Raw genomic sequence first — 99,546 nt, 5'->3', positions numbered from 1 at the left:
GATCGGGCCGATTGCGATGGAGGAAGGGGTGCGGTTTGCGATCCGCGAGGGCGGCCGCACGGTGGGCGCCGGGGTCGTGGCCAAGGTGATCGAGTGAACTACCCGATCCGTGCACGGCGGCGTTTTAACCCAGCATCCAAGGCTTTATGACGATGGCGACAAACCAGAGAATCAGGATCCGGCTGAAATCTTTCGATCATAGGCTGATCGATCAGTCGACGCGCGAAATCGTGGAAACGGCACGCCGAACGGGAGCACAGGTTCGGGGGCCTATCCCGCTTCCGACCAAGAAGGAGCGTTGGACCTTGCTGACCTCGCCGCATAAGGACAAGGATGCGCGGGATCAATACGAGATCCGTACCCACAAACGGCTGCTCGACATCGTAGGGCCGACCGACAAGACGGTTGATGCCTTGATGAAGCTCGATCTTGCGGCCGGCGTGGACGTGCAGATCAAACTGAACTAGAGAAGATGCGCGTGGGCGCGAGTTACACGCTCCCTGCGCGGCAACTGGACTACGAGGTTCGAGATGACAATCGGTCTGATAGGTCGGAAGGCTGGAATGACCCGCGTCTTTACGGACGAGGGGGTTTCCGTGCCTGTGACCGTCATCCAAGTGGAGCCTAATCGGGTTACGCAGATCAAGACGCCGGAGGTCGATGGCTACCGCGCGGTGCAGGTGACTACGGGGACACGGCGACCGTCCCGGGTTACCAAGCCCATCGCCGGTCACTTGGCCAAGGCGGGAGTAGAGGCGGGCCGCGGGTTTTGGGAGTTCCGGCTTGAGGAAGGCGAGGGCCAGGAGTTGGCGGCCGGCACGGAGTTAAAGGTCGACGTATTCCAGGCGGGTCAACGGGTGGATGTGGTTGGAACGTCCATCGGCAAGGGCTTTGCCGGCACGGTAAAACGCCACCATTTCGCCATGAAGGACGCCACCCATGGCAACTCCCTGTCGCACCGTACTCCCGGTTCCATCGGGCAGCGTCAGACGCCGGGGCGCGTCTTCAAGGGTAAGCGCATGTCCGGGCATCTGGGCAACGTGCGCCGCTCCATGCAGAACCTTGAAGTCGTCCGTGTGGATGCCGAGCGCAATCTTCTGTTGGTCAAGGGCGCCGTTCCCGGTGCACGGGGCGGCGACCTGATGGTTTGCCCGGCGGTGAAACAGCGTGGGAAGGAGAAAGGGTGATGAATCTTGCCGTCCACGATTCCGCCAAGGGTGCCAAGCTGGAGGTATCCGAGAGCGCGTTTGGCAGCCCGTTCAACGAGCCGTTGATACACCAAGTCGTGGTGGCTTATCTCGCGGGCGCCCGGTCAGGGACAGCCGCGCAAAAGAACCGATCCGACGTCAGCGGTGGCGGCGCGAAGCCTTGGCGGCAGAAGGGCACCGGGCGCGCCCGGGCTGGTACCACACGCAGCCCACTATGGCGCGGTGGTGGCGCCACCTTCGCGGCCAGACCGCGCGACTATGGCCAAAAGGTCAACCGCAAGATGTACCGGACGGCCATGCGTTCCATCCTTTCGGAACTGGTGCGTCAGGAGCGGCTGGTAGTAGTGGAGGATCTCGGCATAACGCAACCCAAAACGCGGGACCTGCGGGCGCGTTTGCAGACTCTGGGACTTGTCGGCAGCATCCTGGTAGTGGCCGAAGAGGTGGATGGGAACATCTACCTAGCGGCCCGCAATCTGCCCCATGTGGAGGTTATCGACGTCGCTGGCGTTGATCCGGCAAGCTTGGTGGGCTTCGATCATGTGCTGACCACCGTGGCCGCGGTACGCCGTCTGGAGGAGTGGCTGGCATGAGTGCGGAACGTTTGATGAAGGTGCTGCTCGCCCCAGTGGTCTCAGAAAAGGCCAGCCGGCTCTCGGATCGCCACCGCCAGTTTGTGTTCCAGGTGGTTACCGACGCAACCAAGCCTGAGGTCAAACAGGCCGTTGAACTGATGTTCCAGGTGAAGGTGAGTGGCGTGCAGATCGCTAACGTCCAGGGTAAGGCCAAGCGGTCCGGTCAGCGCACGGGGCGGCGTTCCAACTGGAAGAAGGCGTACGTGACGCTGGAACCCGGCCATGACATTGATTTCATGGAAGCCCGGTAAACGGCGTGACGGATACGGAGTAAGGGGATCGAGATGGCAGTCGTCAAGGTAAAACCAACCTCGCCGGGTCGCCGCTTTGTGGTCAAAGTGGTGGGGGTCGAGCTGTGGAGGGGTGAACCCCACGCGCCGCTGGTTGGCAAGAAGCTACGCACTGGCGGGCGCAATAATCAAGGCCGTATCACCACGCGTCATCAGGGTGGGGGGCACAAGCAGCGCTACCGGATCGTCGATTTTAAGCGGGACAAGGATGGTATTCCCGCTCGGGTTGAGCGCATCGAATACGATCCCAACCGGAGCGCGCATATCGCGCTGGTACTGTATCGGGATGGAGAGCGACGTTATATCATTGCTGCGAAGGGAATGACCCCTGGAATGGAGGTCGTCTCCGGGCCCGATGCGCCGATCAAGACCGCGAACAGCCTGCCCTTGAGAAATATCCCGCTCGGTACCCAGGTCCATTGCATCGAGCTCAAGCCCGGCAAGGGCGCGCAGATCGCGCGTAGCGCGGGGACTTCGGTTCAGCTCATGGCACGTGAAGGTGGGCACTGTACGCTGCGTTTGCGGTCCGGTGAGATGCGGAAAGTCATGGTTGAGTGTCGTGCCACCATTGGTGAAGTGAGCAATGGCGAACACAATCTGCGCTCCCTCGGCAAGGCTGGAGCAAAGCGCTGGCGTGGTATCCGGCCTACGGTGCGCGGTGTCGCCATGAATCCGGTGGACCATCCGCACGGCGGTGGCGAGGGCCGGACTTCCGGCGGCCGCCATCCGGTCTCGCCATGGGGCATGCCCACCAAGGGTTACAAGACCCGGTACAACAAGCGGACAGACAATATGATTGTCCGCAGGCGCAAATAGTAACCATCAAGGTTAGAGGAATAGATCCGTGCCCCGTTCGGTAAAGAAGGGACCCTTTGTGGACCTCCACCTTGTGAAGAAGGTGGATGAAGCCCGTGCCACGAGCAGCAAGAGACCGATCAAGACCTGGTCGAGGCGCTCGATGATTTTGCCCGACATGGTTGGGTTGACGATCGCTGTTCACAATGGTCGGCAGCATGTGCCGATCCTGGTCAACGAGAACATGGTGGGCCATAAGCTGGGCGAGTTCGCGGTGACCCGGACGTTCAAGGGGCATACGGGAAACCGTAAGGCCAAGTAGCGGGATACAATGATGCGAGTAGAAGCGAAACTGCGTTACGTGCGGATTTCCGCGCAAAAGTGCCGCTTGGTGGCGGATCAGATCCGTGGCCTTCCGGTGGACCGTGCCTTGAATACCTTGGGCTTCAGTCCCAAAAAGGCAGCACGTCTGGTACGGAAGGTCCTGGAATCGGCGATCGCCAACGCGGAGCACAATGAAGGCGCGGACGTCGACGAACTGAAGGTGGCCGCGATCTGGGTGGATGAAGGTCCCACCCAGAACCGCTGGCAAGCACGTGCCAAAGGGCGTGCCACGGGAATCGAGAAACGGACCAGTCATATTACCGTGACAGTGGGCGACAGCTGATCCGCATGACTAGCGGGCGCGTTTTGGGCGCCCATCGACAAAGGTAGAGCAGGCGAAATGGGCCAGAAAGTACATCCAACCGGGTTCCGGCTCGGGATCGTGAAGGACTGGACGTCCAGATGGTATTCGGACACAAAGCATTTTGCCGAGTTTCTGAATACCGACCTTAAGGTACGCGGCTTCCTCAAGAAGAAGCTGGCGCACGCATCCGTCGGCCGGATCCAGATCGATCGCCCAGCGCGTAACGCGTTCATCACTATCCACACCGCGCGACCCGGTATTGTGATCGGGAAGAAGGGGGAGGATATAGAAGCGCTGCGTAAAGAGTTGGCGACGATGATGGGTATACCCGTCAACGTGAACGTCGAGGAGATTCGCAAGCCCGAGCTGGATGCCCAACTCGTTGCCGAAAGTGTCGCCCAGCAGTTGGAGCGCCGCATCATGTTCCGGCGTGCCATGCGGCGCGCGGTGACCAACACGATGCGTCTTGGTGCGGAGGGTATCCGGATCAACGTGGCGGGCCGACTTAACGGTGCTGAAATCGCCCGCCGTGAGTGGTATCGAGAAGGCCGTGTGCCGCTCCATACCTTGCGGGCGGATATCGACTACGGGTTAGCGGAAGCACACACCACCTACGGTGTTATCGGTGTCAAGGTGTGGATATTCAAGGGCGAGATCCTCGAGTACGGCAAACAGGGCGATGAAGCGGCAACCGAAAAGGCTACCGCGAGCTGAATTGAAACTGGAGTACGGGCGAGATGCTGCAACCCAAGCGTACGAAGTTCCGTAAGCAAAGCAAAGGCCGTAATCGCGGGGTTGCGACCACCGGGAATAAGGTCAGCTTTGGCGAGTACGGCCTCAAGGCGGTGAGCCGTGGTCGGCTTACGGCCCGTCAGATCGAGGCGGCTCGCCGGGCCATTACGCGTCATGTAAAACGCGGTGGCAAGGTATGGATCCGCGTATTCCCGGACCTGCCGGTGAGCCGTAAGCCTCTGGAGGTGCGAATGGGCAACGGAAAGGGTAATGTCGAATATTGGGTGGCCAGGATACAGCCGGGTCGGCTGCTCTATGAGATGGAAGGCGTCACCGAGGACGAGGCCCGTGAGGCGTTTCGCCTTGCCGCCGCCAAGCTGCCGGTTCAGACAGCGTTTGTGATTCGTACGGTGCTGTGATGGAAGCGAACGATCTGCGTACCAAGGGCAGGAAAGAGCTCAGAGACGAGTTGCTAGGGTTGCTGCGTGAGCAGTTCAACCTACGCATGCAAAAGGCCACGGGGCAGCTGTCGAAAAACGACAGACTGCGCAAGGTGCGGCGTGACATCGCGCGCATCCACACCGTGCTGAATGAACATCCGATGGTGGGTGACCAAGCATGAGCGAGGAAGTAAAGTCCACAGGTGCGGTCACCGGTCGGGTGAAGAGCAGCAAAATGAATAAGACCGTTACCGTGGTGGTTGACCGGATGGTCCCGCATCCTGTTTATGGAAAGTACGTACGACTCTCCACCAAGCTCCATGCGCACGACGAGAACAACGAATGTCATGAGGGTGACGTGGTGATGATCGAACAGTGCCGTCCACTGTCGAAGACCAAGGCGTGGCGGCTGGTGAAGGTCCTGCGCCGGGCGCAGTAGTGGCCTAGAGCCCGGCCCACGCGCAACTTTTGCGCGTGGGCCGGACGCAATAATCGCGAGTTGGTGCACGATCATGATTCAGATGCAGACGATATTGAATGTGGCGGACAACAGTGGCGCCCGCCAGGTTATGTGCATCAAGGTCCTTGGCGGATCCAAGCGTCGCTATGCGCGGATCGGCGACATTATCAAGGTCAGCGTGAAGGACGCTATCCCCCGTGGGAAGGTCAAGAAAGGAGAGGTGTACAGCGCGGTGGTCGTGCGCACCCGCAAGGGTGTGCGCCGGGCCGATGGTTCCCTGATCCGGTTCGATACCAACGCGGCCGTGCTCCTGACAAACCAGCTCCAGCCTATCGGGACCCGCATATTCGGGCCCGTAACCCGGGAGCTGCGCACGGAGCGGTTCATGAAAATTATTTCGCTTGCACCGGAAGTGCTGTAGATCTGGAGAACGGGCTATGCGCAAAATCAAGAAGGGCGATGAAGTCATTGTGACCGCGGGTAAGAGCCGTGGTCACCGCGGGACCGTGCTTCGGGTTCTTCCGGAAGGGCAGGTCGTAGTGGAAAACGCCAACATCATAAAGAAGCACCAGAAGCCTAATCCGCAAAGCGGCACGAACGGCGGGATCATTGAGCGGGAGGCACCCCTCAATATCTCAAATGTAATGCTCTTTAATCCGGTGACCAAAAAGGGTGATCGGGTCGGCATACGAGCCCTGGAAGACGGGCGCAAGGTGCGTTATTTCAAGTCCAACAACGAAGTTGTGGACCTGTAAGGGTCGGTGGGCGGCATGAGCAGACTGCAGGATTACTACCGCAATACCGTCGTTCCGCAACTTACGGAACGTTTCGGCTTCACGAATGCCATGGAGGTCCCACGGATCACCAAGGTAACGTTGAACATGGGTGTCGGCGAAGCGGTGGGCGATCGCAAGCTGGTTGAGAACGCGAGTGCGGATCTTGCCCTGATCTCCGGTCAGAAGCCGATCGTGACGCGGGCACGTAAATCCATCGCCGGATTTAAGCTGCGTGAGGGTTGGCCGGTTGGCGTCAAGGTGACCCTGCGCCGGGACCGCATGTACGAGTTTCTCGATCGTTTGGTGAATGTCGCGATTCCGCGCATCCGGGATTTCCGCGGCTTCAGCGCAAAGGCCTTTGATGGCCGCGGGAACTACAGCCTGGGTATACGGGAGCAGATTATTTTCCCGGAAATTCAGTATGAAAAGATTGACGCCATGCGGGGCCTCGACATTACGGTGACGACGACTGCCCGTACCGATGAAGAGGGTCAGGCACTGCTAGCGGCGTTCCACTTTCCGTTCCGGAATTGAGAGTTAGAACCTATGGCTAAGACCTCAGTAGTAGGGCGTGATACGAAACGGAAGCGGATTGTGAAGCGCTATGCCCAGAAGCGCGCTACGCTTAAAGAGACCCTTCGCGATCCCGGCGTGAGCGAGGAGGAGAAACAAGTTGCGCGGATTAAGCTTCAACAGCTGCCGCGGGATGCAAGCCCGGTGCGCTTGCGTAACCGGTGCAGCTTGACCGGTCGGCCGCACGGTTACTACCGGAAATTCGGTCTCGGCAGGAACAAATTGCGGGAAGCCGCCATGCGTGGTGACATCCCAGGATTGGTGAAGTCGAGTTGGTGACGGTGACTAGTTTGCACCTAACCGTGCTGGACTTCCCCCATATATCAGGTACGCAACGATGACGATGACCGACCCGATTGCTGATATGTTGACCCGCATCCGGAATGGACAGTCCGCCGGAAAGAAGGAAGTGCGTATGCCGTTTTCCACGGTCAAAGCGGCGATCGCCGATGTGCTGAAGGACGAAGGGTATATCGCCGGTTATACGAGGCAGGAAGAGAACGGGAAACCCACGCTTACAGTGGTCCTCAAGTATTACATGGGCCGGCCGGTGATCGAGTCGATTGATCGAGTGAGTCGACCGGGACTGCGCATTTACAAGGGGAAGGGCGATCTTCCCAGGGTGCGCGCGGGACTTGGGATCGCCATTGTATCGACTCCGCAGGGGGTCATGAGCGACCGCGCTGCTCGTGCCGCTGGGCACGGGGGCGAGGTCTTGTGTGTAGTGGCTTGATGCAGAGATCCTTCGATGTCTAGAGTTGCCGATAAACCTGTTCCTGTGCCGTCCGGTGTCAACGTTTCGCTGGCGGGTCGATGCGTGTCCATCAAGGGCCCCAAGGGGCTCCTGGAGCTCGTGTTGCACGAAGCCGTCTCTATCAGCCACGAGGAAAACGAGTTGCGGCTGGCGGCGAAGAAGGGGTATGACAACTCCGATGCGTTGGCGGGGACCATGCGCGCCTTGGTCAGCAATATGGTGACCGGGGTCAGGCTTGGGTTCGAGAAAAAGCTGGCGTTGGAAGGGGTTGGGTACCGCGCTCAGGCGCAGGGCAAAATTTTAAACCTGACGCTTGGATTCTCCCATCCGGTAAATTTACCGATACCAGACGGCATCAGTATCGACACACCGAGCCAGACTGAGATTGTGATCAAGGGTATCGATAAGCAGAAGGTAGGCGCGGTGGCCGCGAAGATCCGTTCATTGCGTCCCCCAGAGCCTTACAAGGGGAAAGGTGTGCGGTATGTGGGCGAAGTGATCGTCCGCAAAGAAGGAAAGAAGAAGTAAGCCTGCGGCCGATGGCCGAGCCCAGTAATACTGGTTGGAGCGGTACGATGGTCGGAATGGTAGTGGCGGATAAGAAGGTCGGACGTCAACGTCGTGCGCGGCGCACGCGGGCGAAGCTTCGCGAGCTCGGTATGCATCGGTTGTGCGTGCATCGCACGCCGCGCCATATCTACGCGCAGGTGTTCACGCCGGATGGCTCAGAAGTGCTGGTTAGCGCTTCCACCTTGGAAAAGGCGGTCCGTGAGTCCTTGACATCTACTGGGAACGTGGCCGCGGCAAGCGCGGTGGGCAAAGCGATCGCAGAAAAGGCCAAGGCGGCCGGGATCACTCGGGTTGCCTTCGACCGCGCCGGATTTCGTTACCACGGCCGGGTAAAGGCCTTGGCGGATGCGGCACGTGAGGGTGGTCTCGAGTTCTAGCATTTACAGGACAGGATACGGGCGCCGGTAACGGCGGTTTATCGAGCTGGTTATCGAAGAGAAGGCGGGCTGTAATGGCAAATCGCGAAACGCACGGTGGCGACGATCTGCTCGAGAAGCTGATCGTGGTGAACCGCGTAGCCAAAGTCGTGAAGGGCGGCCGGCAGTTTGGTTTTTCCGCTCTGAGCGTGGTGGGCGACGGGAACGGCAAGGTTGGTTTCGGCCATGGTAAGGCTCGCGAGGTGCCGATGGCGATTCAGAAAGCAATGGAGGGCGCACGCAAGAACATGCGCAGTATTCCTTTGAACGGGAGTACGCTGCATTATCCGGTCAACGCCCGTCATGGAGCCGCCCGGGTGCATATGCAGCCCGCATCCGAGGGCACCGGCATCATTGCAGGCGGCGCGATGCGCGCAGTCCTGGAAGTCCTCGGGGTTCGAGACGTTCTGGCCAAGAGCTTCGGTTCACGCAATCCATTCAACGTGGTGCGTGCCACTATCCGCGGTTTGACGCAGACGTTTTCGCCGGAAGACATCGCTGCGAAGCGCGGCAAGACGATCGAGGAAATCCGGGGGTAGTCATGGCGGAGAAGCAGATCAGAGTCACGTTGTTGCGTAGCCTATACGGTCGCCTTCCGGGCCATCGGGAGTCCGCCCATGGCATTGGATTGCGGCGCAGGCACCAGAGCGTGACCATCAAGGACACCCCGGAGAACCGTGGGATGATTAATAAGGTGTCGTACCTCCTGAAGGTCGAGGAAGCCTGACCATGCGCCTAAACGACATCAAGCCCGCAGCGGGCAGCAAGACGCCCCGGAAGCGGGTCGGACGTGGCATCGGTTCGGGTCTGGGCAAAACCGCAGGGCTCGGACATAAGGGCCAGAAAGCGCGTGCCGGGGGTTTCCACAAGGTGGGGTTCGAGGGTGGCCAGATGCCGCTTCAACGCCGCTTGCCCAAGGTCGGCTTTACCTCGCGCACCGCTGCGCGGGTAGCCGAAGTTCGTTTGCATGAGCTCGCCAAGGTGGACGGCGATGTGGTGGACTTGGCAGCCTTGAAGGCCGCCAATGTGCTTGCGCGCACCGTACTCCGCGCCAAGGTGATCGCCAGCGGGGAACTCAGCAAGGCGCTGACGGTGCGGGGCCTGAGGGTGACGAAGGGAGCGCGCGCCGCAATCGAGGCAGCAGGCGGTCGGATCGAGGACTAGTGGCTACTTCCCGTACCAGCATCGGCGGTGCCCTTGGCGATATCACCCGTCTGACGGAGTTGCGTCAGCGCCTGCTGTTTGTTCTGGGCGCCTTGGTGGTATTCCGGATCGGATCTTTTATCCCGGTACCGGGGATAGACCCCGCGGCGCTGGCGCATCTGTTTGACCAGCAGAAGGGCACTATCCTGGACATGTTTAACATGTTTTCCGGTGGGGCCCTGAAGCGGCTGAGTATTCTTGCGCTGGGGGTTATGCCCTATATTTCGGCCTCCATTATTCTGCAGCTGATGACCTCGGTAGTCCCGGCGTTGGAGCAGTTGAAGAAAGAGGGCGAGGCGGGCCGGCGCAAGATTACCCAGTACACCCGCTACGGCACGGTGGGCCTGGCCGCATTTCAGGCGGTGGGTGCCGCAATCGCCTTGCAGAACCAGGGCGTGGTGGTGGCGCCCGGCCCCAGTTTCGTGATTACCGCGGCCACGACCCTGGTGGGGGGGACGGTGTTCCTCATGTGGCTCGGCGAGCAGATCACTGAGCGCGGGATCGGCAACGGAATATCCTTGATTATTTTCGCCGGTATCGTCGCCGGTCTTCCATCGGCGATCGGTGGGACTCTGGAGCTGGTGCGTACCGGCGAGATGAATGTTTTCGGCGTGCTGTTGTTGTTCGGTTTGGCGATAGTGGTAACCGGTTTTGTGATCTTCGTGGAGCGCGGGCAACGCCGTATCCCGGTCAACTATGCGCGGCGCCAACAGGGACGGAAGCTCTATGCCGCGCAGAGTAGTCATCTGCCATTAAAGTTGAACATGTCGGGCGTGATCCCGCCGATCTTTGCGTCAAGCCTGATTCTATTTCCAGCGACCCTGGGAAGTTGGTTTGGGCACGCGCAAGGCATGGCTTGGTTACAGAATTTCACGTCCTTGCTGAGTCCGGGGCAGCCGATTTATGTGGCACTCTATTCGCTGCTGATCGTGTTTTTCTGCTTTTTTTATACCGCCCTGGTGTTCAATTCCAAGGAGACGGCGGATAATCTGAAGAAATCCGGGGCTTTTATCCCGGGAATCCGACCCGGCGATCAGACTGCGCGTTACATCGATTCGGTGCTGACCCGTCTTACCCTGGCCGGCGCCATCTATATCACCGGCGTGTGCTTATTGCCGGAATTTCTGATCGTTTACTGGAACGTGCCGTTCTATTTCGGCGGGACGTCGCTGTTGATCATCGTGGTGGTGTTGATGGATTTCATGGCACAGCTTCAAGCGCACATGATGTCCCACCAATACGAAAGTCTGTTGAAGAAGTCGAACCTGAAGGGCCACGGCCGGGCCGGCGCGCTGCGCTGAGCCCCTGGATACCACGCCCCGCTGCGGATCAGGCGCCGGGACACGGGAGAGGAACATGAAAGTACGTGCGTCGGTAAAGAAATTGTGCCGCAACTGCAAGGTCATCCGCCGCCGCGGCGCGGTGCGGGTGATTTGCACCAATGCTCGACACAAGCAACGCCAGGGTTGAGGAAAGCACGGATTGATTTTGTGAGTCCCTAGGGATATCATAAACGGTTCGCAATCTTATTAGTCCATGATTTTGTAGGGAAATTAGCTTATGGCCCGTATTGCAGGTGTCAACATCCCGGTGCAGAAGCATACGGTGATCGCGCTCACGTCGATTTATGGTGTCGGGCGTGAACTCGCGCGCAGGATCTGCGCGGCCGCCGGTGTGCAGCCCGACCGGAAGGTCAAGGATCTCACCGAGGGTGAATTGGATGCCCTGCGTGCGGAGATCGGCAAGCAGCGTGTGGAAGGCGACTTGCGGCGGGAAGTTTCCATGAACATCAAACGTTTGATGGATCTTGGCTGCTACCGTGGGGTGCGGCATCGGCGTTCGCTGCCGCTTCGTGGCCAGCGCACGCGCACCAACGCCCGGACCCGTAAGGGACCCCGGCGCGCCATCCGCAAGTAGCGTCGTCGCGGTTTGCGCAGTCGCAGGCGCGGATAGGATTGGATTGGCCACGTCCCCGTGGCGTGGAACTGAGGAACTCAAGGCATGGCGAAGGCGAGTCCGCGTACGCGGAAGAAAATCAAAAGGAACGTAGTGGATGCAGTGGTACACATCCATGCATCCTTCAATAACACGATCATCACCATTAGCGATCGGCAAGGGAACACCCTGGCCTGGGCGACCTCCGGAGGGTCAGGTTTCCGGGGGTCCCGCAAGAGCACGCCGTTCGCCGCGCAGGTTGCCGCCGGGCGGGTCGGTGCGGTGGTTCAGGAGTTTGGCGTAAAGAACCTGGAAGTGTGGGTAAAGGGACCGGGGCCCGGGCGCGAGTCCGCGGTACGAGCCCTGCATTCCGCCGGTTTCCGGATCAGCAGTATCAGCGACGTGACGCCGATCCCGCACAATGGGTGTCGTCCGCCGAAGAAGCGTCGTGTTTAGAGCGGGGAGTTGCCGTGGCTAGAAATATCGGACCAAGATGCCGTCAGTGCCGCCGTGAAGGGGTCAAGCTGTTTCTCAAGGGCGAAAAGTGCTACACGAGCAAGTGCGCGATCGAGACTCGCCCCTTTCCTCCGGGTCAGCACGGCCAGCGCCGCCGGTCGCGACTCTCTGATTATGCGACCCAGCTGCGTGAGAAGCAGAAGTTGCGGCGTACCTATGGAGTCCTGGAGCGCCAATTCCACAACTATTACGCGGCGGCATCGCAGCGTAAGGGTTCTACCGGTGAGAACCTGTTGCAGGCGCTGGAAGGCCGCCTCGACAATGTGGTGTACCGCATGGGCTTTGCGGCGTCCCGTACCGAGGCACGCCAGCTGGTGCGTCACAACGGAATTTCCGTGAACGGGGTCCGGGTCAACATCCCGTCATACCAGGTCCAGCCTAAGGATGTGGTGGCGGTCAATGAAAAGACCCGGTCTCAGTTGCGGATCCAAGCGGCGCTGGATGTTGCGCAGCAGCGTGGATTTCCCGGGTGGATAGAGGTTGACGCGAAGAAAATGGAAGGGGTATTCAAGGCTCGCCCGGAGCGTAGCGATCTTCCGGCCGACATCAACGAACATCTGGTCGTTGAGTTGTACTCCAAGTAAACGGACCGCGAGGGGCTTTCCATGCAGGGCTCTGTATCTGAATTTCTGAAGCCGCGCCTGGTCGACATCCAGGTTATCAACGACAGGCACGCAAAGGTTGTGCTGGAGCCGCTGGAGCGGGGGTTTGGCCATACTCTGGGCAACGCCTTGCGACGCATTCTTCTATCCTCCATGCCGGGCTGTGCCGTCTCTGAGGTCGAGATCCATAGCGTCCTGCACGAGTACACCACTATCGAGGGTGTGCAGGAGGACGTGATCGAGATCCTGCTGAACCTGAAAGGATTGGCGATTCGGATGCATGCTCGCGAGGAGGCCACGCTTAACGTCAAGAAGAAGGGTCCGGGCGTGGTGACCGCTGGCGACATCGTTCTCGATCACGACATCGAAATCGTGAATCCAGGCCATGTAATCGCCCACCTGACCAAGGCGGGTGAACTCAATATGAGCCTGAAGATCGTCCGGGGCCGCGGTTACCGGCCAGCCGTGCGAGGTGTCGTCGGAGAGGAGGAGAGCGGTCCGATCGGCCGGCTCCAGCTTGATGCATCCTTCAGCCCGGTTTACCGCGTGACCTACAGTGTGGAAAGCGCGCGCGTCGAACAGAGGACCGATCTGGACAAGCTCGTGATCGACATCGAGACCAACGGGACCATCGATCCGGAAGAAGCGATCCGGCGGGCGGCCAGCATTCTTCAGGACCAGCTCTCGGTGTTCGTGGACCTGGAAGGTAAGGAGGATTCCCGTCCGCAGAAGCAGGAAGCAGAAATCGATCCGATTCTTCTGCGTCCAGTGGACGATCTGGAACTTACCGTCCGGTCTGCCAACTGCTTGAAGGCCGAGAACATCTACTACATTGGTGACCTTATTCAGCGCACCGAAGTCGAGTTACTCAAGACGCCGAACCTGGGCAAGAAATCCCTGACGGAGATCAAAGACGTACTGGCGTCCCATGGGCTTTCTCTTGGGATGCGGTTGGAGAATTGGCCCCCGCCGGGGTTGAAGGACCTCGACAAGGACCGGGAAAAGGTATCGGCCTAGACGCTGCGTTATCGGAACCTTGAACCGAAGGATATCGAAATGCGACACCGTAACATAGGCCGGCAGTTGAGCCGCAACAGCAGCCATCGCCAAGCGATGCTGCGTAATCAAGCGGTTTCCCTGCTGCGCCACGAAGTCATTCGTACCACGTTGCCCAAGGCCAAAGAGTTGCGGCGAGTGGTGGAGCCGCTGATCACCCGTGCCCGCCAGGACACGGTGGCCAACCGGCGCCTCGCTTTCGATCGTCTTCGGGATCGGGCGGTAGTCACCAAGCTGTTCGCCGAAATCGGACCCCGGTACAAGGAGCGTCCGGGCGGTTATTTGCGGCTGTTGAAGTGCGGTTTCCGTGCTGGTGACAGTGCGTTGATGGCCTACGTGGAACTGGTGGACCGTCCCGATCTGACCCAGAGCCCTGCTGCCGAGTAAGTCCCTCTGCGTGGCACGGATTCGACTAAGCGCCGGGCAATGCTCGGCGTTTCGTTTTTCCGGACCTATAGCGGCTCGTGGCTGGAAAATTCGCGAGTGCCGCCCATTGTCCACCAAAAGTACGCCCCTCCAGTTCGAGGCGTGCCGTCGGCAAACCCACGCATTGCAGGACGGTGCTCCTATAGCCCGGCGTTATTCCTCAGCTCGTCGTGAACCCGATGCGGCCGGGGTGGCTAAAGACACTCGCGACGAACACCGGGGTTACCGTCTTGGCCTCCCGGTATTTTGCCAGTATGGTATTTCTTCCGGCGGTTCGTGTTACGGTCCCGGTCGAATGGTCAGCGTTGGATCCTCGCGCCCATGATCGTCTTGTTCACGGATTTCGGCCTCGAAGGGCCGTATATCGGGCAGATGCAGGCGGTTCTGTGCCAGGACGCGCCGGGGATTCCGGTGCTGAATCTGTGCGCCGACGTCCCGCCCTTCGATCCCCAAGGGGCGGCCTATCTCTTGGCCGCCTATGCGGTGGGCTGGCCGTTGGACAGCGTGTTTCTATGCGTGGTGGACCCCGGGGTCGGGGGTGTGCGGCGCCCCGTCGTGCTGCGTGCGGATGGGCGTTGGTTTGTCGGCCCGGATAACGGATTGCTCGATGTTGTGGCGTCTCGCGCCCGCCATCGGCAATGGTGGGAGATCACTTGGCGCCCGGCGCGCGTGTCCCCGTCATTCCACGGGCGGGATTTGTTTGCGCCGGTTGCGGCGCGATTGGCCCGGGGGGATTCAGCGCCGGGTGACTTGATTGTCACCGGCGCAGCTCCGCGGCAGGACTGGCCCACCGATCTGGCGCGGGTCGTTTATGTCGACCACTTCGGAAACGCGTTGACTGGGACCCGCGCATGTGTTTTGGACAGCGGTGCCCAGGTGGAAGTACGTGGCCACCGGTTGAACCGCGTGCGCACATTTTCAGACGTCGCGCCCGGACAGGCGTTCTGGTATGAGAATGCCAACGGCCTTGTGGAGATCGCCGTCAACGGCGGTCGGTCCGACCAGCGGCTGGGGATTACCGTCGGGGATGAGGTGACGATCACCGGGGACCACAATCCGCGATGAGGTCCACGGGGCTTGTTTGTGTTGGATCGGAAGTCCAGGACGCGTTGCCATGTCGATGCGGTCGCGGGCGGGCCGAGGTGCTCGCGGGAGAAATGGACAATCTGGTCGCAGTGCCCTAATAGGGCTGGGTGTATGTAGCAGCTTCAACAGGAGGTTGATGAGGTGTTCCCGGTCGACGAGCAATACGTGTCTGGATACCTCGGGAGTTCGGTGTCGGTCATTCTGGACCGAGCGCGGCCTAGTGCGCCGGGCAGTACGATGAGGGTCTGAGATACGGGATCAGCCGGTGCGCAGGTCGCCGCCCTGCCGGCTGGAGTCCAGCAGGCGCTTGAGAAAGCGCCCGGTATGGGAGTCGGGGTGACGGGCGATCTCCTCTGGGACTCCTGTCGCCACCAGCCTCCCCCCGCCGTCGCCCCCTTCGGGGCCCAGATCGATGACCCAATCCGCAGTCTTGATGACATCGAGATTGTGTTCGATCACCACCACGGTGTTGCCCCGGTCGCGCAGCCGCGCGAGCACACCCAGAAGCTGCTCAATGTCGTGGAAATGCAGTCCGGTGGTGGGCTCGTCCAATATATATAGGGTGTTGCCGGTATCCCGTTTGGACAGCTCCCGGGCGAGCTTGACCCGCTGCGCCTCGCCCCCGGAGAGTGTGGTGGCATTCTGTCCCAGTTTGAGATAGGACAGCCCCACATCCATCAGGGTCTGGAGTTTGCGGCTGATGGTCGGGACGGCGTCGAAGGCGCAGAGCGCGTCTTCCACCGTGGTTTCCAATATCTCGCGGATATTCTTTCCCTTATACCGGATATCCAGCGTCTCCCGATTGTAACGTTTCCCACGGCAGACATCGCACGGTACGTAGATATCCGGCAGGAAGTGCATCTCTACCTTGAGGACGCCGTCTCCTTGGCAGGCCTCGCAACGCCCGCCTTTGACGTTGAAACTGAATCGCCCGGGGCCGTACCCGCGGGCGCGGGCCTCTGGCGTGCCGGCAAACAGTTCCCGGATCGGCGTGAACAAACCGGTGTACGTGGCGGGATTAGACCTGGGAGTGCGTCCAATCGGGCTCTGATCGATATCGACCACCTTGTCGAGCAGGTCTAAGCCGAGAGCCTCGCGGTACGGAGCGGGGTTCTCGGCGCTGCCGTTGAGTACGCGCGCCGCCAGCCGGTACAGGGTATCGTTGATCAAGGTGGATTTCCCGGAGCCCGACACGCCGGTGACACAGGTGAATAGGCCCAGGGGGATGTCTAAGTCCACATTCTTGAGGTTGTTGCCACAGGCACCGCGCACAGATATCGTGCGCGCCGGATCCGGAGGTGTCCGCAGTGCCGGCACCGGTATCGTCCGGCGTCCGCAGAGATACTGTCCAGTCAGCGAGGCCGGATCCCGCTCTATGTCCCGTGGGGTGCCTTGCGCCACGACCCGCCCGCCGTGTACGCCAGCTCCCGGGCCCATGTCCACTACGTGGTCCGCGCTGCGGATCGCCTCCTCGTCGTGTTCCACCACGATCACCGTGTTGCCCAGATCACGAAGATAGGTCAGGGTGTTGAGCAGGCGCTGATTGTCCCGCTGATGCAGCCCGATGGACGGTTCGTCCAGGATATACATCACGCCCACCAACCCGGCGCCGATCTGGCTTGCCAGGCGGATGCGCTGGGCCTCGCCGCCGGAGAGACTATCTGCGCTGCGGTCCAGGGCCAAGTAGTCCAAGCCTACGTTCACCAGAAAATCCAGTCGCTGGCGGATTTCCTTCAGGATCCGATCGGCGATGGCGCCGTGGCGCCCCGGCAGTTGCACGCTCGCGAAGAAGTCCCGCGCGTCACCTACCGGCGTCGCAGTGATCTGCGGGAGTGATCGATCGGCCACGAATACGTGACGTGCGGCCCGGTTCAGCCGAGTTCCCTGGCAGTCTGGGCATGGCCGCGTGGCCAGATACCGGGACAGTTCCTCACGTACTGCGCTGGATTCGGTCTCTCGGTAGCGGCGCTCCATGTTGGGCAGAACGCCCTCGAAGGCGTGTTGGCGCCGGCGGTGTCCGCGTCCCTTGTCGCCGGGGTAGACGAATTCGATCTGTTCGTCACCACTTCCAAACAGGACCACCGCGCGGATGTGTTCCGGGAGGGCATCAAACGGGGTATCGATATCGAAGTGGTAGTGGCGCGCAAGGGCGTTGATCAACTGGAAATAGTAGGCGTTGCGCTGATCCCAGCCACGCACCGCGCCACCGGCCAGACTGAGATGCGGATGGGCCACCACCCGCTCCGGGTCGAAGAACTGCGTGACCCCGAGTCCGTCGCAGGCCGGGCATGCGCCCGCCGGATTGTTGAAGGAGAACGACCGCGGTTCCAGCTCGCTCAGGCTATAACCGCAGGACCGGCACGCGTAGCGGGCGGAGAACACCAGTTCCTCCCGTTCCGGTTCGTCCATGAAGCTGATTCGGGCCAGGCCGTCGGACAAGCCGATGGCGGTCTCGAAGGATTCCGCCAGGCGTTGGGCGTGGTCGCCGCGCACCCGAAGGCGGTCCACCACCGCCTCGATGGTGTGTTTGCGGTTCAGATCCAACTCCGGTGCGTGGTCCAGTTCGGCCACGACGCCATCGATGCGCGCGCGCAGGTACCCCTGTGCGCGCAGCTCGTCCAGGAGCTGTAGCCGTTCTCCTTTGCGGTCCTGTACTACCGGCGCCAACAGCATCACACGGGTGCCCTCCGGAAGGGCAAGCGCCTGGTCGACCATCTGGCTCACGGTCTGCGCCTCCAGCACGATGTTGTGCACGGGACAGCGGGGGGTCCCGGCGCGCGCATAGAGCAGTCGCAGGTAGTCGTAGATCTCGGTAATGGTACCTACGGTGGACCGGGGGTTGTGGGATGTGGACTTCTGCTCGATGGAAATCGCCGGAGATAGGCCTTCGATGTGGTCCACGTCAGGCTTTTCCATCATGGACAGGAATTGTCGGGCATACGCCGACAAGGATTCCACGTAGCGGCGCTGTCCCTCGGCGTAGATCGTATCGAAGGCCAGAGACGACTTCCCGGAGCCCGACAGACCGGTGATGACGATGAGCCGGTCCCGCGGCAGGTCGAGATCGATCGCCTGGAGATTGTGGGTGCGCGCACCCCGGATCCGGATCGTGTCCATGCCATTTTCCGCGTGCAAGGGAACCTGTTATTATACGGGCCTTTTCCGATTCGAATCAAAAAAGAGGCGCCGAGCGTGGAGCAACGAGTTGCCAGCACCGCAGGCCGGATGAGCGCGGCCGAGAGACGCGCCGCATTTTCCCTGGCGGGGATATTCTCGTTTCGGATGCTGGGCTTATTCATGATCTACCCGGTGTTCTCGGTGTACGCGGAACGGCTGCGCGGCGCCACCCCAACCACCATCGGGCTTGCCCTGGGCGCCTACGGGCTTACCCAGGCGATCTTCCAGATCCCATTCGGCATGATCTCCGATCGTCTCGGCCGCAAACCGGTCATCGCCACGGGCCTGTTGATCTTCGCGGCAGGCAGCGTCGTGGCTGCCCTTTCCCATAGCATCCAAGGCGTGATCCTGGGGCGCATCCTGCAGGGAGGGGGTGCGGTGGGTTCCACCATCCTGGCCCTCGGCGCGGACCTGACCCGGGAGGAGCACCGCACCAAGGCCATGGCGGTCATCGGGATGACCATCGGCTTCTCCTTCGCCTTGGCGGTGGTGCTGGGGCCAATCTTCAGTATCTGGATCGGGGTATCCGGCATTTTCTGGTTGACCGCGGTGCTGGCCATCGGGGGGATCGGAATCCTGCGCTTTGCCGTACCCCGGCCCGCCAAGAGCCGCCGGCACCGGGATACCGAGCCAGTCCCCGCCCTGTTCGCCCGGGTGCTGACGGACCCGCAGTTGCTGCGCCTGGATTTTGGGATCTTCGCCCTGCACCTGATCCTGACGGCGAGCTTCGTGGCGTTGCCGTTGGCCCTGCGGGACGCCGCGCACTTGGATGTGCAGCACCAGTGGTATCTGTATCTGCCGGTGCTGGTGGTCTCCGTATTTGCCATGGTGCCGTTTATCATCCTGGCGGAGAAGCGCCACCACATGAAGGGCGTGTTTCTGGGAGCCATCGCCGCCCTGGCCGGTGCCGAACTGGCGCTGATGCAGTGGCACGCCAGCCTGGTGGGTGCCACCGCGGCCCTGATCGTGTTCTTCACTGCCTTTACCCTGATGGAGGCGACCCTGCCATCGCTGATCTCCAAAGTGGCGCCGGCGGATACCAAGGGTACCGCCATGGGGGTCTACTCCAGCTCCCAATTCTTCGGGATCTTCGTGGGGGGTACCGCAGGGGGCTGGCTGTACGGCCACTACAGCTTGGCGGGGGTATTCGGCTTCACCGCCCTGGTGGCCCTGGCTTGGTTCCTGGTGGCCGCCACCATGCAGCCCCCCACCTACCTGAACAGCAAACTGCTGAACGTCGGGAAAATCAACGAACAGGAGGCAGACCTCCTGGCGCAGCGTCTGGGCCAAGTGCCTGGCGTGGTGGAAGTGGTCGTGGTAGCCGCCGAGGGCGTGGCGTACCTGAAGGTGGACGGGGACGCCTTGGACGAGGCCGCCTTGAGTGAATTCTCCGGGGCGCGGGCGTAGACTCAGGGACGAAGGAAGGGGCGGGGGTCGGGAAAACCGGCGTTCCATCCGCAACGGCGCGGGCCGGGCAGCACCGGGACCCGGCGTTCAATCAGGGAAGAGATCGAACTCAGGAGGACGATATGGCGCGGGGTGTGAACAAAGTCATTCTGGTGGGCAACCTGGGGCGGGACCCCGAGGTTCGCTACCTGCCGAGCGGGTCCGCGGTGGCTAATGTCACCATCGCTACCAGCGAGTCCTGGAAGGACAAGCAGAGCGGCGAGAAGCAGGAGCGTACCGAGTGGCATAACGTGGTGTTCTACAGCCGCTTGGCGGAGGTCGTCGGCGAATATCTGAAGAAGGGTTCCCAAATCTACGTGGAGGGTAGTCTGCGTACCCGCAAGTGGCAGGATAAGGACGGGCGCGACCGGTATACCACCGAGATCGTTGCCAACGAAATGCAGATGCTTGGCGGGCGTGGTGGCGGTTCCTCCGGTGCAAGCTATGAAGCGGCGCCGGAACCGGAGGAGCGCGGCGCGGCGGTGCAACCCAAGGCGAGTGCGACCGCGGCGGAATTCGACGACGACATTCCTTTTTAGAATGACTTGGCACGGCGCCTCGGGCGCGGCACCGGGGCGCCCGTCTCCAGGTGAGCCGGCAGCATCCGAGGACAGGGTCTCCGGGCGAAAATGAAGACCTTGCTGATCACCGGTGGTGCCGGCTTCATCGGCGGGAACCTCGTCTTGCACCTGATGGAGCGGGGGGATTTTCGGGTCGTCAACCTGGACGCCCTGACCTATGCGGGCAACCAGGAAACGCTCGCACCGGTGCGGGATCATCCCGGTCACGTCTTTGTGCACGGCGATATCGGTGACCGCGCGCTGGTAGAACGGTTGGTGACCCAGTACCGGCCCTGCGCGGTGGTCAACTTCGCCGCCGAGAGCCACGTGGACCGCTCCATCGACGGGCCGGCGGCCTTCATTCAGACCAATGTGGTGGCCACGCTCTCCCTGTTGGAGACGGTGCTCGAACACTGGCGCGGCCTGTCCGAGCCGGAACGCGCGGAGTTCCGTTTTCTCCATGTCTCCACTGACGAGGTCTATGGTTCTCTCGGTACGGACGGGCGTTTTAGCGAGGAATCCCGCTACGCCCCCAACTCCCCGTATTCGGCCTCCAAGGCCGCCTCCGATCATCTGGTGCGGGCGTTTCAGCATACCTACGGGTTGCCGACCCTCACCACCAACTGCTCCAACAACTATGGGCCCTACCAGTTTCCGGAAAAGCTCATCCCGTTGCTGATCCTGAACGCGTGCGCCGGGCGGCCGCTGCCTATCTATGGCGATGGTGGCAACGTACGGGATTGGTTGTACGTGGAGGATCACTGCCGGGCCCTACTGGAAGTGCTGGAAACGGGACGTGTGGGGGAGACGTATAACATCGGGGGTGACTGCGAGCGGACCAATCTGCAGGTGGTCCAAGTGGTCTGTGGACTACTGGATGAGCTGATTCCGGACTCGCCGCACCGGCCCCATGAACAACTACGCACCTTCGTCGCCGACCGCCCCGGGCACGACCGACGTTACGCCATCGACGCCGGCAAGATCCAACGCGAACTGGGCTGGCGGCCCCGCGAGACATTTGAGACCGGGATGCGTAAGACGGTGCAGTGGTATCTTGCCAACCACGAGTGGTGGGAACGGGTGCGGGATGGGAAGTATCGCGGCGAGCGCCTTGGATTGGGCGGCGCGGACGCTGTCCCGTCGGGTGCAGCCACCCGCGGTGGCGGTTGAGGCGGCCACAGCGGCAGGTCGGGGGTGTGATGACGGCGGGCCACGGTCAGATCAAGGGCATCATCCTGGCGGGGGGCGCGGGTACGCGCCTGTATCCGATCACCCACGTGGTCAGCAAACAGCTCCTGCCGGTCTACGACAAGCCCATGATCTATCATCCACTGTCTACGCTGATGCTGGCCGGGATCCGCGAGATCCTGATCATCACGACGCCCCAGGACCAACCCCTGTTTCGGCAGCTCCTGCAGGACGGTGGCCAGTGGGGCATCCGCATTGAATACGCGGCGCAGCCCGAGCCACGGGGGCTGGCGGAGGCGTTCGTGATCGGCCGGGGGTTCATCGGTACGGACCGTTGCGCGCTGGTCCTCGGTGACAACATCTTCTACGGCCACGGCATGACGGAACTGATCCAGCGCGCGCGCGAGCGCGCCGTGGGTGCCACGGTGTTCGGCTACTGGGTGCGCGACCCGGAGCGCTACGGCGTCGCGGAATTCGACGACCAGGACCGTGTGGTCCGGCTGGTGGAGAAACCGGCGCGCCCGCGTTCCCACTACGCCATCACCGGCCTGTATTTTTATGACAACCAAGTGTTGGACATGGCCGCCGGGCTTCGTCCGTCGGGGCGCGGGGAACTGGAGATCACCGACATCAACAACCTCTATTTGTCCAAGGGGCAACTCACGCTGGAGCGGTTCTCCCGGGGGGTGGCGTGGCTGGATACCGGGACCCACGAATCCCTGATGGAGGCCTCCAATTTCATTGAGACCATCGAGAAACGCCAGGGGCTCAAAGTGGGTTGCCCGGAGGAGATCGCCTACCGGCAGGGCTGGATCGACGCGGCGCAAGTATCCGCTCTGGCCGCGCCCCTAAAGCGCAACGGCTACGGTCAATATCTGCTGGGTCTGGTGGAGAGCGGCAGCCCCTTATGAAGGTGACCGACACCGAACTGGAGGGCGTGCGGATCGTCGAGCCGCGGGTGTTCGGAGACACGCGGGGCTATTTCACCGAGACCTGGCACCGCGAGCGGTACCTGTCCCAGGGCCTGCCCGGCGACTTCGTCCAGGACAACCTGTCGCGCTCCGCCCGTGGTGTGTTGCGCGGCCTGCACTTCCAACATCCGCAGGGACAAGGGAAACTGGTGTATGTGCTGGAAGGGGAGGTGTATGACGTTGCGGTGGATATCCGTGCCGGTTCTCCCACCTTCGGGCGTTGGACCGCCGTGATGCTGTCGGCTGACAATCATCTCCAACTCTACATTCCGCCGGGTTATGCACACGGCTTTTGCGTGACCAGCCCCCACGCCCTGTTCGCCTACAAGTGTACCGAGGTCTACCGGCCGGAGGCGGAGGGCGCGGTGCGGTGGGATGACCCGGCGCTCGGCATCCCCTGGCCGGTGCGGGATCCGCGCGTGTCGGAGAAGGACCAGGCGGCGCCGCGGCTGCAGGATTGGCCACCCGAGCGCCTGCCGCAGTTCGGCTGAGGGAACATGGCGTCCGATACTCCGCAGGGAGCCCCCGTGAAGATCCTCCTGATTGGTCCCGACGGCCAACTCGGCTGGGAACTGTGCCGCGCGTTGGCGCCGCTGGGCCAGGTGTGCCCGCTGGGTCTGCATACGCAGCCCGCGTTGGATCTGGCGCAGCCCGATCACCTGCGCGCGGCGCTGCGGGCGTTCAACCCCCAGTGGATCGTGAATGCCAGCGCCTACACCGCGGTGGACCGGGCCGAAGAGGAGACCGGGTTGGCCATGGCAGTCAATGCCGATGCCCCGGGAATCCTCGCCGAGGAGGCGAAGCGTGCCGGGGCCGCCCTGATCCACTATTCCACCGACTATGTCTTCGACGGTGCCCAGGACCGCCCCTACCGTGAGGACGACCCGCCGCGGCCCGCCAACGCCTATGGGGTGGGTAAGTTGGCCGGGGAACAGGCGGTGGAGGCGGTCGGCGGCGCGTATTGGATCCTGCGTACCAGCTGGCTCTACGGTGCCCGGGGGCAGAACTTCCTGCGCACCATGTTGCGCCTGGGGGCGGAGCGGGACGAATTGAAGGTCGTGGATGACCAGCGCGGCAGCCCCACGTGGTGCCGGATGGTGGCAGAGGCCACCGCCCAAATGCTGGCTCAGACCCGGGTTGCCGGGGCTGCGCCCGCCGCCGGGGTAGCGGAGCGGACCGGGGTCTACCACGTGACCTGCGCCGGGGAGACCACGTGGTGCGGGTTCGCCGGCGCCATCTTCTCCCGCACCGCGGCCCATGGCGGGAAGGGCCCGCGGGTGGTGCCCATTCCCACCGACGCCTATCCGACGCCCGCCCGGCGCCCGGCCTATTCGGTGCTGTCCAACACCCGTCTCCGCGAGACCTTCGGTCTGTGCCTGCCCCCCTGGGAGGAGGCCCTGGGCCAGTGCCTGGAGGATATGGGCTACCCTCCAGGGTAGACTCCGTCGAGCGCCCGCGCGGTTGCGCAGCGCGGTCTCCGATCAATGGGTTGGCGCCGACCGGGTGCGTCCGCTGGAAATTGGGCGGCAATCGTAGTATTGTAAAAAACTTCTACACTTCAATGAATTAGAATGGCACGCACGCTATACATCAAGACCTTCGGTTGTCAGATGAACGAATACGACTCTGCGCGGCTGGCGGAGTTGCTCGAGGAGTCGCATGGGCTGGAACGGGTGGCGGCGCCGGAACAGGCGGACGTGCTGCTGCTGAATACCTGCTCTATCCGCGAGAAGGCCCAGGAGAAGGTGTTCTCCCAACTGGGGCGGTGGCGGGAGTGGAAGGATACCCGCCCGCAGCTGGTCATTGGGGTGGGGGGCTGCGTGGCCAGTCAGGAGGGCGAGGCCCTGCGCCGGCGCGCGCCGTTCGTGGATTTGGTCTTTGGTCCCCAGACCCTGCACCGGTTGCCGCAGATGCTGGCTTCGGTGTGGTCGCGGCGCGTGGCGGTGGTCGACGTCTCGTTCCCGGAGATCGAGAAATTCGACCGCCTGCCGGAACCGCGTGCTACTGGCCCTTCCGCATTCGTCTCTATCATGGAAGGGTGCAGCAAGTATTGCAGCTTCTGCGTGGTGCCCTATACCCGTGGCGAGGAGGTGAGCCGGCCGTTCGACGACGTGCTCGCCGAGGTGGCGATCCTGGCGCAGCAGGGGGTGCGGGAGGTGACCCTGCTGGGGCAGAACGTCAATGCCTACCGGGGCGCCCTGCATGGTGGCGGCAGCGCGGATCTCGCCCTGCTCATCGAGTACGTCGCGGCAGTGCGCGGCATTGGGCGCATCCGTTACACGACGTCCCATCCGCTGGAGATGACCGAGCGGCTGATCGAGGTCCACGCAACGGTGCCGGCCCTCGCCGGGCATCTCCACCTGCCGGTGCAGAGCGGTTCGGACCGGATCCTCGCGCTCATGAAACGCAAACACACCGCAGAGGACTACCGGCAGATCATCCGGCGGGTGCGTGCCAAGCGTCCCGATCTCTTCATCTCCTCGGATTTCATTGTCGGCTTCCCGGGCGAGAGCGAGGCGGATTTCCAGGCGACCATGGACTTGGTGGAGGACGTGGGCTTCGACCAGTCCTTCAGCTTCCTCTATAGCCCGCGGCCGGGCACGCCAGCGGCGGAGTTGCCGGATGACGTGTCGCTGGAGGAAAAAAAGGCGCGTCTGGCGCGGCTGCAGGCCCGGCTGCAGGAACATGCCAGCGCGGTCAGTCAGGGGATGGTCGGTGGTGTCCAGCGCATCCTGGTGGAGCGTCCGGCGCGGCGCGATACTCGGGAACTCGCCGGGCGCACCGGGAACAATCGGGTGGTTAATTTTGCCGGCGACCCGGCGTGGATCGGCCGGTTCGTCGATGTGAGGATCACCGCCGCCCTGCCCAATTCACTGCGTGGCGAGTGGCTCCACGGTGCGGACGACGCGCAGTCCGTGCGCGACGCGGTCAACTGGGCCTGACCGGCGCGGGGATACCACGGCTGCCTTGAGTCGCCATCCACAACCCTTTGATCTCGCGCTGGAGCCAGCGGACAACCGGCGTCTGGCCAACCTGTGTGGTGCGTTCGACGAACATCTGCGCCAAGTGGAGCGGCGCCTGGGGGTGGAGATCAACAACCGCGGCAATCGGTTCCGGGTGCTCGGCGCGCCGGAACTGGCGCGCGTCGCCGGCGAGGTGCTCAAGGGCCTGTACGCCGCGACCGGCCGGGAGGCCCTGACACCCGCCACCGTGCACCTGTTTCTCCAGGAGGCTGGTGTCGAGGCCCTGGCCTCCGGAGGCGGCCGCGATGCGGATGAGGCGGCGGTGATCCGCACGCGCAACGGCATCGTGCGCGGCCGGGGTCCCAATCAGCAGCACTACCTCGACGGCATTCGGACTCACGACATCTGCTTCGGCGTGGGGCCGGCGGGCACCGGCAAGACCTATCTGGCGGTGGCCTGCGCGGTGGATGCCCTGGAGCGCGAACAGGTACGCCGTCTGGTGCTGGTGCGCCCGGCGGTGGAGGCCGGTGAGCGTCTGGGTTTCCTCCCGGGGGACATGGCCCAGAAGATCGACCCCTATTTGCGTCCCCTCTATGACGCGTTATACGAGATGCTCGGGTTTGAGCGTGTGGCGAAACTGATCGAACGTAACGTCATCGAAGTGGCGCCCCTGGCCTTCATGCGCGGGCGCACCCTCAACGACTCTTTCATCATCCTGGACGAGGCCCAGAACACCACCGTCGATCAGATGAAGATGTTTCTCACCCGTATCGGGTTCGGCTCGACGGCGGTGGTCACCGGCGATGTGACCCAGGTGGATCTGCCGCGGCAGCAGGCCTCCGGACTGCGCCATGTGGTGGACGTGCTCAAGGGGGTGGAAGGAATCCGCTTCGTGTTCTTCACCGCCAGTGACGTGGTGCGCCATCCGTTGGTGCAGCGTATCGTCGCCGCCTACGAGGGCTACGAGGAGCAACACCCGCCGGGGCGCGGCGAGCGTGATCGGAAGTGACGCTGGAGGTGGCGGTCCAATACGCGGCACCGCGCCGGGGGGTTCCCGCGCCGGTGTCCTTGCACCGGTGGGCGACGGCGGCGGCGGCCGCTACAGGGCGCCGTCGCGGGCGCTTGCTGATCCGGGTGGTGGGCGCGGCGGAGAGCGCAGTGCTCAATCGCCGTTACCGCGCGCGCGCGGGGGCTACCAACGTGCTGTCCTTCGGATGCGATGCCCCAGCGCCCGCGGCGGCGGGCATGCTCGGGGACTTGGTGATTTGCGCGCCGGTGGTAGCGCGCGAGGCGCGGTCTCAGGGAAAGTCCAGCCTTGCCCACTGGGCCCACATGGTGGTGCACGGTGTATTGCATCTGGTGGGTTATGATCACGAAACGTCCCGGCAGGCGCGGGTGATGGAGCGCCTGGAGATGGACATACTCGCGCGGCTCGGGTATCCCGATCCCTACTGTGAACAGGATGCGCATGAGCGACGATCGACCTAGTAACGGTTCTTCTCAACGTTCCTGGCTGGAACGTCTCAGCCAGGTACTGCTTGGCGAGCCCAAGGACCGGGCACAACTGATCGAACTGCTGCGCGATGCCCAGCACCGGGATCTGCTGGACTCCGACGCCCTGGGTATGATCGAGGGCGTGCTCCAGGTCTCGGAGATGCAGGTGCGCGACATCATGATCCCACGCTCCCAGATGGTGGTGGTGGAGCGCGATGAACCCCCCGAGAACATCCTGCCGCGGATCATCGAATCCGGGCACTCGCGTTTCCCGGTAATCGGGGAGAACCGCGACGAGGTGGTGGGGATCCTGCTGGCCAAAGACCTGTTGCGCTATTTTACCGGCGCCCTGGAACGTTCCTTCAGCATGCGCGAGGTACTGCGCCCGGCCGTGTTCATTCCTGAGAGCAAGCGTCTCAATATGCTGCTCAAGGAGTTCCGGGCGAGCCGCAACCACATGGCCATCGTGGTGGACGAGTACGGCGGTGTCGCCGGGTTGGTCACGATCGAAGACGTCCTGGAACAGATCGTCGGCGACATCGGCGACGAGCACGACGTGGACGAGGCCACTTTCATCCTCAAGCACAGCGAGGGCTCCTATACCATCAAGGCGCTCACGCCCATCGAGGACTTCAACGAGTATTTTGGAGCGCGTTTCAGCGACGAGGAATTCGACACCATCGGCGGCTTGGTCATGAATACTTTCGGCTATCTTCCCAAGCGCGGCGAGTCCACCACCATCGGGCGCTTTCGCTTCCAGGTGTTGCGTGCCGACAACCGCCGTGTCCATCTGCTCCACATGACGCTGCTGCCGGCGGCGGAACCGGTGCCTGAATAGCATGGGGCCGGAGCGCGGTGCCGCGCGGCCTGGGTGGGGCGGCGATTTGCTCGCGCTGGCCGCCGGTGGGGTCTTGCCCCTGGCCTTCGCCCCCTTCCACTGGGCCCTGGTGGCGGTGCTTTCCGTTGCGCTGCTGTTCCTGCTCTGGCGCCAAGTCGCGCCGCGCCGCGCCCTGTGGCGGGGCTGGCTGTTCGGCGTTGGCATGTTCGGCGTCGGCACCTCTTGGATCTACGTCAGCATCCATCTCTATGGCAATGCCTCCGCGCCCCTAGCCGGGTTCCTCACTGCGTTGTTCGTAGTGGTGTTGGCCGGGTTCCCGGCGGCGGCCGGTGGGCTCGCGCGGCGCTTCGGCGGCGGGTTGTTAGGACTCGCAGTGGGCTTTCCCGCGTGGTGGACCCTGCTGGAATGGGTCCGGGACTGGTTTCTCACCGGATTCCCGTGGTTGTCTTTGGGCTACAGTCAACTGAACACGCCCCTGGGCGGGCTCGCACCAGTGCTTGGGGTCTACGGGGTGAGCGCGGCCACCGCCTTGACTGCAGGCTTGGGTGTGGCGGCCCTGAGCGCGGGGCGCGGCACCCGGCGTTGGGTGTGCGTCGCGGCGATGGGGCTGCTATGGGCTGGCGCCGGTGGGTTGGGGCTCGTGCGCTGGACGCATCCGGAGGGCGCGCCCCTATCGGTCAGCTTGCTGCAGGGCAACGTGCCCCAGAACCTCAAGTGGCTGCCCCAACTGCGCGAACGTATCCTGGAGCGCTATGCCGGGCTGACCGAGGCCCACTGGGCCAGCCGACTGATCATCTGGCCGGAGACCGCGATTCCCGATTTCTACGCTGCAGTCCGCCAGGATTTCCTGGCACCCCTGGCCCGGCGGGCGCGGGAACGGGGTGATACCCTGCTGATAGGGGTGCCGGTGCGTGATTCCAGGACGCAGCGCTACTACAACGCGGTGGTGCAACTCGGAGCCGGTGGCCCACCGGCCTTCTATTTCAAGCGCCATCTGGTTCCGTTCGGGGAGTATGTCCCCCTGAAGGCGTACCTGGAGGGGCTACTGGATGTCCTCGATATCCCCTGGTCGGATTTCAGCCCCGGAGCCAAGCATCAACCGCCCCTGGAGGTGGACGGTCGCCAAATCGGGGTTTCCATCTGCTATGAGGACGCCTTCGGCGCGGAGATCATCCGCGACTTGCCTGCCGCCCAGCTGTTAGTGAACGTCAGCGACGATGCGTGGTTCGGCCACTCGCTCGCGCCCTACCAGCACCTGGAGATTGCGCGGATGCGGGCCCGGGAGACCGGGCGCTATTTGGTTCGGGCCACCAACACCGGGGTATCCGCCATCATCGGACCGCGCGGCGGGATCCGGGCCGAGGCCCCGCAGTTCCAGGTCTTCGTGCTCAGCGGCGTGGCGCGCTTCATGACCGGCGCGACGCCTTACGTGCGTTGGGGGAACACGCCGTTGGTGGTGTTGGCGGTGCTGGGTGCCGGGATCGCGGCGTTGCGCAGACGGTGATACCGTCTCAATCCGCGCGGTTGGCCGGGCGCCGAAACACGGTGCCGTGGCACCGGGGACAGGGGGGGACATGCCCGGTGGCTTGCAGCCGGAGCACCTCGCCGCAGCCACTGCACTCGAGGGCGCCGGGCCCGGCGATTTCCCCGGTGTGGTACTCGGCGGTGCGCCGCAGGTCGGCCTGGAGCTGTAGCCACTCCAGGCGGGTGCGGTCCGCGGCGGAGGCAAACCATTCCAACATCTGCCGTTCGATCAGCCCCACGTCGATTTGCAGCCAGTCGCTTAGTTCGTGCCCGGTATCCGCCAGGTAGCGGGCGGCGTCCTCCAGGTCGCGTTTGAGGAAATAACCGGTCCGTTCTGCTTCCTCCCGGGTCAGCTCGCCGAGTTCCACCGCCTTGTCCTTGGCAGAATCGATGCTCCGATGCAGTCCGGGATGGGTATCCGGCGCGCTGTCGTCCAGGAACGCTTTGACGCGTTCCAGCATCCGGTTATAGGCCCGGATCAGCTTTTCTGCCGCCGGGGAGTGTTCGCTCTTCGGGTTCATGGGCCAGTCCTCGACTCGGATCGCGACGTTGTTTCACGGCCGGTCCTCCAATCGTGAAACACTACCCTAGTGTGCCCCATCCGCGGGTGCAGGCATAGGGCAGCGGTTTTGTTGTTCGCCGCAGGCGGACTACGGTATCCTTGTTTTTTCAGCATTTCCCCGGAATCATGCGGATGGACGAGTCATACCAGCCGGCCGAGGTGGAGGCCGAGGCCCAGAGCCATTGGGCGGAACACCAAGTGTTCCGCGCCGTGGAGGACCCGGCGCGGGAGAAATTCTACTGCCTGTGCATGTTCCCCTATCCCAGCGGTCGTCTGCACATGGGACACGTGCGCAACTACACCATCGGCGACGTCATCGCCCGCTACCAGCGCATGCGCGGGCGCAACGTACTGCAGCCCATGGGTTGGGACGCCTTCGGGCTGCCCGCGGAGAACGCCGCGATCCAGAACGGCGTTCCGGCGGCGCGCTGGACCTACGACAACATCGCCTACATGCGGGATCAGCTCAAGCGCCTCGGTTTCGGTTACGACTGGAGCCGGGAACTCGCCACCTGTGATCCATCCTACTACCGTTGGGAGCAATGGCTGTTCACGCGCTTGCTTCGCAAGGGCTTGGTGTACAAGCGCACCGCGCCGGTGAACTGGTGCCCGAAGGACGAGACCGTGCTGGCCAACGAGCAGGTGGTCGAGGGGCGTTGCTGGCGTTGCGATACGCCCGTGGAGCACCGTGAAATCCCCCAGTGGTTCATGCGCATCACCGCCTACGCGGACGAGCTGCTTGCGGCGCTCAATACGTTGGACGGCTGGCCCGACCAGGTGCGTACCATGCAGCGCAACTGGATTGGACGCTCCGAAGGCGTGGAGCTGGCATTCGCCGTGCCTGGGGAGGACGCTCCCCTCACGGTGTTCACCACCCGGCCCGACACCCTGATGGGGGTAACCTACGTGGCACTCGCCGCCGCGCACCCCGTGGCATTGAAGGCGGCGGTGGCCAATCCGGCGCTCGCCGCGTTCATCGAGGAGTGCCGCGGCACCCAGGTCTCCGAGGCGGCCCTCGAAACCATGGAGAAGCGCGGTTGTTTCACCGGCCTGACGGCAGAGCACCCCATCACCGGAGCGCCGGTACCGGTGTGGGTGGCCAACTTCGTGCTGATGGGCTACGGAACCGGCGCGGTGATGGCGGTGCCAGCCCATGACCAGCGCGATTTCGAATTCGCACGCCGCTACGGCCTGCCGGTGCGTGGTGTGGTGTATCCGGCGGATGGCACGGAACCGGATCTGGGCGCCGCGGCGTATACGGAGAAGGGCGTGCTGCGGGACTCGGGGTTGTTCACCGGCATGGATTCCGCAACGGCGTTCGATGCCATTGCCGAACACCTCGAACGGCACGGCCGCGGTCAGCGCCGGGTCCACTACCGGTTGCGGGACTGGGGCATCTCGCGCCAGCGCTATTGGGGTGCACCCATCCCCGTGATCCACTGCCCGGAGTGCGGATCGGTCCCGGTGCCGGATGAGGACCTGCCGGTGGTGTTGCCGCAGGACGTGGCGCTCAGCGGTGCCGGTTCCCCGCTGAAACGCATGCCGGAGTTCTACCGTACCACCTGTCCGGAGTGCGGGCGCCCCGCGGAGCGCGAGACCGACACCTTCGACACCTTTATGGAATCGTCCTGGTACTACGCCCGTTACTGCGCGCCGGACGTCACCGGGGCCATGCTGGATGTCCGGGTGGACTACTGGTTGCCGGTGGATCAATACATCGGCGGTATCGAGCACGCGATCCTGCACCTGCTCTATGCGCGGTTTTTTCACAAGCTGATGCGCGACGAGGGCCTGGTGCGCGGCGACGAGCCGTTCCAGAACCTGCTTACCCAGGGGATGGTGCTCAAGGACGGGACCAAGATGTCCAAGTCCAAGGGCAACACCGTGGATCCCCAGGAGATGGTGGAGCGCTACGGCGCGGACACGGTGCGCATGTTCGTCATGTTCGCCGCACCGCCGGAACAGTCCCTGGAATGGTCAGAGGCCGGAGTGGAGGGGGCGTTCCGTTTCCTGCGCCGATTGTGGAAACTCGTGTCCGTCCACGTCAACGCCGGCCCGGCAGCGGTGCTGGAACGCGGCGCGCTCACCGTACCGCAACGCGCGCTGCGCCGCCAAGTTCATGAGACGATCGCCAAGGTGAGCGACGACATGGGCCGCCGCTACACCTTCAACACCGCTATTGCCGCGGTGATGGAGCTGGTGAACGCCCTGTACAAGTTCGAGGACCCGACGCCTCAGGGGCGTGCGGTGATGCAAGAGGCACTGGAGGTCGCGGTGCGTCTGCTCGCGCCCATTGTCCCCCATGTTACCCACCGGTTGTGGCATCACTTGGGCAGGGACCAACTGCTGGTGAACACGCCCTGGCCGACACCGGATTCCGTTGCCCTGACGCGGGACACGGTGGAGATCGTGGTGCAGGTCAACGGCCGGCTGCGCGGCCGGGTGGAGGTCCCGGCGGGGGGCGACCGCGAGGTGTTGGAGGCCGCTGCGCTGGGCGACCCTAACGTGCAACGTTTCCTGGAAGGCCGTCCGGTGCGCAAGCTCGTCGTGGTGCCGGGACGGTTGGTGAATATCGTGGTGTGAATGGGGCGTGGAGCGGTGGCGTTCCGGTGACACCCCGGGTACTTCGGCCTACACATTTTTGGGCATGGATTGGAGGCGCTGGACGGTGACATTGGCCTACGCGGGTTCGTCGTTATCCTCAGGTCTGCGCCGTGGGTACCGGGCCGCAGTGATCGTCGCGGTGTTGTCGCTCGCGGGCTGCGGGTTTCACCTGCGGGGCAGCAACGGAACCGACCGGCTTCCGCCCCAGATGGCGCGGACCTACCTTCAGATCTCCAGTCCCTACGGACCCCTGGCGGTGGAGTTGCGGCGTGCCCTGCAGCGCAACGGGGCGAAGATCAGCCGCAGCCCACTGCATGCAACCGGGGTGCTGGCGATCCTGCAGGACAGCGAGGGCCGACGGGTGTTGTCAGTCACGCCGACGGGACAGGCCCAGGAGTACGAACTGGCGTACACGGTGCGCTTCGAGTTGCGCGACGCCGCTGGCAAGGTGCTGGTGCCGCCCCAAACGGTGCAACGCACGCGGGATTTTCTGTTCGACGAGGCCGCGGTGCTCGGCATGGACCAGGAGCAGGAGATGCTCTACTCCGACATGCGCCATGATATCGCCCAGGATATCGTGCGCCGGCTCGCCGTGCATTGAGCCGCCTCGTGCCGCACCGTACCAACGGACCCGCTTCATGAAGCTGCGTGTCGACCAACTGGAGCGCCATCTGGCCAAGACCCTGGCCCCGTTGTACCTGATCAGCGGAGACGAGCCGCTGCTGGTGGACGAGGCGCGGGAGCGGATCCGCACCGCGGCCCGGGAGCGGGGGTTTCTGGAGCGGGAGATCCTGACTGTGGAGACCGGGTTCGACTGGGGCCGGCTGGCGGCCGCTGCCGACAACCTGTCCCTGTTCGGGGAGCGCCGGGTGTTGGAACTGCGCCTGCCCGGTGGCAAGCCCGGGGAGGCCGGCGGACGGGAACTGGTCCGCTACGCTGAGCGACCGCCCCAGGATACCGTGCTGGTGGTGTTGTGCCCGAAGCTGGAAGGCGCTGCCCAGCGCAGCGCTTGGTACCAAGCACTGGATCGCGTCGGCGGCATGGTGACGGTGTGGCCGGTGGACCGGGGCCGGTTGCCGGAGTGGATTACTCAGCGCATGCGCACCCGGGGGCTGGAACCGGCGCCGGAGGTGGCGGCGCTGTTGGCGGAGCGGGTGGAGGGCAACCTGCTGGCCGCCGCCCAGGAGGTGGATAAGCTCTTCCTGCTCCACGGGCCCGGTCGGGTGGACCTGGAGACGGCGACCCGGGCGGTGACGGACAGCGCACGGTTCAGCATCTACGACTTGGTGGACAGCGTCCTGGAGGGTAGTCTGCCCCGGGTGGTCCGGGTGCTGAACGGGGTGCGGGCGGAGGGCACAGATCCGGTACTGGTGCTCTGGGCCCTGTCCCGGGAGGTGCGGGGCCTGGCGCGCATGGCCCAGGCGGTGCGGGACGGGGCCACCCTGGCGCGGGTGTTGGCGGAGCACGGGGTATGGGAGCGCCGCAAGCCCCTGGTGAGCCGCGGGCTGCGCCGTCACCCGGTGGCGGTGTGGCGCGCGTTGCTGTGCCGCTGCGCCCGGATCGACCGCGTCATCAAGGGGGCGGAGGCGGGCAGCCCGTGGCAGGAATTGTTACAATTGGGGCTTGCCGTGGCTGGCGGGGAGCCCATGGACAGTGCGCTCTCCGGTTGATCGGTCGAGGATCCAATGCTGCACGCGCAACACGATAATGCGATGTCGGACGTGACGGCCTACATGGACGACGTGGGCCGGCGCGCACGCGCCGCCGCCCGGGTCATGGGGCGCGCCGAGACCGCGGCCAAGGACCGTGCCCTGGAAGCCATCGCCACCGCCCTGGAGGGGTCCCGCGCGGAACTTGCGGCGGCCAACCGCAGGGATCTGGAGGCGGGCCGCGCCCAGGGGCTGGACGCGGCGTTGCTGGATCGGTTGGAACTCACCCCATCGCGTATTGACGCCATGGCCACGGGCCTGCGCCAGGTCGCGGCGCTCGCGGATCCCATCGGGGAGGTGACGGATCTGAAATACCGGCCTTCCGGGATCCGGGTCGGACGCATGCGGGTGCCACTGGGGGTGATCGGCATCATCTATGAGTCGCGTCCCAACGTCACCGCGGACGCCGCCGGCTTGTGTTTGAAGGCCGGCAATGCGGCTATCCTGCGCGGCGGCTCCGAGGCGCTGCACTCCAATCAGGCCATCGCCACCTGCATCCACCACGGGCTGGAGGCGGCGGGCCTCACGGCGGACGCGGTCCAGGTGGTGGCCACCACGGATCGTGCCGCGGTCGGCGCGATGCTGACTATGAAGGCGTACATCGACGTGATTGTGCCGCGCGGCGGCAAGGGACTGGTGGAACGTGTCAGCCGCGAGGCCCAGGTGCCGGTGATTAAACACCTGGATGGCGTGTGCCACGTCTACATCGATGATCGCGCCGATCTGGGCAAGGCGGTAGCGGTGGCCTACAACGCCAAGACCCAGCGCTACGGCACCTGCAACACGATGGAGACCCTATTGGTGGCTGAGGGGATTGCGCCGCAGGTGCTACCGGTGCTCGGGGCACGCTACCGGGATGCAGGCGTGGAATTGCGGGGTTGCGAACGTACCCAGGCGCTGCTCGGCGATGTCCGGCCCGCGACCCCGGCGGACTGGGGGGCCGAATACCTGGCACCGGTACTCGCCATCCGGGTGGTGGCGGATCTCGACGCGGCCATCGAACACATCGAGCGTTATGGTTCCCACCACACCGACGCGATCGTGACCGAGGACTACACCCGCGCGCTGCGTTTCCTGCGCGAGGTGGATTCCAGTTCGGTGATGGTGAACGCGTCCACCCGGCTTGCCGACGGGTTTGAATATGGTCTGGGGGCGGAGATCGGCATCAGCACCGACAAGCTCCATGCCCGTGGTCCGGTGGGTCTCGAGGGACTGACCACCCTCAAGTACGTGGTGTTGGGCGACGGACATCTGCGTACCTGATGGGTATCCGGCCCGGCACCACCAACCTGGGTTTGCGGCGTGGCAGGATACCGCCCCACGAGGGGGTGGCCGCGGTCGCCTGCGTCTGTGCTCCATGCGCCGCGGCATCGGTTCCCTGATGCCCATCGGGATCCTCGGCGGTACCTTCGATCCGGTCCACTTTGGACACCTGCGCGCGGCCCTGGAGGTGCTCCAGGACATGGAACTGGATGAGGTGCGGGTGATTCCCAGCCACACTCCCCCCCACCGTGCGGCGCCGGTGGCCTCCCCCGACCAGCGGCTGCGCATGGTGCAGGCCGCCGTGGAGGGGGTGACGGGTCTGCGTGTGGATCGCCGCGAACTGGACCGGGGTGGCATTTCCTATACCGTGGATACCCTGCTGTCGCTGCACGCCGAGACCGGTGTGCCCCCCTTGTGCCTGATTCTGGGTACCGACGCCTTTTGCGGTTTGGGGAGCTGGCATCGCTGGCGCGAACTGCCGTCGTTGTGCCACTTCGTGGTGGTCCAGCGGCCCGGTTGGGAGCCGCCCCGCGACGGGGCGGCGGCGGACTTGTTGCGCGCCGGGGAGACCCGCGATCCGGCGCAGCTGAAGCGCGCCGGTGGGGGGCAGGTGCTGCGCCACACCGTGACTCAGCTGGATGTGTCGGCGTCGCGGATCCGCACCGCTATTCAGGCGGGCAAGAGCCCGCGTTTCCTGCTGCCAGACGCGGTCTGGCGGCTGATCCAGACGGAGGGACTGTACCGTTGAGACGAGACCCTATGGACCACCCGCTGCGCGGCGATTCCGGGGCGTGGTACCGATGACGGATTCAGAACGTTTGCTGGACGCCGTGCGCGCCGCCTTGGAAGGACTCAAGGCCCTAGACCTGCGGGTCATCGACGTGCGCGGGCTGACGACCATCACCGATTATATGGTAATCGCCAGCGGGACATCGGACCGCCACGTGCGGTCCCTGGCGGGCCGTGTCGTGGCTGCCGCCCGGGAACTCGACGTGCGTCCGCTGGGGACCGAAGGCGAACGTGAAGGGGAATGGATCCTCGTGGACCTGGAGGATGTGGTGGTGCATGTCATGCTGTCCCGCGCCCGGGATTTCTACCAGTTGGAGCGTCTGTGGTCCATGGAGGACGATACCATTGCGCGCCGTACCAAGACGCGCGAACAACCGGAGTGAATCCCGTTAGCGGACTCCGCCTCGCGCCGGACGGCGGGGTTGCGGGTCCCGGCGCGTCGCAGGTCTCGGCACGCCCATGCGCATCCGCCTGATTACCACCGGGACCCGGGCGCCGGAATGGATCCGGCAGGGGACCGAGGAATATCGCCGCCGGCTGCCGCCGGAATGCGCCCTCGAAGTGGTGGAGATCGCGCCCGGGCGGCGTGGACGCAAGGGCGATGACGTGGCACGCGCGGTACGCGACGAAGGGACGCGTCTGCTCGCAGCGGTACCGGTGGGCGCGCGGGTCTGGGTCCTGGACGAGCGCGGCCAGGAGTGGAATACCCGAGAGCTGGCGGAACGGCTCGCGGGGTGGCTACATGACGGGCGCGACCTGGCCTTGCTGGTGGGTGGTGCCGATGGCCTGTCGGAGGAATGCCGCGGCCGCGCGGAGGGCGCGTGGTCCCTGTCGCGGCTCACGCTGCCCCATCGTTTGGTACGGGTACTGGCAGCAGAGCAATTGTACCGGGCTTGGTCTCTGTTGGCGCATCACCCTTACCACCGGGACTGAACGGGCGCCGCCGCGGCGCTGGGATTTGTCATGCACATCAGGATTGTCCGTGCGCCAGCGGCGGCGCGCGGGCACAGGATGGACTTACGATGATGGACGCCCTACCGCAGATCTACCTTGCCTCCACTTCCCCGCGGCGCCGCGCGCTGTTGGAACAGATCGGCGTGGGCTATCGTAGCGTGCTGGCCGCGGTGGATGAGACCTGCCGGGAGGGCGAGCGGCCGGAGGACTACGTGGTCCGCCTCGCCCTGGCCAAGGCCCATGGCGGGTGGCGCGAACTTCCGGCGGGGTGCGAGCGCCCGGTGTTGGGCGCCGATACGGCGGTGGTGGTCGAGAACCGGATCCTCGGCAAACCCGCTGATCGGGAATCGGCCCTGGCGACGCTGACGCGTTTGTCCGGGCGCAGCCACCACGTGTTCAGCGCGGTGGCCATGGTGGAACAGGGGCGCGCGGCCACGCGTCTGGATGTGAGTTCCGTAACGTTCCGGGTGTTGACCCGCGCTGAGTGCGAGGCCTACTGGGACACCGGGGAACCCGCAGACAAGGCGGGTGCTTATGCGATCCAGGGGCGTGGCGCGGTGTTTGTGCGTCGCCTGGAGGGCAGCTATTCCGCGGTGATGGGCCTGCCGCTGTTTGAAACGGCGGAGCTACTGCGCGCGTTTGGGATCACAGTGCCCGGTGTCGTCTGAACGGCGCGCCGGCGTTCCTGTCACAGGTTAAGGACATGAGTGAAGAGATCCTGATCAACGTCACCCCCCAGGAGACCCGTGTCGCCCTGGTGGAGAACGGCATGCTGCAGGAAGTCTACATCGAACGCGAGCGCCGCCGCGGGATCGTGGGCAACATCTGCAAGGGCCGCGTCTCGCGGGTGTTGCCGGGCATGGAGGCGGCGTTCGTGGAGGTGGGCCTGGAGCGCACCGCGTTCCTGCATGCCTCCGACGTCTATTCCCTGGCCGGCGACGAGCGCCCCAACGGGGACGTGGCGGAGACCATCAGCCAGTTACTTCAGGAAGGTCAGCAGGTGCTGGTCCAGGTGGTGAAGGACCCATTGGGTACCAAGGGCGCGCGTCTCACCACCCATATCACCGTGCCGTCCCGCTACCTTGTATTCATGCCCGGGGCGCGCAACGTGGGGGTGTCCCAGAAGATCGAGGACGAGGCAGAGCGGCTGCGCCTGCGAGAGATCGTGCACGCGCTGGCGGGCGCCACCGAAGTTGGCGGGTTCATCGTGCGCACCGCGGCGGAAGGCGCGACCGAAGAGGCGCTTCGCGCCGATATGGAATTCCTGCGTCGCCTTTGGGCCTCGATCCAGGAACGCGCGGCCAGCGCCGGACCTGGCACCGTGGTCCACGAGGACCTGCCACTGGCGCTGCGCACCCTGCGCGACCTGGTTGCGGCGGAGGTGGAGAAGGTGCGCATCGACTCGCGCCTCACCTACCAGCGGGCGCTCGAGTTCGCGGGCAAGTTCATCCCCGAGATCGCCGATCGTATCGAATACTATCCGGGCGAGCGTCCGGTGTTCGACCTCTACGGTGTGGAGGACGAGATCCAGAAGTCACTGCAGCGCCGAGTGCAGCTCAAGTCCGGGGGGTATCTGATCATTGACCAGCCGGAGGCGATGACCACCATCGACGTCAATACCGGTGCCTATGTAGGTCATCGCAATTTGGAAGAGACGATATTCAAGACCAACCTGGAGGCGGCGCAGGCCATCGCCCGGCAACTGCGGCTGCGCAACCTGGGGGGCATCATCATCATCGACTTCATCGACATGGCTCTGGAAGACCACCGTAAGCAGGTGTTGCGGGCCCTGGAGAAGAGCTTGGAGCGCGACTACGCGCGCAGTCAGATCTGCGATGTATCGCCTCTGGGTCTGGTGGAGATGACCCGCAAGCGTACCCGGGAGAGCCTGGGCCACGTGCTGTGCGAGTCGTGCCCGGCCTGCGGCGGGCGCGGCAGCCTGAAGACGCCGGAGACCGTTTGCTACGAGATCTTCCGGGAGATTTTGCGCTCCGCGCGCCAGTTCGATGCCGAAAAACTGCTGGTATTGGCGTCCCAGGAGGTGGTGGATCTGCTGCTGGACGAGGAGTCCACCAGCCTTGCGGAGCTGGAGGAGTTCGTGGGCAAGCCGGTGAAGCTCCAGGTCGAGGCCCTGTATACGCAGGAACAGTTCGATGTGGTGCTGATGTAGTGCGCCGTGCGTCCCGGGTATGCCATCCGATGGTCTGGCGTTCCCGATTCCCGCGGTCGGCGCGGTCCGTGGAGCCGCGGAGAAAACCATGGGCATGAAGCATGTGGGACGCGGGCTGTGGTACGCGGTGGCGGCGTTGGTGATCCTGGCCGCCGTCGCCGTGGCCGCGGTCCGCGCCTTGTTGCCGATGACCACCCACTATCAGCGACAGATCGAGGCACTGGCAGGGCGGTATCTCGGGTTGCCGGTGCAGTGCTCGCGAGTGGACGCGCGCTGGTACGGACTGCACCCGGTGCTCCAGCTCCAGAACGTGGTACTGCGCGATCCGCAGCGCGGCGGGGTCCTGCTGCGGGTGCGGGAGGTGCGCCTGGGGGTCAACCTGGGGGCGCTATTGGAGCGGCACTTGGAGCCTGCCACCATCACCCTGGAGGGCGCCACCCTGTCCTTGGTTCGGGATCCGGACGGGCGTATTCATCCCGCGGACGTCCCGCCCGGCGCCAGGTTGGCGCCGGAGCAACTGCTGGCGCGGTTCGCCGCCATTGGCGCGGTTCGCCTCCGGGTCACCGGCAGCGACCTGCTGTGGTGGGACCGGCAGGCGGGTGCCGCGCCGGTGCGGTTCACCCGCGTGGCGGTGTCCCTGGAGCGGAGTGGTCGGGGCTACCTGCTCAGCGGCGCGGCGGATCTGCCCACCTCCTTTGGCCATCAGGTGTCCTTCGTGGCGGAGTCGGATGGCACTGGACCACGCCCTCTGGAGACGGGTGGGCGGTTCTATCTGCGCGGGGTGGGCCTGAACGTCCCGGCCTGGACCCGCGGACGGTCCGTGGCGGGGATCCGTGCGGCGGGCGGCCGCGCCGACCTGGAGGTGTGGGGCGCGTGGGCCGGCGGGCGGCTCGAGTCCCTCGAAGGAAAGGCCCAGCTGCGTGCGCTGCGGCTGCGTGGCGCCGGCGCGCCCGCCTTTGCTGCAGACCAGGCGAGCGGGCGCTTCGCCTTCGGACGCGCGGGCGCCGCGTGGTGGGTGCGCCTCCAGGACTTGGTGGTGCAACGGGATGCCCAGGCGCCGCAGGTCATGAATCTCACCCTGGTGCGGCGTCCCGCGGTGGGGACGGTTGCGCCGCAGTGGGAAGTGCGGGCCGACCGTTTGCGGCTGCGGGAGGTGGCGGCCCTGTTCCAGCTCAGTGACGTTCCCAACGCGGCGCTACGCGCCGCGTTGCAGGCCCTGCATCCCGAGGGTGAGTTGCGGAATCTGACCGCGCGTCTGCAAGACGTCGTTGGACATGGGCCGCGCTACAGCCTGCGCGGGCGTTTCGAAGATCTCTCCAGCGGCGCCTGGGGCCGCTGGCCCGCGGTCGCCGGACTTACCGGCCGGGTGGACGCCGGCCCGGACGGGGTGCAGCTGGACCTGGACAGCCGCGGCGTGCGCGTGGACGCCGCCGAATGGTTTGCCGCGCCACTGACTTTCGACCGGCTGTCCGGGCGGCTCACCCTGACGCGGTCGGGTGCCGCGGGTTGGGTGCTGCAGACCCCGGATCTCGCGCTGGCCAACGCGGACTTGGCGGCCCGTGCACGGCTGTTGCTGGAATGGCCCTCCGGCTCCGGATCTCCAGTGGTGGACCTCCAAGTGAACCTGGAGCGGGGCAGCATGGCGGCGGTGCGCCGCTACCTGCCGATCCACGGCATCCCGCCCCATGGGCGCGCGTGGATGGACCGCGCGCTGGTAAGCGGTGACATCGTCTCCGGGGTCGTGGTGTTGCAGGGTCCGCTGCGCGAGTTTCCGTTCCCGGGCGGCACCGGCACCTTCGAGGCCCGTTTCAACGTCTCCGACGTGATCCTGGACTACGACCGGGACTGGCCGCGCATGGAGGACGTCGAGGCGGAGGTGGTGTTCCGGGGGGATGCCCTGAACGTGCACTTGGTGAGTGCTAAGGTGTTTGATGTGTCGGTGTTGGGGGCCGACGCGCGGATCCCCCGCCTCGGCCGCGGCCAGGTCATCGAGATGCACCTGCGTGCCCAGGGTCCGGCCGCGGATCTGCTGCGTATCCTCCAGGAAAGCCCGGTGCACAAGACCCATGGGGCGTTCCTGGACGGTCTGCAGGCCGGAGGCGCTGCGCGCCTGGACTTCCAGCTCCAGTTCCCGACCGAGGATCCCGAGGCGCGCCGTTACTCGGGTACCGTGGCGTTTTCCGACGGGATGCTGGACGGTGCGGCCTGGGGCCTGAATCTGCAGAACATCAATGGCACCCTGGCATTTTCCGACCACAGTTATCAGGCATCGGGCATCGATGCGATGCTGGATGGGCGTGCCGTGACCATCGGGGTGAGCACCCCCGCCGGGGAGTCCCGCAGCACCGTGCGGGTGGCGGGTGCGGTGGCCGCTACCTCCCTGGCCCAGTGGAGCCCCATGGCGGCCCACTGGTTGAAGGGGACCACTGCCTGGGACGCGGCACTGGTGATTCCCTGGCAACCCACCGGCGCCAAGGTCCCGGAACTGCCCCTGACCTTGCACACGGATCTACACGGCATGGCGGTGGATCTGCCGGCGCCGTTTGGCAAGACCGCGGCGCGCGATCGGGAACTGTGGCTGGAGACCACCGTGCCGCGTCGTCCCGACGCGCCGGTACAGTTGCGCTACGGAAAGGTACTGAGCGGGGTCCTGTCCCGGGAGAGCGGGGTGCCGGAGCCCGGCGAGTGGTGGTTTGCGCGCCTGGACAGCCCGGTGGTGAGCGGCAAAGTGTGGGTGCCGGTGACCTACCCCAAGGGGCCCGCGGTGGTCATGGACCTGGACCGTCTGCAGTTGCCTTCCGCCGCCACTGGGGGCGGTGCGGCCCCGGATCCACGCGGGTTGCCGGCGCTGCGTATCAGCAGTCGGCAGTTCCGCTACGGGGACCAGGAATTGGGGCAGTTGTCGCTGCAGGCGGTGCGGGTGGCGCAAGGCCTGCGGGTGGAACATCTCTCTCTGACGTCCGCGCGGATGCACCTGGAGGGCAGCGGTGAGTGGCTCGACCTGGGCGGGGGGCGCCAGGAGACCCGGTTCGCCGGGGCCCTGACGAGTCCCGATCTGGGGCGTCTTATCGCCGGCTTCGGGTTTGCCGGCAGCGTGCGTGGCGGCAAGACCCAATGCGATATGACGGTGCACTGGCCCGATGGGCCTACGCGAGTGGGGCTCAAGGGACTGCAGGGAACCTTCAAGCTGAAGGTCGACAAAGGGCGGCTTGTGGACGTGAGCCCGGGCGCCGGCCGGGTCTTCGGTCTGCTCAGCCTGCAGGCACTGCCGCGGCGCCTGTCCCTGGATTTCAGCGACCTGTTCAAGAAGGGTTTCAGTTTCGACCACCTCCAGGGGACCTTCAGCCTGCGCAACGCAAATGCGTATACCGACAACCTGACCCTGAAGGGCCCGTCGGCGGATCTGGTGATCACTGGGCGTATCGGCCTGCTGGCCCGGGACTATGATCAGACGGTCACGGTGCTGCCAAATCTGGGGGGAAGCCTGCCCCTTGCCGGGGCTTTGGCGGGGGGGCCGGCGGTGGGAGCGGCGCTGTTCGTTGCCGAGCACATGTTGCGCGGGCCGATCCAGGACATCACCCGCTATCAGTACTCCGTGACCGGGTCCTGGGAGCACCCGGTGGTGACCCGCACCGCTGGGGGATTGGCCGGGTTTTTGGAAGGCTCCCCGGCGCCGCGCCCGGGGATCGCGCCGACACTCGCCATCCCCAAACCGGAACGGCTACCCGCTGCGCCCGTGCGCCCTTAACCCGCATTTCCCAATGGATTTCGTCTCACCGGCGCCGCGGGTGTAGGGAATAGCCCGGCGCGGGCGCGCGCAGCGCTGCCCATGATTGGAGGCCGGTCCTGACTTCCGGCTATGAGGGGGTCGGTGATGCGCGATCGGCTTATGGTATTCTGAGGGCATGATGCGTATCGCAGTCCCGTCGATGTCCGCTGTTTCCGGCACGGCCTGGGAGACCTGACCGGTGTCCAAGCCGCAACGGGTGGCCGCCGTGCAGATGGCCTCGGGTCCCCATGTCCACGCCAACCTCCTGGAAGCCGAGCGGTTGATCGGCCAGGCGGCGGCCGCTGGCGCCGGTTTGGTAGTGCTGCCGGAGAACTTCGCTATCATGGGGATGCAGGAAACCGACAAGGTGGCGGCCTGCGAACCCGAAGGCAGCGGTCCCATACAGGACTTCCTGGCCAACCAGGCGCTGCGCCACGGGATCTGGCTGGTGGGCGGTACCGTGCCGCTGGAGGCCAGCGTCCCTGATAAAGTGCGTGCCGCGTGTCTGGTCTTCGATCTCCGCGGTCGCCGCGTGGCCCGCTACGACAAGCTGCACTTGTTCGATGTCCATCTGGTGGCCAGCGCGGAGCGCTACACGGAGTCCCAGACCATTGAACCTGGGGACCGCGCCGTGGTGCTCGATACCCCCTTCGGGCGGCTCGGGCTGGCGGTGTGTTATGATTTACGGTTCCCGGAGCTGTTTCGTCGCCTGCTGGATGACGGTGCGGAACTGCTTGCGATGCCCTCTGCCTTCACCGCGGTCACTGGCAAGGCGCATTGGGCGACCCTGGTGCGGGCGCGGGCGATCGAGAACCTTTGCTACATGATCGCGGCGGCCCAGGGTGGCTATCATCTGAACGGCCGTGAGACCCACGGCGACACCATGATCGTGGACCCCTGGGGCACGGTCCTGGACCGGCTCACACGGGGCTCGGGCATCGTCTGCGGGGATCTCGACGCGGCGCGGCTGCGCACCACGCGGCGCAATTTTCCGGCCATCGACCATCGGCGCCTGTACTGCGACCTGCCCGATCCGAAACACAGCGAAGACCACCATGCGTAACGCACTGGACATCGCCAAACATCGCATCCTCGATCCCTCAGGGCTCACCGAGTCGGACCTGGATCAGGTGTTCCAGCGCCTGCTGGGCCCGTCGGTGGACAGCGCAGATCTCTATTTCCAGGCCAGCCGCCACGAGTCCTGGTCCCTGGAGGACGGGATCGTCAAGGACGGCAGCCACAGCATCGAGCAGGGCGTCGGGGTGCGGGTGATCAGTGGCGAGAAGACCGGTTTCGCCTACTCCGACGAGATCTTGCTGCCGGCGCTGCTCGAAGCCTCCCAGGCGGCCCGGGCCATAGCCCGCAGTGGCGGCGAGGGCACGCTGCAGGCATGGAACCGGCGCACCGGTCATCAACTCTATGTGCCGCTGGATCCGCTGGACACCCTGTCTGCTGCTGACAAGATAGCGTTGCTGCGCAGCGTGGACGAGGAGGCGCGACGTCAGGATCCACGCGTGCAGGAGGTGATGATCAGTCTGGCGGCGGGTCAGGACGTGATCCTGGTGGCCGCCGCCGATGGTACCTTGGCCGCTGACGTGCGGCCCCTGGTGCGCCTCAATGTGGTCGTGATCGTGGAGCAGAACGGGCGTCGCGAACAGGGCTCCTTCGGGGGCGGCGGGCGTTTCGGTTACCCCTATTTTCAGGAACAGGGGCGCGCCCTGCACTATGCCCGCGAGGCCGTGCGCCAAGCCCTGGTGAACCTGGACGCGGTGGCCGCTCCTGCCGGTACCATGACCGTGGTGCTCGGGCCGGGCTGGCCTGGGGTGCTGCTGCACGAGGCGGTGGGCCATGGTCTGGAGGGCGACTTCAACCGCAAGGGCACCTCCGCGTTTGCCGGACGTATGGGCGAGAAGGTGGCCTCCGCGGGATGCACGGTGGTGGATGACGGAACGCTGGCCCAGCGCCGCGGCTCTCTCAACGTGGACGACGAAGGCACGCCTACCCAGTGCACTGTGCTTATCGAGAACGGCGTGCTCAAGGGGTTCCTGCAGGACAAACTCAATGCCCGGCTGATGAACATGGCGGCCACCGGCAACGGGCGGCGTGAGTCCTACGCGCACCTGCCCATGCCGCGTATGACCAACACCTACATGTTGGCCGGGGAGCATGACCCGGAGGCGATCATCGCGTCCGTGGATCGGGGCCTGTATGCCGTCAACTTCGGTGGCGGCCAGGTGGACATCACCTCCGGCAAGTTCGTGTTCTCCGCCAGCGAGGCGTACCTGATCGAGAACGGCAAGGTGACCCGTCCGGTCAAGGGCGCCACCCTGATCGGCAACGGCCCCGATGTGCTCACCCGGGTCAGCATGGTGGGCAACGATCTGGAGCTGGACGCCGGGATCGGCACTTGCGGCAAGGAAGGCCAGAGTGTCCCGGTAGGCGTCGGGCAGCCGACGCTGCGGGTGGACCAGTTGACCGTGGGTGGGACCCAGGCTTGACGGACTTTGCGGAGGTAACCAGCGGGAGTGCAGATCATGGCCGAGACCACGCAATCGTCCCTGTTCCTGACCGAGCGCGCGTTGCCCAGGGAGCCGGGCGACGGCAACGTTGTGCAGTGGCACGCGTTCCGGCGCCGCGAGGATGCCGAACGTTTCGGCCCCGCAGTGCGGCTCGGCCCTGGCCAACGGTTGGTGGGCGGACACACCCGGGACAGTGTCGGCCCCCTGTGGTGGGTGGGGGTCCAGGTGGACGACCTGTCCCGCTGGGGCAACCGGCAGGCTATCAACAAGCGCGCCGGCTAGGCGTGTGTCCGAGTAATCTGTGAATGGCGCGGCGGGTGGGCGAACGCGGAACGTTTCGGAATCCGTGGGTGAGTCCCGCGGGCCCGCCGCACGCGACCGACCGGGAAGTGGGCCGGTTTGATACGGCCACATTCGCTCCGCGATTCGTCGGGCAGCCCCCTGCACTGCGGTGGTGCCGACCCGTTTGGTGTCACCGACCTTTTCCGATCCGCTGGAGCTGACCCATCCCATGAGTAAGCCGCTGACCAAAGCCGTTGACGCGGTACCGGATCCCTCCGAACTCGAACCCCTGGTGCAGCAGATCCTGGACGAGTCCCGCCGCCAGGGGGCCAGTGCCGCCGAGGCCGGCGTCAGCAGCGAGATCGGCTTGTCGGTGAACGTGCGTCTGGGCGAGGTGGAGACCGTGGAATACCACCGCGACCGCGGGCTCGGGGTCACGGTGTATTTCGGCGCCCGCAAGGGCTCGGCGAGTACCGCGGATCTACGCACCGACACCGTGCGCGACACCGTGCGCGCCGCCTGCGACATCGCCCGGTATACCGCCGAGGACCCGTACGCCGGCCTTGCCGATGCCGCACGCATGGCCCGGGTCATCCCGCAACTGGACCTGGATCATCCCTGGATGCTGAACGCCGATGCCGCCATCGAGCTGACGCTGGCCTGCGAGAACGCGGCACGGGAGCTGGACCCGCGCATTACCAACTCCGAGGGCGCCGGCGTCAATAGCCACCGCGGTATCCGCGTGTATGCCAATACCCACGGCTTTATGGGGGGCTACGCCAGCACCCGTCACAGCCTGAGTTGCGCGGTGATCGCCCAGTCTGAGCAGGGCATGCAGCGCGACTACTGGTACACCGTGGCCCGTGACCGCACCGAGTTGGAGTCCGCGGAGGCGGTGGGCCGCCGCGCCGCGCAACGCACCCTGCACCGCCTCGACGCCAAGCGGCTGAGTACCCGCCAAGCCCCGGTGATCTACGCCGCTGAACTGGCCGGCGGACTGTTGGGCCACTTTTTGAGCGCGATCCGCGGCGGCAACCTCTACCGCAAGGCCTCGTTCCTGGTGGATCACCTGGGCAAGCCGGTGTTCCCGTCCTTCGTACAGATCCAGGAACAGCCCCATCTGCCCAAGGCCCTGGGCAGCGCCCCGTTTGATTCGGAAGGCGTGGAGACCCGTGCCCGTGCGTTGGTGAAGGACGGTGTGCTGCAAGGCTACCTGCTGGACAGCTACGCGGCACGCAAGCTGGGCATGGAGACCACCGGCAACGCCGGCGGCGCCCACAACGTCATTATCCAACCTGGCGACCACGACTTGGATGGGTTGCTGCGCGAGATGGGCACCGGTCTGCTGGTCACCGAACTGATGGGGCACGGCATTAACCTGCTCACGGGTGATTACTCCCGGGGCGCTGCAGGCTATTGGGTGGAGGGGGGCGAACTCCAGTACCCGGTGGAGGAGATCACCGTCGCCGGTAACCTGCGGGACATCTACCGCGGCCTCGCGGCGGTGGGCCGCGATGTCGATCCCCGCGGCAACGTGCGCACCGGTTCCCTGCTCATCGAACGCATGACGATCGCCGGCGAGTAGGGTCGCGGCGCGTCGTCCGTGCGGCGAGCACGGATGAGCTATGGAAGCTACGGCGCGTAGTGTGCGTACGCCCGATGAATCTTGCCTTCGGCGTTGAAATGGAATACCTCCGCGGCAAGTCCTCGGGGCCCGCGGTAGTGCAGGGTAATGCTGTTTACTCCGATCAGGGTCGCGAGCCATTCGAAATGCAGGTCGGGGGCCCGCTCCAGCGCCCTGGCCCAATAGGCGCCGACCTTTTCCTTGCCCGCCAAGGTCCCCGACGGCTCCCCTGCGATGTCGATGATGACGGGTGAGGACATCTCGAAGTCGTCGGTGTAGTGGGAGAGGATCTGCTCCAGGTCATGACGGTTCCAGGCGTCGATCCACTGGGTGGCGAAGCGTTCGGCGAAATTCCTGTCCAGCATGGAGGCCTCGATTCGGGGATTGGGGATGGCGGAACCGGTCCCGATACCTGATCACGGTTTCCCGAAGATCGCCTCTTCGAGACCCCATTTCCCTGCCAGGGTCTCGGTGGCGTTGAGCAACTCTTCGGCGCGCGCCGGGTGGTTGAAACGGCCCTCGGCCAGCCAGCGCAGGGCGGTATCCCGGTCCGGAGCGAGGGCCAGCAGGTGGATCAACTCGCCGGCCTCGGCGCCCACGATCTCCCCGCCCAGCAGGGCGCCGGTGTCCATGTCCGCCAGCAGCCGCACGAACCCTTCGGGATCCCCCTGGGCGAGCGCGCAGGGTGAGGTGTCGAAGGCCGCGAACCCCACCGCCGGTTCGTACTCGCGCTCCTCCGCCTCGTCGTCGTTCATACCCAGTCGCGCCAGTTCCAGGGCGCTGTAGACCACGAACGGTACCCAGCCGTCATCCTTGCGCCGGGTGTTGCCAGTGATCAGATTGTGTACCGCGACGGTGGCATCCGCCAGGGCCTGGTTGGAGGTCATTTCATGCCCGGCGCAATCGCCGATGGCATATACGTTCGGCGCCGCGGTCTGCAGGAATTCATCGCGCTGGATGTAGCCGTGGGCGTCGGTCTCAATCCCGGCGGTGTTCAGGCCCAGGTCCGTGGTGTGGGGCCGGCGCCCGGTGCCTAGCAGGAGCCAGTCCATGGTCATGATCCGGCCGTCCTCCAGGGTTAGATGCACGCCGGCACCGTCAGTGGTGGCGGTGCGCAGCCGTGCACCGGGGTGGGTCTCGATCCCGTAGCGGTCCAGGGCGGTGCCCAGGGCGGAACGCGCCTGGGGTGTAAAGCGAGTCCGGTGCAGCGGTGCGGAGCGCGGCAGCCACACGACTTCCTTCCCCAGCAAGCGCAGGATATAGGCGAATTCGGTGGCGACCACGCCGCTGCCCAGCACGCCTACCCGCTGGCCGGACGGCGGCGGTTCGTCGAACAGCATGTCGGTGTTGAGGATGCGCCCGGGGGTGAGCGTCAGGTCCATGTCTCCGGGCAGGGAGGCGTTGGCGCCAGTAGCGAGAATAATATGGTGGGCGTGCAGTTCCCGTTCGCCGTCCGTCCCGCTTACCTGCACGCGGCCCGGACCCGCGAGCCGTCCGTGGCCCTCGATGGTGCGGATACTCAGGCGTTTCATATAGTCCAGGTAACTGTCCCGTACCGTTCGGACCACTTGGTGCTGGTGGCGCCAAGCACCCGCCAGGTCCGCCTGCAGGGTACCGGACAGACCGCGGTCCGCGAATCCCGCCGACGCTGCTACCAAGCGTGCTGTGTGGTACCAGTCCTTCTTGGGGACGCAGCCGCGGTTGAGGCAGCAGCCGCCCCATACTCCCGCCTCCACGATCGCTACCCGCAGGTCCCGCAGGGTAGCCAACACCGCCGCCCGGTATCCGCCGGGCCCGGAGCCGATGATGACCAGATCAAAGGTTTCGGTCATGGGGAACGGGGCCTCATAGGAGCGGGGACGCGGACGGGTCAGGTCAGGAACAGGGACGCGAGTCCAAGGAAGGAGAAAAACCCCATTACGTCGGTAACAGTGGTCAGCACGACGGTGCCGGCCAGCGCCGGGTCGATGCCGAGCCGGCGTTCCACCAGGGGGATAGCCACTCCCGCCAGCGCCGCGCACAGCAGGTTGATGACCATGGCTGCGGCGATGATGCCCCCCAGGCGCAAGTTATCGAACCATGCCACCACCACCACCGCTACCACTGCCGCCCACAACAGGCCGTTCAGCACCGACACCGCGACCTCCTTGAACAACAGCCAGCGCACGTTGGTTTCCCCCAGTTGCCCGAGGGCCAAGCCGCGGATGACGAGGGTGAGGGTCTGGCTCCCGGCGATGCCACCCATGCTGGCCACGATCGGCATAAGCACCGCGAGCGCGACGACCTGATTGATGGTGTGCTGGAACAGGCCCACGACGGAGGAGGCGAGGAAGGCGGTGAGGAGATTGATCCCCAGCCATAGCGCGCGGCGTCGGGCGGCCGGCAGTACCGGGGAGAAGATGTCATCCTCCTCGCTGAGCCCGGTGAGGCTCATGAGTGAGTGCTCGGCCTCGTCCCGGATTACGTCGACCACGTCGTCGATGGTGATGCGCCCCAGCAGCCGCCCGCTGTCGTCCACCACCGGCGCCGAGACCAGGTCCCGGCGCTCGAACAGGTTGGCGACTTCGCGTTCCGGTGTGGTGGCCGCGATCCCCTCCAGTTCTCCGTCCATGACCTCGGCGACAGTGAGATCGGGGTCTTTGGTGAGCAGTTCGGTGAGTGGCAGCACGCCCAAATAGTGGTCGTGGCGGTTGACCACGATCAGATTATCAGTGAGCGCGGGGATCGCGCCGCGCAGGCGCAGATAACGCAGTACCACGTCCAGGGTGACATCGGCCCGTACCGTGATGGTGTCCGTGTTCATCAGGCCGCCGGCGCTGTCCTCCCGGTAGGAGAGCACCTGTTCCAGGCGCTGGCGGTTCTGCTTGTCCATGGAGCGCAGCACCTGCTGGATCACGGTATTCGGCAGGGTTTGCAGCAGATCCGCCAGGTCGTCCGTGTCGAGGCCCGCAGTGGCGGCTATCAGCTCCCGGGTATCCATGGTGCGGATTAGTCGGGCACGAACCTCCTCGTTGACGTGTACCAGTACGTCACCCTCGTTTTCCTGTGCCACGAGTTCCCAAACGATTTCCCGCTGCGGGCTCGGCATTGATTCCAGCAGGTGCGCAATCTCGGCCGGGTGCAGGTCGTTGACCATGGCCCGAAGCTTACGCAGGGTTCCACTTTCCAACGCCTCAGCCGCGACTTGGAGGATATCTTTTACGTGTTGCTTTTCGGCGGTTTTGGGCATGGGGACACCCACTCGTGCGGTATTGGGTCCGAAGAACGGGGCACCGCCGGACGGCGATGTTTCACGGTGTGACGCGCCGTGTCCGGGAGCACCGGCCAGCGTTAGTGTATCGGGTATCGTGAATCGGGTCTACGGCGCGGCCGATGCCCACTTGTTCAGAGCGGACTGAGTTTACGGAACAGTGCCTCCGCCACATCCGGCCCGCTGGCGTCGAGCAACTGCCTGGAAAGGACCATGAGTTCGCTGGCATCGCTGTTGGTCACGATGCGCTTGACCTCCAGGAGCGAGGCCGGGTGCATGCTGAACTCCGTGAGCCCAAAACCGAGCAACAGGCGGGTGTAGCGCACGTCACCGGCCATCTCACCGCACATCGAGACTGGAATGCCGGCCTCGTGGCCGGCGTGGATCACCGTATGAATGAGTTGCAGCACCGCCGGGTGCAGCGGGTCGTACAGATAGGTTACGTCGTCGTCGATGCGGTCGATGGCCAGGGTGTACTGGATAAGATCGTTGGTGCCGATGGACAGAAAGTCCAGACGCGCGGCAAACAAATGCGCGGCCACCGCGGCCGCCGGGACCTCGATCATGCCGCCGATCTCGAGATCGGGATCGAAGGGTTCGCCTTTGTCGTGCAGCTCGCGCTTGGCTTCCGCGATGAGCTGCAGAGCCTGGGAGATTTCCTGGAGGTTGGACAACATCGGGATCATCATCCGCACTGGACCATGGGCCGAGGCGCGCAAGATGGCACGCAGCTGGGGCCTGAACAGTGTAGGGTCGCGCAGACAGCGGCGGATGGCGCGCAGCCCGAGGGCTGGGTTGGCGCCCGGAACCACGTTTCCGTAGTCCGATTTCAGGGGCTTGTCCGGCGCGAGGTCAATGGTGCGGATCGTGACCGGCGCACCGGAGAGCTCGCGTACCACACGTACATAGGCTTCGAACTGCTCGTCCTCGCCGGGTGGTTCGTCCCGGTTCATGAACAGGAACTCGGTGCGGTACAGTCCCACGCTATCCGCGCCGAGCTTGCGGACTGATTCGGCGTCACCGGGCAGTTCGATGTTGGCCTGTAGCTTGATGACACGCCCATCGCGGGTTATGGCGGGCTTTCCCCGCAACCGGGCGAGGGTGGCATTGTAGCGCTGCTGCTGTTTCTGACGCCGGCGGTAGTGACGCAGCGAAGCCTCGTCGAGATCCGCCAGCACCACGCCGCGGTCGCCGTCCACCACCAGCAGTTCCTCGTCGCGGACGAACTGGCGGATGTGGTGTACACCGACGATAGTGGGGATGCGCAGACTGCGGGCCAGGATGGTGGTGTGGGAGAGCGGCCCGCCGAACTCAGTCACGAAGGCTGCGAGGCCCTGATGATGCATGAGCACGATGTCCGCCGGCGTGAGATCGTCGGCCAGCACGATGCAGCCTTGCAGGCGCTTCTCCCCGGCGCCGTGCTCGCGGCCGTCCTGATCCAGCAAGGTCCGTTGTACCCGGTTGACGACATGATCCACGTCATCCTTGCGGCTGCGCAGATACGGGTCCTCCATTTCATCGAACATGCGCACCAATGCGTCGCGCTGCTGCTTGAGCGCCCACTCAGCGTTGCACAATTGTGTGCGGATCAGATGGGCCGGCACCTCCGCTAGGGCGGAATCGCGCAACATTAGGATGTGAGTGTCGAGGAATGAGGTGATTTCCGTCGATAGACTCCCGGAGATCTGTGCACTGATGGATTCCAGCTCGCGCCGTGTGCTGTCCAGGGCTAGTCGCAGCCGTTGGACCTCAGTATCCACCCGGCGTTTGGGGATGACGTATTCGGGAATATCCAACTGGCCGTGCTGGACGATATGGGCCTTGCCAATGGCAATGCCGCGCGATACTCCAGTGCCTGCGAGGGCCAGACTCATGGTTTCGGCATCCGCGTAAGCCGCAACACTCCTGCCGGACGGATCGTCCGACGGCAGGCCCCGTGTCCGTTCATCCTGCCGCAACACCCCGCCCTGGTGCTCATGTTCGTGGCTGCGGAGCCGGCGGTCCCTACTCTTCTTCGCCGAAGCGGTCCGCCACCAGTTCAGTCAGGTACCGGACCGCATCTTCCTCGTCACTGCCGGAGGCGGTGATGGTGATCGTCATGCCACGGGCGGCCGCGAGCATCATTACCCCCATGATGCTCTTTCCATTTACCTGTTGATTGCCACGTTTCAATTGGACGTCGCTCTCGAACCGGGCGGCGAGGTTGACGAATTTCGCCGCCGCGCGTGCATGCAGGCCCAGCCGGTTTACGATGGGAACTTCTTGTGTAACCACGCTACTCTCCCGTCGGGTCCGGTTTGCACAAAAGCACGCCGTCCCGGCCGCCACTCAGCGCCTTCTCGGTCAGCTCCTCCAGGGTCAAACGCGGATAATTCAGGACCCGGATCAGCATCGGAAGGTTAACCCCGGCCACTACGCGAACCCGCTTCTGCCCTCGCAGACGGCTCGCAATGTTGCTGGGGGTGGACCCATATACGTCGGTCAGAATCAATACGCCTTCCCCCTGGTCCAGATCGTCCACCATACGCCGCGCGGCCGCCAGTGTGCGGTCGGGGTCGGTGTCCTGCTTTACCGGGAGTACCAGGGTCGACAGCGGACAGATACCCAGCATGTTGGTTGCTGTGTCGAGTAACTCCGAGCCTACCCGGTTGTGGGTAACGATGAATAGCCCTACGGTCATGGTAGTTCCCTGTGACGGGTTGCAACATTGGACCGTGTTCTTCGAAAGTGTTCCGCGAGCCGCTCCGCGAGATATACGGAGCGGTGTTGCCCGCCAGTGCAACCTAGTGCGACGGTCATGTAGTTGCGGTTCTCGGCTTCGAAGTGCGGGATCCAGTCTTCCAGAAAACGCTCGATCTGGCCGAGCATGCGTTCAACGGTCGGCTGCGCCTCCAGATACGCGGCGACTAGCGGGTCCAGTCCGGTGTGCGGGCGCAGCGTCGTCTCCCAGTGCGGATTGGGAAGGCAACGCACGTCGAATACGAAGTCGGCGTCGCTCGGCACGCCATGTTTGTAACCGAACGACTGGAATAAGAGGGACAATGAGCGGACCGGGCGCCGGGCAACCAGCTCCCGAACCAGGTCGCGTAACTGATGCACATTGGTATGGGTGGTATCGAGCTGCATGTCGGCGCGCTCGGCGATGGGATCAAGCAGCCTGCGTTCCAGTTCGATCGCTTCCGCGAGAGTGATATTCTCGCGCGTCAGGGGATGTTTTCGACGGGTCTCACTGAAGCGTTTGAGCAATGTCTCGTCGTCCGCCTGCAGGAAAAAGATCTCGCAGTCGAGCCCGCTCGCCCGCAGGGCGTCCAGTATTTCCGAGAAATGTCCGAGATCCTGGGGCTGGTTGCGCGCATCGACGCCGACCGCTGCCTTCTCGATTCGGGGTTCTCCCTGTGTGCTGAGCTGTTCGGCGAGCGCGCGCAACAATCCCACCGGAAGATTGTCGATACAGTAGTACCCCAGATCTTCCAGGGTGTGCAGCGCGATGCTCTTTCCGGAGCCGGACAGGCCGCTGACGATCACGAGTTTCACGGTTGCCCCTGGTCCACGAAGCGCCGCTGGCGTTCCATGAAGTCGCGTCCTGAATCATAGCCGTTCAGGTAGAGCACATGGCTGCGTACCGCCGCCTCCACCAGCACTGCGAGGTTGCGCCCGGTGGCTACCGGCAGCGTGATCTCCGGGACTTCCACGTCCAGTACCCGGCGCATCCGGCGGTACGGGGACAGGCGATCCATTTCGCGCAGCTTCTTGTTGCCCGCGGGTTGCAGATGGATCAGTAGACGCAAATATTTGTTGCGGCGGATGGCGCCATCGCCGTACATGGCTCGAATGTTGAGCAGGCCGAGACCCCGCACTTCCAAAAAGTCGCGCAGGATCTCCGGGCAGCTGCCGTTTAGGATGTCTGGTGCAATCCTAGAGAACTCCGGCGCGTCGTCCGCGATGAGGCGGTGGCCGCGGCTGATCAGCTCCAGGGCCAGTTCGCTCTTGCCGATGCTGCTGTCGCCAGTGATCAGGACGCCGATCCCCATCACCTCCATGAATACGCCGTGTAGGACCACTTGCTCCGAAAACAAGTGGGCCAGATGATAGCGCAGATTGCTTACGACCTCGTCGCTGGAGCGCGAGCTGACCGCTACCGGAGTGTCGGACTTATCCGCAAGGGTCTTCAGATCCTCGGGCACGGAGCGGCCATCCGCGATTACCAGCAGCGCCGCCCGTGCGGCGATGACCTGCCTGAGGCTGTCATTGCGAGAATTGCGTTGCAGGCCATCGAGGAAGTCCAACTCCTTGGAGCCTAGCACCTGGATACGCCCCGGGTGGATCAGATTGAGGTGGCCCACCAGGCTGGCACTGGGATTTTCGGTCCCTACACAATCGATGAGGCGGGTCGCGCCGGGAGACCCCGCGGCCCACTCCATATCGAGTTTGCTGCGCAGCGCATCAAACAGCTGCTGAACGCTGACGGAGGCGGTCATACCGTTTAGTGCCGGGACTCCCAGTCCAAGATGTGCCGCACCAGTTGGGTGCGGTTCGCGCAATTTCGCAGGCTTGCGCATAGTTCCGTGTCGCTAAACATGGTGGCCAGCCGCGCAAGGATTTGCAGATGCTCGTTGGTCGAATGCTCGGGTACCAGCAGACCGAAGATCAGGTCGACCGGAGCACTGTCCGTGGCATCGAAATCCACGCCCCCTTCGATCTTCATGAAGGCGCCTACCGCACGCGGGCGGTCTTTGAGCCGGCCATGCGGCAGTGCGACGCCGCGCCCCATGCCGGTGCTGCCCAGCCGTTCCCTCTCGACCAGGCTCTCGAACACTTCTGGTTGCGTGAGGTCAGGGAGGTCGCTCGCGATCAGGCCGCCGAGCAATTCCAGCGCGCGCCTTTTGCTGCCGACCTTGATGTTGCAGGCGACGCGGCCCGGTGTGATCAGTTCGGTAATCTGCATTGTGGGCAATGCCATGGGAGGGGGCAAAGGGTCGCGCCCGGCGCGCGCGATCTGCATCTAGCCGCTTTTTGACGCGCCGCTGACGCGATGATCGCCGACTTTCTCCTTGTGCTTTTTGAGCTGCCGATCCAGTTTGTCGGCCAGCGCATCGATGGCCGCGTACATATCTTCGTCTATGGCGTCGGCATGAACGGTTCCGCCGCTGACCTGCAGGGTGGCTTCCGCCTTGTGGCGCAGCTTCTCAACGCTCAGGACGACATGGGTATCTGTTACATGCTCGAAATGGCGCTCCAGACGTTGCATTTTGCTGTCCACGTAGTCACGCAGCGCCGGGGTGAGCTCGATATGGTGTCCGGTCAGGTCGATCTGCATCTTTCTGCTCCTGGGATCAATTGTACGGTACGTCGCCGGCTTCAGCGCAGATGTTTGCGCTCGTTGGAAGGCGGGATGGACATCGCCTCGCGATACTTGGCCACGGTACGGCGCGCGACCGGGATGCCCTCCTTGGAGAGCAACTCAGCGATTTTGCTGTCGCTCAGGGGCTTTTCGGGGCCCTCGGAGCTGATAAGTTTCTTGATTTTTGCCCGGATCGCGGTCGCGGAGCACTCGCCGCCGTCAGCGGTGCCTACGTGGCTGGAGAAAAAGTACTTGAATTCGTAAATGCCCCGCGGTGTGTGCATGTATTTCTGGGTAGTGATGCGGGAAATGGTCGATTCGTGCATGCTGACGGTGTCGGCTACTTCGCGTAACACCAGCGGCCTCATGGACTCATCGCCGTGTTCCAGGAAGGCGCGCTGGCGTTCCACGATACAACTCGCGACCTTCAGCAGGGTCTCATTCCGGTTCTGCAGACTTTTGATGAACCAGCGCGCTTCCTGCAGGTGGTTTTTGAGGTAGTTGTTGTCCGCGCTGTCATCGGCGCGTCGCACCAGGCCGGCGTAATAGGGGTTGACCCGCAGGCGCGGGGTGGATTCTAGATTGAGTTCCACACGCCAGACGTCTTTGTACTTGCGGACGAACACGTCGGGAACAACGTACTCCGGAGGGGGGCCGGCGATCCGGGAGCCGGGCCTGGGATTGAGGGAGCGGATCAGTTCCGCCGCCTGCTCCAGGTCTTCCGCCGAGAGTTTGAGGTGACGCATGATCTGAGCGTAGTCCCGTTTGCCCAGCAGATCCAGGTGGTCCTGAACGATGCGTTTGGCGCCGTCCAGCGCCGGGGTCTCGGGGGCGAACTGTTGGAGTTGCAGCATCAGAGACTCGCGCAGATCGCGCGCGCCACAGCCCACCGGGTCGAAATTCTGGATCCGGTGCAGGACTGCCTCGACCTCCGTCAGTTCCAGGTCCGCTTCGATCTCATCGTTCACGCCCTGGTGGATTTCTTCCAAGGGACTCGACAGATAGCCGTCGTCGTCGATGGCGTCGATGATCGCGATGGCCACCGTGAGGTCGGTGTCACTGAAGGGTGTCAGGTTCATCTGCCACATGAGGTGGTCATGCAGGGTCTCCGAGACGCGGCCCTGAATCTCCGTCTCGCGGGAACCGTCGTCCGATGCGCTGGAATGACTGGCGGGGGTGTCGTAAATATCGTCCCAGGCGCTGTCTACCGGCAGGTCCTCGGGGATGGTCTCCCGCTCCGGGGCGGGCTCGGCGTCAGCACTAGGCTCGCTGCGGGGTCCGGTGTCGGCGTCCATGGCCGCGGTCGCGCCGTTGCCCTCCGTGCCCGCCTCATCCTCGGCCTCGTCAGCGGATTCCAGCATCAGGTTGGAATCCAGGGCGCGCTGGATTTCCAGCTGCAATTCCATCGTGGACATCTGCAACAGGCGGATGGCCTGCTGGAGTTGGGGCGTCATCGCCAGATGCTGGCCGAGACGAAGCTGGATGGATTGTTTCATATTGAAAATTGTTCGCCGAATCGCACGCTTAGACTGGCAGGGGCAATTTTACAGCAATTTCTGTACCAGTACAGAAAACCGCGCTGCCGAGGCGCGGTCCTGCTTCCCGGGTCAGGAGGGTCCATCACAGCCGGAAATGATGTCCCAGGTAGACTTCCCGCACCTGTTGGTTTTCCAGGATATCGGCGGGTGTTCCCTCCGCAATGACCTGCCCTTCGCTGATGATGTAGGCCCGTCCACAGATTCCCAGTGTTTCCCGGACGTTATGATCGGTGACCAGAACGCCGATGCCGCGCTCCTGGAGATGGCCGATGATACGCTGAATGTCCAGGACGGACAGCGGGTCTACCCCGGCGAAGGGTTCGTCCAGCAGCATGAAGCGGGGTTCGGCGGCCAGGGCCCGGGCGATCTCCACGCGCCGTCGCTCGCCCCCGGAGAGGCTGATCCCCAACTGGTCCCGCAGATGCCCGACATGCAACTCCTCCAGGAGGTCCTGGAGGCGCTGTTCCCGTTCCGTCCGGCGCAGCCCGCGACGCGTCTCCAGGATCGCCAGGATATTTTCGCCGACGGTGAGTTTCCGGAATATCGACGCCTCCTGGGGCAGGTAGCCCACGCCGAGGCGGGCGCGCCGGTGCATCGGCAGGTGGGTGATGTCCTGGTCGTCCAGGCAGATCCGCCCGCCATTGCAGGGCACCAGCCCCACCACCATATAAAAGGAAGTGGTCTTACCTGCGCCGTTGGGGCCCAGCAGTCCCACTACCTCGCCGCTGCCGACCTGCACCGACACGCCATTGACCACCGTCCGCGAGTGGTAGCGTTTGATCAGGTTCTCAGCCACCAGCCGACTCATGGTGCCTTGCCCGCGGGCGGCGCGGTGGGTGTTGCTGGCGCCGCCGGTGCCGAAGTCGTGGGCGCGGCGGATGTGGGTCTCTCGGGTGTCGAGGGGGCTGCCGGTGTTGCCGGTGTTGCCGGTGTTGCCGGTGTTGCCGGTGGGGAGGAGGTGGGCGTCGAGGAAGCCGGAGCCGGAGCGGCAGGGCTGGGGGAAGCAGACGGCCCGGACCCGGTGGGAGCCACCGGCGCCGCAGGTGCGGGTGTTGTCCCCTTGTTCACATTGTTGCGCTTGTTGGGCTGCAGCGTGATTTCAACGCGCTGCCCCTGCCCTTGCTGTGAGCTGGCCTTTACCAGATCGAGGCGGCGGTTGTACTCGATGCGCGGGCCGCGGAAGTGGTTTTCGCCCTGGGACAGTTGGGCATCGTTTTCCAACACCACGATGCCCGAGGTCACGTCGTAGTCCACCTGCCGCGCGGAACCGGTGACCAGCTTGCTCTCCGGCTTGGGTTGTTCCTGGAAGCGGACCGGCGCGCCTTCAGCCACCATGCGGCTGATCTTGTCCGCCTTGTGGTCTTTGTCGTGGTAGACGGTGAGGGTGTCGGCCCACAGGTGCAGGCTGCCCTGGGTCAAGATGACGTGGCCCGTGAACACGCTGATCCCCGTATGATCGTTGATGTCGGCGCTGTCGGCCTCCAGGTGGATGGGCTGATCCCGGTCGGTGGGCAGCGCCAGGGCGGTTTGGCTCAGGCATAGCAGCCCGAGGAGCACCAGCAGACTACGAATCGGTGTGGACATAGGTCCCCCGAACCCGGGATAGGAGCAGCACCCGGCCGTCCTTCAGATACGCACGCATTCCCACGCCGCTGATGGTGGCGCCAGCGCTGCGCATGGTCACCAGATCGGCGGTTTCTGCCACTTCCCGGTGGGGCCAGACCTGCAGGTCGCGGGTCTGAATCGTCACGGCGCGCCGTGTTCCCTCCGCTGCCCGGTCGATGTGTACCGTTCCCAACAGGCGCACTTCGTCGCCCGCAGCCAGTACTTGGCCGCGTTCCGCGTGGACCTTCCAGGGGATCGCGCCCGGTTGTGGATACCACCGCAGCCTGGGCTTGGTGAGGTCGGAGCGGTCCGGATCGGGATAGTGCACCAGGGATGGGCTCTGGAGCCGGTACTGCACGGCGCCGTCGGGACCTAGCACCCGCAGCGTAAACGTCGAGAGCCGATAGTCTGGTTCGTGGGGCGCGGCCGGCGCGGGGGGTTCCAGGCTGCGTTGCGCCTGGAACAGCACCCAGCCGGTCAAGACCACCGCCAGGGCCAGGAGCAGGGTGACCAGCGGACCACCACGGGCCTCCATCACAAAAACCGGGCCAGTTGAGCGGCGAGGGTGCCCTGGGCGTCCATGATCAGTTCGCAGACCTCGCGGGCCGCCCCCCGGCCACCGTCGCTGGCGGTCACCCAGTGGGCCTGCGCCGCGACCACGGGGTGGGCATCGCGCACCGCCACGGCGAGTCCCGCACGCCGCATCACCGCTAGATCCACCACATCGTCGCCCACGTAGGCGGTCTGTTCCGAGTGCAGGTGTAGTTGGCCCAGCAGACTTTCATAGGCGGCGACCTTGTCCAGCTGGCCCTGGAACACATGCTGGACCCCCAGGTCCGCCATGCGGTGGCGCACCACGCCGGATTCGCGGCCGGTGATGACTGCGATCTCCACCCCACTTGCCTGCAACATCTTCATACCGTGACCATCGCGGGAGTGAAAGGCCTTGTACTCCCGGCGGTTGTCTCCCAAATAGAGACTGCCGTCCGTGAGCACCCCATCCACGTCGAAAATCAACAGCCGGATCCGGCTTGCCCGCGCGCGCACGTCCTCCGTCACCACATTCGTCGCTCTCCGCCCTGAGTCCGGTTCCGCCCTGCGGGTCCGGCACCCCGGCCGATGCCCGGCCTGCGCCGTGAATCCTACCCCGGCCGGGCGGCGACGTATACCGAAGCGGCGCCGTTTACACCACCCCGGCGCGCAGCAAGTCGTGCATATTGAGCGCCCCGGTGAGGCGGCCGTCGCCATCCACCACCAGCAGGGCGTTGATCTTGTGGGCTTCCATGACCTGGAGACCCTCTGCCGCCAGGATTTCGGGGCGCACCGTCACGCAGTTGCGGGTCATCACACCTTCGATGGGGGTGTTGTGCACGTCCAGCTCCCTGTCCAGTGCGCGGCGCAGGTCGCCGTCGGTGAAGATGCCCACTGCGTGCTGCGCGGCGTTGACTACGGCCGTCATGCCGAGTCCCTTGCGCGTCATTTCCACCAGTGTCTGGCTCAGGGTGCATCCTTCCGGGACCCGTGGAATTTCCTCACCGACGCGCATGATGTCCTCGATGCGCAACAGCAGACGTCGACCCAGGCGTCCGCCGGGATGGGACCGGGCGAAGTCCTCGGCGGTGAAGCCCCGGTACTCTAGCAGGGAGACGGCGAGGGCATCCCCCATCACCAGGGCTGCGGTGGTGCTGGCGGTGGGCGCGAGCCCGAGCGGGCAGGCTTCCTGTTCGACGTGCACATCCAGGTTGGCGGTGGCGGCTTTGGCCAGGGTGGAGTTCGGGTTTCCGGTGAGGCTGATGAGGGGCACCCCCAGGCGCTTGATCAGCGGCAGGAGGGTGATGATCTCGTCGGTCTCGCCGGAATTGGAGATGGCCAATACCACGTCCCGGTGGGTGATCATCCCAAGGTCGCCGTGGCTCGCCTCCCCGGCGTGGACAAACAGTGCGGGGGTCCCCGTGCTGGCCAGGGTGGCGGCGATCTTACCGCCGATATGACCCGACTTACCCAAGCCCAGCACTACCACACGCCCTTCGCAGGCCAGCATTTGCTCACAGGCACGCAGAAAGCTGGCGTCGATCCGTGGCGCCAGTGCGGTGACCGCGGCTGCCTCCGTTTCGATCACCCGCAACGCCAGTTGTCGCAGCTTCGCTTCGTCCATCGACCGTCGTGTGATGCGCCGTGTCCCCGGGAGGGTCCCGACGTCGTGTGCGGGACCGCCCCGGCCCCGTGAGGATGACCGGACTATTGGAACCGATGGCGGCGCCGATGGCAACGGTGCCGACGCGGCGAAAATCGGATCGTGTCCGCGCTAGGCAGGAAGCCGGGGCCGGGCCCATGCGCTTTCAGGGCTGCAGGCGTTCCGGAACGCCGGGCGACCGGCGCAGGCAGTCGTATACGCTGAAATGAGGTTCCCAACCCAGCAGGGTGCGGGCGCGGCCGCAGTCCAGGGCCAGGGAGTGGCGCAGTCCCGCCACCCAACCCGGGGGGCCGGCGATCCCGGTCAGGGGCCAGAGCCCGCGCTGCACCCAGTCGAGCAGGCCCAGTGGGAGCGGGACGGTGAATCGGCGTCCGTGACGGACCAGATCCCGGAATGGCAGCGCCGGTTCCGCTGCGAGGTTGAAGGGCCCCTGCACGTCCCGTAGCAGAGCGGCGACCACGGCGTCTGCCACGTCTTCTTCCCGCACGCACTGCGTCAGGGGCTGGGGATCCGGCAGGCTGGGGAAACACGGCTGCCGGATCAACAGGCGCAGCAGAGGGTGCGCGTTGGGGCCCAGGATGGCGTGAGCGCGCAGGCGTACCACGGCGGTGGCGGGGTGACGGGCGCTGAAGCCGTCCAGCCAGCACTCCAATTCAGCCTTGTCTTCTCCATACTGAAACCCGGGATTCGGGCGTAGCGGATGGTGCTCGGGAATGCGCGGCGGATTGTCGGGCCACGCCCCGTAGACTGCGGCGCTGGAGAGGTGAACGACCCGTTGCAGCCGGTGGCGGGCCGCCGCCTCGAACACCCGGCGGCTGCCGTTCAGGTTGATATCCCGGATCCAGTCCCGGTCCCGGCGTCTCCGTCCCAGGTCCCCCGGCATTACCACGAACGCCAAGTGGATCAGGGCGTCGCAACCCGCGACCAGTGCGTCCAGCTCCGGGGCGCGGATGTCCAGGCGGTGCGCGGCATAGCGAGGGTGTTGGAAACTACCGGGCTGGTGGTCCACCCCGGTCACGAAGCCCACCTCCGGGTGCGCGCACAGCCGCGGTAGCAGCACCCGGGCCAGGTGCCCGGAGCTGCCGGTAACCAGGATCTTCATGGGCCCTGGCCCGACGGATCCGTGGCCGTGTCCCCGGGCGTGGGCAGGAACTGGGGCATCACTCGGGCGGCGATCAGCTCCAGGCAGGTTTGGACCGGCGCAGTGGGCAGCGCGCCCGCTCCCACCGCCAGCAGGACCCGGTTCACCCCGGCCTGTTCAAGGGTGCGCAGCCGCTGGACGCAGTGCTCCGGGTTACCCACTACGACCATTCCCAGCGCCTCCAGGATCGGGAGGCTCACCGCCCGGTCCAGCAGGCCCCGCAGGCGGCCCATACGCCGATAATATTCGTAGCTCCCGTACAGACGTTCCAGCACCCCTCGGGTCTGTTCCAGGAGCGCACGATAGAACCAAGTGATGCCCTCCGCGGCCAGGGCGCGGGCATGGCGGCCATCCTCCATACAAAAGATCCCCACGGTCATTGCTACCCGGGGATTCTCGCCGGGTGACGGTGGTCCCGATCCCCGGTAGTGCTGCCAGTGGCGGCGATAGCGGCGGATGTCTTCCCGGACCATGAACCAGGGTTTGAAGGGCCCCACCAGAACGCCCACCCCGAGGCGCGCCGCCAGTTCAAAACTGTCCGGACTCACGGCGGCGGTCCACAACGGGGGGTGGGGGCGCTGCACCACTTGGGGCACGATGTCCAGGCTGTCGATCGTGAAGTGGCGACCGTGAAAGGTCAGCGGTCCCCCGCGGAACGCGCCGCGCAGGATGCTCAGCGCCTCTTCCGTCAAGCTGCGGCTGTCCTCCATCGTAACGCCGAAGGTGTGGTATTCCCGTGGCGAGAATCCGCGCCCAAAACCGAACTCCACGCGCCCACCGGAGAGGATGTCCAGGGTGGCGATCCGTTCCGCCACTTGCACTGGGTGGTGATAGGGCAGTGGGACAATGCCGTGACCTAAACGCAGTTGCCGGGTACGTTGCGCTGCGGCCGCCAGGAACAGATCCGGTGCGGCGCTGTGGGAGTACGCCGGCATGAAGTGGTGTTCCACCAGCCACGCGGTACCGAACCCCAGTCTATCCGCGAGGACGAGTTCGTCCAGGGTTTCGTGAAAAACCTGGGACTCGGTACGGCCTCCGAACGGTGGAACTGACAACTCATAGAACAAGTCGAACAGCATGAATGGATAGCTCCGTCCTCCGGATGGTTCATTATGGGTGCAAGCGGTGCGGGGATGCCAATCCCGTGCCCGGTTTTCGGCGCCTGCACCGGTTGACTCATTCCGGCGGGTAGCGGACACTAAAGCGCTTTCACGTCACGGATTTTCCTTAACGACGCACGTGTGGGGGCGGGGACGGGTGGCAATCGGACCCGTTGGACCGGCGCAGAGGTGCGGACCATGAATCTCCGGCAATCACCCCGAATGCCGGGATGAACAGTGACGCGTTCGAACTGGATGAATAAGAAAAAGAGCCAGGAAGCCCAGCCGGACCTCGTGGTCCAGACCCGTGGATTGCGGTTCCTGCGCGGCTCCAAGGTCATCTTCGACGGTGTGGATCTGGATATCCGTCGCGGACAGGTCACCGCAATCATGGGGCCCAGCGGGACCGGCAAGACGACTCTGTTGCGCCTGATCGGAGGACAGCTGCGGCCCGACGCCGGCAGTATTGTAGTCGACGGCGAAGAGGTCCCGAAACTATCGGTCAAGGAGCTCTACCGGTTGCGACAGCGCATGGGTATGCTGTTTCAGAGCGGCGCCTTGTTCACGGATTTAAATGCCTTCGAGAATGTCGCATTCCCACTGCGCGAGCACACCCGCCTGCCGGAATCCATCATCCGGGACTTGGTCCTGATGAAGCTGCAGGCCGTGGGTTTGCGCGGGGCGGCGCAGTTGATGCCCGCCGAACTGTCGGGCGGGATGGCGCGGCGCGTGGCGCTGGCACGCGCGATTGCATTGGACCCCATGATGATCATGTACGACGAACCGTTCACCGGCCAGGATCCGATCTCCAAGGGAATCATCGTCCAGCTCGTGCGCCTGCTCAACGATGCCCTCGGACTGACCTCCATTGTGGTTTCCCACGATGTGCATGAAACGGCCGCCATCGCAGACTATATCTACGTGTTGTCCGAAGGCACGGTCGTTGCGCATGGTACGCCGGAGAGCCTGCGCGGTTCGCCGTCCCCGTGGGTGGAGCAGTTCCTCAACGCGCTGCCGGATGGGCCGGTGCCGTTTCACTACCCGGCGTCGGACTACGCGGAAGACCTGCTTGCAGATACGCAGTCAGACGGGCGAGGTGGCCGGCAGTGGAGCTGATCGTTGGTTGGGTGCGGTACCTGGGTCGTGCCGGGCTGGGCTTCTTCGAGCGCCTGGGGCGTGGGAACCTGTTCCTGCTGCGGCTTCTATCCAGCCTGCCGAGCCTAGTCCCACGTTTTAGACTGGTGATCGCCGAACTCTACTCGGTGGGCGTACGTTCGCTGCTGATTATCGTGGTCTCGGGTCTGTTCGTGGGCATGGTGCTGGGGCTGCAAGGTTACAATACCCTCGCGAAGTTCGGGGCGGCCGAATCGCTGGGCGTGTTGGTGGCCTTGTCGCTGGTACGGGAGCTGGGACCGGTGGTGACCGGGCTGTTGTTCGCGGGCCGCGCCGGCACGTCATTGACTGCGGAGATCGGGCTCATGAAGGCTACTGAGCAGCTCTCCAGTATGGAGATGATGGCGGTGGATCCGATCAAGCGTATCCTGGCGCCGCGCTTCATTGCGGGCGTGTTGTCCATGCCGCTACTGGCCGCCATCTTCAGCGCGGTGGGGGTGCTCGGCGGTTATTTTGTCGGGGTGGGGCTGCTGGGGGTGGACAGCGGAGCGTTCTGGGCCCAGATGCAGGCGAACGTGGGTCTGCGCGCCGATATCCTCAATGGAATCATCAAAAGTGTGGTATTCGGTATTGCAGCGGCCTGGATCGCGGTGTTCGAGGGCTACGACGCGGTGCCCACGTCGGAGGGCGTAAGTCGGGCCACAACCCGCACGGTCGTGCATACTGCGTTGGCCGTACTTGCGCTCGATTTCGTGCTGACCGCACTCATGTTCGGGGAGCTGTGAGATGGTGCAGACGAGAACCGTGGAGATCGCCGTCGGAATCTTCGTAGCCGCCGGAATCGGGGCCTTATTCCTGCTTGCGATGAAGGTCAGCAACCTGAGTAGCCTTACGGACCACAGTGGCTATATGGTCACCGCGGAGTTTCAGAACATCGGGGGTCTTAAGGTGCGCGCGCCCGTCACCGTGGCCGGTGTGCGCGTGGGCCGGGTAATTAAGATTGATTACAACAACAAGGACTACGAAGCGGTGGTCAGCATGGTCATCCGTTCGCGCTACGACCGCTTTCCGGTGGATACGTCCGCGTCTATTTATACCGCAGGGTTGCTGGGGGAACAGTACGTCTCTCTGGAGCCGGGCGGTGCCAACACCTACCTCAAGAATGGGGATCGGATTAAACTGACCCAATCGGCATTGATCCTTGAACAGATCATCGGCCAGTATCTGTTCAACAAGGCCAGTGCGAAGTGACCGGGTGGCGTTTTACCCGGGCCCTGACGCGGAGACAGCGAATGAGGCGTTGGATCGGGATAGGGGTGTTTCTGTTGCTGGGCGGAGCCGCTCTGGTGAGCGCCGGGGCGGAGGCCACTGTCGGTGCAGCGGGTGCCATGGGTCCGCAGGCGATGGTACAGCAGACCGGCGAGCGTTTGGTGACGAAGCTGCGCAAGGATCACGATGAGCTCAAGGCCCATCCGGGGCGACTCTATGGATTGGTCTCGGAGCTGCTGGTCCCGCACTTCGATTTTGAGACTATGTCGCGTTACGTCTTGGGCCGCTACTGGCGCACGGCGTCGCCAGCGCAGCGCGATCAGTTCGTCGGTGAATTCCGTACCCTGTTGGTGCGCACTTACGCCACGGCGTTGCTGGAATATCGGGATCAGACCATTCGCTACTTACCCTTCCATGGGGACCTGAGTTCCGGCGATGTCACGGTGCGTTCCGAGGTGGTCCAGCCCGGTGGCCGGAGCATCCCCATCGATTACAGCGTCGACCTCAGAAATGGGGAGTGGCGGGTCTATGACGTGACGGTGGACGGGGTGAGCCTGGTGACCAATTACCGGGGTTCCTTCGCCAGCGAGATCCAGACTGGCGGTCTGGACAAACTGCTCGACAAGCTCAAGCAGCGTAACCAGCAGTTGTCGCAGGCCAAGTGACCGAAACCCGTATCCAACAGGGTGAGGCCGGGCGCCTGCAGGTGGTGGGTGACCTGAGCTTCCAGACCGTTCCCCAGGTCTGGGCGGACTCGGAGGCGGTGTTCCAGAAGGTCCCTCAACTGGAGATCGACCTCCGCGACGTTTCCCGCTCCGACAGCGCCGGGCTGGCCCTGCTGGTGGAGTGGATGCGGCAGGCACGGCGCGCCGGCAAGGTCATCCGTTTCTACAATATTCCCCGGCAGATGCTTGCGATCGCCCGGGTGAGCAGTTTGGACCAGATCCTGCCCTTGGCCCGGGACTGAGCCCCGCGCGGTTCGCTGCGGGCAGGACACAGGCCGGGCCGATGCCATGGTGCAATCCCCGGCTTGCCACTGGAGCGGTCCACCACCTTGATGAATAATGCGGGTTAGCAGCCCACAGGGGCTATTGGACGGCGGTCCCGGCCGGTATCGCGGGCCCGCCGGCGCATCGAACGTAGGGGAGTATCGGTTTTATGGAACCACAAGCGATTCGACAGTTGATCCAGCAGGGTTTCCAAGGCGACCGTGTGGAGGTCACCGGTGACGGCAGTCACTTCGAGGCGTTGATCGTCTCCGAGTCCTTCTCCGGCAAGCCCCTCCTGGAGCGCCACCGGATGGTGTACAGCACCCTGGGAGACCGCATGCGTTCGGAGATCCACGCGCTGTCGATGCGGACCCTCACGCCGGACGAGTGGGCCCGGCAGTCGTGATCTGCGTGCCCGGCGGGACGTGGGGCGTGGCCTGTACCTTCGTGGCTGAGAGCCGGCGCCGTGGATAAACTGATCATCACCGGCGGTCGGCGCCTGGCGGGTGAAATCCGCATTTCGGGGGCCAAGAACGCGGTGCTCCCGATCCTCGCGGCTACCCTGCTGGCGGATGGTCCGATGACCATCAGCAATGTCCCGCACCTCCATGACGTGACCACCACCATGGGTCTGCTGGGGCAAATGGGCGTGTCCCTCACCGTGGATGAGAAGCTCAATATCGAGGTGGATTCCGGCTCCATTCACACCTACCAGGCCCCCTATGAGCTGGTGAAGACCATGCGCGCTTCGATCCTGGTGCTGGGCCCGCTGCTGGCACGCTATGGCCGCGCCGAGGTGTCCCTGCCCGGCGGCTGCGCCATCGGGAGCCGACCGGTCAATCTTCATATCGAAGGCCTCCGGGCGCTGGGTGCGGAGATCCGGGTGGAGGGGGGCTATATCCGAGCCACCGCCAAGCGGCTCAAGGGCGCGCGGCTGATCCTGGACCGGGTCACCGTCACCGGTACCGAGAATCTCATGATGGCGGGGGTCCTGGCCCGCGGCACCACCGTCATCGAAAACGCGGCGTGTGAGCCGGAGGTGATGGATCTGGCGCGGTTTCTGAACGCGATGGGGGCGCGGGTCGAGGGCGCGGGTAGTTCCACCCTCACCATCGAGGGCGTCGATACCCTGCGTGGTACTCACCACCATGTTCTCCCCGATCGAATCGAGACCGGGACGTTCCTGGTGGCGGCAGCCATCACTGGCGGACGGATCAAGTTGAAGGATACCCGGCCGGATCTGTTGGACGCCGTGCTGGCCAAACTCGCGGACGCCGGTGCCCGCATCGATACCGGTACCGACTGGATTGAATTGACCATGGAAGGCCGGCCCCGGGCCGTGGATCTGTGCACTGCCCCCTATCCCGGCTTTCCTACGGACATGCAGGCCCAATTCACGGCGCTCAATCTGGTGGCGGAGGGCGTCGGCGCCATCACCGAGACGGTATTCGAGAACCGCTTCATGCACGTCTACGAGATGCAGCGCATGGGCGCCGATGTGCGCGTGGAGGGTAATATCGCCATCAGCCGGGGGGTGCCGCGGCTGACCGGTGCACCGGTGATGGCTACCGACCTGCGTGCCTCCGCGAGCCTCATTCTGGCGGGGCTGGCCGCCGAGGGGACCACCGTGGTGGACCGGATCTATCACATCGATCGAGGCTACGAGTGTATCGAGGAAAAGCTGGCGCAGCTTGGTGCGCGGATCCGCCGGGTACCCGGGGAACGCCGCGCCGCCAGCGCCTGAGACCCGCTCAGGAGTCGGTCCGGGACTGCCCGGCGACGATGGTACAATCCGGCCCATGACCGAAGCCCTGACCATCGCCGTGTCCAAAGGACGCATCCTTACGGAGGCGCTGCCGCTGCTCGCCGCTGCCGGCATCGTGCCCACCGAGGATCCGGTGCACAGTCGCCGCCTGATCCTTCCTACCAGCCAACCCGGGGTGCAACTGGTGGTGATTCGGGCCACGGACGTGCCCACCTACGTCCAGTACGGAGCGGCGGATCTGGGGATTACCGGCAAGGACGTGTTGCTGGAGCATGGTGGCAGCGGCTTGTACGAGCCCCTAGACCTGGAGATCGCCCGCTGCCGTTTGATGGTGGCGGGGGTGGCCGGGGCGGTGCACAACGGCGGCGCGCGCCTGCGGGTGGCCACAAAATATATAGTTACCACGCGCCGGTACTTTGCCGGGAAGTGCCAGCAGGTGGAGGTCATCAAGCTCTATGGGTCCATGGAGCTGGCGCCGCTGGTGGGGCTCGCGGACCGGATCGTGGACCTGGTGGATACTGGCGGGACGCTGCAGGCCAACGGCCTGGTGCCCCTGGAACACATCGCAGACATCAGTTCCCGGGTGATCGTGAACAAGGCGTCCATGAAGATGAAGCACGACCTGGTGAAGGCGCTGCTGCGGGATCTGGAGACGGCGGTGGCCCGGCGCGCCGCAGACGCGGCACGGAACGCGACCGGGCGCTGACGATGCTGCGCCCGCACCGGTTCCCGTACGGATGACCATGATGTCCGATATCCCGCGACTGAATACGCAAGCCCCCGGATTCTGGAGCCGCCTGGAGGCGCTGCTTGCCTGGGACGTGGATGAGGACGAATCCGTCGAGCGGGCCGTGCGTTCGATCCTCGCGGACGTGCGCCGTACCGGCGACGAAGCGCTATTGGAATATACCCGCCGCTTCGACCGGCGTGTGGTGACCAGCGCCGCAGAACTGGAGCTGCCCCGCGCGCGCCTGAAGGCTGCCGCGGACGCTGTTGGGGCGACGGAACGCGCGGCCCTGGAGCACGCCGCCCTGCGGTTGCAGGCCTATGCGGAACACCAAAAGCTCACGTCCTGGAGCTATACCGAGCAGGACGGTACCGTCCTCGGCCAGTTGGTTACGCCACTGGACCGAGTAGGGATCTACGTCCCCGGCGGAAAGGCCGCCTATCCGTCCACAGTGTTGATGAATGCGATACCCGCCCGGGTGGCCGGCGTGCCGGAGGTGGTTATGGCAGTGCCGGCGCCGGAGGGGGTGTGCAATGACCTGGTGCTGGCCGCTGCCGTCGTGGCTGGCGTGGACCGGGTGTTCACCATCGGCGGCGCCCAGGCGGTGGCCGCCCTGGCCTACGGTACCGCCACCGTGCCCCGGGTGGACAAGATCGTCGGTCCTGGCAACCGGTACGTGGCGACCGCCAAAGGACTGGTCTACGGCACCGTGGGCATCGACATGATCGCAGGGCCCTCGGAGATCCTGGTGATCTGCGACGGGGGCACCGATCCGGAATGGATCGCCATGGACCTGTTCTCCCAGGCCGAGCACGACGAGGACGCCCAGGCCCTGCTGGTGTGTCCCGACGGCGCTTTTCTGGAGGCGGTGGCCGATGCCGCTGCACGGCTGCTCCCGGGACTGGAGCGCGCCGCCATCATCCAGCGCTCCTGGTCCCGACGCGGCGCCCTGATCCAGACCCGTGATTTGGACGAGGCGCTCGAGGTGGCCAACTTCGTGGCGCCGGAGCACCTGGAGTTGTCGGTGGAGGAACCGATGGATTTGGTACCCCGGGTCCGTCACGCGGGCGCCGTGTTCCTGGGGCGTTATACCCCCGAGGCCCTGGGCGACTACTGTGCCGGGCCCAACCATGTGCTGCCCACCGCGCGTACCGCCCGGTTCTCCTCTCCGCTGGGGGTCTACGATTTCCAGAAGCGCAGCAGCCTCATCGGCTGTTCACCCGCGGGGGCCGCCGCGCTGGGGCGTACCGCGGCGGCCTTGGCCCGAGGCGAGGGCCTGACGGCCCATGCCCGCTCGGCGGAATACCGCATGGAAAAGAAGAAGTAGTCCCTGTTTAGCGCAAATGGCACTTGCTTATGCGCATAGCATACAAAATGGCCACGGGAGTAAGCCATGCCTGCTTGCTTCCGTGCTCGTTAGTAAGCGGTTTTGAACGGCTGGAGTTAAGTAAGCGCTATTCCACGCCAAGGCTGGAATACGCCGCCCCTGGAGGCTCGACCGCCCGGTGAACGATTCGAAGATCCTTACGCCGTTGCAGCAGCGCGTTACCCGCTGGATCCGGCCTGCGATTCAGGAGTTGCGCGCCTACGCGGTGCCAGCTTCCGGCGAACGCATCAAGCTGGACGCCATGGAAAATCCCTACACTTGGCCCGAAATTCTGGTGGAGGCGTGGCTGGGGGAGATGCGCCAGCTGAGTCTCAACCGCTATCCGGATCCAGCGGCGCGACAGTTAAAGATGCAACTGCGCCAAGCCCTGGGGATCCCTGCAGCGGCCGACCTGATGTTGGGCAACGGCTCCGACGAACTGATTCAGATGATTGCCCTGGCAGTGGCTGAGCCCGGCCGTGTGGTGCTGGCGCCGGAGCCGACCTTCGTGATGTACCGGATGGTGGCGCAGGTGCTGGGCCTGAGGTACGTCGGGGTCCCGCTGGCGCCGGACTTCGCGCTGGATCGCGCCGCGATGGAGGCGGCGATTGAGCGCCATCAGCCGGCCGTCGTGTTCCTATCCTATCCCAATAATCCCACGGGCAACCTGTTCGACCCGGCCGTCATAGAGGCGGTCATCCGCTGCTCGCCAGGGCTGGTGGTGGTGGATGAGGCATACGCCGCCTTCACCGCCGCCGGCGAAGACGGCGCCGAGGCCAGTTGTCTGGACTGGCTGGGCCGGTTCGAAAATTTGCTCGTGTTGCGGACCGTATCCAAGATGGGATTGGCGGGGTTGCGGCTCGGTATCCTGGCGGGCCCGAAGCCGTGGCTCCAGGAGATCGACAAGACCCGCCTGCCCTACAATATCAGCGTTCTGACCCAGGCCAGCGCCATCTTCGCCCTGGGGCACTGGTCCGTCCTTCAGGCCCAGACTGCGCAGGTGCGCCGCGACCGCGAGGCCCTCTGCCGGGAACTCGCGGCGGTGGCGGGAGTAACGGTACATCCGAGCCGCGCCAATTTTCTCCTGTTCCGGGTGCCGGCGGGTCGTGCGGACGGGGTGCATGTCGCCCTGGACCGCGCCGGCGTGTTGATCAAGAACCTCCACAGCGCCGGTGGGGTCCTGACCGATTGCTTGCGGGTTACAGTGGGTACCCCAGAGGAAAACCAAGCGTTTCTGCGCGCCTTGCCCAAGGCCCTGCAGGAAGCGGCCGTCGCCCCGTGAGGATCTTGAAAGTCGTTCCGGTGGGTCAGCCGCGCGGCGACGAGGGACGCCGCTGTAACACCGCGGTGATGTCGAAGAACCGGCCGTCCCGCAGTCCCTGGATCTGGATCTTGGTGCCCGGTGTCTGGCGCGCGATGTGATTCAACGCATCGCGGGCGTCCTTAACCGCTTGGCCGTTGATATTGGTGATCACGTCGCCGAGCCGGACCCCGGCCTGATCCGCCGCGCCGCCATGGGCCACACCGGCCACTACGAAACCCTGCGGGCTGTTCATTCCGAAGGACTCCGCCAGGGCCGGCGTGAGGTCCTGGGCGTCGATCCCCAGCCAGCCGCGCACCACGGAGCCGTGCTCGATGATCTGCGTCAGGACGTTGGTGGCGAGGCGTGCTGGGATGGCGAATCCGATCCCCTGGGAGCCGCCGCTGCGGGTGAAGATCGCGGTGTTGATCCCGACCAACTGACCATAGGCGTTGATCAGGGCCCCGCCAGAGTTGCCGGGGTTGATCGCCGCGTCGGTCTGGATGAAGTCCTCGAAGGTGTTCAGGCCCAGGGCGTGGCGCCCCGTCGCGCTGACGATGCCTTGCGTTACGGTCTGACCCACGCCGAAGGGGTTGCCGATGGCCAGCACCACGTCCCCGACCCGCAGTCCTCGGGAATTGCCGATGACGATGACCGGCAACTTGTCGAGGTTGATCCGCAACACCGCCAGGTCGGTCTCCGGATCCGTCCCCACCACCTGGGCGTTTCCGGTGCGCCCGTCCGAAAGCTGGACCTGAATCTCGTCGGCGCCGTCGATCACGTGGTTGTTGGTCAGCACATAGCCTTGGGCGCTGACCAGTACACCGGAGCCCAGGCTGGTTTGCAGACGCGGGTGTGGCACCGCGAGCTGTTCGCCGAAGAAATGCTGGAACAAGGGGTCGTCCAGCAGCGGGTTGCGGCGTTGGGTCACCACCTTGGCGGAATAGACGTTGACCACTGCCGGCGCGGCGCGTTGCACCGCATCGGCGTAGGACACCGGCGCCGTGTCCGGTGGCTGCGCTGGGCTGCCTGTCGGGGCCGCTGGTGCTTCCCGCACCTGCACCACCGGGCGCGTACCCGGGAACAGGTCAGGCTTGAGGGTCACCAGGGCGACGCCGGCGGCGAGCCCGATGAACCCCCATACCAGGACGAAGCGGACGACGTCGCGAGCTCGCATGTGCAGGGACCTATCCGACGGGGGTACAGGGTCCAGAGGGTAGCAACCACGGAGGCCGTGCTGCGCCATCGGATCCATCCGCTAACGCTAATGTGCACTGTATCATCAATCTCTGCCTTGGTCCTTCACGGGGGGCCGCGTTTTCACCCGTTCCAGTCCGTCGACAGCATGCCATGCCATCGGCGCGCACGCGGGAAGATCTCGGGGCGTGAGGGTCAGCGGCAGCGCAAGGAGGGATCTGGGACGAGGTTAAGCATCCCACTATCGGAGCCTGCGGAACAACCACAGTCCGGTGCCCAGCAACAGGGTCGCTGGCGCCATGGCGGTGAGTGCCGGGTTCAGGTTGAGCAGGAGTCCCAGATAGCCGGAGATCTGGTTGGCCAGGTAGAAGGCGAGCCCCACGGCCCCGCCCAGGGTCATGCGCAGCCCGGTATTGGCGCTGCGCAGGGGCCCGAAGACGAACGGAATAGCGATCAGAATCATGGCGGCGGTGGCTAGGGGCATGCTCAGAATGGTCCAGAATGCCAGCTCGTAGTGGTCCGCGTTTTGTCCCCGGGCCTTGAGATACCGGATGTATTGATACAGATCCGAGAGCGACAGGCTCTGGATCGGCAGCTCCAGCAGTTCCATTTGTTGTACCTGCAGGAACGAGTGCCAGGGCAACTCAGCGAGGTGCTCGGTGGAGACCCCCTGGGCGGTGATGGTTTTGCGTACCACGCCGGTGAGTAGCCAATCGTGCGGATTTACGACGTCGGCGCGACGTGCATGCAGGAAGGTGCGCAGCTGCCCCGCTTGGTCGAATTCGTAGATGTCGATGTCCGCGGGGATCCGATCGTGTTCGATGTTCCGCACATTCAGGAACTGGGTGGCATCCCGGGACCAGAACGCGTGTTCGGTGCGCAGGTCACTGGACGCGTTGATTTCCGCGGCGCGGCGCGTCTGGGCGAACTGCTCCACCGGGGGTACCATGTACTGTGCCATGAGCAGGATGATCGCCATCAGCGCAGCGCCGGCCTTGAATACCGCGCCGCTGATCCGCAACGCCGAGACACCGGTGGCCTGCATCGCTACCAGTTCGGTGCCGGTAGCCAGCGTGCCCAGGCCCACCAGGGTACCGAGCAGCGCGGTGACCGGAACCAGCTGCAATACCCGGTTCGGAATGGTCAGTGCGACGTAGATCAATGCGTTGATCAGGTGGTAATGACCACGCCCGATGTCATCCATTTCCTCGAGGAATTGCTGCAGGCTCAGCACACTCGCCAGGATCAGCATCACGATCAGGCAGCCCCGGGCCACGTTGCGGGTGATGTAGCGGTCCAGTTGCCTCATGGCGCGCGGGTCCCGGTGGCCGCTGCGGCCCGGGCGCGCCGCCAGCGCAGCGGCGCCGTCTTGCGCAAATAGCCCAGGGGTTCCATCTGAGGTTCCTTGAGATGGAGGACGAGTCGCTTCACACGGATGACGCGATCCGCGTCTCCGTTGCGTGCGAGATCATGCCGATGCGCATCGCGCAGCAGCACCCGTGCGTCGTAGTGCGCGGCGCGGAGAGGCTTGCTGCGCATAGAGGACTTGGGTGCGTTCGTCATGCTCGCGCTGGAGAAACAGGGCGGTGGTGCGGTTCGCGCAGATCACCACCAGGGCCAAACAGGTGGCCGGCAGCGGCTTGCGGATCTCGCGCACCAGATAGCGGGTGATGATCAAGATATTGACCCGGACGTTGGAGGCGGGAGCCGGTGGACGTGCAGCGCGGCCCCATGGCATGGGGACCCCTACGCCAATTCCTTTTGGTAGACGCGGTAGCGCTTATAGGCCACGCCGCCTATGCCCTCGATAACCGCGCGCATCCGTAGGTTTGTCTCCAGTATCCAGGACAGTTCCATCATGTCGATGCCGCGCCGGCGTACCGGCGCGACCAGCGAGTTGATCACCATGTAGGCCAGCGTCGGACCCAGCAGGCTATTCTGGTAGCGCTTGCTTACCCCCAGCAGCGGGACCCGCCCGCTCGTGGGACACCGGACCTTGAGCCGCCAGAGTAGTTTCAACCAGCCCAAGGGCAGCAGCCGTCCGTTCAGGTCGCGGATCGCGTCATTGAGGTTCGGCAGCGCCACGGCCATGGCCACCGGTTCACCACCGGCCTCGGCGATCTGGATGAAGTCGTCATCCAGGAGGAGTTTCAGGTTGCGGCCGAGTTCCTTGAACTCGGCCTCGGTGAAGGGAATGAATCCCCAATTCCCGGACCAGGCGTCGTTGAAGATCCCACGCAGGATCTCCACCTCTTCATCGAAGCGCTCGCGGCGCAGCGGCCGTACCCGTATGCGCTGGTCCATGCGGCGTGCCAGCGCCTGCATGGCGGGTGGCGCGGCGAAGTCTGTGCGCAGGCGGTAGGCGAGCAGGTCCATGACCTTTGCGTAACCGTTGGCCTCCACCCGCGGGCCGTAATAGGACCGCGCATGGCCCATCATCACCATCGGGGGTGTGTCGAATCCTTCTACCAGCAGGCCGGATTCTTCATTGATGGAGAGGTTGAAGGGGCCGCGTACCCGCCGCATTCCCTGGGCGCGCAGCCAATGCTCCGCGGTGTCCAACAGGGCGGTGAAGACCTCCGGGTCATCGTGCGCTTCCAGCATACCGAAAAATCCGGTGGCGTCCTGATGGGTCTCGAGGTGCAATTGGTCCACCTGCGCCGTGATCCGTCCCACCGGGCGGCGCCCGCGCCGGGCGATCCAGGCCTGACAGGTCGCGTGCTGAAAGTAGGGGTTGCGCGCAGAGAGGTGCTCGCGGCGTTCCAGGAGCAGGGGTTGGATCCACGCCGGATCGTCCGCGTAGATCCCCCGCAGCAGCCCGAGGAACTCGGCGCGCCCGCGCCGCCCCTCCACCGGTTCGACGTGCAGCGCCAGTGCTTGGTGGGATGGAGCGGTCAAAGCGCGCCGTTCACGCGCCGCTATCGGGGCCGGCCGCGTGTGGTGCGGCCGGAGGATCACCGGTGCGCTCCGCGGCCCTGAATCGTTGCGTCACCCATGGATAGCGCGTGCATTCCTCGCCGGTGTAGCCCAGGTTGAAAACCGTGGCACTCCTCGGGATCTCACAGGCCGCGTTGTGGTAGGTGCCCGCGACGCGGTCCCAGAGGAAATTGGTGATACCGAAATTGGCGTTCTCGTTGTGGAAATGGTGCATCAGATGCAGCCGTTTGATGCGCCGCAGAAAACCGCTGCGCGGCGTATAGTGCAGGTGCTGAATGCAGTGGCAGTATTCATAGAAGATCGTGGTGGCGAGCCCCGCGGTGAACGCCGCCGCCGCGCCGTTCACGCCGCCGATCAGGACGCCCAGCGGCAGAGTCACGCCCGCGACCGTGGGCAGTGTGGTGTGCAGCGCTCCGAATAGGACCCGCAGGTCATGGGGGTCCTGGTGGTGATCGAAATGTACCCGCTTCCACATCGCCGCGGTCCAGGGGGATCGGTACAAGAAGCGGCCGTGGAGTACGAACCGGTGTATCAGGTACCAGGCCAGGGGATAGACCACAACCCCGAGCGCCGCGGCTGCCAGGATCCGGGTTCCGCGGACGTTCGGGGGCAGGTTGCCCCAGAGTAGTGCCACCGCAGCGCTGGCCACCAGCAGGGCGGCGTAGACCTGGATCGCGGGGTACTGCAGGTAGGCGACCGTGAGTTCCCCCAGCCCCATGCGGTCCAGGTGGTGCTTGCGGCCTTGCCAAAACGTGTAACCCATCCCGACCTCGCGGCTTGAAAACGTGGTAGGCTGGCTATTCTACCGTGGGCAACCCTCGATGGGTCAATCGTTGTAATCCCGTGTAAGATGAAAGTCGGCCAGTCGACTAAACCCGGTACTCCCGGGAGTGGTCCGAGCGGTCGTGGGGCCGTGGCGGGGTCTGGCCGGGGGTTTATGGGGAGGGTCCCTCAAGGCACACGTCCCCCCGCCGAAAATTATCTTGCATCCCGGGAGCTTGGCTGGCCTTGTAACGATATGGTACGATCAGGCGCGGCGAGGAAGGGTGGCGGCGGTTTTTTGTCGGTCGGTGCCCTCTTGTCGCTGGACTGGGGACACGGCGTGTCCGCAGTCGAGATAGGGCGCCGCGCACGCACCAGGGAGTCTGGGGGCTTTGTCAATCGGTTTTCGTGGGTGGAACAACGGCGGGCATTGCTCGGCTCACCCCTGCGGGGCAGTTCGGGACGGCGGGCTGTTCCCAGCGATGGTGGCCGTAGTGGCGTGGCGGTTCCTCGCGTTCGGCGCGCGCGGCTGCGGCCTCCCGTGGCGGAGGCGACCGGCAGCGGGCGCCCAAGGATGCCGGCGTCAACCGGTGCGGGATCGGTGCTGCGCGGTGCCGCTGCTGCCCGGTGTACCGTCTTTGTGTAATCTGCGTTTTACAAGGAGAGCCTGAGGTGGGCGTACAACCGACTCGAACGATACATGCACTGCCCCTTCGGGCAGGGGACTTTACCAGCCTATCGGAGTCCCTTGATTACGCAGCCCAGGGTGAAACCGGGGTCAACTTCTATACCGGCGGCGGCGTGTTGTATGCCTCTCTTCCTTACTGCGAGTTGCGCGAGCAGGCGCGGACGCTGGCGCGCCGTTTGCTGAGTCTCGGTTTGGAACGGGGGTCGCGAGCCGCGCTGGTAGCCGCTACCGGGCCGGAATTCATCCGCTTCTTCTTCGCCTGTCAGTACGCGGGCTTGGTACCGGTGCCGCTACCGGTCTCCATCCGGCTCGGTGGCCATCGGGCGTATGTGTCACAACTGCAGAACCTGCTGCGGGGCTGCCGGGCCTCGATCGCCATGGCGCCTGCGGGGTTGCTCGAGTTTTTAAACGAGGCGGTCACCGACGAACTGGGACTTCGGCGATACGGAAGCGCCGAGTCCTACGACGCGCTTCCCGAGCAGAGCGGTACGCTTCAGCCCCTGGGCGCGGACGAGATGGCCTATATCCAATACACTTCCGGCAGCACCCGGTTTCCCCGCGGCGTGGTGATCTCACAGCGCCAGGTGATGAGCAACCTTGCCTGTATCATTCGGGACGGCCTGCAGATCGGTTCAGAGGATCGTTGCATGTCGTGGTTGCCCTACTACCATGACATGGGAATGGTCGGCTTCGTGTTGGCGCCGCTGGCCGCCCAGCGCTCGGTGGACTACCTGGATACCCACGAATTCGCCATGCGGCCGCGGTGCTGGCTGGATCTGATGGCCCGTAATCGTGCCACCGTCTCCTTCAGTCCGCCATTCGGATACGAGTTGTGTGCACGCCGGGTCAGCGCCGACGACGCCGCCAGATACGATCTCAGCGCGTGGCGTGTGGCGGGTGTCGGAGCGGAAACCATTCGTCCCGAGACCTTGGAGAAGTTCGCCGAGGCGTTGGAGCTCAGCGGGTTCAAGGCCACCGCGTTCCTGCCTTGCTATGGCATGGCGGAGTGTTCCCTGGGCATCAGTTTCACCTCCCTGGGACGTGGCCTCGAAGTGGATCGCGTGGACGCTGACCACCTCGCTGCTGAACATGTCGCCGTACCGGCCGGTCCCGACACTTCGCGGGCCAGTGGGTTCGTGAAGTGTGGCCCCCCGCTTCCGGGACACGAGGTTGTGATCCGGGATCCCCAGGGGCATTCCCTTCCGGAGCGCCACGCCGGTGCTATCACAGTGCGGGGGCCCAGCGTCATGTCCGGGTATTTCGAGGAGCCGGAACTGACCCGCGCCTGCCTCTCATCGGACGGCTGGCTGGACACCGGAGACCTGGGCTACATCGTGGACGGCAACGTGGTGATTACCGGGCGCAAGTCTGATCTGATCATCGTCAACGGCCGCAATATCTGGCCGCAGGATCTGGAATACCTCGGCGAACAGCAGGAAGAGGTCCGCCCCGGTGACGCCTCTGCGTTTTCGGTTCCGGGCCCGGACGGCCGCGATCGGGTCGTGGTGGTGATTCAGTGCCGGGTCGCGGACCCGGCACGGCGTACGACCCTGGTCCGGCGCCTGCACCGGCTGATCCACGAGATGCTTGGTATCGACAGCATCATTGAGCTGGTGCCTCCGCATACCCTCCCGCGCACTTCTTCCGGGAAGCTTTCGCGTTCCGCGGCGCGCCGTGATTACCTGCGCCGTTTGGATGAGGCCGAGGAGATGGAGCCGTCCACTGGCCCCGCAGAAGCGGCGCTAGGCGGTTAGCCCGGAGCAGGGCCTTCCCCCCGCGATTGGCTCTTCCACACACCATTGCCCTCACTGGCGCGACCGGGTTTATCGGCGGCGCGCTGTTGCGCGCGCTGCTCAACGAGGGATTGCAGATCCGAGCCCTGGTGCGCCGAACTTCGCGGGCGGTTGCTGCGGGTCCGGTGGAATGGATCCGAGGTGATTTGGATGACACCGAGTGCCTGCGCGAGTTGACCCGCGGAGCGGACGCCGTGATACATTGCGCGGGGGCGGTACGGGGTGCCCGGCGTGCGGATTTCGATCTCGTCAATGTTGCCGGCGTAGCGCGGCTAGCGGCGGTGGCGGCGTCCTACCAACCCGCACCGCGTTTCCTGTTGATGTCATCCCTGGCTGCCCGGGAGCCCGGCCTGTCATTCTATGCCTCCAGCAAGCGTGATGGGGAGGATGCGCTTGCCGGTGCCGCTGGGCCGATGGGATGGGCCGTATTGCGGCCACCGGCGGTATACGGGCCGGGGGACCGTGAGGTGGCGCCACTGTTCCGATGGATCGGGCGTGGTCATGCCCCCTTGCTTTCCGAGGCCGATGCCCGGTTTTCGCTGCTGTATATAGATGACCTTGCGGCCGCCGTGGTGGCGTGGCTGCGGGACGGCGGCAACGAGCGGCGTGCGTTCGAGTTGCACGACGGGCGGCTCGGCGGTTATTCCTGGGAAGACGTGGTGAGTATCGCGGAACGGTTGTTAGGCCGCCGCATACGTCGGATCCCCGTCCCGGCATCGCTCCTGCGCGTGGCGGCCGGGGTGAACCTGGTCGCCGCGCGCGTCTTGCGGTACCGGCCGATGTTGACGCCGGGCAAGGTGTGCGAGCTGCGTCACCGGGACTGGGTGTGCGACAATCGGGAAATCCATCAGGCTATCGCCTGGGCACCCCGGGTGGGGTTGGAAGAGGCGCTGCGCAGCGGCTTAGGATGGGGTACGATCAGCGCAACCCGGAGTTGAGTCGGCCGCAACGGCGGTACCGGCCCCCGGCCTGGGCCATGACAACGGTTTCCCGTGGCCACGTCCCACGCGGGGTGGTTCGCGGCTGGCCGCCGGGCGGTTGGATGAACCGGGCGCGTATTGGCGGGTCCCGACCTACCCGAGAACGCGGTACACTGGTCGGGTTGAACGGTGAGGGCGGATTTTAAATGAGCGCGTACGATGACATCGTGGCCCAGGTATATCAGGGCCTCAGGCCGTTCGCCCGGAACGACGTCGCGCTGAGCGAAGATTCCGAACTCGTGGGGGACCTGGGGCTGGATTCCGTGCAGGTAATGGAGATGTTGCTGGAGATCGAGGATCGTTTCGGGATTTCCATCCCGGTTAACATCCTTGCCGAGGTGGTCACCATACGCGATCTGGCCTCGCAGATCGAACGACTGACGCGTGAGTGACCATGGCGCTGTTCGATAAATTTCAACGGCTCGCGGCCGCGAAGGAAGAACTCGACGGTTATGGAGTGGATCCTTTCGGCGTCCAGGTCGAGCGGGTGATATCCGCCACCGAAGGCCAGATCGAGGGCCGCCCCACCATCCTGGCCGGCACCAATAATTACCTTGGCCTGAGCTTCGACCCCGAGTGTATCGCCGCGGCGCGCGCGGCGGTTTCGGTGGAGGGTACCGGCACCACTGGCTCGCGGATGGCGAACGGGACCTTTGCGGGTCACCTGGCCCTGGAGCGGGAGTTGGCGGATTTCTACGGTCGCCGTTCCGCGATCGTGTTTTCCACCGGATATCTGGCCAACCTGGGGATTCTGTCCACCGTGGCGGGCCCGGGGGACGTGCTGCTGCTGGACACCGATTGTCACGCCAGCATCTACGACGGTGGCAGGATGAGCGGCGCCGAAATGATCCGATTCCGGCACAACAATGCCGCGGATCTCGGCAAACGGCTGGCCCGGCTCGGTGAGCGGGCCGCGGACGCCGTGATCGTGGTGGAAGGTATCTACAGCATGTTGGGCGATCGCGCGCCGCTGCAGGCGATCGTCGAGGCCAAGCGCTGCTACGGGGGCTATCTCGTGGTAGACGAGGCCCATTCCCTGGGCGTGCTCGGTGCGCACGGCCGCGGTCTCGCCGAAGAGGCTGGGGTGGAACGCGACGTGGACTTCGTTATCGGGACCTTCAGCAAGAGTCTAGGCGCCACCGGCGGGTTCTGTGTCAGCGACCTTCCAGCCTTGGACCTGATCCGCTACGCCAGTCGACCCTACGTGTTTACCGCATCCCCTTCGCCGTCGGTGATCGCCTCCACCCGTACCGCTTTACGTTTGTTGCGCGAGCGGCCAGCGTTGCGGCAGCGGCTTTGGGACAACGCGCAACATTTGTACAGCGCCCTGGAAAAGCTGGGGTTCCGTCTGGGACCCGAGGTGAGCCCGGTGGTGGCCGTCATGCTAGACAGCAAGGCCCAGGCTCTCGCTTTTTGGCGTGGTCTGCTGGAGCGGGGGATCTACGTCAATCTGATGTTTCCGCCCGCGACGCCCAATGGCAGATGCCTGGTGCGTTGCAGCGTCAGCGCCGCCCATAGCCCGGAGCAGATCGAGGTGATCTGTGCCGCCTTCGAGCAGCTGCGCGAGATCTCCGAGACACCCGTGTCAGATCTGCGCGCCAAGGTATCCGGCGCGGCGCCCTGAATCCGCTGCGCCCTGGATGCGGCGGTGCGTCAACGGCGTTGCCCGCGGCCCGGCGACCTGCAGGATGGACCAGCGGATGATTTCCTTGCGCGAATTGGTGATCTATAGCGACCACCTGTTGGAGAGCAACGCGCTTCCCGACTATTGCCCCAACGGCCTGCAGGTGGAGGGCCGCGAACAGGTCCGGCGGTTGGTGAGCGGCGTAAGCGCCTGCCGGTCGTTGATCGAAGCCGCTGCAGGCACCGGTGCGGATTTGCTGCTGGTGCACCATGGTTATTTCTGGAAGGGTGAGGACGCCCGGATCACCGGGATGAAACGGGCGCGGATCAAGGCGCTCCTGGACGCGGGGATCAGCCTGCTGGCCTATCACCTGCCTTTGGATGTCCACCCGGAACTGGGCAACAACGCCCAACTGGCGTTGCGTCTGGGTTTTCGGGTCGCTGGGCGTTTCGGCCGGGAGAGCGGTCCAGCCATTGGGTTCCATGGGGTGCTGGATACACCGGTAGCCGCGGCGGGTTTGGCTGAACGGGTGCGCCGGGTACTCGGGCGGATGCCCCTGCACGTACCGGGCAGGGCGGATCCGATCCGCAGTGTTGCTTGGTGCACGGGCGCGGCCCAGGGCTATATCGAGGCGGCGGCGGACCTAGACGTGGACGCGTATCTGACCGGCGAGGTCTCCGAGGCAACAGTGCATGTGGCCCGCGAGCGTGGGCTGCACTTTTTTGCCGCCGGCCATCACGCCACCGAGCGCTATGGAGTGCAGGCCCTGGGGATCCACTTGGCGGAGCACTTCGGGCTGGAACACCACTTCGTCGATATCGATAATCCGGCGTGAGGAGCAGACTCCACCGTGTGCCTTGCGTGCACCGGCGGGTACCGTTCTGGAAAATAAGAGTATTCTGAGATATGATGCTGCAGATTTTTTGCGTGTGGCCTGTGTCTGCGCGGATCTGGTGATTCTAGTGGATAGAGGGGCTACCCATTAGCAATGACGGGGTGAATATGCGGCGGCGCCGCTTTCTCGCCGCCGGCCATGTCGCAGTGCCATTTCTCGCCTCAATAGCAACCGGGCAAGAAGGCCCAGGCGACGGGCGCCCAGGGGGGGTGGACATTGACAAGCTGTAATTGGATCAGCTCGTCGCCATTACCCCCAATGAATACGACCGTACGGTGTTGGGCTTGGTGAATTTTCTGGTCTACGTGGGTGAGCCGGCCAAGCTCCAGCGTAGTCGACTCGGGGGCTGGTCCGGGTCATGACAAATCCCGGGACTACACGGCGTGACCTTTCCGGATCACCCGGAGGCCGGGCAAACGGCGTACACTATGGTGGTCCTCTCCGGGCTGGGAGAGGTAGACGTTCGCGGTTTCCGGTGCTTGCCACGCCTCCCATTTTTCCTACAGGCTCCTAGGCCATGGTCCTGCTTGCCAACCGAAGGTCGGTAATGACGCTGTTCTCCGCGCCGACGTGTCCGTTCAGCCATCGGACACGCATGGTGCTTGCGGAGAAGGGGATTACCGTCGATATCGTCCAGATCGAACCCGGCGCCCAGGCCGAGGACCTGATCGATCTCAACCCGTACAACACCGTCCCGACCTTAGTGGATCGGGATTTGGTGCTCTACGACTCCCAGCTCATCATGGAGTACCTGGATGAGCGCTTTCCGCATCCGCCACTGATGCCGGTGGATCCCGTCTCCCGCGCTCGGTTCCGGCTGGCTTGGTACCGTATCGAGCACGATTGGTTCAGCATGATCGGCGACCTCGAGGACCGCAATGACAAGAAGTCGTCGAAGGCGCGCAAGATGCTGCGTGACGGTCTCGCCGCGACTGCTGACGTATTTGCCGCCAAACCTTTCTTCCTGAGCGATGAGTTCTCTCTGGTCGATTGCTGCATAGCGCCGCTGCTATGGCGGTTACCGGCCTACGGGGTTGAGCTGCCCAGCCAGGCGAAGGTGGTATCGCAGTACGCGGATCGGATATTCGCGCGTGATTCGTTCCGCGCCAGCCTCACGGATGCCGAACGCGAGATGCGGGATTGATGCCCATAGACGTGGATTGAAGCGCACCGTCGGAACACCATGGCCTCCAGCACCCGCCCGTACCTGATCCGCGCGATCTATGAGTGGACCCTGGACAATGGGTTCACCCCCTACGTTCTCGTCAACGCCATGGCCGCGGGTGCACGGGTTCCGCAACAGTATGTCGAGAACGGCAAGATCATCCTGAACATCAGTCCCCAGGCCGTCCAGGGACTGGGCCTGGGCAACGAACAGATCATGTTCCAGGCCCGCTTCAGCGGAAGTCCCATGGAAGTCCAGGTCCCGGTGCCCGCGGTGCTCGCGATCTACGCCCGGGAGACGGGGCAGGGCATGCTGTTTGATGAGAGCGACGAGGAACCGCCGCCGGAGCCGGCGGGGGAGCGCCGCAAGCCGGACCTGAAGGTGATCAAGTAGGGCCGACACTGAGGCGCGTGAGGCCGCGATGATCGAGGTAGTCCAGGGAGACATCACCCACTTGGCCACGGACGCCATCGTCAACGCCGCCAACCCCAGCCTCCTGGGGGGCGGCGGCGTAGACGATGCTATTCACCGGGGCGCGGGCCCCGAACTGTTGGCGTCCTGCCGGCCCCTGGGTGGTTGTTGCCCCGGTGACGCGAAAGTTACTCCCGGGTTTCGTCTGCCGGCTCGTTGGGTGATCCATACCGTGGGGCCGGTGTGGCGGGGCGGCGGGTATGGCGAGCCCGCCCTGCTGGAGCGTTGTTACCGCCGTTGCTTCCAGTTGGCCATGGAAATCGGCGTGTGCAGCATCGGGTTCCCCGCTATCAGCACCGGCGTGTACGGCTATCCTAAGGGAGAGGCGGCCCAGATCGCGCTTCGCGTTATGAGAGAACACGCACCGCACCTGGATCGCATTGTCGCTTGCTGCTTCAGTGCGGCGGACGCGGAGTTGTACCGGCGGTTACTGCCGGGCGCTCCGGTGCCCTGACCGGCACTGGCGCCGAAGGCGCGTCGCGGGTCCGGACGCCGAGTAGAGGTCAATACGTCGCGTCGGGGTCCGGCGGCAGGGTCTTGCCCGGGTTCAGGATCCCATGCGGATCGAACTGGGACTTGATGCGGCGCATCAGGTCCAGGGTGGCCGGGTCGATCTCCCGAGCGATGTAATCCCGTTTCTCCAGACCCACACCGTGTTCTCCTGACAGCGTGCCCCCCAGTTCCAGCACCAGATCGAAGACCCGGCCCAGACATGCCTGTCCTGCTGCCAGTTGCCGGGGATCGTCCGGGTCCACCAGCAGGTTCACGTGGATGTTCCCATTCCCGGCGTGGCCGAAGTTCACGATAGTGACGTCGAACTCCCGGGCCAGGTCGTTCAGCCCGTCGATGAGGTCCGCCATCCGTGATACGGGGACCACCACGTCTTCGTTGATCTTCTTTGGCGCAATGGTACGCAGCGCCGGAGACAGGGCCTTGCGTGCGGTCCACAACTCACGCACCTCCTGGGCATCCCGTGCCGCGCGCAATTCCACCAGCCCGTCGCCATCCGCGGCACGGCCTACCGACGCGACGGCGGCGTCCATCCCCGCCTCGGGACCGTCCACCTCGATCATCAGCAGGGCGCCGGCTCCGTGCGGCAGGTCGGCACCGGTGTAGCCACGGATCATCTCGATGGCGCGCGCGTCCATAAACTCCAGGGCGCAGGGGATCACCGGTTGGGCCATGATCCGCGATACCGCCCGTGCGGCGCCGCGGATATCCCGGTACACGGCGCGCAGGGTGCGCCGTGTCTCCGGCAGCGGGGTGAGCTTCAGGGTTGCTTCGGTGATGATCGCGAGGGTGCCTTCCGATCCGATCAGCAGGCGGGTGAGGTCGTAGCCCACCACCCCTTTTGTGGTATAGACCCCGGCGCGGATTTCTCGGCCCGCACCGGTTACGGCGCGCAGGCCCAGGGTGTTCTCCCGCGGCGTGCCGTATTTGACCGCGCGTGGGCCCGCCGAGTTGTAGGCGAGGTTGCCACCCACAGTACAGTACGCCGCGCTGGTGGGGTCGGGGGGCCAGAAAAATCCGTGCGCCGCCGCCGCGTCCTGGACCCCCTGGTTGGTGACGCCGGGCTCAACCACAATCACCCGATTGTCCGGGTCCAGTGTCAGAATCCGGTCCATGCGTTCCAGGGATAGGACCAGGCCGCCCTCGGTCGGTACGCTGGCGCCGGTGGTGCCGGTTCCGCGCCCACGCGCCACCAGAGGCACACGTTGCGCGTGGCACAGGCCTACCACGTCGCGCACCTGCGCGTGGGTGGTGGCGAACACCACGGCATCCGGTACCGCATGCCGGCGGCTGTTGTCGTAGCCGTATGCCCAGCGGTCGGCCGGGTCGGTGAGCACGGCGCCGGCGCCGACGATCTCCGTCAGCGTTCGCAGAATCTGGGGCGCGAGCGTTGTCATAGTGGCGGTCGGTTTCAGGTGGCGGATGACGGTCGACGGCCGGCGGTCGCTTCGTGCCGGGGCCGCTCCGGGGTTGTACGGCGTTGCGCGGACGGTGTGTAGCCCGCACACCCGTCTCTTTTGAGGTCTTTCAGTACTCCTGTCCGAGCAGTTGCCGGTCCACGAGATCACATAGGCAATGGACTATCAGGATATGGACTTCCTGGATCCGTGCCGTCGAGGTGCCGGGTACCCGGATCTCCACATCGCGTTCCTCCAAAACGGTGGCGAGACTGCCGCCGTCGCGGCCATTGAGTGCGATGACCACCATGTCACGGTCGTGCGCTGCCTGTGCCGCCCGTAGGATATTGCGCGAGTTACCGCTGGTGCTGATGGCGAGCAATACGTCGCCTGGTTGGCCGAGAGCCTGGACCTGTTTGGCGAATATTTCGTCGAAGCTCTCGTCGTTGGCGATGGAGGTCAGGGTGGAGCTGTCGGTGGTCAACGCCACTGCTGGCAGACCGGGACGCTGGATCTCGTAGCGGTTGAGCATCTCGGCCGCAAAATGCTGGGCATCGGCGGCGGACCCGCCGTTGCCGCAGGCCAGCACCTTGTGGCCGTCCAGCAGGCCGGTGGTGATCGTCTCCGCGGCCCGCGCGATCGCCGTGGCGACGGCCTCCAAGGCCTGGCGCTTGACCGCGATGCTTTCCTCGAAATTCTGACGGATGTACCCCAGCAGGTCCATGACCGGCTCCTCAGGCCCCAAAGGCGTTGGGTATCCACCGGATTCGAGGGCCAGTGCGGGCACCTTCCATGGATACCACGTCGAACCGGCTCGGCGCCCGCGCGGCTACCGGGTCGCGCTGCAGGTAGTGTAATGCAGTCGCTAGCAGTTTGGCGCGTTTGCGCGCATCCACGCTCTCCGCCCCGGTGCCGAAGCGGGGTGCGCGCCGGTAGCGGACCTCGATGAACACGGTGCTGCCCTGCTGTTCCATGACCAGATCGATCTCGCCGGCCGGGCAGCGGTAGTTGCGTTCTATCAGGGTGAGCCCCTGGGCTTGCAGGTACCGGCATGCCAGGTCTTCCGCCCAGCGGCCCGTGTCCGCGGGGCGCTGGGCACTCACGGGATCGCCTTGCCAGTCGCTTTGGGTATGGCCACCGGGTCCAGCAGTACCGGCAGGCCGTCCTGGAAACGGGCCCACAGCAGGTCCCGGTGTACGCGCCCGTCGGGGTCCAGGGCGAGACTGCCGGTGGCCCCCTCGAAGCGCGCAAACGGGTTGCTGCGCATGGCGTCCAGCTGGGGGATGATCCGGTACGCGTCGATTCCCAGGGCGTTGAGCCGCGGCAGTCGCGCGGACTGATCCGGCCAAAGGGTAGTGAGTTCCTGGCGTATGTCTTGCTGGGCTGGGGTTTCCGCCAGGGTCCAGGGCATGTCGCAAAACCGCGTACCGTCCAGATCCCGATCCGCGTCGGCGTCCGGTGTACCGGAATAGATGTGGGACGTAGCGTAGACCGGCAGATCCGATGCGTGGTGGAACTTCAACTGAGGCCGCAGCAGTCTTGCGTCCCGAGGGAAGGCCGCCATGAATATGAAGTCCACATCCTTGCGCCGGCGCGGCTCGAACTCCAGTTTGCGCTGCAGGAGGCTGCGCAAGGCGCGATACCGGGCCCGGCTCTCGTCCAGATTCAGAAGCCGACGGATCGGCGTGGCGAAATCGGTGTGGGTCGGATTGTAGCGTTGTTCTCCGAGGGTGATGCCGCCAAGAGTCTGCCAACGCTGCTCGAAGGCCCGCGCGACCCGATCGCCCCAAGAGCCCTCCGGGGCCAGCACCAGCACCCGGCTGTGACCGTCGAGCCAAGCGCGTTCCGCCACTTGACGCGCCTCCTGTTCAGGGGATAAGCCGAATTGATAGAAGCCCTTGGGGGCCGGCTGTCCGGGTTCCAAATAGTTCAGCGCCAGGGTCGGCACCGCGAGCGACGGCTGCTGGGCTACCGCGGTGACCGCCTCCTTGCGCAGCGGTCCGACGATGAAGTCCGCGCCGTCGCGTACCGCCTGGAGGTAGGCCTGCACGGCGTCCGCCGGCAGGTCGCCGGTGTCGTAGATCCGGATCCGTGGAGGGGGGGAGGTTTGCTGGCTCGTGGGCTGGTAGTAGGCGGCCAGGAACCCGTCCAGTACGGCGCTGGCGGCCTCAGCGAAGGGGCCCCGCAACGGCAGGAGTAGGGCCACCGAATGCGGATGGAGCCGCGCGGCGGCGTAGTACCGGAGCAGTTCGGGGATCAAGACGCGGATCGCGGGATGGTCCGGATAGCGCTGTTCCCACGTATGTACCGCATGCTGGAACTGCGCCGGGTTTCCCTGGGCGGCACGCGCCAGGGTTGCGAGTTCCAGCCAGCCGCTCACCGGATCGGGGGGCGGCGCGGTGCGTAGTTGTTCCAAGGCCGCGCTGGTGAGCTGACCGAGGGCGCTCCAGATCTGTTGCTGATTTTCCTGAACCGCCTCCGGCGTTTTCAGCAGCGGTTCCAGTGCCACTCGTTCGCGCACGCTCTCCAGGGGGTTTCCGGCCAGCAGGAAGGCGGTCGCTCGCAGGCGGCGGAGGCGCCGTTGCAGGGAATCCGGCAGGCGTTCCGGCGGTGAGATGGTGGTGGCGGTGAGGGCCTTGAGGGGGTTGCGTTTCGCGAGGTAAATCTCCCCGGTCAGCAGCTGACGCTGCACCGTCAGCAGGGGGGCTCCAGGCGGGATCTGAATCCGGATCAGCAGGGCCTGCGCGGCGTCGATCTGTCCGCCCATCACGTAGGCGTGGGCCGCACGCAGCAGGTAGTCCTCACGCGTGGGCGGCGCGGCATGCTCTGCCAGGGTCTGATAAGCTTGGGCGGCGTCCAGGTAACGGCCCGCTGCTTCCAGGGACTCGGCGCGGGCCGCGGGATGGAACTGGGGTAGCAGGCCGGGGGCGCCGCGTTGCAGCCCGGCGCATCCGGCAAGCAGTGCTACGCCAAGCGCGCAGGCTAAACGGAGCAGGGTGGCGCGTGCGTACCTGCTCGTGGCCGGCCGGCGCGGCGGCTTCGCCGACACTCCGCCGTGTCGGGCAGGGGGAGTACGCCCAATACGGGCGTATACAGTGGTGACCGCCGGCGGCGGCCGGTGGGAAATGCTGGCTGGGATCGGCGTGTGTTGCATACGGTATGGTCTGGGGCCAGGATGGTGTCAGAACAGGTCGGGTGCGGTAGGTGCGGCCCGGCGCCCAGGCAACCGGACGCGCCGCTCCGCGTGGTTAATTGCCCGCCGCGGGTTCCGCAGAACCGCGCCACTTCCGGTGGCCCGCCCGGGCGACAGGCGTCGTGGTCCCGCGGTGACGGATTGACGAACCACAGTATCTTGGCGATTGTGCAAGTGTCAATCGAGAAGGGGGTCTTGTACGTGGTCGCCACGCCCATCGGGAACCTGGGGGATCTCAGTTCCCGGGCCCGGGAGGTGTTGGCCGGCGTGGACCATATCGCCGCTGAGGATACCCGCCATAGCCGCGGGTTGTTGGCCCACTTCGATATTCACACGTCCCTTTCGTCCCTGCACGAACACAATGAAACGCGAGAGGGCCCGCGGCTGGTGGAGCGACTCCTGGCCGGCGATGCCCTGGCCTTGATCTCGGACGCAGGTACTCCGTTGATCAGTGATCCGGGATACCGTCTGGTACGGCTGGCCCGCGATCGCGGGGTGCGGATCGTTCCGGTCCCGGGGCCCAGCGCTTTGACCTGTGCGCTGTCGGCCTGCGGACTGCCCGCGGATCGGTTCGTGTTCGAGGGCTTTCTCCCCCCACGCGCCACGGCGCGACGCGCACGCCTCGCGCAGCTGTGCGCCGAATCGCGGACATTGGTGTTCTACGAAGCGTCGCATCGTATCGAACCCACGCTATCGGACATGGCTGGCGCCCTGGGCACGGAACGCCCGGCGGTGGTGGCCCGGGAACTGACCAAGCGCTTCGAGACCCTGCGTGCGGGCGGCCTGGAGGAGCTGGCGCGCTGGATCGCCGCGGACCCGCAGCAGCACAAAGGGGAATTCGTGGTCCTGGTGGCGGGCGCGAGTCCCATCCCCGATGCGCCCGACTTGGCTGAGGCGCGCCGGGTTCTGGGGCTCTTGCTGGAGGAGCTCCCGGTGAAACAGGCGGTGGCGCTGGCCGCGGGCATTACCGGGCAGCCGAAAAACCAACTCTATGCGCTGGCCCTTGAGCTTCGTGATGGGTTGCGTTAAAACGGTTTTTTAGCGGACCGTGCCGCGGACGAACGCAGGGAATGCGATGTCCATCACCACTGCCGACGGTCGAGATTCTGCCCACCCCGATTTCGCCGCGGGCCTGTCCCATTTTCAGGCCGGGGAGTATCGGGAGGCCCTGGCTTGCTTCCGAAAGGCAGACTTCGAGGCTCGGCGTGACGACCACCACCGCCACCGATATACCTCCTACCACGGTCTGACCTTGGTGTGTCTCGGGGATCCCGGCGGCCTTGCCCTGTGCCGGGCGGCCGTGGACAGCGACGAGTTGGACGTGGGGTTGTTCCGCAATCTGGCGTTGGCCGAATTGCAGACCCAACACCGCCGCCGGGCGGTGGCGGCCTTGGGCAAGGGGCTGGCAGTGGATCCCGACGATTCCGGCTTGCTGGAACTGCGGCGCCAGCTCGGCGTGCGTCGCCTGCCGCTGGTGCCGTTCTTGGGCCGTGATCACCTGGTCAACCGCATCCTCGGAAAGCTGACCTACCGCCGTCGCGGCCGGAACCCGTCCGCCGGGGGCGCGTAAGACCCCGGGGTCCCCGGCGCTGCCTGGTGCTATACTGAACTGCGGAGTCGGCCGGGCAGCCGCTGCGTCGCGTGTAGGCGTAGAGGAAAGTCCGGGCTCCATAGGGCAGGGTGCCAGGTAACGCCTGGGGGGCGCGAGCCCACGGAAAGTGCCACAGAAAATATACCGCCTACGCACCTACGGGTGCCGGTAAGGGTGAAATGGTGCGGTAAGAGCGCACCGCGTTCGGTGGCAACACCGGCGGCACGGTAAACCCCACCCGGAGCAAGACCAAATAGGGGGGCAATGGTGCGGCCCGCACGGCTCCCGGGTAGGTCGCTTGAGGTGCGCGGTGACGCGCATCCCAGAGGAATGGCTGTCCTCGACAAAACCCGGCTTACAGGCCGACTCCGCTCTTCACCGAATCCCCCAGAGGTGTGTTCCGCGCCCTGGATTTCCCGTGCCGAGGCGTCTCGCGCCGTTCCTGCCGACGGTCGTCTCCGTCTGGCAACATTTGATCCGCGTTCCTGACTAGCCTCCTGATGCGGCCGCCGGTGCGCGCCGCGACGTGTGTGCACCCGCCTTATACCGTCGTCGACATTTTTTTAAGGTCCGCGTGGTCGCGTCCGATTGGCGGTTCGGCGTCCGCCCGGCGAACGCCCGTGGGAAATGCCGGACAGCCTTCCGCGGCCCTTTGAACGCGGGTTTTCCAGCACGTCCCCAGGTATCTCCGGGCGCCCTTGACAGCCCGAGTAGCCCGGCGGTATTGTCGCGGTGGGCTGTCGTGGGACAATGTGGCAGAAAGTGGATAATTAGAACCACCGTAGGGGTTGAAAGGGGTGGCTGTCTCCTTCCGCGGTGTTAATGGGCTCACCCTGGATGCCAAGGGCCGCTTGGCGATCCCGGCGACCTATCGCCAGGCGTTGACCGACCACTGCGACGGCAAGCTGGTGGTGACCCTCAACCGTGAGTCATCCCTGCTGCTCTATCCACTTCCCGAATGGGAGGATGTCGCTCGCCGCATTTTACGCCTCCACGAGTCGGAGTTTGCCAGCAGTCTGCGCGCGGTCATGGTAGCCAACGCTACCGACTGTCGACTCGACGCCCACGGGCGGGTGCTGCTGCCGGCGATTCTCAGAGAACTGGTGTCCATTACCAAGGAGATCCGTTTGATCGGCATGGGCAACCGGCTGGAGCTTTGGGACGCGGCGACCTGGGACGAGAAGCTGCGTCACAGCATGGAAGTGGTGCGGCAGGAGCCGCCGGCGAACGCCGGCGAGATCTTCTTCAACTGACAATGCATGGTGCGAGACGACACCCATCGCGCGGTCCTGTTGGAGGAGGTGCTGGAAGGGTTGTGTCCACGGCCCGGCGGGGTCTATGTGGATGCCACCTACGGCCGTGGCGGGCACGCCGCCGCGGTCCTGGAACGTATCGGCCCCGCGGGCCGGTTGCTGGCCATCGATAAGGACCCCGAGGCGGTTGCGGCGGCCCGGGAGCGGTTTGCAGACGATCCACGGGTGGCCTCGGTGCACGGTAGCTTTGAGACCTTGGAGGAACTGGTGGACGGCCACGGCTACGCCGGCAGGGTGAACGGCATCCTGCTGGACCTCGGCGTCTCCTCGCCACAGCTGGAGGAGGCGCGGCGGGGTTTTAGCTTCCTGAGGGACGGCCCGCTGGACATGCGCATGGACCCTGATCGGGGCGAGAGCGCCGCCGCCTGGCTGGCGCGGGTGGACGAGGGTGAACTCACTCAGGTCATTCGGCGCTACGGCGAGGAGCGCTACGCGCGTAACGTGGCGCGGGCCATCGTGGCGGCCCGCGCGCGCGCGCCCATCACCCGCACCGGATCGCTCGCGGAGATCATCGCCGTCGCGGTTCCCAGCCGGGAACCGGGTAAGCACCCGGCGACCCGTACGTTCCAGGCGATCCGGATCTTTATCAATCGGGAGTTGGAGGTGCTCGCGGCGTGCCTGCCCCAGGCGGTGCGGGTGCTGGCGCCCGGCGCGCGGTTGGCAATGATCAGCTTTCATTCCCTCGAGGACCGGTTGGTGAAGCGGTTTCTACGGGATCAGGCGCGCGGGGACCGGTTCCCGCCGGACTTGCCGGTTTCCCAAGATCGGCTGACGCCGACCTTGCGGCTGGTGGGGCGCGCGCGCCGGCCCGGGGAGGCAGAAGTGGCGCGGAACCCGCGCGCGCGCAGCGCGGTGCTGCGGGTGGCGGAGCGTTTGCCGTGATGCAGCGTAGCGGCGTATTGGCCCTGCTGGCGCTGGTGCTGGCCTCTGCCCTGGGGGTGGTGTACGCCACGCACGAGACCCGGCGGCTGTTCGTTGAACTCCAGCACCTGCGTGCTGAGCGCGATTCACTGAACGTGGAATGGGGCCGGCTGGAGTTGGAGGAGAGCACCTGGGGCACTCACAGCCGGGTCGAGCGGATTGCTCGCACCCAGTTGGGGATGCATAGCCCCGCGCCCGACTCTGTTGTGATCGTCAGGCCGTGACGGTGGCAGCATCCGATATCGCCTATCCCGTTCGGCGTGCCCTGGTGCTGGGGCTGTTCGGCCTCGCGGGGGCCCTGCTGGTGGGCAGGGCGGTGCAGTTGCAGGTGCTGGATACCGGTTTTCTCCAGCACCAGGGGGACATGCGTTTCCTCCATGTGATACCGATCCCGGCCCACCGCGGGATGATCAGCGACCGCAACGGCGAACCGCTAGCCATCAGCACGCCGGTGGATTCGGTGTGCGCTAACCCCGGGGAGCTGGTCACCGACCTTGGGGCGGCACGCCGGCTGGCGCGGCTGCTAGACCTCCCGGGGGCGGGGTTGGTGCGTAAAATACAGGCCAATAAGGAGCGTAAGTTTCTGTATATCAAGCGACATATTCCCCCTGAGTTGGGGCGTCAGGTTACCGCGATGGACGTGCCGGGGGTGTTCCTGCGCCGCGAGTACCAGCGCTATTACCCGGCCGGAGCGGTGACTGCCCACGTCCTTGGCTTTACGAACATCGATGACGTGGGGCAGGACGGGCTGGAGCTGGCGTACAATAACTGGCTGCATGGTGTCCCGGGGAGCGAGCAGGTCCTGGAGGACCGGTTCGGTCATATTGTCCAGGAGGTGGAGCTGTTGCGCGCTCCGCGACCCGGCAAGAACCTGATCCTCAGTCTGGACCGACGGATCCAGTATCTCGCGTACCGGGAGTTGCAGGCGGCGGTGCAACAACACCACGCCCGTGCTGGTTCCCTGGTGATGCTCGATGCCCGCACCGGCGAGGTGCTGGCGATGGTGAATCAACCCTCTTACAACCCCAACAACCGCGCCCAGCTGTACGGCAGCCGGTACCGCAACCGCGCCGTAACCGACGTGTTCGAGCCCGGGTCCGCGATCAAGCCGTTCACCATTGCCACCGCCCTGCTGAGCGGACGGTATCGCCCCGACACCATCATCGATACCCGTCCCGGGTGGTTTCAGGTAGACAACGACACGATACGGGACGTAAGTGACTTTGGCGTGATCGACGTGAGCACGGTCATCGAGAAATCCAGCAATGTCGGGGCGAGCAAAATCGCCCTGTCCCTGCCGGCGCAGCTGCTCTGGACCGAATTCCACAAGTTCGGGTTCGGGCAGATTACGAGCAGCGGCTTTCCTGGCGAGGCCATGGGCCGGTTGCGCTACTACACCAAGTGGCATCCGGTGGACCAGGCCAGCCTGTCGTTCGGCTACGGGATCTCGGTGACCGCGCTGCAGTTGGCCCAGGCCTACGCGACCCTGGCCGATGGCGGGGTGATGCACCCACCACGATTTCTGAAGGCCAACACACCACCTGCGGGGACGCGGGTGATCCCCGCGTCCATCGCCGCCCAGGTGCGCGCCATGATGGAGCGGGTTGTGACCAAGGAGGGCACCGGGTTTCGTGCCCGGGTCCCCGGTTATCTGATCGCCGGCAAGACGGGCACGGTACACCGGCCGATCCCAGGTGGCTATGCCAAGCACCGTTACAATGCGATCTTCGCCGGTATGGCACCCGCCAGCGACCCGCGTCTGGTAATGGTGGTGGTGATCGACGATCCGCGCGGTGAATATTACGGTGGCGAGGTGGCGGCACCGGTATTCGCCCGCGTAATGGCCGGGGCCCTGCGCTTCCTGGATATCTCTCCGGACGCGGTGCCGGCGAATCAACAGCTGGTGCAATGGGGGGACGCAGCATGATGGCCGCGCGCCCCCACGCCGTGCATCTGCACCTGCGGGATCTGCTGGATGGCTTGGTGCAGGTGTCGGACCGCGACGATTGCGAGGTCCGTGGGCTGGCGGTGGACAGCCGTGGGGTGCGTGCTGGTGACGTGTTCTTCGCCTGCGCCGGACGGCGCAGTCACGGCCTCGCGTTCCTGAAGCAGGCCATCGCGGCAGGATCGGTCGCGGTGGTCTACGAGGTACGTGACGCCCACGAAGTCCGCGTACTGCGCGAGCGTTACGCGGTACCCAGCGGCCCGAGACGCGTACCGCTGGTAGCGGTGCCGGCGCTCTCTCGGCACCTGGGTGCGATTGCCGACCGGTTTTTCGCCCATCCGTCCCGGGATCTGACCGTCGTCGGAATTACCGGCACTAACGGAAAGACCTCCTGCAGCCATTTTCTGGCCCAGTCCCTGAATGGACTTGGCGGTCGCTGCGAGGTCATTGGTACGCTGGGTGTCGGAGCCATGGGACATCTGGAGCCCGTCGCGCACACGACCCCTGACGCTGTCACGGTACATCGCCTGCTCGCGGAAATGCGCGCGCGCGGCGCGGGTGCGGTGGCCATGGAGGTTTCCTCCCATGGCCTGCATCAGGGACGGGTAGCGGGAGTGCGTTTCGACACCGCCTTGTTCACGAATCTGACCCGAGATCACCTGGACTACCACGGTGACATGCGCACCTACGGCAGGGCCAAGCGCCTGCTCTTCGAGGCTGCCGGCCTGCGCCGCGCAGTCTTGAACCTGCGCGATGCCTTCGGACAGGAGATCCTGGACAGTCTTTCCCCTGAGGTCCAGGCCACGGGCTACTATCTCGATGCCGGGGCGCCGGAGCCCGGTGCGCGGCACCTGCTCCCAACCCATATTCCGTTGGTCATCGGATCCGATCTGCAACTGCACCGCGCCGGAATTTCGCTGCGTGTGGAAACGCCGTCGGGTTCCGGCCGGATTGACGCCGCGCTGCTGGGACGTTTCAACGCCGAGAACGTCCTGGCGACGCTGGCGGTGCTGGTGTCTATGGAGGTGCCCCTGGACGCCGCACTGGCGCGCGTGCGCGCGCTGAATACCGTACCTGGGCGCATGGAGGCGTTCGGCGCCGGACCGGGGCAGCCGCTGGTGGTGGTGGACTATGCCCATACCCCCGATGCGCTGGAGCAGGCCTTGGTCTCCCTGCGCGCCCACTGTGAGGGCGAACTGTGGTGTGTGTTCGGTTGCGGCGGGGAGCGCGACCCGGGCAAGCGGCCGTTGATGGGTGCGGTCGCCGAGGGCCTTGCCGACCGCTTGGTGATCACCAACGACAACCCGCGGAATGAATCGCCTACCGACATCGTGATCAATATTCAGCAAGGCATGCAGGATCCGGACCGTCCCTATGTATGCCGCGACCGCGCCGATGCCATCGCACTTGCGGTGCGTTGCGCGCGGTCGAGCGATGTGGTCCTGGTGGCCGGCAAGGGCCACGAGACGATGCAGCTGCTGGGTGATCAGGCGATCCCCTTCAGCGACCGCAACGAGGTTCTGCGTTGTCTGGCGGAGCGACACCCATGAACGGCCAGGGACTAGCGGCCGCGGCGCGTCTGCTCCACGCCCGCCATTTGGGCGCAGACGCCGTGTTCCGCAGCGTCAGTATCGATACCCGCACGCTGGAGGCGGGCGCCCTGTTTGTCGCGGTGCGTGGACCACGGTTCGATGGGCACGACTTCGTTGCCGAGGCCGAGGGGCGCGGCGCAGCGGGCGCGATGGTCAGCCGTGCCGTGCAGGTCCGCTGCCCGCAGTTGGTGGTTCGGGACACGCGCGCGGCACTCGGGGCGCTGGCGGCCCATCGACGTGCCAACCTCGCGATCCCGGTGGTGGCGATTACCGGCAGCAACGGAAAGACCACCGTGAAGGAACTGGTGGCGGCGATTCTCGGGGTCCAGGGTGAAGTCCTGGCCACCCGCGGCAACCTCAACAACGATCTTGGGGTTCCCCTGACACTGTTGCGGATCGGCCCCGCCCATCGTTATGCGGTGATCGAGATGGGCGCCAACCACCCGGGTGAAATCGCCGGTCTGAGCCGTATCGCGGTACCTACGGTTGCGCTAATCACCAATGCGGGACCAGCCCATCTGGAGGGTTTTGGCAGCGTGGAAGGGGTGGCGCGGGCAAAGGGCGAAATCTTTCAGGGGCTGCGAGCGGGTGGCGTGGCGGTGATCAACGCCGATGATGTTCACGCGGGCCTGTGGCGTTCCCTGGCGGAAGCGGCCGGGTGCCGGGTGTCGAGCTTCGGCGCGGAACATCCCGCGGCGGTGCGCGCCGTGCGCTGCGTGGCGCAGGCCGACGCCACCACCCGCTTTGCTCTGGAAACGCCGGCGGGCAGCGTGGATATCCACCTGCCGTTGCCTGGCCGCCACAACGTGCTCAACGCGGCGGCTGCCGCGGCCGCCGCGCTGGCCGCGGGCGTGGATCTTGCGGCCATACGCCGCGGGCTCGAGTCGGCGCGCGGGGTAGCTGGTCGCCTCCAGACCCAGACCGGCGTGGCGGGCGCGCGTCTGATCGACGACACCTATAACGCGAATCCCGGGTCCCTGCGCGCCGCGCTGGAGACCTTGACGACGTTTCCCGGGGTCCATTGGCTGGTGCTTGGGGACATGGGTGAGTTGGGTGCCGAGGCTCCCGGCCTGCATGCCGACGCGGGGCGCGTCGCGCGGGAGGTGGGAGTGGAGCGCCTATTCGCGGTAGGGGCGCTGAGCCGGGACGCGGTACAGGCCTTCGGTCCCGGCGCCCGGCACTTCCCGGACCGGGATGCACTGGTGACCGCGGTGCGCGCCGCGCTGCGCCCGGAGGTCACGGTACTGATCAAGGGTTCCCGGTTCATGGGTATGGAACGGGTGGTGCAGGCGCTTCAAGTGGAGGCGGGCCGGTGAGCCACGCCGCCGACCGATACCTCGCTCCGGGACGGACGTAAGACATGCTCTACGCCTTGGCCGAACGCCTGACGGATTTCTACAGCGGGTTCAATGTATTCCGCTATCTGACCTTGCGCGCCATCCTCGGAGTGCTGACCGCGCTCGCAATCTCGTTTCTGATCGGACCATATGTCATCCGCCGCTTGAGTTTCTATCAGATCGGTCAGACGGTGCGCAACGATGGTCCCGCCACCCATCTGATTAAGGCGGGCACCCCCACCATGGGGGGTGCCCTGATTCTGGTAGCGGTCGCCGTGTCGACACTGCTGTGGGCCGATCTGGACAACCGCTATGTGTGGGTGGTGTTGGTCGTGACGCTGCTGTTCGGCGCCATTGGGTGGGTGGACGACTACCGCAAGCTGATCCTCCGGGATCCGCGCGGACTGTCGGCGGGCAAGAAGCTGTTCTGGCAGTCGCTGGTGGGGCTGGGCACAGCGAGCTTTCTCTACTACGGGGCGACTACGCCCGCGGAGACTAATCTTCTCGTCCCATTCTTCAAACACGTCTCGGTGCCGCTCGGACTCTTCTATATCCCGTTGGCCTATTTGGTGATCGTGGGTGCCAGCAACGCGGTGAATCTTACCGACGGGCTCGACGGGTTGGCGATCCTGCCCGCGGTGATGGTGGCGGGGGCCCTGGGCATCTTCGCTTACGTGACCGGTCATGTGAAGTTTTCGGGTTACCTGGGAATCCCCTACATCCCGGGGATCGGGGAGCTGGTGGTTGTGTGCGGTGCGCTGGTAGGCGCGGGGCTCGGCTTCCTGTGGTTCAACGCCTATCCGGCGCAGGTGTTCATGGGCGATATCGGCGCCCTTGCGCTGGGCGCCGCCCTGGGCCTGCTGGCGGTACTCGTTCGCCAGGAGCTCGTGCTGTTGGTGATGGGCGGGGTATTTGTGGTGGAGACCGCCTCGGTGATCATCCAGGTGGCTTCCTACAAGCTTACCGGCCG

The 99,546-nt window shown here is 64.9% G+C and carries 111 protein-coding genes, 1 other RNA gene and 1 pseudogene (1 of these 113 only partly in view); 83 read left to right on the top strand and 30 right to left on the bottom strand.

Annotation, left to right across the window (positions count from 1 at the left end):
* The 30 genes from B7Z66_02125 to B7Z66_01980 form a co-directional block, all read left to right on the top strand.
* Positions 1 to 97 (top strand): elongation factor Tu (locus tag B7Z66_02125; GenBank protein ID OYV78355.1); only part of this gene is annotated, 97 nt, incomplete at its 5' end.
* Positions 98 to 152: 55 nt separating this feature from the next.
* Positions 153 to 467, top strand: coding sequence for a 30S ribosomal protein S10 (locus B7Z66_02120; protein ID OYV78354.1), 315 nt, complete (start codon positions 153 to 155; stop codon positions 465 to 467).
* A gap of 63 nt (positions 468 to 530) precedes the next feature.
* Positions 531 to 1,187, top strand: coding sequence for a 50S ribosomal protein L3 (locus tag B7Z66_02115; GenBank protein ID OYV78353.1), 657 nt, complete (start codon positions 531 to 533; stop codon positions 1,185 to 1,187).
* Positions 1,187 to 1,801: a 50S ribosomal protein L4 gene (locus B7Z66_02110; protein OYV78352.1), complete on the top strand. Its 615-nt coding sequence runs from the start codon at positions 1,187 to 1,189 to the stop codon at positions 1,799 to 1,801. Before B7Z66_02115 ends, B7Z66_02110 begins: the two co-directional genes overlap by 1 nt.
* Positions 1,798 to 2,094 (top strand): 50S ribosomal protein L23, encoded by a 297-nt coding sequence (locus B7Z66_02105; protein ID OYV78351.1) that lies wholly within the window; start codon positions 1,798 to 1,800, stop codon positions 2,092 to 2,094. Before B7Z66_02110 ends, B7Z66_02105 begins: the two co-directional genes overlap by 4 nt.
* A 33-nt stretch (positions 2,095 to 2,127) precedes the next feature.
* The gene (locus tag B7Z66_02100; GenBank protein OYV78350.1) at positions 2,128 to 2,949 is read left to right on the top strand and encodes a 50S ribosomal protein L2; all 822 of its coding nucleotides are present in this window, start codon (positions 2,128 to 2,130) and stop codon (positions 2,947 to 2,949) included.
* A gap of 28 nt (positions 2,950 to 2,977) precedes the next feature.
* Positions 2,978 to 3,250, top strand: a complete 273-nt coding sequence (locus tag B7Z66_02095) for a 30S ribosomal protein S19 (GenBank protein ID OYV78349.1) — start codon at positions 2,978 to 2,980, stop codon at positions 3,248 to 3,250.
* A gap of 12 nt (positions 3,251 to 3,262) precedes the next feature.
* Entirely contained in the window at positions 3,263 to 3,595 is a 333-nt protein-coding gene (locus B7Z66_02090; protein ID OYV78348.1) for a 50S ribosomal protein L22, read from the top strand.
* A gap of 57 nt (positions 3,596 to 3,652) precedes the next feature.
* Positions 3,653 to 4,330: a 30S ribosomal protein S3 gene (locus B7Z66_02085; protein OYV78347.1), complete on the top strand. Its 678-nt coding sequence runs from the start codon at positions 3,653 to 3,655 to the stop codon at positions 4,328 to 4,330.
* Positions 4,331 to 4,353: 23 nt separating this feature from the next.
* Positions 4,354 to 4,767 (top strand): 50S ribosomal protein L16, encoded by a 414-nt coding sequence (locus tag B7Z66_02080; GenBank protein ID OYV78346.1) that lies wholly within the window; start codon positions 4,354 to 4,356, stop codon positions 4,765 to 4,767.
* On the top strand, positions 4,767 to 4,970 hold the full coding sequence (locus tag B7Z66_02075; protein OYV78345.1) for a 50S ribosomal protein L29: 204 nt from the start codon (positions 4,767 to 4,769) through the stop codon (positions 4,968 to 4,970). The genes B7Z66_02080 and B7Z66_02075 overlap by 1 nt, the downstream gene beginning before the upstream one ends.
* Positions 4,967 to 5,227 (top strand): 30S ribosomal protein S17, encoded by a 261-nt coding sequence (locus tag B7Z66_02070; protein ID OYV78344.1) that lies wholly within the window; start codon positions 4,967 to 4,969, stop codon positions 5,225 to 5,227. The genes B7Z66_02075 and B7Z66_02070 overlap by 4 nt, the downstream gene beginning before the upstream one ends.
* Positions 5,228 to 5,300: 73 nt before the next feature.
* A complete protein-coding gene (locus B7Z66_02065; protein ID OYV78343.1) occupies positions 5,301 to 5,669 on the top strand; it encodes a 50S ribosomal protein L14 in 369 nt (122 codons plus the stop codon).
* A 16-nt stretch (positions 5,670 to 5,685) separates the two neighbouring features.
* Positions 5,686 to 6,003, top strand: coding sequence for a 50S ribosomal protein L24 (locus B7Z66_02060; protein OYV78342.1), 318 nt, complete (start codon positions 5,686 to 5,688; stop codon positions 6,001 to 6,003).
* Between the two features lie 15 nt (positions 6,004 to 6,018).
* The gene (locus B7Z66_02055) at positions 6,019 to 6,558 is read left to right on the top strand and encodes a 50S ribosomal protein L5 (protein ID OYV78341.1); all 540 of its coding nucleotides are present in this window, start codon (positions 6,019 to 6,021) and stop codon (positions 6,556 to 6,558) included.
* A 12-nt stretch (positions 6,559 to 6,570) separates the two neighbouring features.
* Positions 6,571 to 6,876, top strand: a complete 306-nt coding sequence (locus B7Z66_02050; GenBank protein OYV78340.1) for a 30S ribosomal protein S14 — start codon at positions 6,571 to 6,573, stop codon at positions 6,874 to 6,876.
* 58 nt (positions 6,877 to 6,934) lie between these two features.
* Positions 6,935 to 7,330 (top strand): 30S ribosomal protein S8, encoded by a 396-nt coding sequence (locus tag B7Z66_02045; GenBank protein OYV78339.1) that lies wholly within the window; start codon positions 6,935 to 6,937, stop codon positions 7,328 to 7,330.
* A gap of 15 nt (positions 7,331 to 7,345) precedes the next feature.
* Complete coding sequence (locus B7Z66_02040; GenBank protein ID OYV78338.1) at positions 7,346 to 7,879, top strand: 50S ribosomal protein L6; 534 nt, start codon at positions 7,346 to 7,348, stop codon at positions 7,877 to 7,879.
* Between the two features lie 56 nt (positions 7,880 to 7,935).
* Entirely contained in the window at positions 7,936 to 8,298 is a 363-nt protein-coding gene (locus B7Z66_02035) for a 50S ribosomal protein L18 (protein OYV78411.1), read from the top strand.
* Positions 8,299 to 8,372: 74 nt separating this feature from the next.
* Positions 8,373 to 8,876, top strand: a complete 504-nt coding sequence (locus tag B7Z66_02030; protein ID OYV78337.1) for a 30S ribosomal protein S5 — start codon at positions 8,373 to 8,375, stop codon at positions 8,874 to 8,876.
* A 2-nt stretch (positions 8,877 to 8,878) separates the two neighbouring features.
* Complete coding sequence (locus B7Z66_02025) at positions 8,879 to 9,064, top strand: 50S ribosomal protein L30 (protein ID OYV78336.1); 186 nt, start codon at positions 8,879 to 8,881, stop codon at positions 9,062 to 9,064.
* A gap of 2 nt (positions 9,065 to 9,066) precedes the next feature.
* Complete coding sequence (locus B7Z66_02020) at positions 9,067 to 9,501, top strand: 50S ribosomal protein L15 (protein ID OYV78335.1); 435 nt, start codon at positions 9,067 to 9,069, stop codon at positions 9,499 to 9,501.
* Positions 9,501 to 10,841 (top strand): preprotein translocase subunit SecY, encoded by a 1,341-nt coding sequence (locus tag B7Z66_02015; GenBank protein ID OYV78334.1) that lies wholly within the window; start codon positions 9,501 to 9,503, stop codon positions 10,839 to 10,841. Before B7Z66_02020 ends, B7Z66_02015 begins: the two co-directional genes overlap by 1 nt.
* A gap of 55 nt (positions 10,842 to 10,896) precedes the next feature.
* Positions 10,897 to 11,010: a 50S ribosomal protein L36 gene (locus B7Z66_02010; GenBank protein ID OYV78333.1), complete on the top strand. Its 114-nt coding sequence runs from the start codon at positions 10,897 to 10,899 to the stop codon at positions 11,008 to 11,010.
* Positions 11,011 to 11,100: 90 nt separating this feature from the next.
* Positions 11,101 to 11,457, top strand: coding sequence for a 30S ribosomal protein S13 (locus tag B7Z66_02005; GenBank protein OYV78332.1), 357 nt, complete (start codon positions 11,101 to 11,103; stop codon positions 11,455 to 11,457).
* Positions 11,458 to 11,541: 84 nt separating this feature from the next.
* Positions 11,542 to 11,931: a 30S ribosomal protein S11 gene (locus B7Z66_02000; protein OYV78331.1), complete on the top strand. Its 390-nt coding sequence runs from the start codon at positions 11,542 to 11,544 to the stop codon at positions 11,929 to 11,931.
* A 14-nt stretch (positions 11,932 to 11,945) separates the two neighbouring features.
* Positions 11,946 to 12,575: a 30S ribosomal protein S4 gene (locus B7Z66_01995; protein OYV78330.1), complete on the top strand. Its 630-nt coding sequence runs from the start codon at positions 11,946 to 11,948 to the stop codon at positions 12,573 to 12,575.
* Positions 12,576 to 12,596: 21 nt separating this feature from the next.
* Positions 12,597 to 13,610, top strand: a complete 1,014-nt coding sequence (locus tag B7Z66_01990; GenBank protein ID OYV78329.1) for a DNA-directed RNA polymerase subunit alpha — start codon at positions 12,597 to 12,599, stop codon at positions 13,608 to 13,610.
* Between the two features lie 39 nt (positions 13,611 to 13,649).
* A complete protein-coding gene (locus B7Z66_01985) occupies positions 13,650 to 14,036 on the top strand; it encodes a 50S ribosomal protein L17 (protein ID OYV78328.1) in 387 nt (128 codons plus the stop codon).
* 360 nt (positions 14,037 to 14,396) lie between these two features.
* Complete coding sequence (locus tag B7Z66_01980; GenBank protein ID OYV78327.1) at positions 14,397 to 15,140, top strand: hypothetical protein; 744 nt, start codon at positions 14,397 to 14,399, stop codon at positions 15,138 to 15,140.
* Positions 15,141 to 15,419: 279 nt separating this feature from the next.
* On the opposite strand, the gene B7Z66_01975 is transcribed toward B7Z66_01980, so the two are convergent.
* Complete coding sequence (locus B7Z66_01975) at positions 15,420 to 18,278, bottom strand: excinuclease ABC subunit A (protein OYV78326.1); 2,859 nt, start codon at positions 18,276 to 18,278, stop codon at positions 15,420 to 15,422.
* Between the two features lie 75 nt (positions 18,279 to 18,353).
* Here B7Z66_01975 and B7Z66_01970 point away from each other — a divergent pair, with 75 nt between their 5' ends.
* The 11 genes from B7Z66_01970 (at position 18,354) to B7Z66_01920 (ending at position 29,302) form a co-directional block, all read left to right on the top strand.
* Complete coding sequence (locus B7Z66_01970) at positions 18,354 to 19,745, top strand: MFS transporter (GenBank protein OYV78410.1); 1,392 nt, start codon at positions 18,354 to 18,356, stop codon at positions 19,743 to 19,745.
* Positions 19,746 to 19,867: 122 nt separating this feature from the next.
* Positions 19,868 to 20,323 carry a single-stranded DNA-binding protein gene (locus B7Z66_01965; GenBank protein ID OYV78325.1) on the top strand — a complete coding sequence of 152 codons (456 nt, stop codon included), beginning with the start codon at positions 19,868 to 19,870 and terminating at the stop codon, positions 20,321 to 20,323.
* A 90-nt stretch (positions 20,324 to 20,413) separates the two neighbouring features.
* A complete protein-coding gene (locus B7Z66_01960) occupies positions 20,414 to 21,514 on the top strand; it encodes a dTDP-glucose 4,6-dehydratase (protein ID OYV78324.1) in 1,101 nt (366 codons plus the stop codon).
* Between the two features lie 50 nt (positions 21,515 to 21,564).
* A complete protein-coding gene (locus tag B7Z66_01955) occupies positions 21,565 to 22,443 on the top strand; it encodes a glucose-1-phosphate thymidylyltransferase (GenBank protein OYV78409.1) in 879 nt (292 codons plus the stop codon).
* On the top strand, positions 22,440 to 22,994 hold the full coding sequence (locus B7Z66_01950; protein OYV78323.1) for a dTDP-4-dehydrorhamnose 3,5-epimerase: 555 nt from the start codon (positions 22,440 to 22,442) through the stop codon (positions 22,992 to 22,994). The genes B7Z66_01955 and B7Z66_01950 overlap by 4 nt, the downstream gene beginning before the upstream one ends.
* A 6-nt stretch (positions 22,995 to 23,000) precedes the next feature.
* Positions 23,001 to 23,942 (top strand): dTDP-4-dehydrorhamnose reductase, encoded by a 942-nt coding sequence (locus B7Z66_01945; GenBank protein ID OYV78322.1) that lies wholly within the window; start codon positions 23,001 to 23,003, stop codon positions 23,940 to 23,942.
* Positions 23,943 to 24,074: 132 nt separating this feature from the next.
* Positions 24,075 to 25,445 (top strand): tRNA (N6-isopentenyl adenosine(37)-C2)-methylthiotransferase MiaB, encoded by a 1,371-nt coding sequence (locus tag B7Z66_01940; protein OYV78321.1) that lies wholly within the window; start codon positions 24,075 to 24,077, stop codon positions 25,443 to 25,445.
* Positions 25,446 to 25,470: 25 nt separating this feature from the next.
* Positions 25,471 to 26,475: a phosphate starvation-inducible protein PhoH gene (locus tag B7Z66_01935; GenBank protein ID OYV78320.1), complete on the top strand. Its 1,005-nt coding sequence runs from the start codon at positions 25,471 to 25,473 to the stop codon at positions 26,473 to 26,475.
* Positions 26,472 to 26,954 (top strand): rRNA maturation RNase YbeY, encoded by a 483-nt coding sequence (locus B7Z66_01930; protein ID OYV78319.1) that lies wholly within the window; start codon positions 26,472 to 26,474, stop codon positions 26,952 to 26,954. Before B7Z66_01935 ends, B7Z66_01930 begins: the two co-directional genes overlap by 4 nt.
* Positions 26,935 to 27,798, top strand: a complete 864-nt coding sequence (locus tag B7Z66_01925) for a magnesium/cobalt efflux protein (protein OYV78318.1) — start codon at positions 26,935 to 26,937, stop codon at positions 27,796 to 27,798. Before B7Z66_01930 ends, B7Z66_01925 begins: the two co-directional genes overlap by 20 nt.
* 1 nt (position 27,799) lies before the next feature.
* Entirely contained in the window at positions 27,800 to 29,302 is a 1,503-nt protein-coding gene (locus tag B7Z66_01920) for an apolipoprotein N-acyltransferase (GenBank protein ID OYV78317.1), read from the top strand.
* A gap of 7 nt (positions 29,303 to 29,309) precedes the next feature.
* Here B7Z66_01920 and B7Z66_01915 read toward each other — a convergent pair whose 3' ends face one another.
* Entirely contained in the window at positions 29,310 to 29,843 is a 534-nt protein-coding gene (locus B7Z66_01915) for a hypothetical protein (protein OYV78316.1), read from the bottom strand.
* 173 nt (positions 29,844 to 30,016) lie between these two features.
* Between B7Z66_01915 and B7Z66_01910 the strand changes: the two genes are divergently transcribed.
* From B7Z66_01910 to B7Z66_01845, 14 genes are all read left to right on the top strand, one after another.
* Positions 30,017 to 32,467 carry a leucine--tRNA ligase gene (locus B7Z66_01910; protein OYV78315.1) on the top strand — a complete coding sequence of 817 codons (2,451 nt, stop codon included), beginning with the start codon at positions 30,017 to 30,019 and terminating at the stop codon, positions 32,465 to 32,467.
* A 64-nt stretch (positions 32,468 to 32,531) separates the two neighbouring features.
* Positions 32,532 to 33,089 carry a hypothetical protein gene (locus B7Z66_01905; GenBank protein OYV78314.1) on the top strand — a complete coding sequence of 186 codons (558 nt, stop codon included), beginning with the start codon at positions 32,532 to 32,534 and terminating at the stop codon, positions 33,087 to 33,089.
* Between the two features lie 37 nt (positions 33,090 to 33,126).
* Positions 33,127 to 34,158, top strand: a complete 1,032-nt coding sequence (locus B7Z66_01900; GenBank protein ID OYV78313.1) for a DNA polymerase III subunit delta — start codon at positions 33,127 to 33,129, stop codon at positions 34,156 to 34,158.
* Between the two features lie 42 nt (positions 34,159 to 34,200).
* The gene (locus B7Z66_01895) at positions 34,201 to 35,460 is read left to right on the top strand and encodes a glutamate-5-semialdehyde dehydrogenase (GenBank protein ID OYV78408.1); all 1,260 of its coding nucleotides are present in this window, start codon (positions 34,201 to 34,203) and stop codon (positions 35,458 to 35,460) included.
* A 94-nt stretch (positions 35,461 to 35,554) separates the two neighbouring features.
* Positions 35,555 to 36,208: a nicotinic acid mononucleotide adenylyltransferase gene (locus tag B7Z66_01890; GenBank protein OYV78312.1), complete on the top strand. Its 654-nt coding sequence runs from the start codon at positions 35,555 to 35,557 to the stop codon at positions 36,206 to 36,208.
* A gap of 52 nt (positions 36,209 to 36,260) precedes the next feature.
* A complete protein-coding gene (locus B7Z66_01885; protein OYV78311.1) occupies positions 36,261 to 36,632 on the top strand; it encodes a ribosome silencing factor in 372 nt (123 codons plus the stop codon).
* A gap of 76 nt (positions 36,633 to 36,708) precedes the next feature.
* Positions 36,709 to 37,182, top strand: coding sequence for a 23S rRNA (pseudouridine(1915)-N(3))-methyltransferase RlmH (locus B7Z66_01880; GenBank protein OYV78310.1), 474 nt, complete (start codon positions 36,709 to 36,711; stop codon positions 37,180 to 37,182).
* Between the two features lie 89 nt (positions 37,183 to 37,271).
* The gene (locus B7Z66_01875) at positions 37,272 to 37,871 is read left to right on the top strand and encodes a hypothetical protein (GenBank protein OYV78309.1); all 600 of its coding nucleotides are present in this window, start codon (positions 37,272 to 37,274) and stop codon (positions 37,869 to 37,871) included.
* Positions 37,872 to 37,906: 35 nt separating this feature from the next.
* Positions 37,907 to 39,373, top strand: coding sequence for a ribonuclease E/G (locus B7Z66_01870; protein ID OYV78308.1), 1,467 nt, complete (start codon positions 37,907 to 37,909; stop codon positions 39,371 to 39,373).
* Positions 39,374 to 39,392: 19 nt separating this feature from the next.
* Complete coding sequence (locus B7Z66_01865; protein ID OYV78307.1) at positions 39,393 to 43,121, top strand: hypothetical protein; 3,729 nt, start codon at positions 39,393 to 39,395, stop codon at positions 43,119 to 43,121.
* Between the two features lie 220 nt (positions 43,122 to 43,341).
* Positions 43,342 to 44,205 (top strand): acyltransferase, encoded by an 864-nt coding sequence (locus tag B7Z66_01860; GenBank protein ID OYV78306.1) that lies wholly within the window; start codon positions 43,342 to 43,344, stop codon positions 44,203 to 44,205.
* Positions 44,198 to 45,640: a metalloprotease TldD gene (locus B7Z66_01855; protein OYV78305.1), complete on the top strand. Its 1,443-nt coding sequence runs from the start codon at positions 44,198 to 44,200 to the stop codon at positions 45,638 to 45,640. Before B7Z66_01860 ends, B7Z66_01855 begins: the two co-directional genes overlap by 8 nt.
* Before the next feature lie 36 nt (positions 45,641 to 45,676).
* A complete protein-coding gene (locus B7Z66_01850; GenBank protein ID OYV78304.1) occupies positions 45,677 to 45,943 on the top strand; it encodes a hypothetical protein in 267 nt (88 codons plus the stop codon).
* Between the two features lie 229 nt (positions 45,944 to 46,172).
* Positions 46,173 to 47,528, top strand: a complete 1,356-nt coding sequence (locus B7Z66_01845) for a metalloprotease PmbA (protein OYV78407.1) — start codon at positions 46,173 to 46,175, stop codon at positions 47,526 to 47,528.
* A gap of 47 nt (positions 47,529 to 47,575) precedes the next feature.
* Here B7Z66_01845 and B7Z66_01840 read toward each other — a convergent pair whose 3' ends face one another.
* The 18 genes from B7Z66_01840 to B7Z66_01755 form a co-directional block, all read right to left on the bottom strand.
* Positions 47,576 to 47,932, bottom strand: coding sequence for a polyketide cyclase (locus B7Z66_01840; protein ID OYV78303.1), 357 nt, complete (start codon positions 47,930 to 47,932; stop codon positions 47,576 to 47,578).
* 51 nt (positions 47,933 to 47,983) lie between these two features.
* On the bottom strand, positions 47,984 to 49,399 hold the full coding sequence (locus B7Z66_01835; GenBank protein ID OYV78302.1) for a pyridine nucleotide-disulfide oxidoreductase: 1,416 nt from the start codon (positions 49,397 to 49,399) through the stop codon (positions 47,984 to 47,986).
* A 38-nt stretch (positions 49,400 to 49,437) separates the two neighbouring features.
* Complete coding sequence (locus tag B7Z66_01830) at positions 49,438 to 50,796, bottom strand: magnesium transporter (protein ID OYV78301.1); 1,359 nt, start codon at positions 50,794 to 50,796, stop codon at positions 49,438 to 49,440.
* 155 nt (positions 50,797 to 50,951) lie between these two features.
* The gene (locus B7Z66_01825; protein OYV78300.1) at positions 50,952 to 52,691 is read right to left on the bottom strand and encodes a phosphoenolpyruvate--protein phosphotransferase; all 1,740 of its coding nucleotides are present in this window, start codon (positions 52,689 to 52,691) and stop codon (positions 50,952 to 50,954) included.
* 130 nt (positions 52,692 to 52,821) lie between these two features.
* Entirely contained in the window at positions 52,822 to 53,091 is a 270-nt protein-coding gene (locus B7Z66_01820; protein OYV78299.1) for a phosphocarrier protein HPr, read from the bottom strand.
* A gap of 1 nt (position 53,092) precedes the next feature.
* The gene (locus tag B7Z66_01815; GenBank protein OYV78298.1) at positions 53,093 to 53,497 is read right to left on the bottom strand and encodes a PTS fructose transporter subunit IIA; all 405 of its coding nucleotides are present in this window, start codon (positions 53,495 to 53,497) and stop codon (positions 53,093 to 53,095) included.
* The gene (locus tag B7Z66_01810) at positions 53,494 to 54,351 is read right to left on the bottom strand and encodes an RNase adaptor protein RapZ (GenBank protein OYV78297.1); all 858 of its coding nucleotides are present in this window, start codon (positions 54,349 to 54,351) and stop codon (positions 53,494 to 53,496) included. Before B7Z66_01810 ends, B7Z66_01815 begins: the two co-directional genes overlap by 4 nt.
* Positions 54,348 to 55,295, bottom strand: a complete 948-nt coding sequence (locus tag B7Z66_01805; GenBank protein ID OYV78296.1) for a hypothetical protein — start codon at positions 55,293 to 55,295, stop codon at positions 54,348 to 54,350. Before B7Z66_01805 ends, B7Z66_01810 begins: the two co-directional genes overlap by 4 nt.
* A 5-nt stretch (positions 55,296 to 55,300) precedes the next feature.
* Positions 55,301 to 55,762, bottom strand: a complete 462-nt coding sequence (locus B7Z66_01800; protein ID OYV78406.1) for a PTS sugar transporter subunit IIA — start codon at positions 55,760 to 55,762, stop codon at positions 55,301 to 55,303.
* Positions 55,763 to 55,819: 57 nt separating this feature from the next.
* Positions 55,820 to 56,134, bottom strand: a complete 315-nt coding sequence (locus B7Z66_01795; protein OYV78295.1) for a ribosomal subunit interface protein — start codon at positions 56,132 to 56,134, stop codon at positions 55,820 to 55,822.
* Positions 56,135 to 56,175: 41 nt separating this feature from the next.
* A complete protein-coding gene (locus B7Z66_01790) occupies positions 56,176 to 57,654 on the bottom strand; it encodes an RNA polymerase factor sigma-54 (protein OYV78294.1) in 1,479 nt (492 codons plus the stop codon).
* A 124-nt stretch (positions 57,655 to 57,778) separates the two neighbouring features.
* Entirely contained in the window at positions 57,779 to 58,504 is a 726-nt protein-coding gene (locus tag B7Z66_01785; protein ID OYV78293.1) for an LPS export ABC transporter ATP-binding protein, read from the bottom strand.
* Positions 58,501 to 59,280 carry a lipopolysaccharide transport periplasmic protein LptA gene (locus tag B7Z66_01780; protein OYV78292.1) on the bottom strand — a complete coding sequence of 260 codons (780 nt, stop codon included), beginning with the start codon at positions 59,278 to 59,280 and terminating at the stop codon, positions 58,501 to 58,503. Before B7Z66_01780 ends, B7Z66_01785 begins: the two co-directional genes overlap by 4 nt.
* A complete protein-coding gene (locus tag B7Z66_01775) occupies positions 59,261 to 59,836 on the bottom strand; it encodes an LPS export ABC transporter periplasmic protein LptC (protein OYV78291.1) in 576 nt (191 codons plus the stop codon). The genes B7Z66_01780 and B7Z66_01775 overlap by 20 nt, the downstream gene beginning before the upstream one ends.
* Positions 59,836 to 60,549, bottom strand: a complete 714-nt coding sequence (locus tag B7Z66_01770; protein OYV78290.1) for a hypothetical protein — start codon at positions 60,547 to 60,549, stop codon at positions 59,836 to 59,838. Before B7Z66_01770 ends, B7Z66_01775 begins: the two co-directional genes overlap by 1 nt.
* Positions 60,485 to 61,456, bottom strand: coding sequence for a D-arabinose 5-phosphate isomerase (locus B7Z66_01765; GenBank protein OYV78289.1), 972 nt, complete (start codon positions 61,454 to 61,456; stop codon positions 60,485 to 60,487). The genes B7Z66_01770 and B7Z66_01765 overlap by 65 nt, the downstream gene beginning before the upstream one ends.
* A gap of 184 nt (positions 61,457 to 61,640) precedes the next feature.
* Positions 61,641 to 62,597 (bottom strand): hypothetical protein, encoded by a 957-nt coding sequence (locus tag B7Z66_01760; GenBank protein ID OYV78288.1) that lies wholly within the window; start codon positions 62,595 to 62,597, stop codon positions 61,641 to 61,643.
* Positions 62,594 to 63,715 (bottom strand): monooxygenase, encoded by a 1,122-nt coding sequence (locus B7Z66_01755; protein ID OYV78287.1) that lies wholly within the window; start codon positions 63,713 to 63,715, stop codon positions 62,594 to 62,596. The genes B7Z66_01760 and B7Z66_01755 overlap by 4 nt, the downstream gene beginning before the upstream one ends.
* Before the next feature lie 276 nt (positions 63,716 to 63,991).
* Between B7Z66_01755 and B7Z66_01750 the strand changes: the two genes are divergently transcribed.
* The 10 genes from B7Z66_01750 (at position 63,992) to B7Z66_01705 (ending at position 72,247) form a co-directional block, all read left to right on the top strand.
* Positions 63,992 to 64,852, top strand: a complete 861-nt coding sequence (locus B7Z66_01750; GenBank protein ID OYV78286.1) for a phospholipid ABC transporter ATP-binding protein MlaF — start codon at positions 63,992 to 63,994, stop codon at positions 64,850 to 64,852.
* Positions 64,849 to 65,634, top strand: coding sequence for an ABC transporter permease (locus tag B7Z66_01745; GenBank protein ID OYV78405.1), 786 nt, complete (start codon positions 64,849 to 64,851; stop codon positions 65,632 to 65,634). The genes B7Z66_01750 and B7Z66_01745 overlap by 4 nt, the downstream gene beginning before the upstream one ends.
* 1 nt (position 65,635) lies before the next feature.
* Positions 65,636 to 66,100 (top strand): outer membrane lipid asymmetry maintenance protein MlaD, encoded by a 465-nt coding sequence (locus B7Z66_01740; protein OYV78285.1) that lies wholly within the window; start codon positions 65,636 to 65,638, stop codon positions 66,098 to 66,100.
* Between the two features lie 41 nt (positions 66,101 to 66,141).
* Positions 66,142 to 66,783, top strand: coding sequence for a hypothetical protein (locus B7Z66_01735; protein OYV78284.1), 642 nt, complete (start codon positions 66,142 to 66,144; stop codon positions 66,781 to 66,783).
* 11 nt (positions 66,784 to 66,794) lie between these two features.
* A complete protein-coding gene (locus B7Z66_01730; GenBank protein ID OYV78404.1) occupies positions 66,795 to 67,085 on the top strand; it encodes a hypothetical protein in 291 nt (96 codons plus the stop codon).
* Positions 67,086 to 67,276: 191 nt separating this feature from the next.
* Positions 67,277 to 67,513, top strand: coding sequence for a BolA family transcriptional regulator (locus B7Z66_01725; protein OYV78283.1), 237 nt, complete (start codon positions 67,277 to 67,279; stop codon positions 67,511 to 67,513).
* 60 nt (positions 67,514 to 67,573) lie between these two features.
* Positions 67,574 to 68,851 (top strand): UDP-N-acetylglucosamine 1-carboxyvinyltransferase, encoded by a 1,278-nt coding sequence (locus tag B7Z66_01720; protein OYV78282.1) that lies wholly within the window; start codon positions 67,574 to 67,576, stop codon positions 68,849 to 68,851.
* Between the two features lie 55 nt (positions 68,852 to 68,906).
* Complete coding sequence (locus B7Z66_01715; protein ID OYV78281.1) at positions 68,907 to 69,578, top strand: ATP phosphoribosyltransferase; 672 nt, start codon at positions 68,907 to 68,909, stop codon at positions 69,576 to 69,578.
* A gap of 40 nt (positions 69,579 to 69,618) precedes the next feature.
* Complete coding sequence (locus B7Z66_01710) at positions 69,619 to 70,926, top strand: histidinol dehydrogenase (GenBank protein ID OYV78403.1); 1,308 nt, start codon at positions 69,619 to 69,621, stop codon at positions 70,924 to 70,926.
* A 205-nt stretch (positions 70,927 to 71,131) separates the two neighbouring features.
* Positions 71,132 to 72,247: a histidinol-phosphate transaminase gene (locus tag B7Z66_01705; GenBank protein OYV78402.1), complete on the top strand. Its 1,116-nt coding sequence runs from the start codon at positions 71,132 to 71,134 to the stop codon at positions 72,245 to 72,247.
* 25 nt (positions 72,248 to 72,272) lie between these two features.
* Here B7Z66_01705 and B7Z66_01700 read toward each other — a convergent pair whose 3' ends face one another.
* From B7Z66_01700 to B7Z66_01675, 6 genes are all read right to left on the bottom strand, one after another.
* Positions 72,273 to 73,442, bottom strand: a complete 1,170-nt coding sequence (locus B7Z66_01700) for a transcriptional regulator (GenBank protein OYV78280.1) — start codon at positions 73,440 to 73,442, stop codon at positions 72,273 to 72,275.
* Positions 73,443 to 73,703: 261 nt separating this feature from the next.
* A complete protein-coding gene (locus B7Z66_01695) occupies positions 73,704 to 74,771 on the bottom strand; it encodes an LPS export ABC transporter permease LptG (GenBank protein OYV78279.1) in 1,068 nt (355 codons plus the stop codon).
* Positions 74,768 to 74,959 (bottom strand): hypothetical protein, encoded by a 192-nt coding sequence (locus B7Z66_01690; protein ID OYV78278.1) that lies wholly within the window; start codon positions 74,957 to 74,959, stop codon positions 74,768 to 74,770. Before B7Z66_01690 ends, B7Z66_01695 begins: the two co-directional genes overlap by 4 nt.
* Positions 74,931 to 75,200, bottom strand: coding sequence for a hypothetical protein (locus tag B7Z66_01685; protein ID OYV78277.1), 270 nt, complete (start codon positions 75,198 to 75,200; stop codon positions 74,931 to 74,933). Before B7Z66_01685 ends, B7Z66_01690 begins: the two co-directional genes overlap by 29 nt.
* An 8-nt stretch (positions 75,201 to 75,208) precedes the next feature.
* On the bottom strand, positions 75,209 to 76,315 hold the full coding sequence (locus B7Z66_01680; GenBank protein ID OYV78401.1) for an N-acetyltransferase: 1,107 nt from the start codon (positions 76,313 to 76,315) through the stop codon (positions 75,209 to 75,211).
* 55 nt (positions 76,316 to 76,370) lie between these two features.
* Entirely contained in the window at positions 76,371 to 77,117 is a 747-nt protein-coding gene (locus B7Z66_01675) for a fatty acid hydroxylase (GenBank protein ID OYV78400.1), read from the bottom strand.
* A gap of 716 nt (positions 77,118 to 77,833) precedes the next feature.
* On the opposite strand from B7Z66_01675, the gene B7Z66_01670 reads away from it, so the two are divergent.
* The 8 genes from B7Z66_01670 to B7Z66_01635 all read left to right on the top strand — a co-directional run bounded on the left by B7Z66_01670 (position 77,834) and on the right by B7Z66_01635 (position 85,231).
* Complete coding sequence (locus tag B7Z66_01670; GenBank protein OYV78276.1) at positions 77,834 to 79,603, top strand: acyl-CoA synthetase; 1,770 nt, start codon at positions 77,834 to 77,836, stop codon at positions 79,601 to 79,603.
* A 26-nt stretch (positions 79,604 to 79,629) separates the two neighbouring features.
* A complete protein-coding gene (locus B7Z66_01665; protein OYV78275.1) occupies positions 79,630 to 80,580 on the top strand; it encodes a hypothetical protein in 951 nt (316 codons plus the stop codon).
* A 188-nt stretch (positions 80,581 to 80,768) separates the two neighbouring features.
* Positions 80,769 to 81,014 (top strand): acyl carrier protein, encoded by a 246-nt coding sequence (locus tag B7Z66_01660; protein ID OYV78274.1) that lies wholly within the window; start codon positions 80,769 to 80,771, stop codon positions 81,012 to 81,014.
* A gap of 2 nt (positions 81,015 to 81,016) precedes the next feature.
* On the top strand, positions 81,017 to 82,246 hold the full coding sequence (locus B7Z66_01655; GenBank protein ID OYV78273.1) for an 8-amino-7-oxononanoate synthase: 1,230 nt from the start codon (positions 81,017 to 81,019) through the stop codon (positions 82,244 to 82,246).
* Positions 82,247 to 82,322: 76 nt separating this feature from the next.
* Positions 82,323 to 83,081, top strand: a complete 759-nt coding sequence (locus B7Z66_01650) for a Nif3-like dinuclear metal center hexameric protein (protein OYV78272.1) — start codon at positions 82,323 to 82,325, stop codon at positions 83,079 to 83,081.
* A gap of 577 nt (positions 83,082 to 83,658) precedes the next feature.
* Positions 83,659 to 84,285 (top strand): stringent starvation protein A, encoded by a 627-nt coding sequence (locus tag B7Z66_01645; protein OYV78271.1) that lies wholly within the window; start codon positions 83,659 to 83,661, stop codon positions 84,283 to 84,285.
* Between the two features lie 39 nt (positions 84,286 to 84,324).
* Positions 84,325 to 84,699 (top strand): ClpXP protease specificity-enhancing factor, encoded by a 375-nt coding sequence (locus B7Z66_01640; protein OYV78270.1) that lies wholly within the window; start codon positions 84,325 to 84,327, stop codon positions 84,697 to 84,699.
* Positions 84,700 to 84,727: 28 nt separating this feature from the next.
* Positions 84,728 to 85,231 (top strand): O-acetyl-ADP-ribose deacetylase, encoded by a 504-nt coding sequence (locus B7Z66_01635; GenBank protein OYV78269.1) that lies wholly within the window; start codon positions 84,728 to 84,730, stop codon positions 85,229 to 85,231.
* Between the two features lie 49 nt (positions 85,232 to 85,280).
* Here the strand turns inward: B7Z66_01635 and B7Z66_01630 are convergent, their stop codons facing one another.
* The 4 genes from B7Z66_01630 to B7Z66_01615 all read right to left on the bottom strand — a co-directional run bounded on the left by B7Z66_01630 (position 85,281) and on the right by B7Z66_01615 (position 89,838).
* Positions 85,281 to 86,684 carry an FAD-binding oxidoreductase gene (locus B7Z66_01630; protein OYV78268.1) on the bottom strand — a complete coding sequence of 468 codons (1,404 nt, stop codon included), beginning with the start codon at positions 86,682 to 86,684 and terminating at the stop codon, positions 85,281 to 85,283.
* A 130-nt stretch (positions 86,685 to 86,814) separates the two neighbouring features.
* Positions 86,815 to 87,408 (bottom strand): phosphoheptose isomerase, encoded by a 594-nt coding sequence (locus B7Z66_01625; GenBank protein ID OYV78267.1) that lies wholly within the window; start codon positions 87,406 to 87,408, stop codon positions 86,815 to 86,817.
* Positions 87,409 to 87,418: 10 nt separating this feature from the next.
* Positions 87,419 to 87,787, bottom strand: coding sequence for a YraN family protein (locus B7Z66_01620; protein ID OYV78266.1), 369 nt, complete (start codon positions 87,785 to 87,787; stop codon positions 87,419 to 87,421).
* Positions 87,784 to 89,838, bottom strand: a complete 2,055-nt coding sequence (locus B7Z66_01615; GenBank protein ID OYV78265.1) for a hypothetical protein — start codon at positions 89,836 to 89,838, stop codon at positions 87,784 to 87,786. Before B7Z66_01615 ends, B7Z66_01620 begins: the two co-directional genes overlap by 4 nt.
* A 21-nt stretch (positions 89,839 to 89,859) precedes the next feature.
* Here B7Z66_01615 and B7Z66_01610 point away from each other — a divergent pair, with 21 nt between their 5' ends.
* The 10 genes and pseudogenes from B7Z66_01610 to B7Z66_01565 form a co-directional block, all read left to right on the top strand.
* On the top strand, positions 89,860 to 90,906 hold the full coding sequence (locus tag B7Z66_01610) for a 16S rRNA (cytidine(1402)-2'-O)-methyltransferase (protein OYV78264.1): 1,047 nt from the start codon (positions 89,860 to 89,862) through the stop codon (positions 90,904 to 90,906).
* 46 nt (positions 90,907 to 90,952) lie between these two features.
* Positions 90,953 to 91,447: a hypothetical protein gene (locus B7Z66_01605; protein ID OYV78263.1), complete on the top strand. Its 495-nt coding sequence runs from the start codon at positions 90,953 to 90,955 to the stop codon at positions 91,445 to 91,447.
* Between the two features lie 43 nt (positions 91,448 to 91,490).
* An RNA gene (gene rnpB, locus B7Z66_01600) (RNase P RNA component class A) lies at positions 91,491 to 91,842 on the top strand.
* A gap of 414 nt (positions 91,843 to 92,256) precedes the next feature.
* Positions 92,257 to 92,721: a division/cell wall cluster transcriptional repressor MraZ gene (locus tag B7Z66_01595; protein ID OYV78262.1), complete on the top strand. Its 465-nt coding sequence runs from the start codon at positions 92,257 to 92,259 to the stop codon at positions 92,719 to 92,721.
* A 6-nt stretch (positions 92,722 to 92,727) separates the two neighbouring features.
* The gene (locus B7Z66_01590; GenBank protein ID OYV78261.1) at positions 92,728 to 93,663 is read left to right on the top strand and encodes a 16S rRNA (cytosine(1402)-N(4))-methyltransferase; all 936 of its coding nucleotides are present in this window, start codon (positions 92,728 to 92,730) and stop codon (positions 93,661 to 93,663) included.
* Positions 93,663 to 93,926 carry a cell division protein FtsL gene (locus tag B7Z66_01585; protein OYV78260.1) on the top strand — a complete coding sequence of 88 codons (264 nt, stop codon included), beginning with the start codon at positions 93,663 to 93,665 and terminating at the stop codon, positions 93,924 to 93,926. Before B7Z66_01590 ends, B7Z66_01585 begins: the two co-directional genes overlap by 1 nt.
* 2 nt (positions 93,927 to 93,928) lie before the next feature.
* Positions 93,929 to 95,629 (top strand): cell division protein, encoded by a 1,701-nt coding sequence (locus B7Z66_01580; protein OYV78399.1) that lies wholly within the window; start codon positions 93,929 to 93,931, stop codon positions 95,627 to 95,629.
* The gene (locus tag B7Z66_01575; protein OYV78398.1) at positions 95,626 to 97,197 is read left to right on the top strand and encodes a UDP-N-acetylmuramoyl-L-alanyl-D-glutamate--2,6-diaminopimelate ligase; all 1,572 of its coding nucleotides are present in this window, start codon (positions 95,626 to 95,628) and stop codon (positions 97,195 to 97,197) included. The genes B7Z66_01580 and B7Z66_01575 overlap by 4 nt, the downstream gene beginning before the upstream one ends.
* Positions 97,194 to 98,596: pseudogene (locus B7Z66_01570) on the top strand (UDP-N-acetylmuramoyl-tripeptide--D-alanyl-D-alanine ligase). Before B7Z66_01575 ends, B7Z66_01570 begins: the two are co-directional and overlap by 4 nt.
* 3 nt (positions 98,597 to 98,599) lie before the next feature.
* A protein-coding gene (locus B7Z66_01565) for a phospho-N-acetylmuramoyl-pentapeptide-transferase (GenBank protein ID OYV78259.1) crosses the window boundary here: on the top strand, positions 98,600 to 99,546 show its 5' portion. Its footprint extends 136 nt past the window's final position; 947 of the gene's 1,083 nt are visible here — the first part of the coding sequence; its start codon is at positions 98,600 to 98,602; the stop codon falls past the right edge of the window.

Source organism: Chromatiales bacterium 21-64-14 (assembly GCA_002255365.1).
GTDB lineage: Bacteria > Pseudomonadota > Gammaproteobacteria > 21-64-14 > 21-64-14 > 21-64-14.
The sequence above is the reverse complement of the archived record's forward strand: the minus strand, read 5'-3'. Positions and strand labels throughout refer to the sequence as shown.

What these genes read in the sequence shown, in the direction of transcription:
- B7Z66_01910 (OYV78315.1), top strand. Translation starts at nt 30,017, where the DNA reads ATGGACGAGTCATACCAGCCGGCCGAGGTGGAGGCCGAGGCCCAGAGC.
- B7Z66_01875 (OYV78309.1), top strand. Translation starts at nt 37,272, where the DNA reads ATGATGGACGCCCTACCGCAGATCTACCTTGCCTCCACTTCCCCGCGG.
- B7Z66_02000 (OYV78331.1), top strand. Translation starts at nt 11,542, where the DNA reads ATGGCGAAGGCGAGTCCGCGTACGCGGAAGAAAATCAAAAGGAACGTA.
- B7Z66_01855 (OYV78305.1), top strand. Translation starts at nt 44,198, where the DNA reads ATGCGTAACGCACTGGACATCGCCAAACATCGCATCCTCGATCCCTCA.
- B7Z66_01960 (OYV78324.1), top strand. Translation starts at nt 20,414, where the DNA reads ATGAAGACCTTGCTGATCACCGGTGGTGCCGGCTTCATCGGCGGGAAC.
- B7Z66_01905 (OYV78314.1), top strand. Translation starts at nt 32,532, where the DNA reads ATGGATTGGAGGCGCTGGACGGTGACATTGGCCTACGCGGGTTCGTCG.
- B7Z66_01885 (OYV78311.1), top strand. Translation starts at nt 36,261, where the DNA reads ATGACGGATTCAGAACGTTTGCTGGACGCCGTGCGCGCCGCCTTGGAA.
- B7Z66_01650 (OYV78272.1), top strand. Translation starts at nt 82,323, where the DNA reads ATGATTTCCTTGCGCGAATTGGTGATCTATAGCGACCACCTGTTGGAG.
- B7Z66_01785 (OYV78293.1), bottom strand. Translation starts at nt 58,504, where the DNA reads ATGAGTCGGCTGGTGGCTGAGAACCTGATCAAACGCTACCACTCGCGG.
- B7Z66_01920 (OYV78317.1), top strand. Translation starts at nt 27,800, where the DNA reads ATGGGGCCGGAGCGCGGTGCCGCGCGGCCTGGGTGGGGCGGCGATTTG.
- B7Z66_01740 (OYV78285.1), top strand. Translation starts at nt 65,636, where the DNA reads ATGGTGCAGACGAGAACCGTGGAGATCGCCGTCGGAATCTTCGTAGCC.
- B7Z66_01925 (OYV78318.1), top strand. Translation starts at nt 26,935, where the DNA reads ATGAGCGACGATCGACCTAGTAACGGTTCTTCTCAACGTTCCTGGCTG.
- B7Z66_02045 (OYV78339.1), top strand. Translation starts at nt 6,935, where the DNA reads ATGACGATGACCGACCCGATTGCTGATATGTTGACCCGCATCCGGAAT.
- B7Z66_01645 (OYV78271.1), top strand. Translation starts at nt 83,659, where the DNA reads ATGGTCCTGCTTGCCAACCGAAGGTCGGTAATGACGCTGTTCTCCGCG.
- B7Z66_01715 (OYV78281.1), top strand. Translation starts at nt 68,907, where the DNA reads ATGACCGAAGCCCTGACCATCGCCGTGTCCAAAGGACGCATCCTTACG.
- B7Z66_01685 (OYV78277.1), bottom strand. Translation starts at nt 75,200, where the DNA reads ATGCCATGGGGCCGCGCTGCACGTCCACCGGCTCCCGCCTCCAACGTC.
- B7Z66_01985 (OYV78328.1), top strand. Translation starts at nt 13,650, where the DNA reads ATGCGACACCGTAACATAGGCCGGCAGTTGAGCCGCAACAGCAGCCAT.
- B7Z66_01790 (OYV78294.1), bottom strand. Translation starts at nt 57,654, where the DNA reads ATGAAACAATCCATCCAGCTTCGTCTCGGCCAGCATCTGGCGATGACG.
- B7Z66_01765 (OYV78289.1), bottom strand. Translation starts at nt 61,456, where the DNA reads ATGGACGAAGCGAAGCTGCGACAACTGGCGTTGCGGGTGATCGAAACG.
- B7Z66_01725 (OYV78283.1), top strand. Translation starts at nt 67,277, where the DNA reads ATGGAACCACAAGCGATTCGACAGTTGATCCAGCAGGGTTTCCAAGGC.
- B7Z66_01800 (OYV78406.1), bottom strand. Translation starts at nt 55,762, where the DNA reads ATGCAGATTACCGAACTGATCACACCGGGCCGCGTCGCCTGCAACATC.
- B7Z66_01575 (OYV78398.1), top strand. Translation starts at nt 95,626, where the DNA reads ATGATGGCCGCGCGCCCCCACGCCGTGCATCTGCACCTGCGGGATCTG.
- B7Z66_02105 (OYV78351.1), top strand. Translation starts at nt 1,798, where the DNA reads ATGAGTGCGGAACGTTTGATGAAGGTGCTGCTCGCCCCAGTGGTCTCA.
- B7Z66_01640 (OYV78270.1), top strand. Translation starts at nt 84,325, where the DNA reads ATGGCCTCCAGCACCCGCCCGTACCTGATCCGCGCGATCTATGAGTGG.
- B7Z66_02070 (OYV78344.1), top strand. Translation starts at nt 4,967, where the DNA reads ATGAGCGAGGAAGTAAAGTCCACAGGTGCGGTCACCGGTCGGGTGAAG.
- B7Z66_01830 (OYV78301.1), bottom strand. Translation starts at nt 50,796, where the DNA reads ATGCCCAAAACCGCCGAAAAGCAACACGTAAAAGATATCCTCCAAGTC.
- B7Z66_02060 (OYV78342.1), top strand. Translation starts at nt 5,686, where the DNA reads ATGCGCAAAATCAAGAAGGGCGATGAAGTCATTGTGACCGCGGGTAAG.
- B7Z66_02085 (OYV78347.1), top strand. Translation starts at nt 3,653, where the DNA reads ATGGGCCAGAAAGTACATCCAACCGGGTTCCGGCTCGGGATCGTGAAG.
- B7Z66_01630 (OYV78268.1), bottom strand. Translation starts at nt 86,684, where the DNA reads ATGACAACGCTCGCGCCCCAGATTCTGCGAACGCTGACGGAGATCGTC.
- B7Z66_01950 (OYV78323.1), top strand. Translation starts at nt 22,440, where the DNA reads ATGAAGGTGACCGACACCGAACTGGAGGGCGTGCGGATCGTCGAGCCG.
- B7Z66_01585 (OYV78260.1), top strand. Translation starts at nt 93,663, where the DNA reads ATGCAGCGTAGCGGCGTATTGGCCCTGCTGGCGCTGGTGCTGGCCTCT.
- B7Z66_02065 (OYV78343.1), top strand. Translation starts at nt 5,301, where the DNA reads ATGATTCAGATGCAGACGATATTGAATGTGGCGGACAACAGTGGCGCC.
- B7Z66_01655 (OYV78273.1), top strand. Translation starts at nt 81,017, where the DNA reads ATGGCGCTGTTCGATAAATTTCAACGGCTCGCGGCCGCGAAGGAAGAA.
- B7Z66_02055 (OYV78341.1), top strand. Translation starts at nt 6,019, where the DNA reads ATGAGCAGACTGCAGGATTACTACCGCAATACCGTCGTTCCGCAACTT.
- B7Z66_01945 (OYV78322.1), top strand. Translation starts at nt 23,001, where the DNA reads ATGGCGTCCGATACTCCGCAGGGAGCCCCCGTGAAGATCCTCCTGATT.
- B7Z66_01965 (OYV78325.1), top strand. Translation starts at nt 19,868, where the DNA reads ATGGCGCGGGGTGTGAACAAAGTCATTCTGGTGGGCAACCTGGGGCGG.
- B7Z66_01850 (OYV78304.1), top strand. Translation starts at nt 45,677, where the DNA reads ATGGCCGAGACCACGCAATCGTCCCTGTTCCTGACCGAGCGCGCGTTG.
- B7Z66_01990 (OYV78329.1), top strand. Translation starts at nt 12,597, where the DNA reads ATGCAGGGCTCTGTATCTGAATTTCTGAAGCCGCGCCTGGTCGACATC.
- B7Z66_01890 (OYV78312.1), top strand. Translation starts at nt 35,555, where the DNA reads ATGCGCCGCGGCATCGGTTCCCTGATGCCCATCGGGATCCTCGGCGGT.
- B7Z66_01940 (OYV78321.1), top strand. Translation starts at nt 24,075, where the DNA reads ATGGCACGCACGCTATACATCAAGACCTTCGGTTGTCAGATGAACGAA.
- B7Z66_01700 (OYV78280.1), bottom strand. Translation starts at nt 73,442, where the DNA reads ATGCGAGCTCGCGACGTCGTCCGCTTCGTCCTGGTATGGGGGTTCATC.
- B7Z66_01880 (OYV78310.1), top strand. Translation starts at nt 36,709, where the DNA reads ATGCGCATCCGCCTGATTACCACCGGGACCCGGGCGCCGGAATGGATC.
- B7Z66_02120 (OYV78354.1), top strand. Translation starts at nt 153, where the DNA reads ATGGCGACAAACCAGAGAATCAGGATCCGGCTGAAATCTTTCGATCAT.
- B7Z66_01660 (OYV78274.1), top strand. Translation starts at nt 80,769, where the DNA reads ATGAGCGCGTACGATGACATCGTGGCCCAGGTATATCAGGGCCTCAGG.
- B7Z66_01845 (OYV78407.1), top strand. Translation starts at nt 46,173, where the DNA reads ATGAGTAAGCCGCTGACCAAAGCCGTTGACGCGGTACCGGATCCCTCC.
- B7Z66_02035 (OYV78411.1), top strand. Translation starts at nt 7,936, where the DNA reads ATGGTAGTGGCGGATAAGAAGGTCGGACGTCAACGTCGTGCGCGGCGC.
- B7Z66_01825 (OYV78300.1), bottom strand. Translation starts at nt 52,691, where the DNA reads ATGAGTCTGGCCCTCGCAGGCACTGGAGTATCGCGCGGCATTGCCATT.
- B7Z66_01735 (OYV78284.1), top strand. Translation starts at nt 66,142, where the DNA reads ATGAGGCGTTGGATCGGGATAGGGGTGTTTCTGTTGCTGGGCGGAGCC.
- B7Z66_01865 (OYV78307.1), top strand. Translation starts at nt 39,393, where the DNA reads ATGCCATCCGATGGTCTGGCGTTCCCGATTCCCGCGGTCGGCGCGGTC.
- B7Z66_02010 (OYV78333.1), top strand. Translation starts at nt 10,897, where the DNA reads ATGAAAGTACGTGCGTCGGTAAAGAAATTGTGCCGCAACTGCAAGGTC.
- B7Z66_02030 (OYV78337.1), top strand. Translation starts at nt 8,373, where the DNA reads ATGGCAAATCGCGAAACGCACGGTGGCGACGATCTGCTCGAGAAGCTG.
- B7Z66_02110 (OYV78352.1), top strand. Translation starts at nt 1,187, where the DNA reads ATGAATCTTGCCGTCCACGATTCCGCCAAGGGTGCCAAGCTGGAGGTA.
- B7Z66_02020 (OYV78335.1), top strand. Translation starts at nt 9,067, where the DNA reads ATGCGCCTAAACGACATCAAGCCCGCAGCGGGCAGCAAGACGCCCCGG.
- B7Z66_01625 (OYV78267.1), bottom strand. Translation starts at nt 87,408, where the DNA reads ATGGACCTGCTGGGGTACATCCGTCAGAATTTCGAGGAAAGCATCGCG.
- B7Z66_02090 (OYV78348.1), top strand. Translation starts at nt 3,263, where the DNA reads ATGCGAGTAGAAGCGAAACTGCGTTACGTGCGGATTTCCGCGCAAAAG.
- B7Z66_02080 (OYV78346.1), top strand. Translation starts at nt 4,354, where the DNA reads ATGCTGCAACCCAAGCGTACGAAGTTCCGTAAGCAAAGCAAAGGCCGT.
- B7Z66_01750 (OYV78286.1), top strand. Translation starts at nt 63,992, where the DNA reads ATGAATAAGAAAAAGAGCCAGGAAGCCCAGCCGGACCTCGTGGTCCAG.
- B7Z66_01895 (OYV78408.1), top strand. Translation starts at nt 34,201, where the DNA reads ATGTCGGACGTGACGGCCTACATGGACGACGTGGGCCGGCGCGCACGC.
- B7Z66_01590 (OYV78261.1), top strand. Translation starts at nt 92,728, where the DNA reads ATGGTGCGAGACGACACCCATCGCGCGGTCCTGTTGGAGGAGGTGCTG.
- B7Z66_01760 (OYV78288.1), bottom strand. Translation starts at nt 62,597, where the DNA reads ATGAAGATCCTGGTTACCGGCAGCTCCGGGCACCTGGCCCGGGTGCTG.
- B7Z66_01775 (OYV78291.1), bottom strand. Translation starts at nt 59,836, where the DNA reads ATGGAGGCCCGTGGTGGTCCGCTGGTCACCCTGCTCCTGGCCCTGGCG.
- B7Z66_02005 (OYV78332.1), top strand. Translation starts at nt 11,101, where the DNA reads ATGGCCCGTATTGCAGGTGTCAACATCCCGGTGCAGAAGCATACGGTG.
- B7Z66_01695 (OYV78279.1), bottom strand. Translation starts at nt 74,771, where the DNA reads ATGAGGCAACTGGACCGCTACATCACCCGCAACGTGGCCCGGGGCTGC.
- B7Z66_01870 (OYV78308.1), top strand. Translation starts at nt 37,907, where the DNA reads ATGAGTGAAGAGATCCTGATCAACGTCACCCCCCAGGAGACCCGTGTC.
- B7Z66_02075 (OYV78345.1), top strand. Translation starts at nt 4,767, where the DNA reads ATGGAAGCGAACGATCTGCGTACCAAGGGCAGGAAAGAGCTCAGAGAC.
- B7Z66_01815 (OYV78298.1), bottom strand. Translation starts at nt 53,497, where the DNA reads ATGACCGTAGGGCTATTCATCGTTACCCACAACCGGGTAGGCTCGGAG.
- B7Z66_01835 (OYV78302.1), bottom strand. Translation starts at nt 49,399, where the DNA reads ATGACCGAAACCTTTGATCTGGTCATCATCGGCTCCGGGCCCGGCGGA.
- B7Z66_01900 (OYV78313.1), top strand. Translation starts at nt 33,127, where the DNA reads ATGAAGCTGCGTGTCGACCAACTGGAGCGCCATCTGGCCAAGACCCTG.
- B7Z66_01615 (OYV78265.1), bottom strand. Translation starts at nt 89,838, where the DNA reads ATGCAACACACGCCGATCCCAGCCAGCATTTCCCACCGGCCGCCGCCG.
- B7Z66_01915 (OYV78316.1), bottom strand. Translation starts at nt 29,843, where the DNA reads ATGAACCCGAAGAGCGAACACTCCCCGGCGGCAGAAAAGCTGATCCGG.
- B7Z66_01635 (OYV78269.1), top strand. Translation starts at nt 84,728, where the DNA reads ATGATCGAGGTAGTCCAGGGAGACATCACCCACTTGGCCACGGACGCC.
- B7Z66_02040 (OYV78338.1), top strand. Translation starts at nt 7,346, where the DNA reads ATGTCTAGAGTTGCCGATAAACCTGTTCCTGTGCCGTCCGGTGTCAAC.
- B7Z66_01795 (OYV78295.1), bottom strand. Translation starts at nt 56,134, where the DNA reads ATGCAGATCGACCTGACCGGACACCATATCGAGCTCACCCCGGCGCTG.
- B7Z66_02115 (OYV78353.1), top strand. Translation starts at nt 531, where the DNA reads ATGACAATCGGTCTGATAGGTCGGAAGGCTGGAATGACCCGCGTCTTT.
- B7Z66_02100 (OYV78350.1), top strand. Translation starts at nt 2,128, where the DNA reads ATGGCAGTCGTCAAGGTAAAACCAACCTCGCCGGGTCGCCGCTTTGTG.
- B7Z66_01610 (OYV78264.1), top strand. Translation starts at nt 89,860, where the DNA reads ATGGTGTCAGAACAGGTCGGGTGCGGTAGGTGCGGCCCGGCGCCCAGG.
- B7Z66_01840 (OYV78303.1), bottom strand. Translation starts at nt 47,932, where the DNA reads ATGCTGGACAGGAATTTCGCCGAACGCTTCGCCACCCAGTGGATCGAC.
- B7Z66_01975 (OYV78326.1), bottom strand. Translation starts at nt 18,278, where the DNA reads ATGGACACGATCCGGATCCGGGGTGCGCGCACCCACAATCTCCAGGCG.
- B7Z66_01980 (OYV78327.1), top strand. Translation starts at nt 14,397, where the DNA reads ATGATCGTCTTGTTCACGGATTTCGGCCTCGAAGGGCCGTATATCGGG.
- B7Z66_01755 (OYV78287.1), bottom strand. Translation starts at nt 63,715, where the DNA reads ATGCTGTTCGACTTGTTCTATGAGTTGTCAGTTCCACCGTTCGGAGGC.
- B7Z66_02025 (OYV78336.1), top strand. Translation starts at nt 8,879, where the DNA reads ATGGCGGAGAAGCAGATCAGAGTCACGTTGTTGCGTAGCCTATACGGT.
- B7Z66_01780 (OYV78292.1), bottom strand. Translation starts at nt 59,280, where the DNA reads ATGTCCACACCGATTCGTAGTCTGCTGGTGCTCCTCGGGCTGCTATGC.
- B7Z66_02050 (OYV78340.1), top strand. Translation starts at nt 6,571, where the DNA reads ATGGCTAAGACCTCAGTAGTAGGGCGTGATACGAAACGGAAGCGGATT.
- B7Z66_01675 (OYV78400.1), bottom strand. Translation starts at nt 77,117, where the DNA reads ATGGGGCTGGGGGAACTCACGGTCGCCTACCTGCAGTACCCCGCGATC.
- B7Z66_01805 (OYV78296.1), bottom strand. Translation starts at nt 55,295, where the DNA reads ATGACCGCCTCCGTCAGCGTTCAGCAGCTGTTTGATGCGCTGCGCAGC.
- B7Z66_01710 (OYV78403.1), top strand. Translation starts at nt 69,619, where the DNA reads ATGTCCGATATCCCGCGACTGAATACGCAAGCCCCCGGATTCTGGAGC.
- B7Z66_01770 (OYV78290.1), bottom strand. Translation starts at nt 60,549, where the DNA reads ATGGCGACGGCCGCCTCACCGGGGCGCTCAATATGCACGACTTGCTGC.
- B7Z66_01605 (OYV78263.1), top strand. Translation starts at nt 90,953, where the DNA reads ATGTCCATCACCACTGCCGACGGTCGAGATTCTGCCCACCCCGATTTC.